The following is a 93,915-nucleotide window of genomic DNA, read 5'->3' on the forward strand; positions in this document are numbered from 1 at the left end:
CGTATCAAAGCTTGTGGAGCTTCCTCTAACGGGGTTAGTTCTCAATATGGCAACATATTAGATCTAGCTAGTTATGGAGCTATGAAGCAAGAAAAAGCCCAATCGCTTTAGCGGTTGGGTAATTCACCCATTCGTATGGCTCATCATAGCACCGCTATTGAAAACAATCCTTTGAGCCTTGCTGAAACCATAAGTATTTTAACCACCGAATACATTCCTAGAGAAATGCCCCAAAGAGCTTTCTTTGAAGTGAAAAACTATCAAAACATGCTCTTCTTTCTGTTAGAAAACCTGAATAAAGGACAAAGCGTTGATAGTTTTTTTATAAGGGAGTTGCATGGGATTTTAATGAATTTTTTACTCCCTAATAAGGGGGCTTTCAAAACGACTGATAATACCATTTTAGGATCTAGTTTTGAAACGACCCCCCATTTTCAAGCGCCTATGGCTATGAAAGAATGGTGCGATAACCTCAATTATAAGATGAAGACCTTACAAGATAAAGAAGAAAAACTAAAAGCCATTTTAGAACAACACGTTTTGTTTGAAAGGATACACCCTTTTAGCGATGGTAATGGTAGGGTGGGCAGAATTCTAATCTTTTATAGCGCTTTAGAGCAAAATTTAGTGCCATTTGTGATCACTAAAGAACAAAAAGAGGCTTACATTAAGGCTTTAGACACGCGCAATACAGAAAGCTTATACCAACTCGCCAAAGTATCCCAAGAGTTTGAACTCACACGCATACAAGGGCAAATGGTATTAAATAAGAATAACCAAAACCATATTTTTCAAGCGCGCATCAAATAGAGTTTTTTCCTTTCGCTTGAAGAAGCGATGTTGAGCAGTTGACGGTATTTGGTGATCGTTCTTCTTACCATTTTCAAATGGAATTTTTCTTCAATGAGTTCTAAAATCTTAGCGTCGCTCAAAGGCTCTTTTTTGTCCTCGTTTTTAATCAATTCTAAAAGATAGTCTTTAATCACAGCGTTTGAAGTCTCGCTATTGTCTAAGGCGATGCTAAAGAAATGCTTAATGGGGAAAACCCCCCTTTCGCATGCCAAATATTTATTAGAAATGGCCCTTGAAATCGTGCTTACAGAGTGGTTAAATTCATTGGCTAAATCCAGTAATTTTAAAGGGCGTAATTCCTTACCCTTAAAAAAATCGTATTGATACTCTAAAAGCATCAGACCGATTTTATAAATCGTGGCTTTCCTCAAATTTAACGCGTCAATCAAATCTTTGGCTTCTTTCAATTTTTCTTTCAAATAATCGCTATCTTTAAAGCGATTTTCTTCTAAACTGATCGTCGGATAGCTCTCATCGTTCAAACGCACAATCATTTCATTATCCACTTCTAAAATAAAAAGCTCAGGAATGACTTCTATTTCTTTTTCTAAAAACTCAATGGCTGGGGGGTTTTTAAAGGATTTTAAAATCTTTAAAGCCTTTTCATAATAAAAATCTTTAGAAAATTCATGGTGTTTTTCTAAATTTAAAATGATCTTTCGCGCTTCTTCATAAAGCTCGTTATTGTCTAATTCCCTACTCTCTAACTGGAATAAAAAGCTCTCTTTCACGTCTTTAGCGCCAATGCCAGCGGGATTAAGGTAACTAAAACGCTTGCGCACTTTTTCATAAATTCCGCTCTCTACCCCTAAAATTTTAGCCCTTTCTTCAATGTTTTCTTCAAAATACCCTTCACTATCCAGCCCGCTGATAATATCCATAGCGATTTTTTGAGAGGTTTCAGTGGGAAAGAGAGGGGGAATGATTTGAGCTTCTAAGGTTTCAAAAAGGCTTTTAGAAGCGGTTGCGCAATTTTCTAAATGATCGCTGCTCTTTTTAGTGCTAAAACGATCGCTAAAATTTTTGATGCGTTTGTTTTCAATTTTGATTAAGGGGTTATCTAAAGCGTTTTGTTTCAACACTTCTTCTAAATCTTCAAGTTCGCTTTGTAAAATGGGTAGCCACCCTTTCAAAGTAGCGTTTAGTTTGTTTTTAGGGCTAAGGTTTGCGCGTAAGGTCGCCATATTCACACCTTAAAATTTTCCCCTAAATAATACTTACGCACCAAAGCGTTTTCATAAATCTCATTAGCGTTCCCGCTCGCTAAAAGCGTGCCGCTTTTAATCACATACGCCCTGTGGCACACGCTCAAAGTCTCTCGCACATTGTGATCAGTGATTAGCACGCCGATGCTTAATCCAATCAAGCTTTCAATGATTCTTTGAATGTCAATCACCGCAATCGGATCCACGCCCGCAAAAGGCTCATCTAATAGCACGAATTTAGGGTTTTTCATTAAAGCCCTAGCGATTTCTACGCGCCTTCTTTCTCCCCCACTCAAGCTCATGCCCTTGCGCTCTCTTATGGCTTGGATATTAAAAGCGTCTAGCAAGCTTTCCATTTTTTCTTCGCTCTCTTTAGAGTTTTTAAAAGTGCTCTCCCCTGCTAGGGCTAGATTCTCTTCCACGCTCAATTCTTTAAAAATGCTGGATTCTTGGGGCAGGTAGCCTATGCCTAAGTTAGAACGCTTGTGTAAGGGGTATTTAGCTAAATTCACATCGTTTAAATAAACGCTCCCCCCACTAGGCTCTAAAAGCCCGCATATCATATAAAAGGTGGTGGTTTTACCCGCTCCATTAGGCCCTAAAAGCCCCACCACTTCGCCGCTTTTCACTTCTAAAGAAACATCTGAAACGATTTTGGTCTTTTTAATCTGTTTGTTTAAATGCTCTGCTTTTAAAATATCCATTCAAACGACCCTTTAAACGATCTTTATTGTATAAAAACGGCTGGTTAATTCGGTTTTAATTTCCACAACCTTAATAGCTAAATCGTATTTTTTTAAAATTTTTTCTAATTTTTCATCGCCCCATTCCACAAAATGGATCCCCTTTTCCAACAAGCACTCTAACATGCCAAGCTCCAAGCAAGCCTCTAAATCGTGCATGTAAAAATCATAATGGAACACGCTCTCGCTATAAGCATGCATCAGGCTAAAGGTGGGCGAAGTCGCTTGAATGTCTAAACCCAAGTGTTTCAAGCACGCTTGAACCAAAGTCGTTTTACCGCTCCCCACAACGCCTTTTAAAAGCACCACCCCCTTAAAATCATCTTTTAAAATTGCAGAAGCCACTTTGTCTAACTCGTCTAAATGCGCTCTCATAACAATTCCACGCTTTTGATTTCAAACTCGCTCTTAATCTCTTCAATCAGCTCAGAGTGGTTAGCCATAAATTCTTGCAACGCTGTTGGGGCTTCTTTGGGTTGGGCTTCTTTAGTCTCTTTAGTGTCGTTTTCTTTAGTTTCTTTTTCTTGAACCTCTTTAGTTTCGTTTTCTTTCGTTTGAAGCGCTTTTCCAACCGCTTCTTTAGTATCGTTTTCTTGCATTTCAGCCGTCGTTTCGGTGGTTGGTTTGGGTAAGATTTTTTCCCTTAAAGAAGAGATTTTAAAATCTTTAAACTCTTTAGTTTCTTCTGGAGCGTTTTTATTTTCCAAATGATGTTTTAAAGCGATTTTGATGCTTTCGCCCTTGCCAAAAACCCCATCAACGATACTTTTCACGATTTTAAATCGTTCTCTTAAAAGCTCTTTATCCTTATCAGCGGCTAAAGACTCCCAAGTCAAGGTTTTAGTCTGGCTGTCAAAATCAATGAAACGGATATTTTTTTCAAACACCGCCCCTAATTCGTAATTGCGCTCATAAACCAATGTTTGAACTTGTTTGAAAAGGTTGTGAAAAATGCGATCTTTAGCTGAAAGCATGGGAGTTTGCGGGATTTCTGTATTCTCTTTTTTTTCTGCTCCCTCTATTCTTTCTATACTTTTGGGTTCTTGTTTAGGGGCGTTAGCGTTTTGATTTATGGGTTTTAAAACGCTTTCTTTGGTTTGCTCTAATTCCAAAATCGCATCATCTAGGGCTTTGAGTTTCAAAGCTTCTTTGAATTTCATTTTCAATAACAACAGCACAAAACTAGCATTTGCCCCTTCTTTTAAAAGGCTGAGACTGCTCATAATGATTTTAAAAAAGCGCTCTATCAAAAGGATGGAATAAGTATCAGGGCTTAATAATTTCGCTTTCAAAAAAAGCATCATTTCTTCTAAAACGCCCTCGGTTTCATAATTTTCTAAAATGGCATAACGCTCTTGCAATCGCGCTTCATCTTGGTTGATTAGGCTTTGAAAAAAATCTTCTAAAACGCTCCTATCAATCGCCCCTAACATTTCAGCCACTTTGCTTTCTGTGATAGCGTTATCGCAATAATTGATGGCTTGCTCTAAAAGAGTGATCGTGTCCCTCAAACTCCCTTGCCCGCTGTGAGCCAGTTTTTCTAACGCGCTACTTTCATAACTCACCTGTTCTTTTTCTAAAATGGTTTTTAAATGAGAAATAACGGAATTTTCAGGGATTTTTTTAAACCTGAAATGCTGGGTACGGCTGAGTATGGTAGCGGGCAATTTCAAGGCGTCCGTTGTCGCTAAAAGGAATTTCACATGGCTAGGAGGCTCTTCTAAAGTCTTTAAAAGCGCGTTAAACGCTTCAGTGGTGAACATATGCACTTCATCAATGATAAAGATTTTATAGCGCCCAAAGCTTGGTTTGTAGCGCGTTTGCTCTATGAGATTACGGACATCATCAATCCCCCTATTAGACGCTCCGTCCATTTCTATAATATCTATATGGTGGTTGTTTAAAGCGCTCTGGCATTGGGTGCAAGTATCGCAAGGCACGGCTTTTGGCCCTTCTTCACACATTAAAGCCCTAGCAAAAATCCTAGAAGAGCTGGTTTTGCCTGAACCTCTTAACCCGCTGAATAAATAAGCGTTAGCCAAACGCTGGTTGTCTAGGGCTAAAGAAAGCGTTTTAGCCACGCTCTCTTGACCGACTAGCTCGCTAAAATGTTTGGGGCGGTATTTTAACGCTAAAACTTGCATATTGATTGTAATCCTTAAAACTCATTTAGGAGTATTGTAATGCAAAATGACTTAAAACTAGCCCCTTTTTAGGTTTTACTCAATAGCGCTAAAAAATCCCTAAATAAAGTAACACTAAGCGTTCCCATGATAGCGGTTACAAAGAGATTCACGCCCATAAAGATTTTTTGGTTGTTTAAAAGTTTAGAGCCATAACGCAACGATAAAGTGCATAACAATAAAAGCCAAGAAAAGGCAGCCGATAAAGTGCCGGCTAGAAAGACAAATTTTTGCACTAAATCAAAAGACAAAGCGCTCGCGCCAATTAAAAACACCATTTCCAAATACACTTGAGGGTTGAGTAAAGTAACGCCTAAAGTGAATAATAAGGTCTTTTTTAAGGATAATTTTTTAGGGGTTTGAACTTGCTTTTTTTTAAAGGTTTGAAAAAGGGTTCTAAACGCTAAAAAAGCGTAAAATCCAGTAAAAGCCGCTCCAAATAAATTCAAAAACAAACTCAAATAAAGGTTTTTAGCAAAATAAGCCCCCACGCCAAACACGCCCATGCTCATTAACACTATATCGCACATAAAACACAGAGCGCAAATCAAAAACACATAATTCCTAGCCATGCCTCGCTCTATAATAAACAAGGATTGCGCCCCCACAGCCGCGCACAAAGAAATCGCTAAACTATAGCCTTTTGCAAAAATCACAAACATTTTTATTCAAAATCCTTTCACTCAAAATAAGCCAAAACCATAGCGCTACCATTAAAAATTCAAAAACGATATTTTAAAATTTTAGGGTTTAAAACGACCTTTATGATCGCTATAAATAAGATTAAATGAGAACAGATAATAACCAAAATACCATTTTGATACTTTTAGTTTTTTGATAATGGATTAAAATTGACATGCTAAAATATTGATATTTGCTGTCGTCATGCGGCAAAAATTTAGACAACAAGGAATTGGGAATGAGAAGGAGTTTGGCTTTTTGCCTGTTAGCTTTGCTTGGATTACAGGTTTTAGGCGCTAGGGATTTTTCGCAACTCAAAAACGAGGAACTTTTAAAATTAGCAGGAACTCTGCCTTCTAATGAAGCGATTGATTATCGCATGGAAGTGTCTAAACGCCTTAAAGCTTTAAAAGCTGAAGACGCTAAGAAATTCCGCGCGAATTTCAGCCGGATCGCTAGGAAGAATCTTTCCAAAATGAGCGAAGAAGATTTCAAAAAAATGCGTGAAGAAGTCCGTAAGGAATTAGAAGAAAAAACCAAAGGTTTGAGCGATGAAGAAATTAAGGCAAAAGGGCTTAATGTGAGCGTTTGCAGCGGCGATACGAGAAAAGTTTGGTGTAGGGCTGTTAAGAAAAAAGACGAACATTGTTCTCCTAAGTGAGACAAAATTTAATTTAAAAGGATAAAAAATGAAAAAAGCGTTGAAAATACTTTCTGTTAGCGCGTTGTTATTTGTGGCTTTGAACGCCAAAGATTTCAGCAAAACAAGCGATGAAGATTTGGCTAAAATGGCTGGCGTTGTCGCTCCGCAGGATATTGTGGATTACACAAAAGAGTTGAAAAAGCGCATGGAAAAGATGCCTGAAGACAAGAGAAAGGCGTTCCATAAACAATTGCATGAATATGCGACTAAAAACACAGACAAAATGACCGTGGCGGATTTTGAAGCCCGCCAAAAAGCCATTAAAGAAGCGCTTAAAAAAGGCAATATGGAAGACATGGATGATGATTTTGGGTTGAGATCATGCAAGCATGGGAAAAAGCACAAACACGATAAGCATGGCAAGAAGCATGGCAAAAAACATGACAAAGATCATGACGATAAAGACCATGACCACCATGATGAAGATCACAGCGATAAGCACTAAAGCTTAAACCACACCACTTTTCTATCAAAGCTTCAAACCCTTTAAGCAGAAATCCTAAACGCTTTGTGGCGTTTGGGACAAATGCGTTCTGTTAAGCGTTATCAAAATTCTGTTCTCATTAAGTATTGCTTATAAAATTCAAAAGATGGTTTTATTGTTTCAAAAATCAACGCTTTAAAGATAAATAGATTAAAATACCCCAAAATCCTTTTTTTTTTTTTTTTTTTTTTTTTTTTTTTTTGAAATCCAATAAATCTATGGTAAAATCCAATCAGTTGTAAATCTATTATCATTTTAGAATATTTTAGCAACAAAAAAATTACTTTAAGGAACATTTTATGAAAAAACGATTTTTACTCTCTCTCTCTCTCTCGCTTCATCGCTCTTGCACGCTGAAGACAACGGCTTTTTTGTGGGCGCGGGCTATCAGATCGGCGAAGCGGTGCAAATGGTCAAAAACACCGGTGAATTGAAAAACTTGAACGACAAATACGAGCAATTAAGCCAATATTTAAATCAAGTGGCTTCGTTGAAGCAAAGCATTCAAACGGCGAACAACATTCAGGCTGTCAACAATGCTTTAAGCGATTTAAAAAGCTTTGCGAGTAACAACCACACAAACAAAGAAACATCGCCCATCTACAACACCACGCAAGCCGTTATCACTTCAGTATTGGCTTTTTGGAGTCTTTATGCAGGGAACGCTCTCAGTTTTTTTGTGAACAATTTGAATGATGGATCTAATTCTCCTCTTACAAGAATCAATCGAGATGGGAACTGCACAGGATTACAAAAATGTTTTATGAGCCGAGAAACTTATGATAAAATGAAAACACTTGCCGAAAATCTCCAAAAAGCTCAAGGCAATCTCTGTGCTTTATCAGAATGCTCTAGCAATCAATCAAGTGGAAACAAAACTTCCATAACTACAGCTCTTGAAACCGCGCAACAGCTTATGGATTTAATTGAACAAGCCAAGGTTTCTATGGTGTGGAAAAATATAATCATCGCAGGTGTTTCAAACAGATTCGGTGGTGCTGGTGCTATCACATCCACTGGTCCTGTAACCGACTATGCGGTGTTTAACAACATCAAGGCGATGCTACCTATCTTGCAACAAGCGCTCAAACTAACTCAGAGCAACCACACCCTATCTACTAACTTGCAAGCTCAAGCTATGGGATCTCAAAAAAATCGTGAATTTGCTAAAGACATTTACGCTTTAGCTCAAAACCAAAAGCAAATCCTTTCTAACGCTTCAAATATCTTCAATCTCTTTAATTCCATCCCTAAAGACCAACTTAAGTATTTGGAGAACGCTTACTTGAAAGTGCCACATTTGGGTAAAACGCCTACTAACCCTTACAGACAGAATGTGAATTTGAATAAAGAAATCAATGCGGTTCAAAACAATGTGAGCTATTATGGCAATCGGATTGATTCGGCTTTAAGCGTGGCTAAAGATGTTTATAATTTAAAATCCAATCAAACAGAGATCGTAACCGCCTATAACAACGCTAAGAATTTGAGCGAAGAGATTTCTAAACTCCCCTATAATAAGGTCAATGTAACAAACATCGTTATGTCGCCTAAAGATTCTACAGCGGATCAATACCAAATCAACCCAGAGCAGCAATCCAATCTTAATCAAGCTTTAGCGGCGATGAGCAATAACCCCTTTAAAAAAGTGGGCATGATCAGCTCTCAAAACAATAACGGCGCTTTGAACGGGCTTGGCGTGCAAGTGGGCTATAAGCAATTCTTTGGCGAAAGCAAAAGATGGGGATTAAGGTATTATGGCTTCTTTGATTACAACCACGGCTATATCAAATCCAGCTTTTTTAATTCGTCTTCTGATATATGGACTTATGGCGGTGGGAGCGATTTGTTAGTGAATATTATCAACGATAGTATCACAAGAAAGAACAACAAGCTCTCAGTAGGTCTTTTTGGAGGTATCCAACTAGCAGGGACTACATGGCTTAATTCTCAATACGTGAATTTAACCGCGTTCAATAACCCTTACAGCGCGAAAGTCAATACTTCTAATTTCCAATTTTTGTTCAATCTCGGTTTGAGGACCAATCTCGCTACAGCTAAGAAAAAAGACAGCGAACGTTCCGCGCAACATGGCATTGAACTAGGCATTAAAATCCCCACCATTAACACCAATTACTATTCTTTTCTAGGCACTCAATTGCAATACAGAAGGCTCTATAGCGTGTATCTCAATTATGTGTTTGCTTATTGAAAAATCTCCTTTTTAAAATAGGGGGAGCTTCATCAAATCTATTTTGATAGTTATTTGATGAAAATAAAGTCAAAAACAAAATAAACCAAATCACCCAACTATCTTTGATAATCGGGTGATCTAATAGAATCGTTTAATACTCTTCAAACATTTCTTGGATTTTTGCCTTATCATTCGTTTTGGTTAAAGCGAGTTGTAAAAGCACCCTAGCTTTTTGAGGGTTTAAGTTATCGCTTGTGATAAAGCCATAAGCTTTGTCATCAATCTCACCTGAAGTAATCTCACCGCTACCTACCCTGCTAGAACGAACGATAACCACCCCCATTTGGCTCGCTTCTTGCATCGCTTTTAAAAACCCAGCGCTCACATTCCCGTTACCCACCCCAGCTATCACAACGCCTTTTGCATGCGAGTTTAGGCTCGCTTGGAATAAATCGGGGGTCATGCCAGCATGCGTGTAAATAATATCCACTTTAGGTAAGGGGGTTTTTAGCTCTAAAAGAGAAAATTCGCTCTCTATGGTGTGTTTTCTTAAAGGTTGCATGTAATAACGCACCTTGCCATAATACACGCTCCCTATCGCGCCGCTGTTTAAAGCTTTAAAGGTGGAAGTGTGGGTGGTGTGCGTTTTAATCGCTTCTCTAGCGCTAAAAATATTATCGTCCATCACCACCAACACGCCCTTATTCGCGCTTTTTTCATTAACCGCTACGCTCACAGCATTATATAAATTCAAAGCGCCATCCGCGCTCAAAGAAGCAGCGTTACGCATCGCCCCCACTAACACCACCGGTTTTGTGGAGTGTAAAACCAAGTTTAAAAAATACGCGCTCTCTTCTAAAGTGTCTGTGCCATGCGTGATGACCACGCCTTGAATACGGCTATCGTCTAGCAACTCTTGGGCGCGTTTAGCGAGCTTGAACCATATTTCTTCATTCATGTCTTGTGAGCCGATGTTAGAAACCTGCTCCCCTTGAATGCGAGCGAGTCTGTTAAGACTAGGGATAGCTTTAAGAAGCTCTTTGACACCCAATTCACCGCTCTTATAACTACCCAAGCTCGCATCAACGCCACTCCCTGCAATCGTCCCCCCTGTCGCTAATAAAGCAATGGTGGGTAAATTTTGAGCCATAACTTGCCCCTTCAAACAAAGTAAAAGAATCAAAAATTTCAAAAACATTCTCATTATAGACTACCTTTTGAAATTTAAAAGATTTTATAGTATAGTGAATCGTTGTTAAAATAAATTTAAAAAGGGTTAATGGTGGATGCCTTTTTTCAAATTGCAGTGTTACTTTTTTCGCTTTTTTTAGGGGCAAGGCTAGGGGGCTTGGGAGTAGGCTATGCGGGGGGCTTGGGCGTGCTTGTGCTTTGCTTATTTTTGGGGTTAAATCCCGGCAAAATCCCTTTTGATGTGATTTTAATCATCATGGCAGTCATTAGCGCTATAAGTGCCATGCAAAAAGCGGGGGGCTTAGATTATTTAGTCCAAATCGCTGAAAAAATTTTAAGGAAACACCCCAAGCAAATCAACTACCTCGCCCCAAGCGTGGCGTATTTTTTAACGATACTAGCCGGCACCGGGCATACGGTTTTTTCTTTGATCCCAGTGATTGTGGAAGTGAGCCAGAGCCAAAACATCAAGCCCAAAGCGCCTTTAAGCTTAGCGGTTGTTTCTAGTCAAGTCGCTATTACTGCAAGCCCGGTGAGCGCAGCGGTGGTGTTTATGAGCGGTATTTTAGAGCCTTTAGGGGCAAATTATCTCACCCTTTTAATGGTTTGGATTCCTACGACTTTTTTAGCATGCATGCTCACGGCGTTTATTATGGGTTTTACTGATTTAAAGTTAGACAGCGACCCGAATTATTTAGAACGCTTGAAAGCGGGCAAAATTTCGCCCCCTATGATGAAAAAAGAAAAAGAAACCTCAAAAAGCGCGAAATTATCGTTATGGATTTTTATCGGTGGGGTTGTAGCGATCGTTTTTTACGCGAGCGCGATTTCTAAAAATATCGCTTTGATTAGCCCGGTGGTTTTAGGCAGAGATCAAGCGATCGTGTCTTTCATGCTGAGCGTGGCGACTCTCATTGCGCTTTTTTGTAAGATCAACGCTAATGAAATCGCCCATTCAAGCGTGTTTAAATCCGGCATGCAAGCGTGCGTGTGCGTGTTGGGCGTGGCATGGCTAGGCGATACTTTTGTGAGCAATCATATAGATGAAATCAAGCGATACGCTTCGTTTTTGATCGCTGATTACCCGTTTTTATTAGCCGTAGCGCTCTTTTTGGCTTCCATGCTTTTGTATTCGCAGGCTGCCACCTCTAAAGCGCTCATCCCAAGCGTGATCACAGCCTTAGGCATTAGCGCTAACCATACCGAGCATTTGTATATTATCGTGGCTTCGTTTGCGAGCGTTTCGGCGTTGTTTGTGTTACCCACTTACCCCACTTTACTAGGAGCGATCGCTATGGATAACACCGGCACCACTAAAATGGGCCGTTATGTGTTTGATCATGCGTTTTTGATCCCTGGGGTTTTAGTCGTGTTTTTGAGCGTGGCGTTAGGGTTTGTTGTCGCGCCGTTAGTTTTGTAGATTTTATCACCAACGATAAAAGCTTTGATGTTGCGATTTTTCTAAACCCCCTTAAAAAAGAGGGTTTAAACCATTCAGTAAGCAAACACATAATTGAGATACACGCTATAGAGCCTTCTGTATTGCAATTGAGTGCCTAGAAAAGAATAGTAATTGGTGTTAATGGTGGGGATTTTAATGCCTAGTTCAATGCCATGTTGCGCGGAACGTTCGCTGTCTTTTTTCTTAGCTGTAGCGAGATTGGTCCTCAAACCGAGATTGAACAAAAATTGGAAATTAGAAGTATTGACTTTCGCGCTGTAAGGGTTATTGAACGCGGTTAAATTCACGTATTGAGAATTAAGCCATGTAGTCCCTGCTAGTTGGATACCTCCAAAAAGACCTACTGAGAGCTTGTTGTTCTTTCTTGTGATACTATCGTTGATAATATTCACTAACAAATCGCTCCCACCGCCATAAGTCCATATATCAGAAGACGAATTAAAAAAGCTGGATTTGATATAGCCGTGGTTGTAATCAAAGAAGCCATAATACCTTAATCCCCATCTTTTGCTTTCGCCAAAGAATTGCTTATAGCCCACTTGCACGCCAAGCCCGTTCAAAGCGCCGTTATTGTTTTGAGAGCTGATCATGCCCACTTTTTTAAAGGGGTTATTGCTCATCGCCGCTAAAGCTTGAGAAAGATTGGATTGCTGCTCTGGGTTGATTTGGTAGTTGTATTGGCCCGCTGCCGGAGCGTTTTGATCGTAAGGCAGTGTGATAATGTCTTTTGTATTGACTTGGTTATAGGGGAGTTTAGAAATCTCTTGGCTTAGATTATTAGCGTTGCTATAGGCTGTTACAATGTTTGCTTGATTGGATTTTAGGTTATAAACATCTTTAGCCACGCTTAAAGCCGAATCAATCCGATTGCCATAATAGCTCACATTGTTTTGAATCGTCTGAACTTCTTGGTTTAAATTCACCTCTTGTCTGTAAGGGTTAGTAGGAGTTTGACCCGCATTGGGTATTTTCAAATAAGCTTTCTCTAGATATTGATACTGCTCTTTAGGGATGGAATTAAAGAGGTTGAAAATATCTTGAGCGTAAGAGATGACTTGCTTTTGGTTTTGAGCGAGATTGTAGATGTCTTTAGCGAATTCAGGGTTTGTTTGAGATCCTGTAGCTTGAGCTTGCAAGCTAGCAGATAGGGTGTGGTTACTTTGAGAAAGCGTAACCGCTTGTTGCAAAATGGGTATCATCGCCTTGATGTTGTTAAACACCGCGTATTGTGTTGGGTAATTAGTGGATGTGATAGCGCCGGGTGCGTTTGAAACGCCACTGATGACGATATTTTTCCACATCATAGCCGTCTTAGTGTTTGCGATTAAATCCATAAGCTGTTGCGCGGTTTCAAGAGCGCTGCTTACGGTTGAGCTTGGCGTGTTTGAACCTTCTGTTGTGGCGCATCCGGATAAAGCGCAAAGATTGTTCGCTTTAGTGGCAGCGTTTGTTTGGGCTGCTTGGAGTGCTTCAGCGAGTTTTTTCATCTTGTCGTAAGTGGTTTGATCCATAGCGCAGTTTTCAATTCCTGAGCAGTTGCTAATAATCGTTGAAAAAGGAGGGTTACCTTGGACATTAGCGGGTTGTTTAGTATCTTTATTACCCACAAAAAAAGTGAGATAATTCCCCGCATAAAGACTCCAAAAACCCAATACCGAAGTGATAACGGCTTGCACGGCGTTGAAGATGGGCGATTGGGTGGTGCTGTTATAGTTGTTGTTGGTAAAGCTTTTCAAATCGTTTAAAGAGCTATTGACCAGCTCAATGTTGTTGGCGTTTTGAATGCTTTGCTTCAACGAAGCCACTTGATTCAAATACTGGCTCAATTGCTCGTATTTGTCGTTCAAATTTTTCAATTCGCCGGTGTTTTTGACCATTTGCACCGCTTCACCGATTTGATAGCCCACGCCCACAAAAAAGCCGTTGTCTTCAGCATGGAGCGATGATGCCACAAGCGAGAGAGAGAGAGAGTAAAAATCGTTTTTTCATAAAATGTTCCTTAAAGTAATGTTTTTGTTGTAAGAATATCATGAAGTGATAATATATTTACAATGAACCTAATTTTACTATAAATTGATTGGATTTCAAAAAAAAAAAAAAAAAGATTTTGGAGTATTTTAACCTATTTATCTTTGAAGCGTTGATTTTTGTAATAAATGAAACCATCTTTTGAATTTTATCATCAACATTTAATGGGAGTGAAGCCACACTAAAACAAGAACGCATAGCTGACAAAAACTTCTTTATTCCTAAAAACGCTGAAGTTTTGTCGGATCGTTTGTTGCTGCCACACATTGCTAGCGCCGAAGTTTTTCCAACTTTGCGCGCTCAAGCTGTAATAAGGGATTTTTAACCCCACATTGAAGCGGTTATGCTTGCCTATATACAAAGAGCCTCCAAAATTCACAAAAAACCCCCCACCCGCTGCAAAAAATTTATCGTCTTGATGGGTGTTTTGGTTTTGATATTGAGGACTCCATAAGATTGCGTATTCCACCCCACCCCCACCAAACACGCCTATTTTAAAAAACAGCATTTTTTCCGTTTTTAAAGCGAGTTTTAAAAGGGTGTCTATAGGGAGATTGACAAACACGTTCACGTTCAAACCAAACGCCATGAAATGCCCGTTATTAAAAAGGAAATCTTGGGGGCTTGGGGTTTTTTGCAAAACTAAAGGGCCTTGAGTGTTTGAAGTAGGATCGTAGGTTTTAATCGCGCTTGGGTCATAATTCGCTTGGGATAAAAGGGTGTTACCCCCCACTTTTTGGCCTAATTGCGCTTTAGCGTATTCTATATCCCCCCACACCCTTAAGCCTAAAATATGGTATTTATCAAAAGCTATTTCATCGCCTATTTGCCCGGTATAAGACAAATTTTTACCCCCCTTATAATGGGCTTCTAGTTTCTCGCCATAACACACGCTGCTAGGGCAAGTGGGGTTGTCTTTATAGGCTTGTTGCCACATGCTTGTGCGCGTATTAGCCCCTGTGCCTAGCCTAAAACCCAAATAAACGTGGTTTTTTGTTTTAAAAAAAGGCGTTTTTTCAGCGGCATTGCCCCACAAAACCCCCAAACTGGCTAAAAAAATAAGCGCTTTCAAACGCTTTTTTGATTCAATTCTACCCATAATGGCACTTCACTTTGCAACATTTCTTGATTAAAAAATTCCTCTATACTCTCTCGCATGCTCTTTATTTCTGTAAGGGTATTGACGCAGTTGCGAAACGCGCTCGCTTGCATTTCGCCCTTAGCGTAAGCGTGCAAATTTTTCCTAAACATGATCACCCCCCTATCCCCATAAAACTCCACCATTTTATCAAAATGTTCTAAAACCAGGTCTTTTTTCACGACTGCGGGCAATTTTGTGGTGTTGTTTCTGATTTGCCAGAATATCCATGGGGCTCTTAAGGCCGCTCGCCCTATCATTAGCCCATCCGCTTGCGTGATTTGTAAGACTTCAAAGGCTTTTTTCACGCTGTCAATTTCGCCATTGGCTATCACAGGCTTTTTTAAAATCTTTTTCATTAAAGCGATGCTTTCATAATCTATTTTGTCTTTTTGGTATTTGTCGCTTCGTGTCCTCCCATGCACCACCACATAATCCACCGGTGCGTCATTTAAGGCATGAGCGATTTCTTTGGGGATTTTTTTTTCAAAGCCTAAACGCACTTTCACGCTTGTGATTTTTTTATTGGTGTTTTCTCTAATCACTTTTAAGAGTTTCACTAAGTGGTTTAAATCCTTTAACAATCCACTCCCGTTACCATGATTAGCCACTTTAGGAGCAGGACAACCGCAATTAAAATCAATCCCACTCACATGATCTAAAGCGTTGATTTTCTCCACCGCTTCTTTAACGACGCTTTCTTTAGAGCCTGAAATTTGTGCCATGAAATGATCTTCTAAAGGGGATTTTTCTAACATTTTAGAAGTTTTATCAAACGCATACACCAACGAATGCGAGCTCACCATTTCGCTTGTAGTAACATCCACGCCAAATTTTTTCACCACGCTTCTAAAAGGCAAATCCGTATAGCCTGCTAGAGGGGCTAGAAAAAGCCATTTTTTATTCTTAAAGTCCATTCGCTCTCATATCAAAGTTTTTTGCTGTATTTTGACACAATCAAGGTTAAAAAGCGCTTTAAAAACTTATCGCTTGATTAAAATGAAGCTCTTTTAAAGATCTGTTAAACTCTGTTTGAAACGGGTTAAAAAATCATGCGTTGGTTGTTTTAAAAACTCTGCGTATAAAACAGGCCGTAAGCGTTTAGGGATATTCAATCTCCTGGCTTTATCTTTAAAATCCTTTGGCATGCTTAAAGTTTTTTGGGGTTTAAGGGCGATAAACGCATGCTCTTTATCCTTTTCAATGATGAATTTTTGAGCGATTTCTAGGCTAAAAAAATGGCGTTTGATTTCTTCTTTTTGAGAAAAGCTCAACACATACCCCTTTTGCTTTAAGATTTTATCCACCATAAAAAGCGCATTTTGCGAATACTTAAAAAAAGTGATCCCATGCATTTGTGAAATGGGTGTTAAAGAATAAAGCCGCTCTTTTTCTTTATCCAAAAACTTAAAACTTTGGATAATGCCCTTAGAATAATGTTGCATCAAGGAGTTAGCGTAATTTTTCCTGAAAAAATTGCGTTTGAATTTTAAAGAAGAATTAGAATCATCTTCAAAAAATTCCCGATCTTTAGCGAGCGTTTTAAGGGTTTCTTTAGGGGTGTAGAGCAAGGGGCGAACGATCGCATAAAACCCTCTTTTTTCATAAGCTTGAAAGCTTAAAAGCGTGTTTAGCCCGGCTCCTTTGCTTAATTGCATCAAAAACCATTCCAGTCTGTCATTCAAGTGGTGCGCTAAAATCAAATGCTTGTAAGAATGCTCTTTGATCAAAGTTTCAAAAAAATCATAACGGATCTTTCTCGCTTGCATTTCAAAATTGCGCTCAATCTTTGGGGCGTAATGGATGTAGCATTTTTTATAGTGCGCTTGGGCGAGTTTTTGAGCGTGTTGGATGATTTCAAGGCGTTGTTTTTGCGTGTTGTAATCCACTAAAGCGATGTCAAAAGCGATATTTTCTTCAACTAAAAGATGAAACAAGCAAGTAGAATCCAACCCGCCTGAAAAACCTAATAAATTTTTCTCCTCTCTTAAAGGCTCTAAATAGGTTTTAAAATCTCGCGCTATCAAATCGGCATTAAGCATAGATTTAGCATTCTTTCATACAACTTCCTTGCGAGTCAGAATGCTTTTCAACAAGCTCATACCTTCTATGCCTAAAATTTCATTCCTGAGTTTTTCTACTTCATGCAAACCTGGGGCTTTTTCATGGACGGCTTCATTGCGAATATCTTGAATGAGAGTAAGGCTTTTTGAAAAAGGATAATTGATGAATCGGTTTAAGTTTTCTTCTAAATGGTATTGGATTTTTTCGTGTCTGAGTAAAAATTTAACGCTCCCAAGATTGGGCTTTTGAGTGAAAAAATCTTCAAGTATCAAAGATTTTCCTTGGACTTTATAATCTAAATCATAAAGATTAGGATCTTTTGTGCACGCCTTTAAAAGGACTTTTTTAGCGAAAAGATAAATTTCGTATTCTAAAGTTTTGGAGTATTTGACGATGATGCTTGTAAAATCATTCAAAAGATCGTTTTCGCTTTGCAAAGGCTCTAATTCTGCATGAATAATGTTATTGATGCTGTCAGGGTGTAAGAGGTAAAAAAGCCTTTTGCCAAAAACAAAACGCATGAAATTTTCTTGCATGATTAAATATTCTTTGCTTTTATACACGCTCAAATAATGTTTTTCATCGCCTAAAAAATAAGAACGCTCTTCTTTCAACCTCACCGGCAAAGGATAGGCATAATTATTCCCATAAATGGCGTAAGTGTGGTTGTTGGACGCGATGAAATTGGCTAAAAACTGATCCCTTAAAAGGCTAAAGTCTTCCCTGACTAATTCCCTTAAATCGCTGATAATAAAAAAGTCTTCCACTTCCAAATTTTTTTCTTTATAATAGCTAGGGATCAAACCCTCATCAATATTTTTAGAAACCTTTATCACCTTAGCGACAAATAAATTAGCGTAATCGGTCAAAAAAAGCTGCAAAAAATTTTTTTCATTGGTGGCTTTGTAAATCTCTTCTAAAGAGTCGTGCTTTTCTTGATCGTTGAGCTTTGATCGGATTTTACCAAAACCCACTTGGGATTTTTCCTGCAAAACGCTTAAATGTTGTTGGATGACATCTTGTTGGTAGTAAGGGTTATAAAGGATTAAAAGGTGGTTCATGCCTTGTCTTATTTTAAGATTTCTTTGAGGTTTTGCTTGATCTCATCAGGATTTTGCTCGTATTCTTGGATGAGTTCTTTTAAAATTTCAAACAATTCGTCAAAATCTTGCGGGTGCTCTTTCTTAAATTTCACTACCAAATCCAAAGTCTTGCCCGCCTTGTTTGATGGATCGTTTTCGCCCTCAAGAGCGTCTTTGATACCCAAAACCATTGTGGTAATGCGAGTGCTTTGCCCAGGGCTTGAAATGCGTTTGCATATAAAGCCTTTGAATGCGTTGGCAAGCTTAAAAGATGAGCAAATTTTAGAAAACATCGCCTTTCCTTATTGAAAGATTTAAAATACCGCTTGTTGGCTTAGTCCGTTTCAAGCCTAGCCAAAAAGCCTTTTTGATGCGTTTTTGAAATTTTAACATAAATTCAGTTCATTCCTCTTCAGGCTCAACATCTATGAAATCTTCGCCCTTGATCAAATCTTGGCCGGCTTTAATCCATTTTTCAAATTCTTGATCATACTCTTGCGTTTTTTCAATCGCTTCTTTGATTTTTTGGAGCGATTCTTCCAGTTCCAACGCGCTCGGGAAACATTTTTCCTTGAAGGTTTTTTCATCATTGATGAGATCTAAGATTTCTTTTTTTGATTGTCAAAATTGGATTTCATTTTTTCTTTAGCTTCTTCAAGCGCTTGCTCTTTTTGATATTTGTTCCAAGAATCCCATGCTTCAAAAGCAAAACCGATAAGCGGCATAGCTTTATTCACATTGCTTGCGAATTTTATAGCGCCCCATGGTTTGAATTTGAAAGCCAAATCTAGGCCCACAAATTTTCCCACAGCCGCTATTGTGTTTCTAGTCAGTTTGATGTTAGTTGCATTGATAAAACCGCTTTGTTTTAAAAGATTGATTCCAATTTTCCCCAATGCTCCGGCATGCTTTTCAAAAAAACTCATATCGGCGTTAAAACCAGTTTCAATTTTAGAAATTTCATTTACAATCCCTTGCGTTTGCCTTTCAAATTCATTTTGGACTTTTGTTTCTATATTGATACCTTTATCGCCTATTTCTCTTGTAACAAAATCATTAAAGGTTTCTAGGCTAGTGCCAGAAAGTTGAAGGATGAGATCGCTGAAATACCTCGTTATAAATTCTCTTAAATGAATGCGGGCTTGAGAAATTTCTCCGTTTAGATCTTGAATATCCTTTCGCCTTTTTTCAATCATTTTATTCAAGTATTCCATTTCTCTATTAATATCTTGCAACGCTTGTTTTGCGGGCGGCATTTGCCTATAGACCACATCTTGAATGACGCTTTTTTTAGCTTCTTCTATGATGGTTGATTTCCCGCCATTTTCTTTAATCTTTTTTTGAGTTGCGTCTTGCAAGGCTTTGATGTGTGAGAGCTTTTGAAACTCTTCTTTATGCTTTAGCCAATGTTCCACCCCCAAATCAAAAGGATTAGCAGCCACAGCGACAATGCTCAGATTCTCTTTTTCTTTTTCGCTTAAAGAAATGAGATCATTCAGTCGGTTTTGAATGTTTTCTTTTTTGATTTCAAACCTTTTGTTGTAATCTTCTTCATCTTCAATATCCGCTTCTTCATCAAAACGGCTGATGACAAAAATCGTCCTGGATAAAAGATTGAGCGTCCTGAACAACCAGTTCAAATCGTCCTTATGGCTTTCTTTGATAGGGTTTGACGGGTTGAGCGCGTATAAAATGAGATGGGCTTCGCTGATATATTTTTTTGTAATATCTTTATAGCGTTCTATTTTGCCGCTATCGTGTTCTTTCACTTTAAACCCAAATAGTCCCGGGGTGTCAACCAGCTCAATTTCATCGTCTATATTATAGATTTTAACTTCATCGCTGGATTCTTTGTGATCTATCTTCATGCTCTTGTCTAGCCGCTCGATCCAAGCTGCCGCTATGGAGGTTTTCCCGCAAGAAAAACCTCCCACTAAAGCCACTTTAAGTTTTTGACCGGCAACATTTTCCATCGCATTATGGATCTTGTCTTTGAGAGACTCTTCAACCTTGATGCCGTATTCTTCACCGGCCTTGACAAAATCAAGCAATTTTTTAAGATTTTCTTGATTCCTCTTTTGATTTTCTTTAAATTGTTTTAAAGTTTCATTCATTGTGCGATCCTTGTTTTGATGTTGTTAGATATTTGCCATAAGCTCTCACCAGCTTTTATCAGTCCTTCCCTCATGCGCTCATAACAAACAACGGGATTGTTAAGCCTGATCTTTATGTTTTCAACCTTTTCACATATGCCTTTTTTGGCATCTTCAATTTGGTTTCTCACTCTCTCTTCAATTATTCCACAAAATTTATCTAAATTCTTATCCACTTCTTTTCTTTGTTGGGATTTTTTATAGTCTGAATCAAAAAAACTCCACACTGATTTAAATATCCCAATTGCTCCTAAAATTATTCCTGCAGCTAGTGCAATCCCACCTAATGGCGTCGCTAAAAGCAGAATCAAACCCCCTATTGAAGCAAATAAGCCTATTTTATTAATACCGCTATGAGTATTGAAAATGAGACTAAAACCACTATCGGTGTTGATGCGGTTTAACATTACTAGAGAATTTTTAATCCTCTCTTCAAATTGTTCGGCATCTTTTTGCAAGTCTTTGCGGAATTGTTCCCCATCTTGTTCAAACCGCTTTTTTATGTTTTCACGCAATTTTTCAGTTCTTTGTTTGCGCTCATTTTCAAAAATTTCTTCACATTCCTTATTTTCAATGCCTCTGTCAATATGCTCATACATTTCTTCTCTCAAGTCAGATTTGAATCGCTCTATTTCTTTGAATACTGAATTGTTCAAATTGGATACGAATTCATCCCTAGAATGATCTAGGTTGGAGTAAGTTTCTTTTTGCTTATCCTTTATTTCTTTGATAGTTGGATCTATCTGTCTGTCAATCGTGATTGCGATCGCTTTTTGCAATTTTTCTACCACTTTTAAGGCTTTATTGCAGTTTGATTGAATGATTTTGGCGCGCGAGTTTTTAAGAAGCTCTTCGCTGATAAATTTTGCTAATAGTTTGAAATGGGATTGATACAATAATTCTTCTGCTTTAAAATCTTTTAAAAATTTTTGTTTCTTTTTATCAAAATCAGTCTCTGGGATCAAAGCCTGTGAGAGGCCATAAAAAGCCGCTTGAGCGCTCACTGCTTTATAGCCCATGTAGTGTTCGCCTAAAATGTTTTTCATCTCTTTATTTAAAATTTTTAAACTTTCTTTTTCGCTTTCATTAACAAGTTCATCTTTTAAGGCTCTTGGGCTATTAATCGGTTTGTTGAAAATCGTCCATACCTCTGTTTGCGAATCAAGCTATTTTTGGATTTTTTCAATCGTTCCCCTTTTCCCTTCTTCTCCTTTTTGCGGAGGATTAGGCGTTTTGGTAACATAAAAAATAGCATGGGCTTTTTGCGTTGCGTTAGAAATCTGATCAATCACTTTTTTTCGCTGCCTTCTATCCCTGGCACATCCAGCAAAACAAAATTTTGATGGTTGTATTGGAAAGGATAAGATTGCGTTTCTAAAGTGAAATCGCTCCTCCCATCGCCTATAATCGCTCCATCTTGCAATGAATGAAGTTCGTTTAAAATAGCTTGTTTTTTGCGTTCATCATTTTGATAGTTGTTTTGGTAATTGGAATAAAGCCGCTTGAATCGTTCTTGTTGATCCACTTTGCTTTGTTCTTTAAAAAACATCCTCAAACATTCAATGAGGGTTGATTTCCCCGCACCGGTTTCCCCATAAAAAGCAATGGTAAAATTTTCCCACTCTTCATTATTTTTTAAACTTTCAAGCTCTTTTAAACTTTTAGATTCTAATTGTTGAAACACCTCCAACGCTTCTTGGTTGAATCGCTTCAGTTTTTCATCTTTGTCATCAGCGTTTTTGAAGATATTTTGAAGATCTTTAATGTTCTTTTCTACGCCAAGATAAATGTCTTTCATTTTTGCATGCCTCAAGCGGATTTTTCTTGCGCATTTTAACAAAAAAAAAACGCAAACCCCCACGCTCAAGGTGCGCTCTAGACGCGCTTTCAGCCTTATGGCTAACTTTTAAAAAGGGCTTAAAACCTTAGCGAGTAAGATATTGTCTTTAAACGCGCTAGGCACAATCGTGTAATGCCCGGGTTGTAAAGGGGTGGTTAAGGCACTGTCATTGATTAAAATTTCCCCATCCACTTCAGGCGCCCACCTGAGATCCCTTGCTTTGTAAAAATACTCGCCCTCTTTATGTTCCACTAACGCCTTAATGGGCTTATTTAACAAAGCCTTAAAAGAATGGTTTTGGTGTTTTAAAGCGATTTTATTCAAGGCTTTAATGCGGGCGTTAATGATTTTTTTAGGCACTTTCTCCAAAGAATAGGCATGCGTGTTTTCTTCCGCGCTGAAAGCAAAAATATTCAATCTGTCAAACTGAAACTCGTCTAAAAACGCGCTCAATTCTTCAAATTCGCCCTCATTTTCTTCTGGATGCCCTACAATGATCGTGCTTCTTATAAAGCTTTCTTTAACCTGCTTCATGGCGTTTAAAAGCTTTAAATGGTGCGCTTGGCTGGAGTTACGCCGCATTTTTTTTAGCATGGAGTCGCTGATATGCTGGATGGGCATGTCAAAATAATTTTGAAAAATAGGCGAGTCTTCAATTGTGCCAATCAGCTCTAAAGTGGTGCTAGAGGGGTAGAGGTATAAAATACGAGCGCTCTTTAAGGCTTGCTGCTTGTCAATCGCCTTAATGAGCTGGATCAAGCCGTCTTTTTGCCCCTTATCGTATAAAAATGAGCTAGAATCTTGAGCGATAAAAGTCATATCCTTATAGCCTTTAAGGGCTAGATCTTCCACTTCTTTTAAAATGGAGTCTAATTCCCTGCTTTGCAATTTCCCCTTAAAGCTAGGGATAGCGCAAAAAGAACATTTTTGGTTACAGCCCTCAGAAATTTTAACGTAAGCATGCACGCTCGATCCCGTGATGATGCGCGCGTTATAATGCTCGCTTAAAAACACTTGCTCGCTGAACTGGTTTTGTTTTTTAGCGATTAAAATATCAATTTTGTCATAATCCCCCACGCCGGTAAAAATATCCACTTCAGGGATCAACTCTTTGATTTCATCTTTATAGCGCTCGCTCAAGCACCCGCTCGCAATCAAAATCGCTCCCTCTTTTTTGTCTTTAGCGGCGTTGAGAATGGTTTGAATGCTCTCTTGTTTAGCGCTTTCAATAAAACCGCAAGTGTTGATCAAAATCACATCAGCGTTTTTAGCGTCATCAGTGAGCGTGTAATTATAAAGCTTGCCTAACATCACCTCTGAATCCACCAGGTTTTTAGAGCAACCTAATGAGATCAGGCAGAGTTGTTTGTTTTCTTTAATTTGCATGTTAATGGCTTTTTAAGTTTTTCAAATCCACTTCCCAAAAGAAATCAATCCATTCAGGAGCGTCTTTTAAAAACGCATCGGCTTTGTATTTCGCGCTTGTCTTTTGGAACAAACTCGCGCTATAAAACTTTTTATCAGGGTGTTTTTCTTCTAACACTTGAAGCACTGCTTCTAAAGAATTACCGCTATCTACGATTTCATCTACCACCAAAATGGTTTTTAAATGATCTTTGATCGTGGGGATATTTTCAATTTTTAGGGCGTTTTGTTGCTTGGTGGTGTCATAAGAAATCGCATTGATGCCATAAACTTCCCTTAAATCCCAGTGCAAACTCAAAAAATGCGCTAAAGTCATGCCCCCTCGCATCACGCACACAAGGGCTTCTGGGGCACCGCAAATTTGCTCCACTTGTTTTACTAATTCTAGGCTGTCTTTTAAAAAGGTTTCATAAGAATAATGCATTGTAATCCTTAAATTCCATAATATTGCTTCAAAAAGGTTGTATTCGCCATGCCGTCAAATTTTCTTAAATCCAAATCGTTTAAGGCTAATTCTAGGGCGTTTAAAGCATAAGCGCTTTTATAAACAGGAATGATCCCCATGTGGTTGATGCGAATGAGTATATCTTTATAAGGCTCTTGACCGGGCGCAAATTGCACCTGGTATTTTTCTTTTAAAAGGTTTCTTAATTCTTTGGCATGCTCGCTAACAATCGTTGTCATGCTCAAGCTCGGGCTTTTAGGGAAAATCTTTAAACCGAGCGCTAAAACGGCTTTTTGAGTGGCTAAAGCGACTCGTTTAGTCTCCTTATAGAGCACTTCAAAGCCCCCTAAATTCCGCACCAATTCAAAATAGCGCTGCAACCCTAAAGTGTGTAAAATAGGAGCGGTGTAGCTTGTGGTGTTATTCCTTTGGTTTTTCAATTCGCTCTTCAAATTGAAATAAAACCCCACATTGCGTTCTTCTATGCATTCAATCGCCTTTTGGCTCAATGCGACTAGGCTCATCGCAGGAGGCAACATGAACGCTTTTTGACTCCCTCCAATGAGCGCATCCACATGCGTTATTTCTAAAGGCTCAACCCCTAAAGCGGTGATAGCATCTACTATCACAAAAACATTCGGGTTAGTTTCTTTGATCGCTTGAGCGATTTTTTCTACAGGGTGTCGTAACCCCCCACTAGACTCGCATGCTTGAATGCAAAACGCATCAACGTTGGGGTTGGCTTTAAGCGCGTTTAATATTTCATCCACTTGAGCCGGTGTGTCCCATTCATAGACTAATTCATGGGCTTTGAGTGAATGAGCTTTAGCGATCTTGCCAAACCTTTCGCCAAACTTACCCGCATTAACAAAAAGCAACTCTTTTTGGCACAAGGAAATCACGCTCGCTTCCATAGCCCCTGTCCCGCTGCTGCTTAAAAGCAAAACTTCTTCTAAACCGGTCATTTTTTTTAAATTTTCTCGAACGCTTTGGAAAATCTTTTCAAAATCTTTGGTGCGGTGGTGGGGCATTGGCTGAGAAAAGCTTGATCGCATCTCTTCGCTAATGGCTACAGGGCCTGGAGTGAAAAGCAACATTAAAATTAACCTTTAATTTTTGAGAGAATTTAAAAGTTATCATACTAAAACGCGCTTAAAATTAAGCCTTATTGTTTAAGAAAATCGCTTTTTAATGCAAATAAAATGCTAAAATGCCATGATTTTAGAAAGAATTTAAGGCAATGATTGGATAAATTTAGTCTTCGTGCGTGTTTTTTAACCCTTTTTTTTAGCGGGTATTCTAAAAAAGCTCCAGGAACGATAGGGAGTTTAGTGGCGTTGTTATTAGGCTTACCTATTTTATTTTTTTCGGCTAACACTTTGTTTTTAGGGGCGATTTTTGTTGGGCTTATCGCTATCGCTCAAATAGACAAGGAAGAAGAAGAGACTAAGAGGCATGACAGCTCTCACATTGTGATAGACGAATTAGTGGGCATGTGGCTTGCAATGGCGATTAGTGGGCTATCGTTAGCGGGTGTGATCTTGAGTTTCATTTTTTTTAGGATCTATGATATCACTAAGCCCTCACTCATTGGCAAAATAGACAAAAAAGTTAAAGGGGGTTTAGGGGTGGTGGCTGATGACGCTTTGGCCGGGGTTTTAGCGGGATTGAGCGCGTTATTAGTCATCCATATTTTGGGATTTTTTAACATTAAGTTTTAATTTTAAGAAAATTCAAAAGCCTTTTTTTAGGTAAAATAGATAGACTTGATTGCAATCGTTTCTAGGGAGTTTGATCGTGGAGTTTTGCGTTTTATTTGGTGGGGCGAGTTTTGAGCATGAAATCAGCATTGTGAGCGCGATCGCGCTTAAAGGAGTGTTAAAAGATAGGATTAAATATTTTATTTTTTTAGATGAAAACCATCATTTTTACTTGATTGAAGAATTAAACATGCATTCAAAATACTTCGCTCAAATCAAAGAAAAAAAATTACCCCCCCTAATGCTGACACACAATGGCTTGCTTAAAAACTCGTTTTTAGGCGCTAAGATTATAGAATTGCCTTTAGTGATCAATCTTGTGCATGGGGGCGATGGCGAAGACGGGAAGTTAGCGAGCTTGTTAGAATTTTATCGTATCGCTTTTATAGGCCCTAGGGTTGAAGCGAGCGTGCTGAGTTATAGCAAATATTTAACCAAGCTTTATGCCAAAGATTTAGGGGTAAAGACTTTAGATTATGTTCTTTTGAATGAAAAAAACCGCACTAACGCCTTGGATTTGATTGGGTTTAATTTCCCTTTCATTGTCAAGCCCAGTAACGCCGGAAGCTCTTTAGGAGTGAGCGTTGTGAAAGAAGAAAAAGAATTGGTTTATGCTTTAGACAGCGCGTTTGAATATTCTAAAGAAGTTTTAATAGAGCCTTTCATTCAGGGCGTGAAAGAATACAATTTAGCCGGCTGTAAGATCAAAAAGGATTTTTGTTTTTCCTATGTGGAAGAGCCTAACAAACAAGAATTTTTAGATTTCAAGCAAAAATATTTGGATTTTTCACGCACCAAAGCCCCTAAAGCGAACCTTTCTAACGCCCTAGAAGAGCAATTAAAAGAAAATTTTAAAAAACTCTATAACGATTTGTTTGATGGCGCAATCATCCGTTGCGATTTTTTTGTCATAGAAAATGAAGTGTATCTTAATGAGATCAACCCCATTCCTGGCAGTTTAGCCAATTATTTGTTCGATGATTTTAAAACAACGCTAGAAAATTTAGCGCAATCATTACCCAAAACCCCTAAAATCCAAATCAAAAACTCTTATTTGTTGCAAATCCAAAAGAATAAATGAATGGCTAAACGCAGTATCGCTTATTTGGATAGCGTTTTTGACATTTCCTACACTTTTACAGACCACCATAGCCCTTTAAACGCCTTGTTTTTGCATGGCTGGGGGAGCTCTAAAGAAATCATGCAACAAGCGTTTCAAGGCTGTTTTTTGAATTATAACCATTTGTATGTGGATTTGCCCGGCTTCAATCAAAGCCCTAACGATGAAAAAATTTTAGAGACTAAAGATTATGCTAATATCATTAATTTATTCTTAAAAAGCGTGGGTAAAAAAGCGCATGTCGTTTTTGGGCATAGCTTTGGAGGGAAAGTGGCGATCTTGTGTGAAAACGAACGGATGGTTTTATTAAGCAGCGCCGGGATCTTAGAGCCAAAACCCTTAAAAGTGCGTTGTAAAATCCTTTTAGCTAAAATCTTTAAAAAATTAGGCTTGAATTTAGGGTTTTTGAGGAGTAAGGACGCTATGGGGCTTAATCAAGCGATGTATGAAACCTTTAAAAAAGTGATTAGCGAAGACTTTAGCGAGCATTTCAAACGATGCGAGAAGGAAGTTTTATTATTTTGGGGTAAAGATGATAAAGCAACCCCCTTAAGCTCCGCTCAAAAAATGCAAACCTTATTGAAAAAGAGCGAATTATTCGTTTTAGAAGGGGATCATTTCTTTTTTTTAAACCAAGCAAAAGAGATTGAAAAACTAGTGGAGAATCATTATCATGCAAAGTCTTAGTTGGCTGAATTTAGCGTTTCGTTGGCTCTTTATAACAGGGCTTGGCTATTATATAATGACTTTATTGCAATGGTATCATTACAGCGTGTTTAGGATCTTAACCAAGCACCACAAAATGCGTTGGCATGGGATTTATTTCCTCTTGCCTTTAGGGGTGTTTATCCTATCGTATGCTTTCAAAATGCCGTTTGTTTTTGATTTCTTTTGCGGCGTGATTCAAATGCCCATGCTCATTATCTGGGCCAAACGCAACGACAAGCCTTTAGTTTTCACGCCAAGGGTGAAGCGCTTTTTTATTTTCTTATTACTCTTTTTAATCTTGCATGAAATCTTAAACACAGAATTAGCCCCTTTAAATGGGATTTCACTCGCACTGGGCTATTTGTGCTTGTTCATACTCGTTTTAAGCGCTTCTTTAATCTTTGAAAAAGTCTTATCCAAGCAGTATTTGCAAACCGCTAAAGATAAAATCGCCTCTTTAAAAAATTTAAAAGTCATCGCCATTACCGGAAGTTTTGGGAAAACCAGCACCAAAAATTTCTTGCATCAAATCTTACAAACCCAATTCAACGCGCATGCAAGCCCTAAAAGTGTCAACACCCTTTTAGGCATTGCGAACGATATTAACCAGAATTTAGACGATAGGAGTGAAATCTATATCGCTGAAGCCGGGGCAAGGAATAAGGGCGATATTAAAGAAATCACCCGTCTCATTGAACCGCACCTTGCCGTGGTCGCAGAAGTGGGCGAACAGCATTTAGAATATTTTAAAACTTTAGAAAATATTTGCGAGACTAAAGCGGAATTATTGGATTCCAAACGCTTAGAAAAAGCCTTTTGTTACTCTGTGGAAAAAATCAAACCCTATGCCCCTAAAGATAGCCCTTTAATAGATGTTTCTAGCCTGGTTAAAAACATCCAATCCACTTTAAAAGGCACTTCTTTTGAAACGCTTATCAATGGTGTTTGGGAAAGATTTGAAACGAAGGTTTTAGGCAGATTTAACGCTTATAATATCGCTTCAGCCATTTTAATCGCTAAGCATCTAGGCTTAGAGACAGAAAGGATCAAACGGCTTGTTTTGGAACTCAACCCTATTGCCCATCGTTTGCAACTTTTGGAAGTGAATCAAAAAATCATCATAGACGATAGCTTTAATGGGAATTTAAAGGGCATGTTAGAGGGCATTCGTTTAGCTAGTTTGCATCAAGGGCGTAAAGTCATCGTAACACCGGGATTAGTGGAAAGCAATGTGGAAAGTAATGAGGCTTTAGCACAAAAAATAGATGGGGTTTTTGATGTCGCTATCATCACAGGGGAGTTGAATTCCAAAACGATTGCTTCCCAATTGAAAACCCCCCAAAAAATCTTACTCAAGGATAAGGCGCAATTGGAAAATATCTTACAAGCCACCACGATTCAAGGCGATTTGATTTTATTTGCTAATGACGCCCCCAATTACATTTAGGAAATGAACATGCAACATTTATACGCTCCTTGGCGCGAAAGTTATTTGAAAGAGAAAAATAAGAGTTGTGTCTTTTGCGAGATTTCTCAAAACCCCACAAAAGATCCAGAAAACAGAGTGCTTTATAGAAATAGCGATCTCTTTGTGGTGATGAACGCCTACCCTTATAACCCGGGGCATTTGTTGATCATTCCCCATGCACACAAGGCGAGCGTTGAACTTTTAGAGCTTAATACTTGGCTGAACATGAATAAATTAGTGCCTAAAGTGTTAAAAGCGTTGTATGCTTATGGCGCTCAAGGGATCAATTTAGGTTTGAATTTGCACAGAAACGCCGGAGCAGGAATCCCTGAGCATTTGCACATGCATTTAGTGCCTAGGTTTTTAGGCGATAGCAATTTTATGAGCGTTATCGCTCAAACCAGGGTGTGCGGGATTGATTTAAATGAAACCTATCTTACCTTAAAAAACTTATTAGAAAAGGAGCTTGGTTGAAAACAAACGCTTTTAGTTTGGGTGCGCTACAATTGATTTTAATTCATTTTAGGGAGTGTAAGCGATGAAGGCGCGTGGGTTTAAGGCAAAGATGCGTGGGTTTAAGATTTTTTCAGGGAGCGCTCACCCTGCATTTGGCAAAGAAGTGTCAAAGCATTTAGGCTTTCCCTTATCCAAAGCGGTGATTGGGAAATTCAGCGATGGCGAAATCAATATCCAAATCAGCGAATCGGTGCGCGGTAAGGATATTTTTATTATCCAGCCCACTTGCGTGCCTGTCAATGACAATTTAATGGAATTGTTAGTCATGGTAGATGCTTTAAGGCGCAGTTCGGCCAATTCTATCACAGCGGTGTTGCCGTATTTTGGCTATGCCAGACAGGACAGAAAAGCGGCTCCACGAGTGCCTATCACGGCTAAAATGGTCGCTAATTTGATGCAAGAAGTGGGGATTGAAAGGATCATTACGATGGATTTGCATGCCGGGCAAATCCAAGGCTTTTTTGATGTGCCGGTGGATAATCTATACGGATCTATCGTTTTTAGAGACTATATCCGCTCTAAAGCGCTCAAAAACCCTATAATCGCCAGCCCTGATGTGGGTGGGGTTACAAGAGCCAGGTATTTCGCCAATCAAATGGGGTTAGATTTAATCATCGTGGATAAGCGCCGTGAAAAAGCTAATGAAAGCGAAGTGATGAATATTATCGGCTCAGCCAAGGAGCGCGATGTGATTTTGGTAGATGACATGATTGATACCGCAGGCACGATCTGTAAGGCCGCTTTGGCCTTAAAAGAACAAGGGGCGACTTCTGTCATGGCGTTAGGCACGCATGCGGTTTTGAGCGGGAATGCGATCAAGCGCATTAAAGAAAGCGCGTTAGATGAAGTGGTGGTAACTAACTCTATCCCTTTAGTTCAAAAATGCGATAAAATCACCACTTTAAGCGTAGCACCCTTATTTGCGGAAGTGATCAGAAGGATTTATCATAACGAAAGTGTCCAATCGCTTTTCACTTAAAAAAGGAATAAAAAAATGGGAGTGGTGGATTCTGTAGGACTTGAACCTACGACCAATCGGTTATGAGCCGAGCGCTCTGACCAGCTGAGCTAAGAATCCAAAATTCCCAAAGGATGGTTTGCTATTGTATCCAAAAATATAGCGAAAAGCAAGCAGGTTTTCTAGGATTGCAAACAGGATCATAAAAGTGATAAAACTGCTCCCCCCATAGCTGAATAAGGGTAAGGGAATCCCCACTACAGGGGCTAACCCTAAAGTCATGGCGATATTCACGCTGGAATAAACAAAGATTAAAATAGAAATCCCAAGGGCTACAATCTTTAAAAACCAATCGCTGTTGCTCTCAAACAGATAAAAAAATAAATGCAAACTCAAGCCTATATAAATCGCAAAAAGCAACATAGCCCCTAAAAACCCGAAACGCTCCACGAAGTAGGCGAAAATAAAATCGCTCGTTGCGATAGGCAAGAATTTGAATTTGGTTTGGGTGGAGGCTTCTTTGGATTTGCCTAAAAACCCGCCCGATCCTATGGCGATAATGGATTGCATGACATGGTAATTAGGCTTTTCAGAAAGGAAATCTGAGATGCGCTTTTTTTGGTAATCATGCAAGAAATGATAAGCGATAGGCGAAGCCACTATTAAAGCGATTAAAAGAGGGAGCCACACCCTAGTCCTTAAACCCACGATAAGTAAAATCCCAAAACCCATGATCAGCACAATAAGAGCCGTGCCTAAATCAGGCTGTTTCAAAATCAAAGCCGCCGGTAAGCAAATGTAAAAACTAAGCTTTAAAAACATGCCCCAATCATAGCCCTTAAAAGGAGGTGGGTTGATTTTAATCAAATGCGCCAATAATAAAAGAATGGCGATTTTCACGGGTTCGCTAGGCTGTAAAGTGATAGAAGTGAAAGGAATGACTAGCCATCGCTGCGCCCCAAGCTTGCTCGATCCCATAAAATCCACTAACGCCAATAAAATCACGCACGCCCAATAAAGCGCAAAGAGCCACCGATCGAGCTTCCTGAAAGGGATAAAAAACACGATCCAAAAGAGAAGAAACCCTATGGCATAATAAACCCCTTGCTTCAAGCTCAAAACCGCGCTGCTCTCAAAAATTAACAAAAAAGAAACCGCAAGCAAGGGGATGATAAACACAAAAGGCAAAAGATCAAAATGCATCCAAATCCTTTTGTCTAATGCCATGCGTTTTTCATAACCCCTAATCTTATGGTTTTAATGTTAATTTTTTGATTGTATCCAAATTGAGATAATTCTCCTTAAAGAGAGAGGTTATCATGCTAACTTCACCAGGCAAATTGACTTCGCCCGTCTCATCATTAAAGCACTTTTCTAGCACTTTCAAATACGCAAACCCAATGCCTTCTGTGATAACGGCAGCGGTTGCGCCCCCTGCAACACTCCCCACAACAGGAATGAATTTAAGGAAACCATTAACGAGCGTTCTCCCCACTTGCGCGACAGCGGTTACGCCTAACAATCCTGCGACCAAACTCGCGCCCACAGATTTATCCAAATCCATCCCAAAAGCGTCATTCATTTTATAGATCATCCCCGCTTGAATGGGCGCGATAGCGAGCGCATCGCTAAAGGGTATGGGGATAAGCCCAGCCGCTCCTGCAGCGCCAGATGCAACATGGATAATGGTTTTACATTCCTCTATCATGGCCTGTTTTCTTGCTTGGATATTAACTTTTTGAATACTCAAAAAATGCCTTCTCTTATTTTTTTCAGCGTCTGAAAGACATTTTTTCGTTTCATCTACCAATTCTTCTAAACCTTTAACAGGGATTTCTTTGTCATCATCAGATAAATATTTAACCGAATTAACCCTCACATAGGCTCTGACAAAACCTTTAAACCCCCATTTTTCGCCTATGATCTCTTTAGATTTTTGGAAAATGCATCGTACCTTTTAGCTGTGTTTGTAAAAACGACGATCGTTGGAATATTCCATTTTTTAGCGAAGCTTAATAATTCTTTCTCTCTTTCTTCAATCCTAGGATAAGACTCTAGAATGCACAAATACGCCACATCAATGGCTTCTTTTTCGCTAAGCGTTTTAAAAGAATCTTCCATTTCTTTTTTGATGCTTTGCATGGTGTCGTGGTAATCTTTATCTTCAATGCCTTTGGTGTCCCACAAAATCAAGCCCTTCTGTTCATCAATGTATTTTTCAAGATGCTGAGTGATGGGCTTTCCTACGCCTGCTTTAGCGATTTCTTCACCAAAGAGAGCGTTAATGAGCGAGCTTTTACCCACCCCAGTAGCCCCCATGAGCAAAATGTTCATCTTTGGTTTTTCTTTTTTGATAAATTCAAGCATCTTGCTCATTTAAAATGATTTGAGCCACAAAACGTTGGCACACCGATTATAGCGTATTCAAATAATGAAATAAGATTTTTTTAAGGTTTTGAGTAGAATAATGGTTTTTAAAAATGCAAAAAAGAGTTTGAATGCAAAAAGTTTTCATTGCCCCTACCCATTACAAACGCCTTGATGAATTTTTAGCCAAAGAATTGCAAATTTCTAAAAACCAAGTGTTGAATTTGATTAAAGAGGGGCTGGTGTTTTGTCAAAAAAAGGGGGTCAAAAAAGGGGGGCTAGCCTTAAAAGAGGGCGATGAAATCGTGCTTTTAACGCCCAAAATCGCGCCCAAACCCTTAAAAAAAGAGCTTGATTTAGAAATAGAGGTCATTTTTGAAGATGAAGATTTATTGGTGTTGAATAAGCCCCCTAATTTAGTCGTCCATAAAGCCCCAAGCGTGAAAGAGCCTACTTTAGTGGATTGGCTGGAATTTAAAAATTACGAGCTTTCCAATCTAGGCTCAAAAGAGCGCTATGGGATTGTGCATCGTTTGGATAAGGATACGAGCGGAGGGATTGTCATCGCTAAAAACAATTTTACCCATGTTTGTTTGAGCGAGCAACTCAAAACTAAAACAATGGGGCGCTACTATATCGCCTTACTTTCAACGCCCTTAAAAGAAGAAAAAATGAGCGTGGAATGCTATTTGACAAGAAACCCCAATAACCGCTTAAAAATGATAGCGCTCAAAGCGGCTAAAAAAGAAAAAAGCCGCTATTCTAAAAGCGAATTTATCAGCTTGCTGACTTCTCAAAATGGCATGGATTTGATAGGGGCTAAACTATTCACCGGGCGCACGCACCAGATCAGAGCGCATTTAGAATATTTAAACAGACACATCATAGGCGATAACCTTTACGGGCTTAATGGAGCGCTTTCTAAAGAAGAAATAAGAATCATGCTGCATGCCTATTTGATAGAGTTCAAACACCCCAGAAGCGAGCAAAAACTGCGCTTTAAAGTTCCCCTATTAAAGGATATGTTAGAATATCTTAAAAAAGTTTTTGACAAGGAGAATTTAGATGAGGTCTTGGATGAAGAAAAAATACTTCACGCTTTTATTGCAAAGTAGTGTGGTATTAGCGGTTTTTATAGGGTGTTCTTCTACCAGGAATCATACTTTTTCAGCCCTTAGTAATCAAGAAAATACAGACGATAAGCTCCCAGTGGTCCATTCTGTTAAAACCATTAACGATGTGAGTTCAGTGGGCTTTGAATGGCCTAAAATCGCTGATACTTATGACATTGATGGGTTTATTTTGTATCGTTTGAAAAAAGACTCCAAGCTTAAAAGAATCGCCACGATTAAAAACCCTTATGCGACTCACTATTATGATGAGGGGCTAGAAACAGAGAGTTCTTACACTTACCAATTAGCCACCTACAAGGGCGATAAAATCTCTAACCTTTCAGAACCCATTTTAGTAAAAACCTCCTTTATCAATCCTGTAGAAAGCGTGTTTGCAAGCCTTGAATACCCTAAAAGCGTGAAAGTCTTTTGGAGCCCGCACCCAAATCCCAGCGTTTCTAAATACATCATTCAAAGGCAGAATAAAGACGGCAAATTTTTAAATGTAGGGGCTGTAAAAAACCGCTTATTCGTGGAGTTTTTTGATAAAGATTTAGAAGATGGGCAAAAATACCGCTACCAAATCATCGCCGAAAATTTCATGGGGGATAAATCCAGGCCTAGCGTCATAGTGGAGGGGAAAACCAAAGACTTGCCCAAAGAAATCGCTAATGTTAGAGTGAGCCAAAACCTCACGCGACAAATTGAATTGAGTTGGGATAAATCCCCAGAAGAAGATGTGATAGCTTATCGCATTTACGCTTCTAATAACCGCAACGATAAATACAAATTCATCGCTCAAACCACCAACACTTCCTATGTGGATAAGATAGAAAAAGACAATCTCACTCGTTATTATAAAGTCGTCGCCCTTGATAAAACGCATCTTGAAGGGGCGTTACCCAAAGAGCCTGCCATGGGTGAGACCTCTGATAGGCCTGAAGCCCCTATCATCACTAAAGGGACTATTCAAGACTCTTCGGCCTTGATCCAATGGGAAAACAACCCAAGCCCTAGGGTAGTCGCTTATGCGGTGTATCGTTTTGAAGCCAATTCTAAAACCCCTTTGCGCTTTGGGAATATCACCAAAAACCAATTCGTGGATAAAGACATGAAAGTGGGCGTGGCTTACCGCTATCAAGTGGTGAGCGTGGATAAAGATGGTTTAGAGTCGCACCCAAGCAAAGAAGTGCGTTTGTTTTTAGAGCGCTAAAAGGGTTTTAATGCCCCATTTTTTAGCCAAATTAGATTCCAAGCCTTTAGAATACCCCATAATCAAAGGGGATTTTTGTTTCCATAGGGAATTTTTAAGCTTAAAACACCCCACTAAAAGCTGTGTGCATGCGAGTTTTAAAGGTGATGTTTTTTTATTGCAAAAAATCCGGCGAGAGGGTGATTTTTTGATCAAAAGCGAAAAAGCGACGCCCTTAAAACGAGAGATTTTAAAACAAGCTTTAAGGATTTATTCGCAATCTTTTGAAGTCATTTCGCATAATTTGCAAGAAAATTCTAAACATGCGAGCCAAAAAAAAGCCCTTGATTTAGAAACTTTTGAAGACTTTATTCAAAAAAATCAAGCCCCTATTTTAATAGAAATTGGTTTTGGGAGCGGTAGGCATTTGATAGAATTGGCCAAAAACAACCCCACTACAACATGCTTAGGGATAGAGATCCACACCCCCTCTATCGCGCAAGCGTTAAAGCAAATTGAGTTGTTGGACTTAAAAAATCTGCACATCTTGCAAGGCGATGGCCGTTTGGTTTTAGAAAGCATGCCAAATTATAAGTTCGAGAAAATTTTTGTGCATTTCCCTGTGCCATGGAATGATAAAAAACACCGCCGGGTGTTAAGCGAAAAGTTTTTAAACGAAGCTTTAAGGGTTTTAAAGCCTAGAGGGTTTTTGGAATTACGAACCGATGATAGCCTTTATTTTGAAGACAGCCTAAAATTAGCCCTAAAAAATTTTCAATGCGAGATAGAAATCAAAAAAAACGCTCAAATCCCGGTGGTCAGCAAGTATGAGGCGCGTTGGAATAAACTCAAAAAAGATATTTATGATTTAAAAATTTATTCTTTAGGATTGGATGAAAACCCTACTCAAAACCATGCATTGGATTTTTCTTTTGATACAATAACAATTAATAAAGAAAGCGTTGGAGCGATTTTAAAAACCCCAAAAATCATCAAAGAAGGGTATTTTGCGCATGTTTGTAATATTTATGAGAATAAGGGGGATTTTTTAGTGGAATTGAGTATGGGGGATTTTGATTGGCCTGTGCGTTTGTTTGTTTTATTGGCAGAAAATAAGCTTTTTTATCTCAATAAAAGCCCCTTAAAAACCTTAAACAACCACAAAGCGCATCTCTTGCTTCAAAATATCCTAAGCCAAAAGGGAGTTTGATGAGCGTGATCATCGCAGCGAATAATTTATGCTTACAATACCAGCAAAACGAACCGGTCATTAAGCATGCTAATTTACGCATCAAACGAAAAGACTTCGTGTTCATTTCAGGGCCTAGCGGGAGCGGTAAAAGCACGCTTTTGCGTTCGTTTTATGGGGATTTGAAAGTTTTTAGCGGTAAATTAGAAGTTTGCAATATCAACATGAACAACGCTTCAAAATCAACGATTTTAGATTTGCGTAAAAATATTGGCGTGGTTTTCCAAGATTATAAATTGATCCAAGATTACACGATTGAGCAAAACATCAAACTGCCGATGGTGATTTGTGGGATCAAAAAAGAAGAATGCCACTTGCAGCTAGAAAAACTTTTAGGGCATATTGATTTACGCCATAAGGCTAACCGCTACCCCAAAGAGCTCAGTGGGGGCGAACAACAGCGAGTGGCTATGGCTAGGGCTATGGCAAACTGCCCTGAACTCATTTTAGCCGATGAGCCTACCGGGAATTTAGACGATTATTCTAGCGATAAAATCTGGAGCTTATTAAGGGGCATGAACACGCAATTAAACGCTACGATCGTGGTGGTTACGCACAAATTCCCTAAAAATTTTAGCGCTTATCACCGAAAATTTTACATAGAAGAGGGGGAAGTTTATGAATACTCTTAAAAAGCATTTAGCCTTTATCATTCCCCTAGTAGCGTTATTGTTTAGCTTGGAGTGTGTGTTGTTTATCAATCAAGCGATCGAACAGAAAGAAAAAAAATTGATTGAAGATTATTCAGTCGTGTTGGCCAGCACACAAAAATTGAGCTTGGAATTGTTACGTCAAAATTTTAGCGAAATCATAGCGTTAAAAGAAATTGATCCCAATTATTCTTTAGAACCTCTTCAAAAAACTTTAGGCGCAGACGGGCTTAAGGAATTAAGAAAAAATTTACCCTTTTTTTATTCTTTACAACTTTCCACATTCCCCACTCAAGAGCGTTTAGAAAACATTAAAGAAAAATTGCTCAAAATCCCTGGCGTTCAAAAAGTTGAAGTCTTTGCCAAAACTTACATGCAAGTGTATGATCTCTTAAGCTTGATTAAAGCCACGATTTATATCTTTGCGTTAGTGGTCTTTGTTTTATCGGTTTTATTGATGTTCAAGCAAGTCCGCATCTGGATCTATCAATATCATGAGAGGTTAGAGATCATGGATTTATTAGGGGCTTCGGTGTCTTTTAAAAACGGGTTTTTGTATAAAATAGCTTTAATGGATTCTCTAATCGCTAGTTTTTTAGCTCCCATGTTCATGCTTTATATCACTTCGCAAAAAGGTTTTGAAAAAACAATGGATACTTTGGGTATTATAGGAGGCGCGTTTGTTTTAAACCATTTTTTATGGGGACTGCTTTTTAGCCTTGTAGTCTCATTTGTTTCTGTTTTACTTGTAGCTTGGAGGACTAGGCATGTATAAATTAGGGGTGTTTTTGTTAGCCACCTTACTATCAGCTAACACGCAAAAAGTGAGCGATATTGCTAAAGACATCCAACATAAAGAAACCCTTTTAAAAAAAACCCATGAAGAAAAAAACCAACTGAACAGCCGTTTGAGTTCTTTAGGCGAAGCGATCCGCTCTAAAGAGCTTCAAAAGGTTGAGATTGAACGCCAAATGGTCGCCTTAAAAAAGAGTCTTGAAAAAAATCGTAACGAAAGTTTGGCTCAAGAAAAAGTCCTAACCAACTACCGCAAGTCTTTAGATCATTTGCAAAAACAGCGATCATTGTTACAAAAGAGGGTGTTTGATACGCTTTTAGAGGATTTTCTTTTTTCACAAGCCCTAAAGGGGCAGAATTTAGCCTCTTCTAATGATGTGATTTTACAAGTAGCGTTTGAAAACTTGCACCAAAGCACTCTGTCTAAAATGTCGCAATTGAGCCAAGAAGAAAAGGAACTCAACGCACAAGCCTTAAAAGTCAAAAACAGCATTCAAAAAATCTCATCTGTCATAGATGAGCAAAAAACTCGTGAATCAACCTTAAAATCCTTGCAAACCGAACAAAATAAGCTCATTTTGAGCATGCAAAAAGATTATGCGATCTATAACCAACGGCTAACCCTTTTAGAAAAAGAGCGCCAGAATTTAAACGCCCTTTTAAAACGCTTGAATATCATCAAACAAAATAGAGAAAATGAAGAAAAAGTCAGTTTGAAAAAATCTTCTCAAGCCTTAGAAGTCAAACAAGTGGCTAGCTCTTATCAAAACATCAACACCACGAGCTATAACGGGCCAAAAACGATCGCTCCCTTGAACGATTACGAAGTGGTGCAAAAATTTGGTCCCTATATTGATCCGGTTTATAATTTAAAAATTTTTAGCGAATCCATCACGCTAATGTCAAAAACCCCAAACGCTTTGGTGCGTAATGTTTTAGACGGGAAAATCGTGTTCGCTAAAGAAATCAACATGCTTAAAAAAGTCGTTATCATTGAGCATAAAAACGGCATCCGCACGATTTATTCTCAATTGGATAAAATCGCCCCCACCATTAAAAGCGGCATGCGCATCCAAAAAGGCTATGTTTTAGGGCGCATTGAGCAACGCTTAGGCTTTGAAGTAACCATGAGAGAAAAGCACATCAACCCCTTAGAACTCATCGCGCGCAATTAAGATTTAACAAATCGTCTTTTTGCCGATATTAGCTAAAGAATTTAACAAACAAAGAAATAGTTACATTTATTAGGTATGGAAAAATTTGGAGGTTTTTATGGTCAATGAAGTTCAAGGGATTGGGATTCCCGCATCTCATGCAAGCGTTCAAACAACCCCTACAAAAGAGATCAGTCGCACAAATGCTACAAACGCCATAGATGAATCTAAGACAACGATAGACCCTGATCAATACAAACCCAAGCTAGAATTATTGAGCGAGCGTTTGAATGAAGAAATGAAACGCATTGGCACGGATATTAATTTCAGTTATAACGATACGATCAAAGGGTTAGTGGTTTCAGTCAAAGACGCTAATGGGGATAAGGTGATAAGAGAAATACCCTCTAAAGAAGCTGTGGAGCTTATGCAAAGAATGCGCGATGTGATAGGCATTATCTTTGATAAAAGAGGCTAAACATTAGAGGTAAAACATGGCAATAGGTTCATTAAGCTCATTGGGGCTTGGCAGTAAGGTTTTGAATTACGATGTGATTGACAAGCTTAAGGACGCTGATGAAAAAGCTTTAATCGCCCCCCTAGACAAGAAAATGGAGCAAAATGTTGAAAAACAAAAAGCCCTTGTGGAAATTAAAACGCTCCTTTCATCTCTAAAAGGCCCGGTTAAAACGCTCTCAGATTATTCCACTTATATCAGCCGAAAAAGCAATATTACAGGCGATGCGTTGAGCGCGAGCGTGGGGGCTGGCGTGCCTATTCAAGATATTAAGGTGGATGTGCAAAATTTAGCGCAAGGCGATATTAACGAATTAGGGGCGAAATTTTCTTCAAGAGATGATATTTTTAGCCAAGTGGATACCACGCTCAAATTTTACACGCAAAACAAGGACTACGCCGTTGATATTAAAGCAGGAATGACTTTAGGCGATGTGGCTCAAAGCATCACAGACGCTACCAATGGCGAAGTGATGGGCATTGTGATGAAAACAGGAGGGAATGACCCCTACCAATTAATGGTGAATACCAAAAACACCGGCGAAGACAACCGAGTCTATTTTGGCTCACACCTCCAATCCACGCTCACTAACAAAAACGCCCTTTCTTTAGGGCTTGATGGAGCTGGGAAAAGCGAATTGAGTTTGAATTTAAAGGGGGCTGATGGGAGCATGCATGAAGTCCCTATCATGCTAGAGCTCCCTGAAAGCGCTTCTATCAAACAAAAAAACACAGCGATCCAAAAGGCTATGGAGCAGGCTTTAGAAAACGACCCTAATTTTAAAGACTTGATCGCTAATGGGGATATTTCCATAGACACTCTTCATGGGGGGGAATCTTTAATCATTAATGACAGGCGTGGGGGAAACATTGAAGTTAAAGGGAGTAAGGCTAAAGAGCTTGGGTTTTTGCAAACCACCACCCAAGAAAGCGATTTGTTAAAAAGCGCTCGCACAATAAAAGAGGGTAAATTAGAAGGGGTGGTTAGTTTGAATGGCCAAAAATTGGATTTGAACGCTTTAACCAAAGAGAGCAACACCAGCGAAGAAAACACAGACGCTATCATTCAAGCGATCAATTCCAAAGAAGGCTTGAACGCGTTTAAAAACGCCGAAGGCAAGCTTGTGATCAATTCTAAAACCGGAATGCTCACCATTAAGGGCGAAGACGCTTTAGGCAAGAATAGTTTGAAGGATTTGGGTTTGAGCGCTGGCATGGTGCAATCTTATGAAGCTTCACAAGGCACGCTTTTTATGTCTAAGAATTTGCAAAAAGCGAGCGATTCGCAATTCACTTATAACGGGGTGAGCATCACGCGCCCCACTAATGAGGTCAATGATGTGATCAGCGGGGTTAATATCACTTTAGAGCAAACCACAGAGCCTAATAAGCCTGCCATTATCAGCGTGAGCAGAGACAATCAAGCCATTATAGACAGCCTCACTGAATTTGTCAAAGCCTATAATGAGCTTATCCCTAAACTAGACGAAGACACACGCTATGACGCTGACACTAAAATCGCTGGGATTTTTAATGGCGTGGGCGATATTCGTGCGATCCGATCTTCTCTTAATAACGTGTTTTCTTATAGCGTGCATACGGATAATGGGGTAGAAAGCTTGATGAAATACGGGCTTAGTTTAGACGATAAAGGCGTGATGAGTTTGGATGAAGCTAAATTATCAAGCGCATTAAATTCTAACCCTAAAGCGACTCAAGACTTTTTTTATGGGAGCGATAGCAAGGATATGGGGGGCAGGGAAATCCACCAAGAGGGCATTTTTTCTAAATTCAATCAAGTCATCGCCAACCTCATAGACGGAGGGAACGCTAAATTAAAGATTTATGAAGATTCCCTAGACAGAGACGCTAAAAGCCTGACCAAAGACAAAGAAAACGCTCAAGAGCTTTTAAAAACCCGCTACAACATCATGGCGGAGCGCTTTGCCGCTTATGATAGCCAAATCTCTAAAGCCAATCAAAAATTCAATTCCGTGCAAATGATGATCGATCAAGCGGCGGCTAAAAAGAATTAAAAAACAGAGAATTATCAATTTTAAAGGATAAAGGAACATTATGCAATACGCTAACGCTTATCAAGCCTACCAGCATAACCGAGTGAGTGTGGAATCCCCGGCAAAACTCATTGAAATGCTTTATGAAGGGATTTTGAGATTTTCCTCGCAAGCCAAACGCTGTATTGAGAATGAAGACATTGAAAAAAAGATCTATTATATTAATAGGGTTACGGATATTTTCACGGAATTGTTGAATATTTTGGACTATGAAAAAGGGGGGGAAGTGGCGGTGTATCTTACAGGCTTATACACCCATCAAATCAAAGTTTTAACGCAAGCCAATGTGGAAAATGATGCGAGTAAGATTGATTTGGTGTTGAATGTGGCTAGGGGGTTGTTAGAAGCTTGGAGGGAAATCCATTCAGATGAACTCGCCTAATGCGTTATTAGATTCCTTTAAAATCGCTCTTGTTAAAAAAGATTCTAAGCAGGCCTTTTCATTGATAGAGCGCCTTTCTTTAGAGCAAATAAAAAGCTTGGATTTAGATGCGCTTTTAAGCCTTAAGGAAATGATAGCCCAAAGCATTGAACTATTAGAAAAAGAAAAAGAAGAACTGCGATTACAAATGCATAAGGCTAAGAAGATTCAAAAATTTTTGTCTTAGATTTTTTAAACTACGATACAATAAAAGCACTATTTTTATTGAAGGCTAAAGATTGTCTGAACCCATAGATAGATTCACGCGCATAAGGTGGTTGTTTAAAAACGATTTTGAAAAAATCCGCCGACAAAGGGTTTTAATCTGTGGCGTTGGGGGCGTTGGGGGCTTTGCGCTAGATGCTTTGTATCGTGTGGGGATAGGGCAAATCACTATCATTGATAAAGACGTGTTTGATGTTACCAATCAAAACCGCCAGATTGGCTCAGAAAGGATAGGAGAATCTAAAGTGTTGGTGTTGCAAGATCTCTATAAGGGCGTTCAAGCTTTGAATTTGCATGTAGATGAAGCGTTTTTAAATTCATTTAATTTTAGAGATTATGATTACATTTTAGATTGCATGGACGATTTGCCTATTAAAACAAGCCTAGCGATAAAGTGTCAAAATTTCGCTTACGGGAAATTTATCAGCTCTATGGGGAGTGCGAAACGCTTGAACCCTAAACACATCCAAGTGGGGAGCGTTTGGGAAAGCTATGGCGATAAATTCGGGCGTAAGTTTAGGGATTTTTTAAAAAAACGCCGTTTTAAAGGGGATTTTAAAGTGGTTTTTAGCCCTGAAGTCCCGCATTGCATAGAGCTTGGGAGTTTTAATGCGGTTACGGCGAGTTTTGGTTTGCAAATAGCGAGTGAAGTCGTGCAAGACATTATCAAATAAGATATTAACAATGAAAGGAAGTGGAATGAAAGATTACGAAGACGAATTGGAAGATTTTGAAGAAGAAGAATTAGAGGGCTTTGAAGAAGAAGATGAAGAGTATAATGATTATAAGAATGTCTATGATGATGACGATTATGAAGACTATAACTCTGATTATGAAGAAGAGTGAAAAATGATTTGCGCAATCATCCTCCAGCATGCTTATTGCGGCTCTAGAAAAAAAACCATAGAGCATACAGCGAACTTGCTTGAACAAGCGCTAAAAAAATACCCTAAGACCAATTTAGTGGTGTTGCAAGAATTAAACCCTTATAGTTATTTTTGCCAGAGCGAAAACCCTAAATTTTTTGATTTGGGCGAGTATTTTGAAGAAGATAAGGCTTTTTTTAGCGCTTTAGCTCAAAAATTTCAAGTGGTGCTTGTCGCTTCTTTATTTGAAAAACGCGCTAAAGGGTTGTATCACAACAGCGCAGTTGTGTTTGAAAAAGATGGATCAATCGCTGGAGTGTATCGCAAAATGCATATTCCTGATGACCCAGGGTTTTATGAAAAATTTTATTTCACGCCGGGGGATTTGGGCTTTGAGCCTATTGTTACAAGCGTGGGCAAATTAGGGCTTATGGTGTGCTGGGATCAGTGGTATCCTGAAGCAGCAAGGATTATGGCTTTAAAAGGGGCAGAAATTTTAATCTATCCTAGCGCGATAGGGTTTTTAGAAGAAGATTCTAACGAAGAAAAAAAGCGTCAGCAAAACGCATGGGAGACCATCCAAAGAGGGCATGCGATCGCTAATGGCTTGCCTTTGATTGCGACTAACAGAGTGGGCGTGGAGTTAGATCCTAGTGGGGCGATTAAGGGGGGTATTACTTTTTTTGGCTCTAGTTTTGTGGTGGGGGCTTTAGGCGAGTTCTTGGCTAAAGCGAGCGATAAAGAAGAGATTTTGTATGCGGAAATTGATTTAGAACGCACCGAAGAAGTGCGCCGAATGTGGCCGTTTTTAAGAGACAGACGCATTGATTTTTATAACGATTTATTGAAACGCTATGGGGATTAGAGATTATTTTAGAAAGGATTGACATGGTGGATACGGTTTTTTGCGCTAAACAAGCGCAAAAATTCTATCATTTTTGCGCGGTATCTTTATTTTAACAAGGAGCAAAAATGCTAGAAAATAGCTCTGTATGGAGCAATCCTGCCTTTGTGGCCATCATTTGCATGTGCGTTCTTAGCCTTTTAAGGCTCAATGTCATGCTTTCTATGATTAGCGCGACTCTTATAGCAGGACTTATGGGAGGGCTTGGATTGACAGAGAGTTTTAATGTAATGATAGACGGCATGAAAGGCAATTTAAACATCGCTTTAAGCTACATCCTTTTAGGGGCTTTGGCGGTAGCGATCGCTAAAAGCAACCTCATTAAAGTCGCTTTGAGTAAGCTGATAGGCTTAATGAATTACAAACGATCCACTTTTTGCTTTTTGATCGCTTTCATCGCATGTTTTTCGCAAAATTTAGTGCCGGTGCATATCGCTTTTATCCCTATTTTAATCCCCCCTCTTTTGCATTTAATGAACCGGCTAGAATTGGATAGAAGAGCGGTCGCTTGCGCTTTAACCTTTGGCTTACAAGCCCCCTACTTGGTGCTTCCTGTAGGGTTTGGCTTGATTTTTCAAACCACCATTTTAGAGCAATTAAAAGCTAATGGCGTTAGCACCACCATAGCGCAAATCACAGGAGTGATGTGGATAGCGGGGTTAGCGATGGTTGTTGGGTTACTTTTAGCGGTATTAACGCTATACAAAAAACCCAGGCACTACCAAGAAAAATCTTTTGATATAGAAAATTACGCCTCGCTTCAATTAAACTACCATGACTACTTGACTTTTATAGGGATTGTCGTGGCGTTTGTGATCCAATTAGCCACCGATTCTATGCCTTTAGCCGCCTTTTTAGCGTTAGTGATCATCTTACTAGGGCGTGGCATTAAGTTTAAAGAAACAGACTCTTTAATGGACGATAGCGTGAAAATGATGGCGTTTATCGCTTTTGTGATGTTAGTGGCTAGCGGGTTTGGAGAAGTGTTGCAAAAAGTGCATGCGATAGATGGCTTAGTGAATGCGATCACAAGCGTAGTCCAAGGGAAGCTTTTAGGGGCTTTTTTAATGCTTGTTGTAGGGCTTTTTATCACTATGGGGATAGGGACTTCTTTTGGCACTATTCCTATCATCGCTGTGTTTTATGTCCCTTTATGCGCGAAATTAGGTTTTAGCATAGAATCTACGATTTTACTCATCGGCATAGCCGCAGCTTTAGGCGATGCAGGCTCACCGGCTAGCGATAGCACCATGGGGCCCACTTGCGGGCTTAACGCAGACAACCAACACAATCATATCTATGACACATGCGTGCCGACTTTTTTAGTCTATAACCTCCCTTTGATTGTTTTTGGAGTGGTTGGAGCGTTACTATTAGGCTAATCTATCAAGTTAAGAAAATCTTTTCTTTAGCCTTACCCTCTGGGGTCAATGCTTTTTTAGATGTGCTAGTGGTCGCGCTCTCGGTTTTTTTTGTGGGCAAGATTTCACACCATCACATTGTGGCTCTAGGGGTTGGCTTGCAATTTTTGATGCTTTTTTATGGCATCAATACGATTTTATACACCGGCACTAACGCCATTCTTTCTAGGCTTGTGGGAGCTAGGGATTTTGCTCAAATCAATCACGCTTTTTCTAGTATTTTCATAGGGGCGCTTGTCATCTGTTTAGGCGTACTGATTGTTTCTTATTTTTTGATTGAGCCTTTTTTAAATTGGATGCAATTACAAGATCCTTCACGCCAATTGACGCAAGATTATTTAGAAGTCTTAGTTATCGCGCTACCGAGTATTTTTTTAAAAAATGTTTTAGTTTCAGCGCTCGCTAGCTTTTCAGACACCCTAACCCCCTTTATTGTCAAAATCATCATGGTCATTGCATGCATTTTTTTGAATCAAGCCTTGATTTTTGGGGATTTTGGTTTTAAAGAAATGGGGATTGTAGGCTCTGCTTTAGCGAATGTGGTTGTCTCTTATTTGGAATTACTCGCGCTTGGCGTTTGGATACAAATCAAAAAAATCCCTTTAAAATTCAAGATAACCTTTCATTTTTCTTTTTTAAAAACCATGTTTAGAGTGGGTTGGCCGGCCGGGTTTGAGCGCTTATTGAGCTTGTTTTCTTTAATCCTCTTATCCAAATTTGTAGCGAGCTATGGGGATAAGGTGTTAGCGGGCATGCAAATAGGCATTAGGGTTGAAACCTTTTCGTTCATGCCCGGATTTGGGTTTATGATCGCAGCCATGGTTTTAACAGGGCAAAATTTAGGAGCGAACAAGCCAAAGATCGCCACAGAATACGCGCATTTGATTTTAAAAATCTCGATGGGTTTAATGGGGGTTTTAGGGATTGTTTTAGTCTTATTCGCTAAAGAATTTGCTAGCCTTTTTTCTCAAGATGAAGAAGTCTTGGAAGTGGCGCGATCTTATTTGATCGCTGTAGGTCTCTCTCAAGCCCCCTTAATTGGGTATTTTGTGCTAGATGGAGTTTTTAGAGGGGCTGGCATTTCTAAAGTCTCACTGTATATTAACACCCTAAGCTTATGGGGGTTAAGGATCATGCCTATTTACTTGCTTTTAATCTATCATTTTAAGGTAGAATTTATTTTTGTAGTGATCGCATCAGAAACTTTTTTGCGCTCATTCATCTACTATAAAGTTTTTTCTAAAGGCATATGGAAAAGGTGCGGGAAAAAGGCTTGATTATTGCTTGAGCGTAGCGGTCGTTTTGAAACGATTTTCTCGCACCACTTGCACGCCCACTTCACCCAAATACTGAGCGCTCTCTTCTATCCTTTTAGCGATCTTTCTGGCAATAATAGGCACTTGATTGTCCCTGACTTGGTTGGATTTGACAATCACTCTTAGTTCTCGCCCGCTCTCCATCGCATACGCCTTTTCCACCCCATCAAATTCTAACGCGATCTCTTCTAAAGCTTGCATGCGTTTAGCGTATTCTTCATCGCTCTTTCTCCTAGCCCCAGGACGCCCTGCTGAAAGCGCATCAGCCGCGCACACGCTCGCGCACTCCACGCTCATGATTTCTTCATGCCCATGGTGGGCATAAATCGCATTGATCACAACCGGGTCTTCTTTATGGCGCTTGCACACTTCAACCCCTAAATTCACATGGTCTCTCCCAAGCTCTTGAGTGAGCGCTTTACCAATATCATGCAAAATACCGGCTCTTCTGGCGAGTTTTTTATCCCCCCCAAGCTGTTCTGCAATCAAGCCGGCTAAAAGAGCGACTTCTTTAGAATGCTGTAAAGCGTTTTGCCCAAAACTAGAGCGATAACGCATTTTGCCTATTAAAATTTTAAGCTCATCTTCCATAGTTCCAAGCTCTAATTCTAGCACCACGCTCTCCCCTTCAGAAAGCAATTCTTTTTCCATGTTGCGCGCGACTCTGTGATAAACCTCTTCAATCCTGTTAGGCTGGATACGGCCGTCTTCTATTAAAATTTTAATCGTCTCGCTCGCCACTTCACGCCGATAAATATTGAAACTAGACAAGTACAATTCGCTGCTGTCTTCGCTAAATTCTATATCCACCCCACTAATCTTTTTAAACGCTTCAATGTTTTTCCCGTCTTTGCCTATCACACGACCCACATAATCTGAGCAAGGCAAAGCGATACGGCTTGTTAAATTCTCTGCCGCATAATCGCCCGCAAAACGGGCTGTCGCTTCCGCTAAAATGGCATACGATTTTTTCTTGCCCTCTTCTTTGGCTTCTTTTTCATAACGCCTGATTAAAGCGCTTTTTTGCGCTTCTAATTCTTCTTCTAGTTGCTCTAAAACCATGTTTTTAATTTCATCTTTGGTATAAGCCATGTAATTGAGCATCGCATCTAGCGCTTTGGCTTGAGCTTCTTTGCAAACAGCGTGCTGTTTTTTAAAATTTTCTTTTTCTTGCTCTAAAATTTGGCGTTCTTTTTCAAGCTCTTGTTTTTCTTTTTCCAAATAGCGTTTTTCATCTCTTACAAATTCTTTGTGTTGCGCTTCTAAATGCTTCAAATGCGCTTCTTTTTTTTCAAAATGGGTTTGAAGTTGCAAATTTTTGTTTTCGTATTGTTTCTGCAATTTGCATTCTCGGCTTTTCATGCGTATCTCTTCAGCTTCCACAAAAGATTTCGCTTGAAACTCCATTAATTTGGCTTTAGCTGAAGCGCCTTTTAAAATGGTTTGCCCTCTAGCATAATAGATCTTTTTCATCACATAATACATGATTAGAGCGGTAATCAAACACGCTACTAAGACTTCTAATGAAATGTAAATTAACCCGCTGCTCATAATGTTTCCTTTTATTATTCTTCATAACGATACGAGCATTCATGTAAAGATTTGCTTCAATGTCATAGGCGTCTGTAAGGATACTATTAGCGATCGCTAACTCCCTACTCACAAACACGATTAAGGGGCGTTTTAGTTGTTTTTTGAGTAATTTTGGCAAACTCCTATCATACATGCCTAGCCCAAAACCCACGCGCTTAAAGCTTGTATCCATCCCTAAAATCGGCACGACAATACAATCCAATTCCTGCTTATAATAACGCGACAAGCTCGGCTCATCAAACCACCCCAAACGCCTTAAGGGCAACCTAAAGGGTGCGATAGTAAAACCCTCTTTAGAAAAATTAGCGCCTTTTTTGATGCTTTTAGGCAACCACACGCGCTTATTTTTTTGTCTTAACTTCAAAATCAAAGGCCTAATGTCAAGCTCATGCCCTAATGGGCTATACAATAAAATGTTTTGATAATCTTTGAGTTTCCAAAATAAAAGCTTGCAAGCCAATTTATCCCTGACTGCTTTATCTTTGGTTGGTTTAGCCCTTTTCAAGCGTTCTTTACAAAAATCTCTAAAAATCGTTTTAATGGTTATAATCCTTAAATTTTAGACTTACATTATAGTATAATTTTAGGTTATTAGTTACCATTTTATTATTCTTAAGGATGTGTTTATAATGAGAATTAAGGCTTATTTTTTGCGTTTTATCGCGCTGGTTTTGATTGTTTTGTTGGGTTTTAGCGCTTGTAAAAATTCTCAAAAATCTCAAGATTCTCAAAACAATACCACCCAACAAGATAGCCCTAAAACCTACACCGCTATGGATTTGAATAACCAAGAATACACCATTACAGGCGATTTAGATTCTCTAAACATCAGCCCGGATTCCAACACCCCTACCCTATTAGTTTTAAGCGCTTTAGATAATTCTTTAAAAGATTACGCCCCCAGCTTTAACATCTTAAAAAAAACTTTTAAAGATCGTTTGAGGGTGCTTATTTTACTCAATAAACCCTATTCAAGCGATGAAATCAAAGACTTTAATACGCATTTTCAAGCTGATTTTATGATTTTAAACCCTAAAGATACCGCTCTTTTTGATCATTTAAAGTATGACGCTTTAAACCATTCCTTTAACATGCTCTTATATCACAAACACCAATTGATTAAAATGTATCAAGGGATCGTGCCAGCAGAAATGCTCCAATTTGATATTTCTAATTTAAAGGATTAAAAATTATGTTTAATTTTTTCAAAAAAATTGTCAATAAAATTAAAGGCGAAGAGGTTAAAGAAAAAAAGCGTGAAAATGTTCCTAAAGAGGAATTAGAAGAAATTTTGATTGGCTTTGACATCCAATACGATTTGATAGAAAGCTTGTTAAAGCATTTAGGCGATTTAGTTACACCCAAGCAATTAGAAGTCGCTTTGTTGCGTTTTGTGCGTGGGGAAAGCTATTATGATAAAACCCGCCTAAAGACTATCACCACAAAACCCTTAGTGCACTTAATCGTGGGGGTTAATGGGGCGGGTAAAACCACAACGATCGCTAAATTAGCCAAGCTCTCTTTAAAACAGCATAAAAAAACGCTTCTTGGGGCAGGCGATACCTTTAGAGCGGCCGCAGTCAAACAGCTGCAATTATGGGGCGAAAAGCTTAACATTCAAGTCATTAGCGCTAAAGAAGGGAGCGATCCAAGCTCTTTAGCTTATAACACCATAGAAAGCGCGATCGCTAAAAATATAGATGAAGTTTTTATAGATACCGCTGGGAGGTTACACAACCAGACCAACCTTAAAAACGAGCTTTCTAAAATCGCGCGCACTTGCTCTAAAGTTTTAAAAGACGCCCCCTTTTACAAATTCCTTATTTTAGACGGCACGCAAGGGAGTTCTGGGCTAACGCAAGCCAAAATTTTCCATGAGACTTTGGCGCTAGACGGCGTGATCATGACTAAGCTTGATGGCACTTCTAAGGGTGGAGCGATTTTAAGCGTGCTGTATGAGTTGAAATTACCCATTCTTTATTTAGGAATGGGCGAAAAAGAAGACGATTTGATCGCTTTTGATGAAGAACGCTTTATAGCAGACTTGGTTGATGCGGTGTTTGTGGGACAATAAATTAAAAATTATTGATTAAGAATAACCCTAAAACTTATATTCATGTGGTTTGCTTCTTGTAAAGCGTTACAAACCTCTGCGTTTTTGGCATAAAACTCCTTAAGCGGAATGTGGGAATAAAGCTTTTTGTGCGCTTCATCAACCCTGCAAATTAACGGGCGCGATTCATAAATCTTGCACAGATTCGTTTCTAAATCCAAAAACTTGCACACCCCATTGCCGGTATCAAACTCAATAAGCTCAATAATCTCAGCGATATTTTTACAGCAAAGCCCACAAGAGGTGCAAGGGAAACGATTAAGAGTTGTTCGCTTTTTGGATTCTTCCATGCTCACTTCTTTATACTCTCTTTTCACACCCTTTTTTCCTCTTTTAAAGCCTTATAGCTTTAAGAAATCTTATCGTCTCTTAGATCTTCAAGTTGCGCTTGCCTAAATCTGATACCACGCAAGCTATAATTCCCATTTTCTAAGCTATCCATCTGTTTTCGCATGAGATTGAGCACGTTTTTTGTTTTTTCAGTGAGCTTTTGGCTTTCGTCCATGATAGAGACTTTCAAAAAAGCACTCAAAGTCATAAGGGTTGAAACGGTAACGCAGAGCTGATCCTTTTCTTTTTGATTGTAACGAGAGACATTGTAGTTATGCTTTTTCATCGTAGCGATGGCATCTTGAGCAAGCGAGAAAAACAGCGCATCAAACTTTGTGATTTGCCTAGTGAAAAGCTCTGCCATTTTCTCAACGGATCTGAAATTATCAATCACCACATCTGCTTTTTTGACAGCTGCTTCAGCTTGAGAGCAATAAGCCTTGGCGTTTTCTAGCTTTTTTTCCATTTCATCAGCACTAATAGCCCCCAAAATAGCGATCACGGGTGCAGCACCAACCCCTCCAATCAACGCCATACTCCCAGCAGCCGCCATGCTTATACCAGTGTATGTGCCATAAGCCGCAAGCACTCCTCCTATAGTGCTCCCAGCAACCGCACCGGAAACATCAAAAAAATCCATCTCACGATATTGATTGGTGATTTTTCGCGCATCTGAAACTTGACCTTGAATGTCTTGTATGTTGATACCTTCGATAATGATCCTACTGCGATTCAATCGGTGGAAATGATCCAAAAAGTTTGAAACCGTATGGCTTAAAACATGGAGTTTTTTCTCGCCAAGTCTCATAAAAGCACGCCTGCAGTCAGACTCCGCAGACTCAGCCTTTTTAGTTGCTTCCTCTTTTAAACTCTCTGCCTTTTTGATAAATTCATCAGCTTCGCAATCGGCATCGAGTGCATCAATCCCTTTTTTAACTCCGTATCCTGCCGCCGCTAGGGCTACTCCAGCTAAAATAAATGGTAATGGCATGTTTTCTCCTTTACATTCTTATGTCTTTATTGCTAGTAATCAATTCCCAACCCTCTTTGGAATTATCAAATAACGCCTTTTGACCCAGCCATTCTCGGGGTTTGTTATTGACTGCTATGGCCAAATCCGCATCGCCCGCATAAAGCACCCTCTCCAACTCATCAGAACTCTGATTGAAAAACTTGGTAGTTTCATGAAAATACCGCTCAAATACCTCCTTAAATTGATTTTGATAAATCTCTAACAGCTTGATGATTTCACGGCATTCTCTTTCAATCTCAATACGCCTTTGGCGCGCCAATTTAGCCTCTTCACGAGCCTTTAGAAAAGCGTTAAAAAAAGTTTCACTCAGCACTGCGCCCACAAAGCCCCCAACCAACGCCCCAACCACAGGAATGGGGATGAGCGCTTGCCCAGCAACTGCCATAGCCCCACTACTTACAAGAGTGGTGTTAGCTTTCACAAGTTGTTTGCAAAGCTCTGTTCCATCAATTTTTCCAGAAAGATATCGAGTTAAAACCGTAGCGTTTGCCACACAAGCACCCACAATCATCGCAGGCAATGAACCCTTGCCAAGGCTTTGGATGATTCTATTAGCGCTGCTTTGCATCAAACCTCCCAAAGAGGAGCTTGCAAACGCACTAACATAACTAAGCACTCCACCCTTTAGGGTAGCAATGGTGGTGTGCTTGATCGCTTTTATAGGATCCTTGCCATTTGCGATACATTCATAAACATTCGTTACGAGTGAGACCCCACCACCTATCCACGCACCGGTTTGTGCGGCGTTCATTCCTGCTTGATACGAAACACTGGTAACATCTTTGGCAGTGGAGAGATTTGGGTTCAATCTGGCTTCAATCGCCTCTCTTTTAGTGGCGCTCGCAGGTCTTGTATGGGCTTTGATTGTTTTGCATTTTTGGAGTTTTTCCTCTAAATGAGCGGCTTTTTGAAAATCGCCAAGCCCCTTTTGTTTAGCGATTCGAGACTCTAGGCTCTTGATCCTAGTATTGACCGCTCTTTGAAAATCCCCATAATGATTCCTAGCGATTTTCATCTTCGCACCGTTTTCAAAGTATTTTTCATAGTCTTTAGATAAGAGTTTTTTAAAACACTCTTCACCATTTCTGCCCACAAATTTACTTTGCGTGAGCGTGCCAGGAATGACATTCCCCTTTTCATCCACACTGACATAATCCACGAGTTCGTGGTTCTTACTGGGCGTGGCATAGTTTGGGAAAAGCTTTTTAACCTGAGCCTTTTGCCTGCTAGAAAGATCATCATACTGCCATACCCTTTCCCCTTTTTTTGCAAGGATATTATGTGCATTAACATGGGCTTGCTCTTTGATTTCAGCAGAATAGCCCGCCTGTTGGTTGATATTTTGTTTAGTATAGTTAGGGTTTATCTTCCTTTTTGAGATCTCTTCTAATCTATCCCAGGCAGAAAAATGCTCCCTATTGGCACTAGCATAGAACACACTCTCTTCAGCAGTTGAACTCATGGTGGTTGCATCTGTGATGTTGCTGTATTTTTGTTTTTTTCTCGATCTTTTTTCATGACCTAACTCCAAAAACGAGAGTTTTAAAAAAGCGAGAGATTTTGGGGATTTTAAAAAGTTTAGGGTAGGCTTATAAGTAACCCCCCCCCCCGAAAGACCGGAAACTAAAAAAGCCGGGAATAAAAAACGCTAGGACTTTTTCCATAAGGCACTCCTTATTGTTTGATCCTAGCCACTGTAACCAAAAATCCTAAACAAACCGCCTTATTTTTTATAAAAAGGTTTAAAATGGTAAATATTTTCCCCTACCCCCCTGTATAGTAAAACGCCCTTGTGGGAGTTTTGCTGTTTTTATCATTCCACATGTTTTTTTCTGGTTTATTGATGATAGATTGTTTTAAAAGCCTTTTCATCATTTTTGTATCTTTATTGATGATCGCCTCTTTAGCGTCTATGGCGTCTTGATAGTATAAGCATGGGCAGATCTTGCCATCAGAAGCCAAGCGGATACGATTGCAAGATTGGCAAAAATCATCGCTATGCGGAGCGATAATGCCAAATTGATAGCCATTTTCTAGCGTGTAGATTTTAGAAGACCCTTTTTTAGGGTTTTCTGTCTCAATGATTTTATATTTTTGAGCGATCAAATCTAAAATTTCTCGCTCTTTCAAGCCTTTAACCAAATCCTTAGCATGCGTATTTTCCATAAATTCAATGTAGCGGATTTGTATGCTTCTGTTTTTTGCATACTCTAAAAGCTCTAAGATTTCATCATCATTAACGCCTTTCATCACAACCATGTTTAATTTGAGTTTTAAACCCACTTTTAAGGACTCTTCAATCCCTTCTAGCGCATTTTTAAGGGCGTCTTTTTGAGAGATTTTTAAAACCCTATCGCTTTTTAAAGAATCTAATGAAACATTCACCCGTGATAACCCGGCATCTTTTAAACCCTTAGCCATTTTTTTGAGTAAAAAACCATTAGTGCTTAAAACTAACGCCACTTCCTTATTGTAAGCGTGTAGTTTAGCGATAAATTCATCTAAACCCTTGCGTAACAATGGCTCACCACCAGTGATTCTGATTTTTTTAACGCCTTCATCAATGGCGATTTTAAGAAATTCTAAAACATTATCCAAAAGCAATAATTCTTCATCATCAAAAAAATCTAATGGCGTGGTAGGCATGCAATACTGACACCTGAAATTACATTGTTTGGTTACAGACACCCTAATATAATCAATAACCCTATTGAAACTATCTACTAACACTCCCTTTATCCCTTATGCTCTTTATTTAAGCTTTTAGTGTAACATGATAAACAATGACTTAACAACATCAACATGGATAGATCTTTTGAAAAACCCTATCATTGATAACATTCCTTGCGTTTTATTAGCTGGGGGCAAAAGCTCTCGTTTTACCATCAATAACATTCCAATCAATAAGGCTCTCATGCCTTTAAAATCGTATTCTAGCCTTTTAGAATACCAATACTCGCGCCTTTTAAAACTTTTCAAACAAGTCATTATCAGCGCTAAGAAATCGTATGAATTAAACGCTCCCTACCTTTTAGAAAAAGAGAGCGGCCCTTTTTCACCCCTTTTTGGCATTCATAACGCTTTTTTAACGCTGCAAACCCCTTATATTTTTTTTATCGCCATAGATACGCCTTTAGTGTCCTTTGAAAGCATTAAAATTCTTTGTGGGATTAAAAACTTTAGCGTAGTCTATGCTAAAAGCCCCACAAAAGAACATTATTTGATTTCTTTGTGGCATCAAAGTATCCTTAACGCCCTTAATTACGCTCTTAAAACGCAAAATTATCGCTTGAGCGATCTTATCAAAAACGCCTCTTCAACCGCTATCCATTTTGATAAAGAAGAAGAATTTTTAAACCTCAACACCCTAAAAGACTATGAATTAGCCGTTCAAATTTTAAAAGAGGGAGCAAATGGCTGAAGAAGAAAAAACCGAACTCCCTAGCGCGAAAAAAATCCAAAAAGCCAGAGAAGAAGGCAATGTGCCTAAAAGCATGGAAGTGGTGGGGTTTTTAGGGTTATTGGCTGGGCTAATGAGTATTTTTGTTTTTTTTATATGGTGGGTGGATGGCTTTAGCGAGATGTATCGCCATGTGTTGAAAGATTTCTCCCTAGATTTTAGCAAAGAAAGCGTTCAAGAGCTGTTTAACCAACTGGCTAAAGACACTTTTTTATTGCTTTTGCCTGTTTTAATCATCTTAATGGTGGTGGCGTTTTTGTCTAATGTCTTGCAATTTGGCTGGCTCTTTGCCCCTAAAGTCATTGAGCCTAAATTTTCTAAAATCAACCCTATCAATGGCGTCAAAAACCTTTTTTCTTTAAAAAAGCTCCTTGATGGGAGTTTGATCACTTTAAAAGTTTTTTTAGCTTTTTTTCTGGGGTTTTTCATCTTTTCCTTGTTTTTAGGGGAATTAAACCATGCGGCTCTTTTGAATTTGCAAGGCCAGTTGTTATGGTTTAAAAGCAAGGCGTTATGGCTCATTTCTTCGCTTTTATTTTTATTTTTTGTCTTGGCTTTTATGGATTTAATCATCAAGCGCCGCCAATACACCAACTCTTTAAAAATGACTAAACAAGAAGTTAAGGACGAATACAAACAGCAAGAAGGAAACCCAGAAATCAAAGCCAAAATCCGCCAAATGATGGTAAAAAACGCCACGAATAAAATGATGCAAGAAATCCCCAAAGCCAATGTCGTGGTAACTAACCCTACCCATTATGCCGTCGCTCTCAAATTTGATGAAGAACACCCTGTGCCTGTGGTGGTGGCTAAAGGCACGGATTATTTAGCCATTAGGATTAAGGGAATCGCTAGAGAGCATGATATAGAAATTATAGAAAATAAAACGCTCGCCAGAGAGCTTTATAGAGACGTGAAATTAAACGCCACCATACCAGAAGAATTGTTTGAAGCGGTGGCGATTGTCTTTGCTCAAGTGGCTAAATTAGAGCAAGAACGCCAAAAACAAAAGATCATTAAACCTCTTTAAGATTTTTGTAAATCCGCTTTTAAGCCCCAAAAAGACACTCAATCAAGGACACTCAACCAAAAACTTTAGCTATCCCTATTGAATGAGAACTAAGCCTTTAAATCTTATGCTCCAAGCGCCTTAAAGTGTTATGAATGTATTCTAAAAGCCACCCTAACAAGCCTAAAAAATAAAAACCCAACCGCATGCCATAGTATTCTTTAGTTTGAATGAACATGCTAGAGCATAGCACGACCACACAAAGCCCCACGATCAAAATAAGCGTGTTAGCGTATTCATACAGCCCAAAAAGGCGTTTGTGATAGATTAAAACCAGTATCAATAAAAAAAGAGCGAGTGTAAAAAGCGAAAAATCCACGCAATCAGACACGCTTAAAAATCTAAAGCTCTGTAAAGAAGAAGCAAAAACCCACACGACGCAAATGTTCATAGAGGGCAAGAAAGATTGCTTCATGCTAGCCCCTAAAAAACGCCACAATAAAGTCCCTAACAGCGCGAAATAGAAAACATAAAGCGCTATTGAAGAATTTTTAATAGGAAAATTCCAAGCGTAAAAAGAAAGGCATAATATCCCTATACAAGCGCATTTTTGGCGCGTGAGGGTGAAAGGCTTTAAAATAAGCGCAAGCAGATAAATTGAAGAAACGCCTATTAGCCCCAAGTAATCTAATTTGACAATGAAATCATAAACATGGTTTTCAAACAAAAAAAACAATTGCGAAAAATCATCGCTGAAATGCGAAAACAACAAAGTTTCCACGTTGAACAAAAACAACAAAAAAAACAATGAAGAAAAAACGACTTTATGCGTGTATATCTTTTGGTAAAAATTCATCTATAGCCTAATCATTGCCTAATCATTCTTGCTGAAGAAACTATCAATGCCATCAGCAATGCCCTTAGCCAAGATTTTTTGATACGGTTTGCTTTGGATGCGTTTAGATTCTATCGCATGGGAATTATAACCAATTTCTATTAAAATTGAAGGCATTAAAGCCCCGGCTAACACCCAAAAAGGCCCCTCTCTCACGCCCCCATCCACCACATCAGGGTAATTTTTGCGGACACTTTGGAGCATGCCGTATTGCACATCAATCGCTAATTTGTTAGAAACGATCAATCGCTGCGTGTTCAATGAATTTAAAAACAAACTTTTAGAAAAATAATCCATCAAATTCACATCGTCTTTATTTTCTTGCTCAGCCACTTTCCTAGCCCTTTCGCTCCTTGCAGTGGATAAAAAATAAGTCTCTATGCCATGAGCGTTAGAGGTGGAGCGTTTGGGGATGGAATTGGCATGCACTGAGATGAATAAATCCGCCCCTTTTTTATTGGCTAATTCCGTGCGAGCCACTAAATCAATATAAATATCCTTATCCCTTGTCAATAAAACGCTATAGCCTCTTTTTTTAAGCTCTTTGTGTAAAAACTTCACCACTTCTAAAACAATGTCTTTTTCACACACCAAATTCGCGCTCATCGCCCCGCAATCTTTCCCCCCATGCCCAGCGTCTAAAACGATTTTTTTGTGTTTTTTGCGTTTGGTTTTGATGAAAGTATCATTTTTTTCTGCTATAAAAATTGGGTTCTTACTCTCATTTTCCGCTTCTTTTTTAGGAATTTCTTTTTTAGCGCTCCTTTCGTTCAATGGAGAATGCGCATGCTTTGAATGCGCATGCTTAGTTGGCGTTTTCTCTTTAGCCTCTTTAGCCTCTTTTTTAATGGGCTTAGGGGTGGGTTTTGGCGTTGTGTGTTTGAGTGCATGGTGTTTGGGTGGCTTTGGCGCCATTTGATGCCTAACTAAGGGCTTTTTCTCCACGATAGAAACATAAAGCTTGTCTTTAAGGATTTTAACCTCATAAGTCATCTTAGGAGCATAGCCGATAACCACTCGCGCTAATTTAGGGCTGAATTGCGCGATCGTGATAAAAGATTGCTTGGAAAATTGGTAATGCTTTTTAGGAATGGTTAGAATCGCTTCTAATTCCAAATAACTCTTGAAATTTTTGAGCGGAACTTCTTTGAATTTTTTAATTTCTTGATTAAACACCATTTTAACGCTGCTAGATCCAAAAGGCACAATGTTAGTGATCTTAAGGGTTGTAGCGTAAGCGTAATGAAGCCAAAAAAGACAAGCAACAACCCCTAACCTCACAAGCACTACAAATTAACCCTCTGTAAGCTCTTTAATCAATTCATGCACGCTGATAATCTTATCCACTCTATAGCCATTAGCCCCGGTAAAATAAAGCCCCTCTTCTCTGTTTCCTAAATAACTGCGCCCCAAACCATCAGCGATACAATAGCCCACCTTTTTAGCTTCTTCACCCCTGTTACAAGGCGCTACACAATTGCTCACGCATGCGATTTTGGGCGCGTTACCCTCTTCAATGCGCTTGATCACCCCCGTATTAATAGCCCTAGCCGGATAGCCTACAGGCGATTTAATGAGTAAAATATCTTCTTTTTTGAGCGTGGGCAAAAGATCGGCATACGCTTTAGCGTCGCATTCTTTCGTGCCTAAAAAACGAGTCGCCATTTGCACCCCACTCGCTCCAAGACTTAGCATGGTGTCTATATCTTTTCTATCCCAAATCCCCCCCGCAGCGATGATAGGGATATTCCCCCATTCTTTAGAAGCTTCCACGACTTTAGGCACTAAGTTTTCTAATCGGAATTCTTCTTTGAAACAATCTTCAAATTTAAAGCCCTGATGCCCCCCACTCAAAGGCCCTTCCACAATAAACGCGTCCGGGATTCTTTTATACCGATCGCTCCACCTTTTACAAAGGATTTTTAAAGCCTTCGCTGAAGAAATGATAGGGATGAGCGCCACATCGCTAAAATCTTTAGCGAATTCAGGCATGTTAGTGGGCAAACCAGCCCCTGTAATGATAATATTCGCCCCCGCCTCACAAGAGTCCCTTAAAACACGGCCATAGTCATTGATAGCGTATAAAATATTCGCCCCCAAAGGGTTGTTCCCGCAAATTTTCCTAGCGTTTGCAAAAATTTCATTCAACGCTTTTTTGGAGTAAAAGTTCAAGGCTTCAAAGGGTTTTTTAGCCACAATCCTTTCTACAAAACGCATGTTTTTATAATAACCAGTCCCTACGGCTGAAATCACTCCTAAAGCCCCTTCTTTGGCAACATTTCCAGCTAGTTCATCCCAGCTAATCCCCACACCCATTCCCCCTTGAAAGATAGGGAATTTTATGGTGTGCTTACCGATTTTTAGCGGTTTGAGTGTTGATACCATAGCTCTTTCCTTAGTTAATATTTAATTTCATAAATCTTTTCTTACCAAGCTGTATAACATAATTTCCTTTAACAAAACGATAATTCTCATTTTTTACCACTTCTTGATTAATCTTTACCCCTCCTCCTTGAATATCGCGCCTGGCTTGTGAAGTGGATGGGCAAAAGCCAATCTGTTTTAAAACATCTAAAATCCCCACCCCCTCATCAAAATCGCTTTCTAATAAAATTTCAGGCAAAAGGTTTGCGCTAAACACTTTAGAAAATTGCTCTTTAGCCTTGAAGGCTTGATCGTTGTCGTAATAACGAGCCACGATTTCACTAGCGAGATCCTCTTTAACGGCTTTAGGGTGTAAGGTTTGGTGTAAAATACCATGTTTTAAGTCTTCAATTTCTTCTAAAGTCTTAGCACTCAAAAGGGTGTAATAGCGCCACATGAGATCATCGCTCACGCTCATGATCTTCCCAAACATCGCATTAGGCTCTTCAGTGATCCCCACATAATTCCCCAAGCTTTTACTCATTTTTTGCACCCCATCAAGCCCTTCTAATAAAGGCATGGTGATGATAGATTGCTCTTTATTCAAACCATAAGCCCGTTGCAAAAAGCGCCCCACCAGCAAATTAAACTTTTGATCATTGCCCCCAAGCTCAATATCCGCACCCATCGCCACTGAATCATAGCCTTGCAGCAAAGGGTATAAAAATTCCACGATGCTAATGGGGCGGTTTTCTTTGTAGCGTTTAGCAAAATCGTCCCTTTCTAGCATTCTAGCGACTGAAAACTTCGCGCACAATTCTATCATGCCCTTTGCGCCTAAAGTATCCAACCAAGTGGAATTAAAGCACACTTCGGTGTGTCTTTGATCTAAAATCTTATAGATTTGCTCTTCATAAGTTTTAGCGTTTTCTAAGACTTGCTCCCGATTTAGGGGTTTTCTCGTTTCATTTTTCCCCGTAGGATCGCCTATCATAGCGGTAAAATCCCCAATCAAAAACTTAACTCTAGCCCCATACTGCTGCAATAAAGCTAATTTTTGGATCAACACCGTATGCCCTAAATGCAAATCGGGAGCGGTAGGATCAAACCCGGCTTTAACGACAAAGCGTTCATTGGTTTCATAATATTTCCTAACCAGCTTTTCAATGTATTCTAATCCAATGATTTCATTAGCGCCTCTTTTGATCTCTTTTAAGGCCACACTGATTTTTTGTTCCATGTTTATCCCTTAATTAGGCTTATTGTAGCTCATAAGCGTCATCCAGACTGGATAATTCTACAATCCTATCCTGGTATTTGCGATTGATTAAAGCCCTCATCCAATCCGCCTTATCCGTGGCTATTTCAAAACTCACTTCGCAATGGCTAGAATATTTGTCCTTATAGCCTAAGTAAGACACGCCCACAATATTGCATTCATTCCTGTTTAAAAAAGTCAATAAACTCGCTAAAACCGACTTCTTCTCTCCTAAATAAAACATCATTTTATAAATCGTTCGATCCCGCTTGTGCCATTCTATATAAACCATAGGCACTTTAGCATCCACTTCCACCATCGCTTTTTTGCAAAATTTATGATGCGCAATCGCCTTTGGATCTTTTAAATCCGTTACGATCGCAATGATTTCATCGCCATATTTAGGGTAACAACAATCGTTCAATAACACCTGTTTGATTTCTAAAGCGTTACTTGAACAAACGCTAAAATGTTCTAATTCCTTACACTGCCATTGCCGGTTGGGGGTTAAAAAATTCAAAACATTGGTTTTAAAACCCAAATACCTCAAACCTCGAGTCCATAAACTCATCTCTTGGTATTCCAAAATCGCGTCTTCTTTTAAAGAAAACACCTTATTTTCAATTTCTTCAGTGAGTTTGGCCAAATTTTCAAAGCTTTTCATCGCTTCTGTTAAGGTGGTCTCCACCCCACAATCTGTTAATTTTTCTTCAAAGTTTTTATAATCCTTTAAATCCATGTCTTCAAAAACAGATCGCCCAAAAAAAGTCGCTAAGATATTGATCAAGCTCTTAGTGTCAATCTCTTTCAAGCGGTTTCTTCTTTGGATGCGCAAATGGTTTTTAGCCTTAGAAGTTTTAAGCTGATCCATCCAAATGAAACGAGGTATTACTTTATCGCCCTTAATGATTTTAACCACATCCCCACTCCTTAATTCTTGATTGAGTAAGGCTTTTTTACTATTGATATAAGCGTCCGTGGCTTTATCGCCCAAATCGCTATGCACCATGTAAGCGAAATCTAAAGCGATCGCACCCACCGGTAAAGTGTAAGTGTCCCCATGGGGCGAAAAAACGACAATATCTTCACGATACAAATCGTTCTTAGCGAGTTCGTAAAATTCCTTAGGGTCGTTTTTTAGATCGCTGTCATGGTATTTAAAATTTTGCAACCACCGCATGCCCTCATGGTGATCTTCATGATCCACGCCCCCGGCTTTATACTTCCAGTGGGCTGAATTACCATACTCCGCCCCCATATGCATATCAAAGGTGCGGATCTGCACTTCATAAACAGAAGATTCATCAAAAATGGTCGTGTGTATCGTCTTATAGCCATTTTCTTTGGGTAAAGCGATGTAATCTTTAAAACGAGAGACAATGGGTTTGAAATTCAAATGGATAATCCCTAAAACTTTATAGCAATCAATCGGGTTTTTCAATAAAATCCTAATGGCTAACAAGTCCAAAATTTCATCAATATTAACCGCGCCCTTTCGTTGCATCTTAAGATAGATAGAATAAGGGCGTTTCACCCTTGTAACGAGTTTAAAATCCGAATGGCTAAACCCGCTGTCAAAAAGTTTTTTTTCTAACTTGCTCGCAAAAGCGTTGAGCTTTAAGAGTAAAGACTGCTTGTTTTTGTGCAAATATTCCTTGATATTTTTATACTCTTCTGGATAAATATAATAAAAGCTCTTATCTTCTAATTCATTTTTGATTGAAGACATGCCCAATCGGCTCGCTATGGGGGCATACACCGCTAGAGTCTCTTTAGAAATACGCACTTGCTTGTCATGAGGCAAGGCGTCTAAGGTGAGCATGTTGTGCAACCTGTCGCTAATCTTCACCACTAAGGCTCTTGGATCTTGTATCGCGCTAATAAGGATCTTTCTAAAAGTGAGCGCTGAAACCACCATTCTGGGATCTTGAGAGCTCACGCCTAATTCTTCTTTCCTGATTTCAGTGATTTTAGTGAGCGCATCCACTAAATTAGCCACATCTTGCCCGAATTCTCGCTCAATCGTTTCAATCTCACAAGGCGTGTCTTCCACCACATCATGCAAAAGCGCAGCGCACACCATCGCTTCATCGCCCCCACAAAACGCTACCAAGCTTGCCACACAAATAGGATGGACAATATAAGGCTCGCCGCTTTTTCGGTATTGCCCCTTATGGCTTTTGGTCGCTAAATTTAGGGCGTTTTCAATTTTGGGCGTGAAATCAATTAAAGTCCTTAAGATTTCAATGCCACCCTTTGGGGTCGTAACTTTTTTAATAACATCCAAAATCCGTAAGAATCCGATATCAACGGATTTGTCAATTTCGTTCATCTATCCTGTCTATATCAATTTTCCCTTCAGCGATTTCTCTAATGGCAATATCCACTAATTTATGGCGTTTAGGGTCCATATTCACTAAAGTTTTGGCTCCGGCGTTTAATTGCTTCACCCGAGCGAAAACCAAATTATCTAGCATGTAGCGGTCGTTCCCAATATTTTTTAAGGCTTGAGCGACTAAACTCTCTGTTCTCTCTTTTTTCAAACTGATCCTTTTATTTTGAGTTCTATCCAATTTTAAAGGGCTTATTTTACCATAGAAAACACGCCTTGTTGGTGCTTGATCACTTGCAACAAATTCCCTTTTTTAAACATGTTACACACCACAATGGGGAGCTTATTGTCTTTAGCTAAAGAAATAGCGGTATCGTCCATCACTTCAATATCCCCTATCAAGGCATCGTTATAGCTTAAAGTGTCTAATTTTTTAGCGTCTTTGAATTTGTTAGGGTCTTTGTCATAAATACCATCCACTTTAGTCGCTTTAATGATTAGATCCGATCCAATTTCAATCGCTCTTAAAGTGGCAGCCGTATCCGTAGTGAAAAACGGGTTTCCCGTGCCAGCGCCAAAAATCACCACCCTACCCTTTTCTAAATGCCTGATCGCTTTTCTGTAAATGTAACTTTCACAGATCTCTTTAATTTCAATCGCGCTTTGCACTCTTGTGTCTAAGCCGATATGCTCCAAAGCTTCTTGCATGGCTACTGCATTAATCACGGTGGCTAACATGCCCATATAATCCCCACTAGTGCGCCTGATAATCCCCCCTTGAGCCGCGCTAACCCCCCTAATGATATTGCCTCCACCAATCACAATACCCACTTCAATAGCGTTTTCCACTAAGCTTTTAATTTCTTTAGCGATGTGATCTAACACATGAATGTCAATCCCAAACTGGTTGTCCCCAGCTAACGCTTCCCCAGAAAATTTCACCAAAACCCGTTTGTTTTTTATTTTTGCTTGCATGATCCCTTCTCAATCAATTAATAAAACTTTAATAAAACTTATGATTGTAACCTAATCTTGCTTAAAAACACCCTTTCTGAATTTTTAAGACTCTGTTCTTGGCGAATAACTAAAAACGCTTGGGTTTTTGAATGCGTTTGAATAGCAATTCACGATAGAACGCTTTAAGGCCTAATTGTTCTTTTTTGCCTAAAGTGTAGTAAATTTTTTGCAAGTAGTTTAGAATGTCTTGGCGTTTTAAGTTGGTTTTTAAAGCGGCTTCTTTAAGGATGTAGTAAGGGATTTTTGTTTTTTGATGCTTGAAAGCTAAAGACAAGCGCTTGTAAAAATCCTTGTTTTGGTAATAACACAAACGCCCAAAAACAAACGGCAAGCGTTTTTTTTCATACCAAAGAGCGGCTAAATCTATAAAATCTTTTTTAGGGTTGGAATAGTAAAACTGCAGCGCTTTATTGCCGATTAACACTTCGCCCTTTAACCCTAGCGCTTGAGAGAGGGCGTTCGAAGAGGCGCTTTCTTTATCAAAAGCGTTTTTTGTATCCACAACCAGCACGCTTAAAACTTCCTTATAAGCGACAATGCCTAGAGAATAGGAATAAAGAGCGAATGGATAGCCAGCGATAGAAGAAATAAACCCCGCATCAATACGCCTGAATAAAAAACTCTCATTGAGTTTGGAAGGGTAGGTTTTTTTAAGCCGTAAAAATTGTTTGAAATAACAAGGGGTGGGGTAGGATTTGATAAACACATCAAAAGGGAGCATGTTTAAATAATCAATTTTACCAAAACGCACTTAAAATCCTTTTTTGTATCGCATGGTAGCTAAAGTTTCTTACAACTTAACTAAAAGTAAAAAGAGTTTTGTTATCATGGGGCAAATGATTAGGGCATTAGTCAATAATGCTATTTAAAAGGAGAAATGATGAAAGATTTTTTGGAAGATTATAAAAAAAGCGTTTTAGAAAGAGAGAGCGAGGGTATCCCACCGCTCCCTTTAAACGCTAAACAAGTAGAGGCTGTTGTTGAGATTTTGATGAAAGATCCCACAAATGCTGCTTTCGCTAAAGAATTACTCATTCACAGGGTAAGCCCTGGGGTTGATGAGGGGGCGAAAGTGAAAGCGGAATTTTTAGCCAAGTTGTCTCAAAAAAAACTAGAATGCGCGCACATTAGCGCTTTAGAAGCTACCACTCTTTTAGGCACGATGCTTGGGGGGTATAATGTAGAGCCTTTGATTATGGGCTTAGAAAGTCAAGACAAAAACATCGCTAAAGAGAGTGCGAAAGCGTTAAAAACCACTCTTTTAGTCTATGGATCGTTTGATAAAATCGCTGCAATGAGTAAAACTAACGCTCTGGCTAAAGAGGTGCTAGAGTCTTGGGCGAACGCTGAATGGTTTTTGAATAAAGAGCCTTTGAATGAATGCATTGAAGCGTGCGTGTTTAAGATTGATGGCGAAACCAATACCGATGATTTAAGCCCAGCGAGCGATGCTTTCACACGAAGCGATATTCCTTTACATGCTAAAGCCATGCTCAAAAACAGGATTGAAAATTACGAACAACGCATCAAAGCCATTAAAGCTAAAGGCGTTCCTGTGGCGTATGTGGGCGATGTGGTTGGCACAGGAAGCTCTAGAAAAAGCGCGACAAACTCTATCATGTGGCATTTTGGTAAGGACATTCCTTTTGTGCCTAATAAAAGGAGTGGGGGCATTGTGATCGGAGGGGTGATCGCTCCGATTTTCTTTGCGACTTGTGAAGATAGTGGGGCGTTACCCATTGTGGCTGACGTTAAGGATTTAAAAGAGGGCGATATTATTAAAATCTACCCTTATAAAGGCGAAATCACGCTAAACGATAAGGTGATTAGCACTTTTAAATTAGAGCCTGAAACTTTGTTAGATGAAGTCAGGGCTTCTGGGCGTATCCCTTTAATCATTGGCAGGGGTTTGACGAATAAAGCGCGTAAATTTTTAGGGCTAGGCGAATCGGAAGCGTTTAAAAAGCCAGCCGCTCCTAAAAGCGACGCTAAAGGCTACACTTTAGCCCAAAAAATTGTAGGCCATGCTTGTGGGGTGAAAGGGATCTTACCTGGCACTTATTGTGAGCCAAAGGTTACCACCGTGGGCAGTCAAGACACCACAGGGGCGATGACCAGAGATGAGGTTAAAGAATTAGCGAGTTTGAAATTTGATGCGCCTTTTGTGTTGCAGAGTTTTTGCCATACCGCTGCTTACCCAAAGCCTAGCGATGTGAGTTTGCATGCAACCTTGCCTAGCTTTATCACTCAAAGAGGCGGTGTGGCGTTGCATCCGGGCGATGGCGTGATCCATACATGGCTAAACCGCATGGGATTGCCTGACACTTTAGGCACAGGGGGGGATAGCCACACTCGTTTCCCTTTAGGCATTAGTTTCCCGGCAGGGAGTGGGTTAGTCGCTTTTGCAGCGGTTACAGGCACGATGCCCTTGAACATGCCAGAATCCGTATTAGTGCGTTTTAAAGGGGAAATGAATCCTGGGATCACCTTAAGGGATTTAGTGAATGCGATCCCTTATTATGCGATTAAAAAAGGGTTACTCACCGTGGAGAAAAAGGGTAAAATCAATGTCTTTAACGGGCGTATTTTGGAGATTGAAGGTTTGCCTGATATTAAAATGGAACAGGCTTTTGAACTAAGCGATGCGAGTGCAGAAAGGAGTGCGGCTGCTTGCGTGGTGCGTTTGAATAAAGAGCCGATGATTGAATACTTGAAATCCAATATCAAGCTTATTGATGAGATGATTGCAAGCGGTTATGAAGACAAAGAGACTTTGAAAAAACGCAAAGATGCGATGCAAGCTTGGGTGGATAATCCGGTATTGTTAGAGCCAGATAGTAACGCTCAATACGCCGCTGTCATTGAAATTGATGTGGCAGAAATCACTGAGCCTATTTTGGCATGCCCTAATGACCCTGATGATGTCGCTACTTTGAGCGAAGTTTTAGCGGATACGACCGGCAAAAGACCCCACGCTATTGATGAAGTGTTTATTGGCTCTTGCATGACGAATATCGGGCATTTTAGAGCCTTTGGCGAAATCGTTAAAAACGCTCCCCCCAGTCAAGCACGCCTTTGGGTAGTGCCACCTAGTAAAATGGACGAACAAGAGCTTATTAATGAGGGCTATTATGCGATTTTTGGGGCTGCTGGGGCAAGGACTGAAGTCCCAGGCTGTAGCTTGTGCATGGGCAATCAGGCGAGGGTTAGGGATAATGCGGTCGTCTTTTCTACTTCCACACGGAATTTTGATAATCGTATGGGTAGAGGGGCTAAAGTGTATTTAGGCAGCGCGGAGCTTGGGGCGGCGTGCGCTTTACTAGGGAGAATCCCCACTAAAGAAGAATACATGAATTTAGTGAGTGAAAAGCTAGAGAGCCAAAAAGACAAGATCTATCGCTACATGAACTTTAACTTAATGGAGAATTTCAGGCTCTAGTTTTGTTTTCATTAAAAGGGGTGATCCCTTTTATTTCGTTGTGGCTTGAGTGTTGGAAGAGGATAAAAAGGAGAGCGGTGGTGAAAAAAATCGTTGTGAGTTGGTGTGTGGCGTTGGCTTTTTTAAGCGCGGATCCAGTGCAAGCCAATAAAGCGATCACCAATGCGGATTTGATTAAAGAGATAAGGGATTTAAAAAAAATAATCAGCGCGCAAAACACTGAGATTAACAATTTAAGAAAAGTGCAAGAAGTGTTGTCTGGGCAATTAGGGGATATGCGTAAGGATATATTAAGCACTAGAGATTATTGCATTAGCTTAAGGCCTTATATCTATAATTGGCGCTAGGGGATAATCAAAACATGAAAGCGTGCACCATTCAATCCTTTGATGCAATCCTTTAATGGTTGGAAAAATTAAAGTTGGGGGGTTTGATTCTCGCTCTTTGTCCCTGGGGATTTTATAGAGTTTGAGTGTCCAAAGCGCGTTTGATCCCACACGCCTTAAAAAAGTTCTCTTGTTGGGTTGTAGGGGTGGGATTAGTTTTCTCATTAAATATTCTATAATAAAATTTTAGGAAATTCAGTTTAAAAGATATTAAAAAATGCCATACGCCTTAAGAAAAAGATTTTTCAAACGCTTTGCGCTGATTGTTTCAATTTTTTGCGCGATAAGCTTGAACGCTAAAAGCTATCTGTTTTCCCCTTTGCCCCCAGCGCACCAGCAAATCATTAAGACAGAGCCTTGCTCTTTGGAATGCTTGAAAGACTTGATGTTGCAAAATCAAATCTTTTCTTTTATTTCTCAATACGATAACAACAACCAAGATGAGAGTCTTAAAACTTATTACAAAGACATACTCAATAACCTCAACCCCGTATCCATCGTCTCTCAAACCCCAATCAAAGAAAGCTATGAGCCTAAGATTGAATTAGCGGTTTTACTGCCTAAAAAGGTGGTGGGGCGTTATGCGATTTCGGTGATGAACACCCTTTTAGCGTATTTGAACACCAGAAACAACGATTTCAATATCCAAGTCTTTGACAGCGATGAAGAGAGTCCTGAAAAATTAGAGCAAACCTATAAAGAAATTGAAAAAGAAAAATTCCCTTTTGTGATAGCCTTATTGACTAAAGAGGGCGTGGAAAATTTGATCCAAAACACCACCATTAGCACCCCTACTTATGTGCCTACGGTGAATAGAGCGCAATTAGAAAATCATGCCGATCGTTCTTTAAGCGAGCGCTTGTATTTTGGGGGGATTGATTATAAAGAACAATTAGGCATGCTCATTTCTTTTATCGGTCATAATTCGCCCGTGATTGAATACGACGATGATGGCCTGATAGGTGAACGCTTGAGGCAGATCACGGAGTCTTTAAACGTTGAAGTCAAGCACCAAGAAAACATTTCTTACAAGCAAGCCACCAGTTTTTCTAAAAATTTTAGAAAAAATGATGCGTTTTTTAAAAATTCTACCTTGATTTTAAACACCCCTACCACTAAAAGCGGCCTAATCCTTTCTCAAATAGGGCTTTTAGAGTATAAGCCTCTTAAAATCCTTTCCACACAAATCAATTTCAACCCCTCTTTACTCTTACTCACCCAGCCTAAAGACAGAAAAAATTTATTCATTGTCAATGCCTTGCAAAACAGCGATGAAACGCTGATAGAATACGCCTCCTTATTGGAGAGCGATTTAAGGCATGATTGGGTGAATTATTCCAGCGCGATAGGGTTAGAGGTGTTTTTAAACACGCTAGATCCGCATTTTAAAAAATCTTTTCAAGAGAGTTTAGAAGACAATCAAGTCCGTTACCACAATCAAATCTATCAGGCTTTGGGGTATTCTTTTGAGCCGATAAAAAATGGAACAAAAAAAGAATAATATTTTAGATAATTATTTGAATACTTTTATTTTTAATGGGTTTTTTAATAAAATTGGAATATGATGCGAGCGAAAATTGAACAAAGGTTCATTCTGTGTTAAAATTTCAAAAATTACCTCTATTGTTTGTTTCTATTCTTTACAATCAAAGCCCTTTATTGGCTTTTGATTATAAGTTTAGTGGGGTAGCGGAATCTTTTTCTAAAGTGGGGTTTAACCATTCCAAACTCAATTCCAAAGAAGGGATTTTCCCTACAGCCACCTTTGTAACCGCCACGATCAAGCTTCAAGTGGATTCCAATCTGCTCCCTAAAAACATTGAAAAACACAGCCTAAAAATAGGCGTTGGGGGGATTTTAGGAGCGTTCGCTTACGATTCCACCAAAACGCTCATAGACCAAGCCACGCACCAAATCTATGGCTCAGAGCTTTTTTACTATATAGGGCGTTGGTGGGGGTTTTTAGGCAACGCTCCTTGGAAAGACTCCCGCATAGAATCTGACGCTCACACCCGTAATTATGTGCTGTATAACTCCTATCTGTTTTATTCTTATGGCGATAAATTCCACCTAAAATTAGGACGCTATCTCTCTAACATGGATTTTATGAGTTCCTACACACAGGGTTTTGAACTGGATTATAAAATCAATTCTAAAATAGCGTTAAAATGGTTCAGCTCTTTTGGGAGGGCTTTAGCTTTTGGGCAATGGATACGAGATTGGTATGCCCCTATTGTAACTGAAGATGGCAGAAAAGAAGTTGATGATGGCATCCATGCCGCGCAACTCTATTTTTCTAGCAAGCGTGTTCAAGTCATGCCCTTTGTTTATTTTTCGCCTAAGACTTACGGAGCGCCCGGTGTTAAAATCCATATTGACAGCAACCCGAAATTCAAAGGCTTAGGGCTAAGGGCTCAAACCACTATTAATGCGATTTTCCCCGTTTATGCTAAAGATTTATACGATGTGTATTGGCGTAACTCTAAGATTGGCGAGTGGGGCGCATCGCTTTTAATCCACCAACGCTTTGACTACAACGAATTTAACTTTGGCTTTGGTTATTATCAAACTTTTGGCAACGCTAACGCAAGGATTGGCTGGTATGGTAACCCGATCCCTTTTGACATAAGAAGTAACAGCGTTTATGGTTTGGTTTTTAGTAACGCTATTACCGCAGACGCTGTTTCTGGGTATGTCTTTGGTGGGGGGGTGTATAGAGGGTTTTTATGGGGTATTTTAGGCAGATACACTTATGCCACTAGAGCGAGCGAAAGATCCATCAACTTGCACTTGGGCTATAAATGGGGTTCTTTTGCTAGCGTTGATGTGAATTTAGAATACTATGCGGTCAGCATGCACAACGGCTATAAGACTAATGATCTCACTAGCCCTTTTAATAAAGCCTTTAAGGCGAACACACAAGACAGGAGCAATCTCATAGTGAGTTTGAAATTCTTTTTTTAAACCCTATCAATTAGGCTTGGTAGAATTGAGCCATTGTTTTTGGAAATCAATGGCTTTTCTCAATTCGGCTTCTAGCTGGGCTAAAACATCTTTTAAGGGCTTAACATCAATCAAATTGTCTTGCTTGAAAGAATCCAACTGTTTGTCAATTTGCAAAGCGGCATCTAGCGCGTCTTGGGGGAATACCGGCTCGCCTAAAGCCTTTTTAATCGCTTCGCCGATTTCAATCGTTTCAGAGCCTTGATGATCTTTTAAGTTAGGATTATTTTCTTTATCCTTAGGCTTAGGCTCTAAAATCAAGCGCAAATGTTTGATTTTTTCATGCAAATCGTTAAGATCTTTTAAGTGATCGGTATTGCGCCCCCTATCCACCGCTTTTTCTAAAAGCTTATCGCTCAGGCTCACTAACTGATCGCTTAATTTAATGCTGTTAGCTTGAGCTTCTGTTACTTCATCAATATCAATCGCTGCTAAAGCGCTCACAAAATAAAAGGGCAACGCCCACCTTCTAAAACGAGAGAAAAACTTCTGCATTTACCTTCCTTAAATACGCTATAAAAATGATACTTTTTTAATATGGTGGAGCTGTGGGGAATCGAACCCCAGTCCAAAAATCTTGTCCTAAACACAAACTTCTACAATGCTTAGAAAATTGGTTAGTTTTTAGCCTTAAAACTAGCTCTGGTCCAACTTTCTAAAACCTTAAGGTAGTTTCAAGAGTTCTTTTTCTTAGTTTAAAAGGCGAACCACCTTTTAAAAGCGTCTAGCTTAAGGTTATGGAGCGATTAAAACGCTAGAAATTCTAATCAGTCCAGCTCCAAAAGGAGATTAACTCACGCAGCTTTAGCGTAAGCTGGAGCGTAATCTGCGTTGTTTACAGTTATTTTTGTTGCTGTTTTACAAGTAGCGCTTGGCATGCTATCTGCGCGACAAGAAATCTGTCGAAATCCAAGTCAGCCCCATGATTTAAAAGCTTGGTTATTGTAACTAACTTTTATTAATGAGCGGCTAAAAATCATTGGCGCACGATGTCAATATTTTCATCTTTAGGCTTAAAAACAAAGATTTCATTAGGGATTTTAGGGTTAATTTCTGCTTGAGAAAAAGTGATCGTAACAAGATTATTCATTTCATCTTTAAATTCCAACGAAAAAGGCTTGCCGTCTTTGAAAACCAAACGATAAGTGGTCTTGTTGATAGTCGTTTTAAAAGAGCCGTCATCTTGCTTTTTTAACCGCTTGAGAATGGTGAAAAAATCCGTCTTGTCTTTTAAGGGCGTGATAGTCGCTTGGAATAAATTAGGCTCATAAACCACCACTTCCTTATCGTTCATGTAAATTTCTTTTTTTAAGGGTTTTTCATAAACCCATAAAGCCCAATTAGGGGCTTTAGCCTTTAAAATCCCATAATAAACTAAGGGTTTTTCATTTTTTAACACTTGCTTGAAATGCGCGCTAAAACTTTGCAAATTTTGTAAAATTTCTTCTTCTTTAGAAAGGGTTGAAAGATTTTTAGCATGAGCGACGCCCATAAAAATCAAAACCATGCAAATCTTTAAAAAAGCTTTCATTATTCAAACCTTAAAATAATCTCTCATCTTTAATAAAACCCTTTATTTTACAAGACTTTTATTTTATCCATGCTAAAATGGGATTAAAAACTGACGCTTTAATCAAATAAATGGGATTGAAGCACTCTTAAAAGGTTACTACTACCATGATAAAAGCAATCATTGGAAAAATCATCGGCACCAGAAACGATCGCTGGATCAAACAATACAAAAAAAAAGTCCTAGCCATCAACGCCTTAGAGCCTGCTTATGAAAAAATGAGCGATGTTGAACTGCAAAACGCTTTTGAAGAGTTAAAAAAACGCGTGCGATCCGTAGAAAAAGATTTGCAAGAAAAAACCCTTTTAGAAGTTTTACCGGAAAGTTTTGCTATCACTAGAGAAGCGAGCAAAAGGATCTTAAAGATGCGCCATTTTGATGCGCAACTCATTGGAGGCATGGTTTTAAACGATGGCAAGATCGCTGAAATGAAAACCGGAGAGGGTAAGACTTTAGTCGCTACTTTGGCGGTGGCTTTGAACGCTATGAAAGGCGAGAGCGTGTATGTGGTAACGGTCAATGATTACTTAGCCCATAGGGACTCTAAAGAAATGGAGCCGTTGTATCAATTCTTGGGTTATAGCGTAGGCACGATCACTGCGAGCGTGCGAGACGATGACGAGCGCTTAGAAATTTATTCTAAAGACATTGTTTATGGCACTAATAATGAATTTGGCTTTGATTACCTAAGGGATAACATGAAATATTCTTTAGAGCATAAGGTGCAAAAATCGCATGCGTTCGCCATTGTTGATGAGGTGGATTCCATTTTAATTGATGAAGCGAGAACCCCTTTAATCATTTCAGGGCCTGTGGATAGGCGCATGGAAAATTACAACAAGGCTGATGAAGTCGCTAAAAGCATGCAAGTGGAAGTGGATTTCACCATAGATGAAAAAAACCGCGCGATTTTGATCACTGAAGAGGGGATTAAAAAAGCCGAAAACCTCTTTGGCGTGGATAATTTATACAAGATTGAAAACGCCGCCTTATCGCACCATTTAGACCAGGCTTTGAAAGCGAATTACCTCTTTTTTGTTGATAAAGATTATATTGTAGCCAATAATGAAGTGGTGATTGTAGATGAATTTACCGGCCGTTTGTCTGAGGGGAGGCGCTTTAGTGAGGGCTTGCATCAGGCTTTAGAGGCTAAAGAGGGTGTGAGCATTAAAGAAGAGAGCCAAACCTTAGCCGATATTACTTTCCAAAATTATTTCAGGATGTTTTCTAAACTTTCAGGCATGACAGGCACGGCTCAAACCGAAGCCACAGAATTTTTAGAAATCTACAATTTAGAAGTGGTGTCTATCCCTACTAATCTAGCGATCAAGCGAAAAGATTTGAACGATTTGATCTATAAGAGTGAAAAAGAAAAATTTGACGCCGTGATCCTTAAGATTAAAGAATTACACGATAAAGGTCAGCCCGTTTTAGTTGGCACGGCCAGCATTGAAAAAAGTGAAACCTTGCACGCTTTACTCAAAAAAGAACGCATCCCTCACACCGTTTTAAACGCTAAGCAACACACTAAAGAAGCTGAAATCATCAAAGACGCCGGGCTTAAAGGGGCGGTTACGATTGCGACTAACATGGCAGGCAGGGGCGTTGATATTAAGCTCACCGATGAGGTTAAAGAACTTGGGGGGCTGTATATCATTGGCACTGAAAGGCATGAGAGCCGCAGGATTGACAACCAATTAAGGGGGCGAAGCGGGCGCCAAGGCGATCCGGGGGTGAGTCAATTTTATTTGAGTTTAGAAGACAATCTGTTACGCATTTTTGGGAGCGATAGGATTAAGGGGGTGATGGAAAAATTAGGGCTTAAAGACGGCGAACACATTGAATCCAAGCTCGTAACAAGAGCGGTGGAAAACGCGCAAAAAAAAGTGGAGAACTTGCATTTTGAAAGCCGTAAGCATTTGTTAGAATACGATGATGTGGCTAATGAGCAACGAAAAAGCGTGTATAAATTTAGAGATGAATTATTAGATGTCAATTACGATATTAGCGCTAAAATCGCTGAAAACAGAGAATACGCGCTCAATCAAATCTTTTCTAAACTCAAAGCCTTTGACCATCAAAACCTGTCTGAAGAGGAGCTTTTAGGGCTTAAAAACATCTTAAAAGAAGATTTTAACGTTAGCGTTGAACTAGAGGATTTAGAAAAAGCCTCCCCTATTGAAAAGTTTGTGGCTGAAAAACTCAAAAGCGATTATGAAAACAAAATGAAAGCTTTGGATAGCGAACAAAGAAGCCGGATCGAACGCATCGTGTATTTGCAGATTTTAGACAACGCATGGCGAGAACACCTTTACACGATGGATAATCTCAAAACCGGTATCAATTTGAGAGGCTATAACCAAAAAGACCCCCTTGTAGAATACAAAAAAGAGAGTTATAACCTTTTCTTAGAACTCATTGAAGACATTAAAATAGAAGCGATCAAAACCTTTTCTAAGATCCAGTTTGAAAACGAGCAAGATTCTAGCGATGCCGAGCGTTATTTGGATAATTTTAGCGAAGAAAGAGAGCATGAGAGCGTAACTTACCGCCATGAAGAAGCCTTATACGAAGATTTGAACATGTCCATGAAAGCTTTTTCTAAAACCCCTAAAAGAAACGAGCCTTGCCCTTGCGGGAGCGGGAAAAAATACAAAGATTGTTGCGCTAAAAGCGGGCCTAAAAAGGGCTTATTTGCCAAATAGATCCTTAATCTTTTTCCTTATCAAGCGTTATTTGCGTTTTGATAAAAGCCAGCCTTTTATCAGCATCACTGCTTTGTTGGCTTTCTTTGGCGTGGCGGTTGGCGTGATGGTTTTAATTGTGGCTATGGCGATCATGAACGGCATGAGTAAGGAATTTGAAAAAAAGCTTTTTGTGATGAACTACCCCTTAACGCTCTATACCACAAGCCCTTATGGGATCAGCGAAGAAGTGGTTCAAGCTTTAGAAAAAAAGTTCCCTAATTTGCTTTTTAGCCCCTATTTGCAAACCCAAAGCCTGATTAAAAGCGCGCATTCCATGAATGGTGGCGTGGTGTTTGGGGTTGATTTTTCTAAAGAAAGGCGCATCAATGAAGTTTTAAACGACGCCTTAAAAAACATTAATGAAAACGATCTTTTTAAAAACCCTTTTAATTTGATCGTGGGGAAAAGCTTGAGGTACAGCTTGAATTTAGATCTCAATCAAAAAGCCGATTTGTTTTTTACTGAACTAGAACCAACAGGCCTAACCCTCTCCCCTATCATGAAGCGTTTTACTATCAAAGGCGATTTTGATTCAGGGCTAAAATCTTATGACATGAGCTACATGTATGCTAGCCTTCAAGCTATAAGCGCGATCAGGAGGTTACCCTTAGGGCTTTATGATGGGGTGCATGTCTATTCTAAAACACCCATGAAGGATATTGAAAATTTACGCAACGCTTTAAAAACGATCAACCACCATGGCATAGGCATTGAAGGGTGGTGGCAACAAAACGGGAATTTTTTCTCGGCGATGGAATTGGAAAAAAGAGCGTTATTTATTGTGCTCATGCTCATTATTTTAATGGCGTCTTTGAATATCATCAGCTCGCTTTTAATGGTGGTGATGAACCGGCGTAAAGAAATCGCCCTACTCTTTAGCATGGGGAGCAGTCAAAAAGAGATTCAAAAAACCTTTTTTTATTTGGGTAATATCATTGGTTTGGGCGGTGTGATTCTTGGGGTGGTTTTAGCGTTTTTAAGCATGTATCTTTTAAGCGTGTTCCCTATCATCTCGCTCCCGGCAGATGTCTATGGCATCAACACTTTGCCTTTGGATCTGTCTTTAATGGATTTTACGCTCACTCTCATAGGCTCTGTGATTATCGTAGCCCTTTCTTCTTATTACCCGTCTAAAAAAGCTTCTGCTATTGACGCTTTAAGCGTGTTAAGGAATGAATAAATTAAAAAATTAAATAATATTGAGATGAAATAAGGCTTTGATTGTCCATATTTGACTAACAAAGAAAAATTTTATTCTCAAAATTAAAAAAAACAATAATATTATGCTAGTATTAACGCACGACTTAGTTAAGAATTAACTTTGTAAGTCGGACTTCGTAGAAAAAAGGACAGAAGATGAACAGACTGATTAGATGTTTAAGATCTGTAAGAAAAAATTTTCTTTGAACGGTGTTGGCTTACTCTATTTAGATTTTTTGGTTTATACTAAAGGTTAAACACATGAACTATAAAGTTGCATCTGCTAAAAATATCGCAACGCTTCTTTTTTTATTCTCTTCTCAAAGTCAAGCTTTTGATTTGGGTAAAATCGCTAAAATTAAAGCGGGTGCTGAAAGTTTCTCTAAAGTCGGTTTCAATAACAAACCTATCAACACTAATAAAGGGCTTTACCCTACCGAAACCTTTATGACGGTCATGGCTTACATGCAAGTGGATTTTACGGAACTCTTGCCCAAAAGCGCTACGGCTAACGGGCACCATTTAGACGGGAGTCTTGGAGGTTGGGGGGGTGCTGTAATTTATGATACCACTAAGGATTTTATCAACGAAGTTACAGGAAAACCCTATGGGGCTATGACATGGAACTATGTGGGCTATTGGGGCGGTCTTGTAGGGCAAAAACCATGGGCTAGTTGCGGGTTAGCCACAGGGAATTTGACCCAAGGCCAATACGATAAGATGACTCAAGCTGAAATGACGCAGTTGTCTAATCAAGAAGCTTTAGAGGCTTCCACTTGTGCAAAAGGTTATGCCGATCACACCAGAAACTATGTGATTTATAACGCTTACTTGCGCTACAACTACAAAGATATTTTTGAAATTAGGGGCGGGAGATACGAATCCCCAGCGGATTACATGAGTGGTTACAACCAAGGCTTGGACATGACCTTAAATTTAGGGAATTTCAAATTCTGGTGGTTTAGCTCTTTTGGCCGTGGCTTTGCCTATAACGAGTGGCTTTATAATTTCTATTCGCCTAAAACCTACACTCTTAAAAACGGGCAAACCATAAACCCTGGGGTGCATGCCTTTTATATCATTTGGAATTACAAGGGTTTCAGCATTCAGCCTTTTGTCTATTTTTCACCCTTTAACGAATACGACCCCAACTTCACGATCACTTATGATAGTAACCCCACTTTTACCGGATTAGGGTTTCGCTCTCAAACGGATATTACCGTGCTTAATCCTTTTTACGCTAAAAGATTTTGGGGCACCTATCAATTTGGCATGCCAGCCGGTAAGAACGCGCACAGCTTGATGATTAAACAAAAGTTTGAATGGAATGAATACAATTTTGGTTTTGGGATTTATAAATCCTTTGGGAACGCTAACTGGATGATAGGCTACCATGGTAACCGCTTGGGCTTTGACTTTTGGACGAACACCGTTTATGCAAACACCCTTAACTCTTTGTCTTACATGATGGACGCGAACGCTTTTACTGTGTTTGCCTTTGGCGGTGGGGTGCATAGGAAATTCCTTTGGGGTTTATTAGGGCGTTTGACTTATGGGCCTAGGGCGAACGAACAAGTCCTATCGCTCAACTTGGGTTATAAATTCACTAAAAATTTCTCAGCCGACATTAAATTTGAATATTATAATGTGTTGATGCATCAAGGCTATAAAATGGGGTGGAACGGGCCAAAATTAGACAGCCAGCCTGCAACCGATCAAGACAGAAGCCATATTTTCACCGAGATAGTGTGGAAGCTTTAAGCTCTCTTTAAATAACAACCCTTTAAGGGGTTGTTAAAACGCCTAGCAAGAAATCAGCCATTAAAAACTCGCCTATTTTAGGGCTTGTTTTAAAAAAGCGTTAGAATTTTTAAATTTTTTTGATTACGCTATTTTTGGCTCTGCCATACTAAAACTTTTATTTTTAAAAATGGGCTTTTCATTATTTTCTGCGATAATCTCATAACTCATGTCATTCCTTTTAAAAAATATTTCAAATTCTTTTTATCAAGCTCTTTTATTATTGATTGTAAAAACGCTTTTAGCATTTTTTAACTTCTTTGTGTGGGGTTAGTGGTTTGAAGGTCAATAGTTTTTCTCTGTAATATTCGTATTGCTTTTTCCTGGCTTCTATTTCAGCTGGGATACCGGCTAATAAATCGGTGGTTAAAGCCAAAAATTCATCCAAAATCTTAACGATCTCTTGTTGGATCTCTAGGGGCGGAATGGGGATGGTTAAAGTTTCAATATCTGCTTTATTGAGTGCGGGGATACCGGCGCCAAATTGAGATTTCATAAGAATAGTTTGAGAATTTTTTAAAAAATAGTATAAAAATTTATAATTGAGTTTTTCTGAATTTAATTCAATCGTATAACAATGAGCGCCCGCCCAAAATTTTGAAGTCATGTAATTTACATAACCGGCAGAAGCACCGCCCTGACTTATGATAATCTTTGGATAATCTGTATTGTATTCATTCCAATACCCAGAAGCATAAATTCCTCCATTCATAACAGGATATTCCCCATAATCCAAAAGAAGCTCTTTATTAAGTTGTTTTCCTTTAAGAATATTGATTACCTCCCCCAATTTCCTAAACTCCACCCCCTTAGGCGCTAAGGTTTGGAGCAAAGTTTTTAAGCGTTTGGGGTAGGTTTCGCTAATTTTTGCGTCTTTGTGGTTTTGATGGATGCCCTCAAAGTCTAAAAGCATGTTTTGGTAATACTGGTATTGCTTTTTTCGCGCTTTTAATTCTGTGTTTAATTCTGTGTTTAATTCTGTGTTTAATTCTGTGAAAGCGTCCAAAATCTTAACGATCTCTTGTTGGATCTCTAGGGGCGGAATGGGGATTGTTATTTGAGAAAGTAATTGCTTTGAAACATTGAAGCGTGTTACACCATTAGCAACTTTTGAAATATTTTTCCTAAAATTGTAGTCTCTTAAAAAATGTTTAAGAAACGATGGATTAAATAAATTCTCATCAAAAAATCTAAAACCAAAACAAAAACTATTAAGATAAATATCTTTTTCAATCTTTTGAGTAACTACGCAAGACATCGCACAATCCTCTAAATTTTCAGATGAACCAGTAAAAAGCACATCGCCTAATTGAATTGTATTTTGTTTTTCTTTATCCCCTATTTGAACGCTTTCTAAAGCATTTAGATCTAATTGTGGATTATTAAAAACATTGACATAAGGAACATAAAATTTATTCCCTTGAGAGAAAGATTTTTTACTTTTTCCAACAAGTCCGCTATAAAATTCCCCAATATCCCCCAATTTCCTAAACTCCACCCCCTTAGGCGCTAAAGTTTGGAGTAAGCGCTCTATTTTATGCACTTTGCCCCCCTTCTAAATGGCTGATGATACGATCATTAAGCCCTCATCGCGCGCATGGAGTTGGCTAAGGCTAAAAGCGTAACCCCCACATCGCCAAAGACCGCTTCCCACAAGCTCGCTACCCCCATAAGCCCTAGCACGATAAAAACGGCTTTAATCCCCAAAGCGAACAAGATATTTTGCCAAATGATGCTTTTAGTTTTTTTAGCGATCGCTAAAACTTTCACTAACGAATTTAAGGAGTCATTAGTGATCACAATGTCTGCGCTTTGCTTGCTCAATTCTGAGCCTTTCCCCATGCCAATCCCCACATCAGCGCTCGCTAGAGTCGGAGCGTCATTGATGCCATCGCCTACAAAAATCGCCGGGGCTTTATAGCGTTCTTTAAAAGTTTTAAACACGCTCGTTTTTTCTTCAGGCAACAAGCTCGCATGGTATTCACAGCCTAGAGTTTGAGCGATGCTCTCAGTTGCGCTTTTTCTGTCCCCACTCAAAATGCAAAAATTTTCTATCCCTTGCACTTTTAAATCCCTTAAGCACTCTATGGCGTCATCTTTAATCTCATCGCTAATGACGATATAGCCCACATAAGTTTGATTGAAAGCCACATGCACGATCGTGCCGTTTTCTGGGGAAGGGCTGTGCGCGATATTGAATTGTTCTAGCATTTTTTCATTCCCTGCGATGATTAAATCCGCATGGCATTGCGCTTTAACCCCCATTCCGCTCACTTCTTCGTAATTTTTAATGTCATGCTGGTGCTTATCGTCCTTTAACATTTCTTCGCATGCTTTTTGAATGGATAAAGCGATCGGGTGCGTGGATAAAAGCTGCGAACAAGAAGCGTAATGCAAAACTTCTTCTTTAGAATGCCCGTTTTGCGGCACAATATCTATCACTTTAAAAACGCCTTTAGTCAAAGTGCCGGTTTTATCAAAGGCGATGCTTTTAGCTTGGGTAAGCACCTCTAAAACATGCACGCCTTTCATTAAAATGCCCTTTCTGCTTGCCGCTCCCACGCCCCCAAAATACCCTAAAGGCACAGAGATTACTAACGCGCAAGGACAGCTCACCATTAAAGCCACAAGACCCCTATAAATCCACTCATCAAAGCTCCCCATGGAAAACAAGGGCGGTAATATAGCAATCATTAGCGCAATGAATAAAACGCTTGGGGTGTAGTAGCGTGAAAATTTAGTGATGAATTTCTCGGTTTCGCTCTTTTCATTCGTGGCTTGTTGGACCAAATCCACCACTTTAGCGATAGAAGAATCTCTATATATTTTTTCTACTTTAATTTCAAGAACCGCTTTTAAATTCAAGCTCCCCCCTAAAACTTTAGAATTTTCGCTGACATTAACAGGCATAGACTCCCCGCTCAACGCCCTTTCATCTAGCAAACTTTCGCCCTTAATCACCACGCCATCCACAGGCACTTTTTCGCCGACTTTCACCACCACAATGTCATTGACTCTTAAATCTTCAGGCGCAACGCTCACTAGCGCATCGCCCTTTTTCAAATAAGCCAAATTAGGAGCGACATCCACTAAAGCCTTAAGGGATTTTTTAGAGCGAGAGATAGCGAGTTTTTGCAAAAATTCGCCCGCTGAATAAAACACCATAATAGACACGCTCTCTTCATAAGCCCCCACGCAAAAAGCCGCAATAGTCGCAATGAGCATCAAAGCGTTTTCATCAAAAAATTGCCCTTTTCTAAGCCCACGAAACGCCCCTAAAATCACATCTTTACCGCTTATGAGATACACTAAAGCCAACACGAAAAACATAGCCTTTTCAATAAAAGGGCTAGGGTTTAGGTGTAAGATTAAAATCGCGCCCAAAAAGACAATGATCGTAACAATGAGTGGCGTAAAACTCAAGGGCTTTTCTGCAGCCTCTTTAAAAGACAGGCTCAAATGCGGTTCGCTTTGCTTGATGAAAGCCTTAACCTTTTCAAAATCGCTCGTGTCCAAAAACAACTTACTGGTGCTGAAATTGATTTGAGCCTTTTTCACATAGTCTAGTTTGTTTAAATCCCTTTCCAATTTAGACGCGCAATCAGGGCAATCCAAATTGTGAATGTGGTATTCTTGCATTTTCTCTCCCTTATAAAAATCCTTTTAAGAAATCTTTCTAAAACTCAGCGCTTTAAGCATGTGAGATTTTTCTATATTCTCGCAAGCGTTTAAATCCGCAATCGTCCTAGCGACTTTTTTGACCTTATTAATAGAGCGCATGGACAGATTAAACCTTTCAACCGCCTGCTCTAACAACTTTTGCGCTTCAGTATTTAAAGGGCAAAATCGTTCTATCTGCTCTTCGTTAAGCTTACCATTAAAGGTACTCTGTTTCCTTAACTTTTGCTGTTTGAAAGCTAATAACACTAATTCATGCATCTCTTTTGAAGTCCAAGAATGCGACGGCGTGTCTTTATAATTTCCCTCTTCCATTTGCACGAACAAATCAATCCTGTCTAAAAAAGGCTCGCTCAAGCGGTTTTTATACTGCACAATTTCCCTATCTTGGCAACGGCATGCTTTAGTAGCACTGAGTAAATTCCCGCACAGGCAAGGGTTTTGAGCCCCCACGAATAAAAAAGAGGTGTCGTATTCAATTTTGCTATGCACTCGTGAAATCACTAATTTATTGTTTTCTAAAGGCTCTCTCAAGGCTTCCAAAATATCCTTTTTAAAATGAGGCAATTCATCAAAAAAAAGCATGCCGTTATGCGCTAGCGCGATTTCGCCAGGTTTTGGCTCTCTTAGAGAGCTTGAGCCTAAAATACTGGATTTTGAAGCGCTCTGGTGAGGGTTTCTAAAACTCCTTAAGGGGTAATAGGCGCTGTCTTGTTCGCTTAAAATGCGTAATTTTGTCGCTTCTAAGATTTCATTCAGGCTTAAGGGAGGCAAGATATAACGCATGCGATTAATAATCATGCTTTTCCCACACCCTGGACTTCCCTCTAAAATCAAGTTATGAAACCCGGCGCTAGCGATCAAAGCGGCTTCTTTAGCGACAGCTTGCCCCTTAACTTCTTTAAAATCTAAGGCGTAGGTGTCTGAAAAATAATACTCTTTATCGTTCAATTCTATCGTTTTAAAGGGTAGTTTTTTCGTGTGGGTGTCTGCTTTGATTTCAGGGTTTTGCAAGATTTCTAACGCTTCTTTAAAATGCTCCACAAAAAAACATTGCAAATTAGGGATGAGCGAAAAAAGCTCTTCATTCGCCTTAGGCGCAATGACTTTAGCATGGGGGCGCTTAATGGCGATGTCTAAGAGCATGGGGAAAATGTTAGAATTGGGTTTGATCTTGCCATCAAGCCCCAACTCCCCAAAAGCAAACCACTCTTTAAAAGCCAATTCTTGTTTTTGCAAAGCGATTAAAAGAGCGATAGGCAAATCAAAATGACTCCCGGATTTAGGCAAATCTGAGGGGGAAAGGTTGATGGTGATTTTTAAAGGCGGGAAAGTGAAATCGTTATTTTGTAAAGCCGATTGGACCCTCTGCTTGGCTTCTTGGATAGAGTTATTAGCTAGGCCTGAAATCACAAACGCCGGCAAAGCCCTTGTGAAAGTCGCTTCCACAGCCACGATTTCTGCCACCCCCCTTTGCATGGTCGCGCAAAATATCGTGTTAATCATGGTTGTTACTTGTGTTTTTGTTTTTTTTGCAGCTCTTTGAGTTCTTTTTCAAATTTCTTACGCTTCAAAATGGATAATTTATCCACGAATAACACGCCGTTGAGGTGATCTATCTCATGCTGAATGGCTACCGCTAAAAGTTCGCTCGCTTCTAAAATTTTCACTTCAGCGAAGCGGTTTTGATACTCTATCTTAACCTTTTCAAAACGCTCCACCTCCTCATAAAATCCCGGCACAGACAAGCACCCTTCTCTATACATTATTGAACCCTTAGTTTCTATCCATTTAGGGTTAATGATTTCTAGGCAATCCTCTTTGTGTTGCACGCCGTCTTCTTGTGGGAGATTGATGATGAGCATCCTTAAGGGCAAGCCCACTTGAATAGCGGCTAAGCCTATCCCCTCACTAGCGATCATGGTTTCATGCATATCGTCTAATTGCTGGTGGAGTTTTGAATCAAAAGAAACGACTTCTTTAGAAATCGTTCTTAAAATTTTAGAAGGGTAATGGATAATCTCTAATAACGCCATGCAATCACTTCACGTTTTTCTGTAACACTTTATCAATCAAGCCATACTCTTTAGCTTCTTTAGCGCTCATGTAAAAATCCCTATCCGTGTCTTTAGCGATTTGCTCCAAACTCTGCCCTGAGTTTTGAGCCAGAATAGAATTCATCAAACCCTTAAGCCTAAGGATCTCGTTAGAAATGATTTCAATGTCGCTCGCTTGCCCTTGAGCCCCCCCTAAAGGCTGGTGGATCATAATCCTTGAATGGGGCAATGAAAAGCGCTTGCCCTTAGCCCCACAGCTTAATAAAAACGCCCCCATAGAAGCCGCTTGACCGATGCAAATCGTGGAAACATCAGGGCGGATAAAATTCATCGTATCATAAATGCTAAGACCGCTCGTTATCACCCCACCAGGAGAATTGATATACAAGCCAATGTCTTTTTCAGGGTCTTCAGCTTCCAAAAACAAGAGTTGGGCCACGATAGAAGACGCCACGCTGTCGTTAATTTCACCGCTCAATAAAACGATGCGATCCTTTAAAAGGCGCGAATAAATATCATAACTGCGTTCGCCACGCTCTGTATTTTCTATTACATAAGGAATGTATCCCATCATTTTTCCCTTTTAACCGTTTAACCCACTTGAGTTTTTTGAGCGTTAGGCCTCATTTTTTCCAAAATTTCTTGTTGCTCTTTAGGCAGGTTTTTATCCAACAAATAAGCTAACACCCTATCTTCAATCATCGCCATTTTCACCGCCGCCAACATGTTATTTTTGCGGTATTGCTCGATGAGACTTTCTGGGTTCTGCCCTGTCATCATCGCTTCATAATACAAAGTTTGAAAGACTTCATTGTCATGCACGCCAATTTTTTCTTCCTTCGCTAAAGCGTCAATGATAAAAGTGATTTTCACGCTTTTTGTCGCATCGTTTCTAAAGCTCTCACGCTTTTCTTTGGCTTTTTCTTGACTTTCTTGTAAGGATTTGACTTCCTCAGCTTGCATGGAATAAAGAGCGTTCCTGAACAACAAATCCATTTCTTGCTCTATGATCGTTTTAGGCAAATCAAAAACAATCTTTTCATCTAAATTTTCAATCAATTTTTCTTTCAACTCTTCATTATAGAGCCTGGCTTTATTTTCTAAAAACAACTGCCCTTCAACCCTTTCTTTTAAAAGCTTTAAAGTCGCATTCTCTTCATTAGCCAGCACGATTTTAGCGAGTTCGTCATTGATTTCTAACACTTCACGCGCTTGAATCTGGCGTAATTTCACTTTAAAAAGGGCTTCTTTGCCGGCTAAATGCTTTGCGTGGTATTCGCTAGGGAAAGTCAAAGGGAATTCTTTTTCCTCGCCCGCTTGCATGCCTAAAAGAGCCTTTTCAAAATCTTCTAGCATTTGCTTACTGCCTAAAATCAAACTGAAATTCTCAGCCTTGCCCCCTTCAAAAGGTGCATTATCTATAAAGCCTTCAAAATCAATTATCAATTTATCGTCGTTTTGGGCTTTTCTTTGAGCGTCAGTATCCACAAATTTCGCATAGTCTTTAGCGAGCTGTTTCAAACGCTCATCAATTTTTTCTTCATTGGGAATTTCCACTCCCACGCTAGGCACGCACTCTTTGATCTTGTCTAAAACAATCGTGGGTTTTAAGCCGATGTCCGCTTCTATTTCAAAATGCGTGTCTTTTTTTTCAAATTTAGTGAGGTTGGGGCTGCCGATTAGATCCTTATTTTCAATCCCTAATTCTTTAAAAGCGTTTTTTAAAACCTCTTGAATCATTTCTTCTTGAGCGTCTTGATCAATTTGGGCTTGATAACGGGTTTTCACTAAACTAAGGGGGACTTTACCTCTTCTAAAGCCATCAATTTTAACTTTTTGGGCGATTTTTTGAGCGATTTTATCATAACGCTTTTCTAAATTTTCAACGGAAGGTTTAGCGCTCAAACGGGCGTTAGCGGTGTCAATCTTTTTCACTTCAAGATTCATTTTTTTCCTTAAATGGTTAAAAAATTAAATTTTTGTATCATTATAGCTTAATTTGTTTTAATTCCGGTTTATAAAAAGCGGTTTTAATTCTAGTTTTCAAAAATTTAAAAAACTAAAAATCATAAGTTGAAGTGAGATAGACAGAAATATTGCGCCTGAAATGAAGGGTGTATAAAGGGGTTTTAAAATAATCATTGGTTAAAAAGGGGATGCGCGCGCCCAATTCTATCGCCCAATTCTTATACCTTGAAAAGCGGTAACGATACCCCACATTCAGCATCACTTGAAACATGTAAGGGTGATAAACGCTTGAAGGATCTTTAGCCCACTTTTTAAAAATCCTTGTTTCATAAAACCAGGTTTCGCCCACGAGATTCATCCCTAAAATCAGCGTTCCAAAAGCGCGTTTGTATAAAAAGTCAGCTCCCACGCCATAAAAAATAGCGTTAATAAAAGTCTCTTTTCTTTGCAATTTTTCCCTATAGCTTTTAGGGATCTGCGAACTCTCCCTCAAACTATCGCCCAATACGCCTTTATTTTTAAGAAAAAAACCATAGGCATAATCCAAAGAAATATAAAAACGGAAACCATAGCGCTCTTTTTTAGGAAAAAATTGTTTATAGCCATAAATCAAACTGACTTCAGCAAAAGGAATGTCTCGGTATTTTGAATGGTTTTCAAATTTTTCCCTACTCTGTAGCCATGACATTTGCACCACGCTTGTGCCGTAATAATGGGAACTTTTGTCTATGTTAAAAAGTTTTTTTTTAGGCTTTTTAGGCTTAGTAAAACACGGAGAGTGGGTTTTACCCTTTAAACACTTCTTTGCTAAAAACCGCTGGTATCCTAAATCTTCTTCTTTGATGATGGTGTAAGTAACCAGATCATCAGCCCTTAAATACACGCTCAAAAAGAACGCTAAAAACCCCTTTTTAAGCAGTTTGTTCAAGCGTTCTTTTCTTATGCGTTATTTGTTTTTATCGGTTTCTTTTGCCTTTTAATTCCTTGGCGTCTTTTTGATAAGATTCTAAATTCTTTTGAGTGAGTTTTTTGTCTATTTCTTGCATGATATTTGCAAAAATCTTATTCAAAGCGCTCTTGATCGCGTCATTAGAATTATCCGTTCCCTTAACCATAGTGCTAACTAACCCCCCGCTATGGCTTGAATGGGTGGTTTTTAAGAATTTTTCTTGGATGTCTAACTCGCTCAAATCCATCGTAAAAGAATCCAAAGATTCCCCACTCATAGGCTCTAGTATGGTAACCTTGACAAACCCGGCCGGGATTAAAACCCCTTCCATTTTATCCAAACCAGTGGAGAATAATAACCCAGGTTCTGATTTTTTCTGTATGGTTCTTTTAGGATCGGGGCGTAAAACAATTTCGCCATTCATAGCGACAGCCAAATACCCTTCTTTTTTTTGTGCAAAAGAAAAATCGTCTTTATCGCTACTATCCACATTGATAACCTTGTAGCCCTGATTTTGCAAAATCTCTTCAACCTTAAGCGTGGTTTGATTCTTGAATTTATTTTCATACTCTTTAGCAATATTATCGCTGTATTGGAAAGCTGGCTTTAAAAGTAAAATCTTTTCATCTAACGCTTGAACCTTCTCGCTAGCTGGATGGTAATTCAATTTCAAAGCGACTTCATTGGTTTCAATAATATGCGGGCTACACCCCACTAATAAAGCCACCACGCTCGCACCTAAAAGGTATTTTTTCCATGCAAAATCCTTAAAATGACCATTTGTTTTCATCGTTCTATCCTTGATTGTAATATTTTAGACTTCCATAACAACAAACACGAAGCAACCAACACGCTTTTGTTGTCAAAATGTTATTTTACCCTAACATCTTTAGATTATTAGTTTTTTTCTATTTTTTAGCGTTATAATCCCCGCTTTTGCCTCCACTCTTATGTTCCAACATCACACCGCTAATTGTCATGCTCTTATCAATGGCTTTCACCATGTCATAAATGGTTAAAAGCCCTACGCTCACACTCATTAGCGCTTCCATTTCTACGCCCGTTTTAGCTTGAGTTTTGACTCTCGCATAGAGTTTAAAACTGCAAGTCTCTTTTTCTTCTAAAATATCAATATCCACCCCATTGAGCATGATTGGATGGCACATGGGGATGAGCTCGCTTGTCTTTTTAGCCGCCATGATCCCAGCAATAATAGCGGTTTGTAACACCGGACCCTTTTTAACGCAATGATTGATAATAGCGTCATAAGCCTCTTTATTCATGCTGATACGACCGCTTGCTAAAGCGATTCTTTCGGTGGTTTCTTTATCCCCTATATCCACCATTTTAGGTTGATTTTCTCCATTCAAATGAGTGAGCGGCATTTTTTTATCCTATTGTTTGGGGCGAAACGCTTGAATGTTTTTTTCATTCACTTGCATGTAATTCCCTAAAATCAAATCCACGCAATAAGGAATCGCTGGAAAAACCGCTTCTAAACACTCTCTAATGCTTTTTGGCTTCCCAGGAAGATTAATAATCAAACTCTTATTCCTAATGCCAGCGCTCTGGCGCGATAGAATCGCTGTAGGCACGTATTTTAAGCTAGTCATTCGCATAAGCTCTCCAAAACCAGGAAGCATTTTTTGGCACACTTTTTCTGTGGCTTCTGGGGTTATATCTCTTAAAGCAGGGCCTGTGCCTCCTGTAGTAACGACTAGATCGCATTGGTATTCATCGCACATTTTAATGAGCGATTTTTCAATCAAATCCCTTTCATCAGCGACGATTTCGTAATGAAATTCCAAAGGATTGAGCAGATATTCGCTCAACACTTCTTGTATTGCCTTCCCGCTTAAATCTTCATAAACCCCTTTTGACGCCCTATCGCTCGCGCTCAAAACGCCTATATGAATCGTTTGCATTTTAACTCCTTTTTAAGCTAAAAGCCCACTCCCTTTTAAAGGGTGGCTTCTTTCTTTGGCATAGATGCGTTCATTATCAATCAAATCGTATTTCCAGATAGGGGCGTTACGCTTAAAATCTTCAATAAAATCTTGGTATAGTTCTAAGGCATTTTTTCTATTCTTTCCCATTAAAACGCATAAAAATGAGCTTTGCCCTATCAAAACATCGCCCACGCTGTGCGCCATTTTTAACACCACGCCCAAGTCTTTGGCTTTATGGCACCATTTTTCAAACCAAGTCTTTAATAGCGCCTCATAAATATCAAAACTCAAGCCTTGAACGTTACCCTCTTCCCTCACAATCCCCACAAACACACAAAACGCTCCAAAGTTTTTCATGCGAGCTTCTTCTTGGTAGTCTTTCAAAAGCTTCTCAGTATCTAATGCCCCTTGAACGATTTTTAACACCTAGCCCCCACAAACCGGTGGCAATAAACTTACCACATCGCCATCTTTTAAAGGCGTATCCAAATTGTCTATCAGGTGATCATTAAGGGCTATCGCGCAAACGCCCAACCACTCTTTTAAGCCCTCTTTCTCTTGTAAAATCGCCCTTAATTCCTTTAAACCGCTCGCTTTGGTGAAAAAATTTTCTTCTTTTATGGGTCCAAAGAATCGCACTTCTACCATTATCTTACCCCTATATTGCGCCTTTTTAAAGCTTATTTTAAAAGAGTTTTCACAATAAATGCCCCATTTTGAGCTTTTTGACTTCCAAATACCCTTGATTGTGCTCATTAGCGCACACGATCAAGCTCTCTCTTGTAACTTCAGCGTATTTTTCTAAAGCGGCAATTTTTTTAGGGTTGTTTGTGAGTAAGCGCATTTTTTTAATGCCGTAATATTCTAAAATTTCACCCGCAACACTATAATCCCTTTCATCGTCTTTAAACCCTATCATTTCATTGGCTTGAATGGTATCATAGCCCTTATCTTGCAAAGCGTAGGCATTGACTTTATTAAATAGCCCTATCCCACGCCCTTCTTGGCGCAAATAAATCACTAGCCCCCCTTCTTTAGAAATCCTTTCTAACGCCATTTGCAACGCCCCCCCGCAATCGCATTTTTGAGAGCCTAGAGCATCACCCGTTAAGCATTCTGAATGCAAGCGCACTAAGGGGTTTTGAGAAAAATTAGGGGTGAAAACCACTAAATGATCTTTAGAGCCATTAGAACCCTTTTCTCTAAAACACTGGATACAAAACTCCCCAAATTGAGTGGGTAATTTGGCTTGGTTAGAAACTTCTAATCGTTTCAAGGATACTCCTAAAATTAGTTTTAAAACGCGTCTTTTAAAAAAAGGTATTCTATCAAAACTCTTTATAATTTTCTTAAATTTTAAATTCTTAAAATTTGTAAGTCAAATTCAAACCATTGGGGCTTAAATTAGAACGGATTTCATGTTTATTATAAATCCCTAAGGCTTCCCCAAGCCCTAAATCCCTAATGATAAAGCCTATAGGATCCATAAGGGCGATGGCTAAACGCCCTAAAAATAAAGAGCCAAACAGCTTGCCTTCGTTGCGTTGGATATAGCGCGTGAGCTGGTAAAACCCTTCCCCTAAAATGGAACCTAGTAAGGGCGTGATCACCAAATCCTGCCAGCTAGGCACTTCCACAAACGCTTCCAAGCCATATTCCCAAAAAAGCGTAGAAGTGATAAAAGAAAAAAACGCTGATGCCATCCAACCAAACCCAGCCATGCGAGGTTGCATATAATACATAGCCCCAAAATAAGGGTGCAAAATTTCATTGAAAATAAAACTATCGTTGTCCAGTTTTGGCCCCATGCGGACATTTTCAAACCAGCTTTTGACGCCAAACTTTTCTTTATCCCAATTCGTTACGCTCTCTGGCATGAGATACAACCCCACAATCCCTATCACCAAAGACACGCCCAAAATCCCTATGCTCGTGCCTAAATATTTCCAACGGCTATTTGGGGCATAAGGGATCGTGTTGCTCTTTTTAAACTTCTTTTTAAAGTGTTGCCAAATAAGATTTTTAGGGCTTCGTTTGAGCGTTTCTTCTAATTGAACGCTGTTAGCGTTTAAAAAACTACAGCCTAACCCCCAAATAATAACGCAAACTATCCAAATCTTTTGGAAGGTTTTTAGGAATATTTTCAATAATATTTTTAGGAATGTTTTTAATGAAATCAGCATAAACTTTATTATTACTCTCATTAGGTTGCAAACTTTATCGCTTGACTTAAAAAGAGTTTATTATATCTTAAAAACATTACAACACATTCAATAAAACTTAACAAGCCTCAAAGGCTAATCGTTTCTATAAGCTTAAGCCCAAACCCGCTCAAAGCCTTATACTGCCTGTCTTCACAAGAGCTTAAGAGCCTGAAATCCTTTATCCCTAAATTTTTTAACACTAACGCCCCAATCCCAAAATCTTTAACGATATTGTTTTGTTCAGAATGGGTGTTCATAAAGATCAAATAGCCCCCTTCGCGCTTCAAATATTCTAACGCTTTAAAAAACACTTCAAACGCGTCAGTCGTTAAAAAATCAAAATCCTCTTTGATAGGGTGGAAACGCACTAAAGGGGCTAAATCATGGGTTTTTGCGCCTTTAAACTTAAAAGCGTAATGGTTTTTTTGCTGGTGGTCTAAAAAAGTGTAGCATTTCGTTTGGTGTTTTAAAAATTCCTTTTCTTCTTGGCAAAACATTTTCAATAAACTTTCATTTTCCAAACGATAGCTAATCAAATCAGAAACATAGAGGGTTTTAAGGTTGTGTTTAAGGGCAAAGTCGCTCAAAAATTTATCCCCCCTTCTCGCCATAGAGCCATCTTCTTTCATGATTTCACAAATCACGCTCACGGGCTTTAATCCAGCTAATTTGCACAAATCCACGCTCGCTTCCGTATGGCCCGTGCGCGCTAACACGCCTCCATCTTTTGCAATCAAAGGGAAAATATGCCCCGGGCGCACAAAATCGCTCGGTTTGGTGGTGTCTTTACACAACAATTCAATCGTTAAATGCCTTTCAAAAGCAGAAATCCCGGTTTTGGCTTCTTTAGCGTCAATAGAAACCGTGAAAGCGGTCTCATGGTTAGAATCATTCACGCTAACCATAGGGGGCAATTCAAATTTTTTCGCTAAATCTTTGGTCAAAGACACGCAAATCAACCCCCTAGCATGCGTGGCCATGAAATTGATTTTCTCAGGGGTAGAAAAAATCCCAGCTAAAACCAAATCCCCCTCATTTTCTCTGTCTTCATCGTCCATGACAATGAGCATTTCGCCATTTTTATACGCCTCTAAAGCTTCAGTAACTCGTTTTAAGATCATTCTAACTCCCTAAAGTCTCATTCCCCCTAGTCTAATTCAAATTAAAACTTAATTTAGATTATAAAAACAAGAAATATAGCATGTTTAATAACGATTATCACTTGATTATATGATTAGGAAAAAACGATTTCAAAATATTCCATTGTTGAATCGCGCTTTTATGTAAAGAACGGCCAATCCTGATGCTTAAAGGTAATTTTTTAGGCCTTTGTTTTTCTGTGTTGGAATTTTGAGTATTCATCCCGTCGCAAGCAATCGCAAATTCTTCTAACACATAGTTTTTGACCCCATGCCAATAATGCCTATCCATCACGCAATCTATAGGCATCACCCATTCTTTCGCACTGTATTTCAATAATTTTTGCGCGGCTTTGGGGGCTAAAACATACCCTTGAGTGCCAATGCCATCTTTAAAATGTAAGATTTGAGAAACCCCTTTAACGGGAGTTTTTTGTTTAGCCACATTTTCTTCTAAATGCATCAAACGGATATAGCCTAATTCGTTGATGTGTTTATCACAAAACTCCAAACTCTCTTTAAAACGATCTTTTAGGGTTATATCGTCTTCTAAAATACAGATCGCTTCATTGAGTTCTATGCATTTTTGCCACAAGGAATAATGGCTCGCATAGCACCCAAGCTCCCCAAACCCCATCCTCTTCCCGCAATGCTTGAGCGCGTAAAAGAAATTTTTTAACGCGCAAGGGGGGTGTTTTTTATTTTTACAAAAAGCCAATAAATCTTCAACCATAAAAGAAGGGTGCAAATGCTCTAAAATCAAGGGGTGTAATTGAGTGGGAGAGATTTTAGAATAGATCGCATCAAAAATTTCATAAGAGATCCCTTGAAGTTTAAGGCTCTCTAAAAGGGGGGTTATATGAGTTTCTTTTAAAGAAAAATTTTGACAGGTTTTTGGGCTTAAATGAATAATAAAAACACGCATGTTAGCCTTAATTCTTAATACAAATAAAATCAATATTAAACAGACTTACATTCTAGCGCAAATTTTAGTAAAATACGCATCATGTTAGATGATATTCCTATTACCATTCAAAAAAGTAAAAAAATCAAAACCCTGAGCTTGAATATCACGCCCTCTTTGGAAGTGATTCTCAAAATGCCTGATTCTTGCCCTCAAGCCAGAGCGAACGCTTTTTTAAAAGAACAAGAAGCTTGGCTAAAAAAAACCCTTTCAGCGATGCAAGAAAAATACTCCCTTTTACACTCGCACCTAGAAACCTATCAAAACAAAATCCTCATCTTTGATGAGGTCAAAAACGCCAACGATTACACCCTAACAGATCTTAAAAAAATCTTAAAAACTTATTTGGAGCAGAAACTCCCCTTGATCGCTCAAAAAATGCAAACTTCATACACCCATTTTAGCATTAGAAACAACGCTAAAGTTTTGGGGAGTTGCTCTTATCATAACCGCTTGAGTTTTGCTCTTTTACTGGTTTGCGCCCAAAAAGAAGCGATTGATTATGTCATCATCCATGAGCTAGCCCACACGATCCACAAAAACCATTCCAAAAATTTCTGGCGTTGCGTTCAAACCTTTTGCCCTAATTACCGCGCTCTAAGAGAACATTTAAAACAAAATATCATTTTTTACGCCCAACTTCTCAAAACATTACAACCCTAAAAGTGAATTACCCAACCGCTAAAGCGATTGGGCTTTTTCTTGCTTCATAGCTCCATAACTAGCTAGATCTAATATGTTGCCATATTGAGAACTAACCCCGTTAGAGGAAGCTCCACAAGCTTTGATACG

At 39.3% G+C, this 93,915-nt stretch carries 87 protein-coding genes, 1 tRNA gene, 1 other RNA gene and 3 pseudogenes; 38 read left to right on the plus strand and 54 right to left on the minus strand.

All coding sequences use genetic code 11. The features are described from left to right. Positions 1-135 precede the first annotated feature (135 nt). The gene (locus H7O61_RS03275) at positions 136-810 is read left to right on the plus strand and encodes a Fic family protein (RefSeq protein WP_187875123.1); all 675 of its coding nucleotides are present in this window, start codon (positions 136-138) and stop codon (positions 808-810) included. Here H7O61_RS03275 and H7O61_RS03280 read toward each other — a convergent pair. From H7O61_RS03280 to H7O61_RS03300, 5 genes are all read right to left on the minus strand, one after another. After that, positions 792-2,036 (minus strand): RNA polymerase factor sigma-54, encoded by a 1,245-nt coding sequence (locus H7O61_RS03280; RefSeq protein WP_187875124.1) that lies wholly within the window; start codon positions 2,034-2,036, stop codon positions 792-794. The two genes, H7O61_RS03275 and H7O61_RS03280, sit on opposite strands and share 19 nt — an antisense overlap. Before the next feature lie 2 nt (positions 2,037-2,038). After that, positions 2,039-2,761, minus strand: coding sequence for an LPS export ABC transporter ATP-binding protein (lptB, locus tag H7O61_RS03285; RefSeq protein WP_187875125.1), 723 nt, complete (start codon positions 2,759-2,761; stop codon positions 2,039-2,041). 12 nt (positions 2,762-2,773) lie between these two features. After that, positions 2,774-3,175 (minus strand): tRNA (adenosine(37)-N6)-threonylcarbamoyltransferase complex ATPase subunit type 1 TsaE, encoded by a 402-nt coding sequence (tsaE, locus tag H7O61_RS03290; protein ID WP_187875126.1) that lies wholly within the window; start codon positions 3,173-3,175, stop codon positions 2,774-2,776. After that, positions 3,172-4,944 (minus strand): DNA polymerase III subunit gamma/tau, encoded by a 1,773-nt coding sequence (locus H7O61_RS03295; RefSeq protein WP_187875127.1) that lies wholly within the window; start codon positions 4,942-4,944, stop codon positions 3,172-3,174. The genes tsaE and H7O61_RS03295 overlap by 4 nt, the downstream gene beginning before the upstream one ends. Positions 4,945-5,012: 68 nt before the next feature. Next, on the minus strand, positions 5,013-5,645 hold the full coding sequence (locus H7O61_RS03300) for a LysE family transporter (RefSeq protein ID WP_187875128.1): 633 nt from the start codon (positions 5,643-5,645) through the stop codon (positions 5,013-5,015). Between the two features lie 257 nt (positions 5,646-5,902). Here H7O61_RS03300 and H7O61_RS03305 point away from each other — a divergent pair, with 257 nt between their 5' ends. From H7O61_RS03305 to sabA (H7O61_RS03315), 3 genes are all read left to right on the plus strand, one after another. Continuing rightward, positions 5,903-6,325, plus strand: a complete 423-nt coding sequence (locus H7O61_RS03305) for a DUF1104 domain-containing protein (RefSeq protein ID WP_078257017.1) — start codon at positions 5,903-5,905, stop codon at positions 6,323-6,325. Between the two features lie 28 nt (positions 6,326-6,353). Beyond that, positions 6,354-6,812 (plus strand): sialic acid-binding protein, encoded by a 459-nt coding sequence (locus H7O61_RS03310; RefSeq protein ID WP_041051396.1) that lies wholly within the window; start codon positions 6,354-6,356, stop codon positions 6,810-6,812. Positions 6,813-7,197: 385 nt separating this feature from the next. Beyond that, positions 7,198-9,063: a Hop family adhesin SabA/HopD gene (sabA, locus tag H7O61_RS03315; RefSeq protein ID WP_231623821.1), complete on the plus strand. Its 1,866-nt coding sequence runs from the start codon at positions 7,198-7,200 to the stop codon at positions 9,061-9,063. A 133-nt stretch (positions 9,064-9,196) separates the two neighbouring features. Here sabA (H7O61_RS03315) and H7O61_RS03320 read toward each other — a convergent pair whose 3' ends face one another. Next, positions 9,197-10,249 carry a type II asparaginase gene (locus tag H7O61_RS03320; protein ID WP_187875129.1) on the minus strand — a complete coding sequence of 351 codons (1,053 nt, stop codon included), beginning with the start codon at positions 10,247-10,249 and terminating at the stop codon, positions 9,197-9,199. A 75-nt stretch (positions 10,250-10,324) separates the two neighbouring features. Between H7O61_RS03320 and H7O61_RS03325 the strand changes: the two genes are divergently transcribed. After that, positions 10,325-11,656: an anaerobic C4-dicarboxylate transporter gene (locus H7O61_RS03325; RefSeq protein WP_187875130.1), complete on the plus strand. Its 1,332-nt coding sequence runs from the start codon at positions 10,325-10,327 to the stop codon at positions 11,654-11,656. 74 nt (positions 11,657-11,730) lie between these two features. Here H7O61_RS03325 and sabA (H7O61_RS03330) read toward each other — a convergent pair whose 3' ends face one another. The 11 genes and pseudogenes from sabA (H7O61_RS03330) to H7O61_RS03380 form a co-directional block, all read right to left on the minus strand. Next, positions 11,731-13,650, minus strand: coding sequence for a Hop family adhesin SabA/HopD (sabA, locus tag H7O61_RS03330; protein WP_414736107.1), 1,920 nt, complete (start codon positions 13,648-13,650; stop codon positions 11,731-11,733). Positions 13,651-13,907: 257 nt separating this feature from the next. Then, positions 13,908-14,825, minus strand: coding sequence for an outer membrane beta-barrel protein (locus tag H7O61_RS03335; RefSeq protein ID WP_187875131.1), 918 nt, complete (start codon positions 14,823-14,825; stop codon positions 13,908-13,910). After that, complete coding sequence (locus H7O61_RS03340; RefSeq protein ID WP_108288971.1) at positions 14,795-15,781, minus strand: tRNA dihydrouridine synthase; 987 nt, start codon at positions 15,779-15,781, stop codon at positions 14,795-14,797. Before H7O61_RS03340 ends, H7O61_RS03335 begins: the two co-directional genes overlap by 31 nt. 93 nt (positions 15,782-15,874) lie before the next feature. Beyond that, a complete protein-coding gene (gene tilS / locus H7O61_RS03345; protein ID WP_187875132.1) occupies positions 15,875-16,906 on the minus strand; it encodes a tRNA lysidine(34) synthetase TilS in 1,032 nt (343 codons plus the stop codon). 15 nt (positions 16,907-16,921) lie between these two features. Beyond that, on the minus strand, positions 16,922-17,989 hold the full coding sequence (locus H7O61_RS03350) for an HP0729 family protein (RefSeq protein WP_187875133.1): 1,068 nt from the start codon (positions 17,987-17,989) through the stop codon (positions 16,922-16,924). 8 nt (positions 17,990-17,997) lie between these two features. Continuing rightward, positions 17,998-18,249 (minus strand): hypothetical protein, encoded by a 252-nt coding sequence (locus tag H7O61_RS03355; RefSeq protein ID WP_241870084.1) that lies wholly within the window; start codon positions 18,247-18,249, stop codon positions 17,998-18,000. Positions 18,250-18,412: 163 nt separating this feature from the next. Further along, a pseudogene (locus H7O61_RS03360) lies at positions 18,413-20,124 on the minus strand (LeoA/HP0731 family dynamin-like GTPase). Further along, positions 20,121-21,961 (minus strand): annotated as a pseudogene (locus H7O61_RS03365) (GTPase family protein). The pseudogenes H7O61_RS03360 and H7O61_RS03365 overlap by 4 nt, the downstream one beginning before the upstream one ends. 108 nt (positions 21,962-22,069) lie before the next feature. After that, positions 22,070-23,389, minus strand: coding sequence for a 30S ribosomal protein S12 methylthiotransferase RimO (gene rimO / locus H7O61_RS03370; RefSeq protein WP_187875135.1), 1,320 nt, complete (start codon positions 23,387-23,389; stop codon positions 22,070-22,072). 1 nt (position 23,390) lies between these two features. Beyond that, complete coding sequence (locus H7O61_RS03375) at positions 23,391-23,852, minus strand: phosphoribosyltransferase (protein WP_187875136.1); 462 nt, start codon at positions 23,850-23,852, stop codon at positions 23,391-23,393. Positions 23,853-23,860: 8 nt separating this feature from the next. Beyond that, positions 23,861-24,970, minus strand: coding sequence for a pyridoxal-phosphate-dependent aminotransferase family protein (locus H7O61_RS03380; RefSeq protein ID WP_187875137.1), 1,110 nt, complete (start codon positions 24,968-24,970; stop codon positions 23,861-23,863). Between the two features lie 147 nt (positions 24,971-25,117). Here H7O61_RS03380 and H7O61_RS03385 point away from each other — a divergent pair, with 147 nt between their 5' ends. The 6 genes from H7O61_RS03385 (at position 25,118) to H7O61_RS03410 (ending at position 30,424) form a co-directional block, all read left to right on the plus strand. Beyond that, positions 25,118-25,594, plus strand: a complete 477-nt coding sequence (locus tag H7O61_RS03385) for a phosphatidylglycerophosphatase A family protein (protein WP_120861920.1) — start codon at positions 25,118-25,120, stop codon at positions 25,592-25,594. A 76-nt stretch (positions 25,595-25,670) separates the two neighbouring features. After that, a complete protein-coding gene (locus H7O61_RS03390) occupies positions 25,671-26,714 on the plus strand; it encodes a D-alanine--D-alanine ligase (protein WP_187875181.1) in 1,044 nt (347 codons plus the stop codon). Next, positions 26,715-27,440: a lipase EstV gene (gene estV / locus H7O61_RS03395; RefSeq protein ID WP_187875138.1), complete on the plus strand. Its 726-nt coding sequence runs from the start codon at positions 26,715-26,717 to the stop codon at positions 27,438-27,440. It begins immediately after the preceding gene. After that, positions 27,427-28,908, plus strand: a complete 1,482-nt coding sequence (locus H7O61_RS03400; protein ID WP_187875139.1) for a Mur ligase family protein — start codon at positions 27,427-27,429, stop codon at positions 28,906-28,908. Before estV ends, H7O61_RS03400 begins: the two co-directional genes overlap by 14 nt. A gap of 9 nt (positions 28,909-28,917) precedes the next feature. Continuing rightward, on the plus strand, positions 28,918-29,403 hold the full coding sequence (locus H7O61_RS03405; protein ID WP_187875140.1) for an HIT family protein: 486 nt from the start codon (positions 28,918-28,920) through the stop codon (positions 29,401-29,403). Positions 29,404-29,467: 64 nt separating this feature from the next. Continuing rightward, entirely contained in the window at positions 29,468-30,424 is a 957-nt protein-coding gene (locus H7O61_RS03410) for a ribose-phosphate pyrophosphokinase (RefSeq protein WP_000647422.1), read from the plus strand. Between the two features lie 22 nt (positions 30,425-30,446). On the opposite strand, the gene H7O61_RS03415 is transcribed toward H7O61_RS03410, so the two are convergent. The 4 genes from H7O61_RS03415 to H7O61_RS07865 form a co-directional block, all read right to left on the minus strand. Next, positions 30,447-30,523 (minus strand) — tRNA-Ile (locus H7O61_RS03415). After that, positions 30,485-31,630: an FtsW/RodA/SpoVE family cell cycle protein gene (locus tag H7O61_RS03420; RefSeq protein WP_165519001.1), complete on the minus strand. Its 1,146-nt coding sequence runs from the start codon at positions 31,628-31,630 to the stop codon at positions 30,485-30,487. Before H7O61_RS03420 ends, H7O61_RS03415 begins: the two co-directional genes overlap by 39 nt. A 22-nt stretch (positions 31,631-31,652) precedes the next feature. Then, the gene (locus H7O61_RS07860) at positions 31,653-32,282 is read right to left on the minus strand and encodes a YcjF family protein (RefSeq protein WP_331459581.1); all 630 of its coding nucleotides are present in this window, start codon (positions 32,280-32,282) and stop codon (positions 31,653-31,655) included. Between the two features lie 38 nt (positions 32,283-32,320). Beyond that, on the minus strand, positions 32,321-32,770 hold the full coding sequence (locus tag H7O61_RS07865; protein ID WP_231623819.1) for a GTPase: 450 nt from the start codon (positions 32,768-32,770) through the stop codon (positions 32,321-32,323). A 131-nt stretch (positions 32,771-32,901) separates the two neighbouring features. On the opposite strand from H7O61_RS07865, the gene H7O61_RS03430 reads away from it, so the two are divergent. The 15 genes from H7O61_RS03430 to H7O61_RS03500 all read left to right on the plus strand — a co-directional run bounded on the left by H7O61_RS03430 (position 32,902) and on the right by H7O61_RS03500 (position 46,627). Beyond that, positions 32,902-33,885, plus strand: a complete 984-nt coding sequence (locus H7O61_RS03430; RefSeq protein ID WP_187875141.1) for an RluA family pseudouridine synthase — start codon at positions 32,902-32,904, stop codon at positions 33,883-33,885. Next, a complete protein-coding gene (locus tag H7O61_RS03435) occupies positions 33,848-35,095 on the plus strand; it encodes a fibronectin type III domain-containing protein (RefSeq protein WP_001952633.1) in 1,248 nt (415 codons plus the stop codon). Before H7O61_RS03430 ends, H7O61_RS03435 begins: the two co-directional genes overlap by 38 nt. A 10-nt stretch (positions 35,096-35,105) precedes the next feature. Then, positions 35,106-36,284, plus strand: a complete 1,179-nt coding sequence (gene trmB, locus H7O61_RS03440; RefSeq protein WP_187875142.1) for a tRNA (guanosine(46)-N7)-methyltransferase TrmB — start codon at positions 35,106-35,108, stop codon at positions 36,282-36,284. Further along, positions 36,284-36,955, plus strand: coding sequence for an ABC transporter ATP-binding protein (locus H7O61_RS03445; protein WP_000111100.1), 672 nt, complete (start codon positions 36,284-36,286; stop codon positions 36,953-36,955). Before trmB ends, H7O61_RS03445 begins: the two co-directional genes overlap by 1 nt. Then, complete coding sequence (locus tag H7O61_RS03450) at positions 36,942-37,748, plus strand: FtsX-like permease family protein (RefSeq protein WP_187875143.1); 807 nt, start codon at positions 36,942-36,944, stop codon at positions 37,746-37,748. The genes H7O61_RS03445 and H7O61_RS03450 overlap by 14 nt, the downstream gene beginning before the upstream one ends. Beyond that, positions 37,741-38,943 (plus strand): murein hydrolase activator EnvC family protein, encoded by a 1,203-nt coding sequence (locus tag H7O61_RS03455; protein ID WP_187875144.1) that lies wholly within the window; start codon positions 37,741-37,743, stop codon positions 38,941-38,943. Before H7O61_RS03450 ends, H7O61_RS03455 begins: the two co-directional genes overlap by 8 nt. 97 nt (positions 38,944-39,040) lie before the next feature. Then, the gene (locus H7O61_RS03460) at positions 39,041-39,400 is read left to right on the plus strand and encodes a FlaG family protein (RefSeq protein WP_000245924.1); all 360 of its coding nucleotides are present in this window, start codon (positions 39,041-39,043) and stop codon (positions 39,398-39,400) included. A gap of 16 nt (positions 39,401-39,416) precedes the next feature. Continuing rightward, entirely contained in the window at positions 39,417-41,474 is a 2,058-nt protein-coding gene (fliD, locus tag H7O61_RS03465) for a flagellar filament capping protein FliD (RefSeq protein WP_187875145.1), read from the plus strand. Between the two features lie 40 nt (positions 41,475-41,514). After that, positions 41,515-41,895: a flagellar export chaperone FliS gene (gene fliS, locus H7O61_RS03470; protein WP_001199081.1), complete on the plus strand. Its 381-nt coding sequence runs from the start codon at positions 41,515-41,517 to the stop codon at positions 41,893-41,895. Continuing rightward, positions 41,882-42,121: a hypothetical protein gene (locus H7O61_RS03475; protein ID WP_187875146.1), complete on the plus strand. Its 240-nt coding sequence runs from the start codon at positions 41,882-41,884 to the stop codon at positions 42,119-42,121. The genes fliS and H7O61_RS03475 overlap by 14 nt, the downstream gene beginning before the upstream one ends. 52 nt (positions 42,122-42,173) lie before the next feature. Beyond that, on the plus strand, positions 42,174-42,833 hold the full coding sequence (locus tag H7O61_RS03480) for a tRNA threonylcarbamoyladenosine dehydratase (protein ID WP_165517674.1): 660 nt from the start codon (positions 42,174-42,176) through the stop codon (positions 42,831-42,833). Between the two features lie 25 nt (positions 42,834-42,858). Beyond that, entirely contained in the window at positions 42,859-43,005 is a 147-nt protein-coding gene (locus H7O61_RS03485) for a hypothetical protein (RefSeq protein ID WP_000656207.1), read from the plus strand. 3 nt (positions 43,006-43,008) lie between these two features. Then, a complete protein-coding gene (locus H7O61_RS03490; protein WP_187875147.1) occupies positions 43,009-43,890 on the plus strand; it encodes a carbon-nitrogen hydrolase in 882 nt (293 codons plus the stop codon). A gap of 107 nt (positions 43,891-43,997) precedes the next feature. Then, positions 43,998-45,311, plus strand: a complete 1,314-nt coding sequence (locus H7O61_RS03495) for a Na+/H+ antiporter family protein (protein ID WP_187875148.1) — start codon at positions 43,998-44,000, stop codon at positions 45,309-45,311. Beyond that, a complete protein-coding gene (locus H7O61_RS03500; protein ID WP_331459583.1) occupies positions 45,311-46,627 on the plus strand; it encodes an MATE family efflux transporter in 1,317 nt (438 codons plus the stop codon). Before H7O61_RS03495 ends, H7O61_RS03500 begins: the two co-directional genes overlap by 1 nt. Here H7O61_RS03500 and rny read toward each other — a convergent pair whose 3' ends face one another. Together rny and H7O61_RS03510 are read right to left on the minus strand one after the other, a co-directional pair. Next, positions 46,628-48,139 (minus strand): ribonuclease Y, encoded by a 1,512-nt coding sequence (gene rny, locus H7O61_RS03505; protein ID WP_231623827.1) that lies wholly within the window; start codon positions 48,137-48,139, stop codon positions 46,628-46,630. It lies immediately after the preceding gene. Then, positions 48,117-48,791, minus strand: a complete 675-nt coding sequence (locus H7O61_RS03510; RefSeq protein ID WP_187875183.1) for a 5-formyltetrahydrofolate cyclo-ligase — start codon at positions 48,789-48,791, stop codon at positions 48,117-48,119. The genes rny and H7O61_RS03510 overlap by 23 nt, the downstream gene beginning before the upstream one ends. A 97-nt stretch (positions 48,792-48,888) precedes the next feature. Here H7O61_RS03510 and H7O61_RS03515 point away from each other — a divergent pair, with 97 nt between their 5' ends. Together H7O61_RS03515 and ftsY are read left to right on the plus strand one after the other, a co-directional pair. Further along, positions 48,889-49,446 (plus strand): hypothetical protein, encoded by a 558-nt coding sequence (locus H7O61_RS03515; protein ID WP_187875150.1) that lies wholly within the window; start codon positions 48,889-48,891, stop codon positions 49,444-49,446. 5 nt (positions 49,447-49,451) lie between these two features. After that, positions 49,452-50,333: a signal recognition particle-docking protein FtsY gene (gene ftsY, locus H7O61_RS03520; RefSeq protein WP_187875151.1), complete on the plus strand. Its 882-nt coding sequence runs from the start codon at positions 49,452-49,454 to the stop codon at positions 50,331-50,333. A gap of 8 nt (positions 50,334-50,341) precedes the next feature. Here ftsY and H7O61_RS03525 read toward each other — a convergent pair whose 3' ends face one another. From H7O61_RS03525 to moaA, 4 genes and pseudogenes are all read right to left on the minus strand, one after another. Next, positions 50,342-50,662, minus strand: coding sequence for a YkgJ family cysteine cluster protein (locus H7O61_RS03525; protein WP_187875184.1), 321 nt, complete (start codon positions 50,660-50,662; stop codon positions 50,342-50,344). Between the two features lie 59 nt (positions 50,663-50,721). Further along, positions 50,722-51,693 (minus strand): glycine zipper family protein, encoded by a 972-nt coding sequence (locus H7O61_RS03530; RefSeq protein ID WP_187875152.1) that lies wholly within the window; start codon positions 51,691-51,693, stop codon positions 50,722-50,724. 10 nt (positions 51,694-51,703) lie between these two features. Then, a pseudogene (locus tag H7O61_RS03535) lies at positions 51,704-53,253 on the minus strand (hypothetical protein). Between the two features lie 246 nt (positions 53,254-53,499). Next, complete coding sequence (moaA, locus tag H7O61_RS03540; RefSeq protein WP_187875154.1) at positions 53,500-54,465, minus strand: GTP 3',8-cyclase MoaA; 966 nt, start codon at positions 54,463-54,465, stop codon at positions 53,500-53,502. A gap of 85 nt (positions 54,466-54,550) precedes the next feature. Here moaA and mobA point away from each other — a divergent pair, with 85 nt between their 5' ends. Continuing rightward, complete coding sequence (gene mobA / locus H7O61_RS03545) at positions 54,551-55,156, plus strand: molybdenum cofactor guanylyltransferase MobA (protein WP_187875155.1); 606 nt, start codon at positions 54,551-54,553, stop codon at positions 55,154-55,156. Next, positions 55,149-56,225, plus strand: a complete 1,077-nt coding sequence (gene flhB / locus H7O61_RS03550) for a flagellar biosynthesis protein FlhB (RefSeq protein WP_187875156.1) — start codon at positions 55,149-55,151, stop codon at positions 56,223-56,225. Before mobA ends, flhB begins: the two co-directional genes overlap by 8 nt. A gap of 97 nt (positions 56,226-56,322) precedes the next feature. Here flhB and H7O61_RS03555 read toward each other — a convergent pair whose 3' ends face one another. The 8 genes from H7O61_RS03555 to H7O61_RS03590 all read right to left on the minus strand — a co-directional run bounded on the left by H7O61_RS03555 (position 56,323) and on the right by H7O61_RS03590 (position 64,821). Further along, positions 56,323-57,060, minus strand: a complete 738-nt coding sequence (locus tag H7O61_RS03555; RefSeq protein ID WP_079358280.1) for a hypothetical protein — start codon at positions 57,058-57,060, stop codon at positions 56,323-56,325. Between the two features lie 18 nt (positions 57,061-57,078). After that, complete coding sequence (locus tag H7O61_RS03560) at positions 57,079-58,386, minus strand: N-acetylmuramoyl-L-alanine amidase family protein (protein ID WP_187875157.1); 1,308 nt, start codon at positions 58,384-58,386, stop codon at positions 57,079-57,081. Positions 58,387-58,392: 6 nt separating this feature from the next. Then, positions 58,393-59,484, minus strand: a complete 1,092-nt coding sequence (fabX, locus tag H7O61_RS03565) for a decanoate oxidase/trans-2-decenoyl-[acyl-carrier protein] isomerase FabX (protein ID WP_079369254.1) — start codon at positions 59,482-59,484, stop codon at positions 58,393-58,395. A 10-nt stretch (positions 59,485-59,494) separates the two neighbouring features. Beyond that, positions 59,495-60,703, minus strand: a complete 1,209-nt coding sequence (tyrS, locus tag H7O61_RS03570; RefSeq protein WP_187875158.1) for a tyrosine--tRNA ligase — start codon at positions 60,701-60,703, stop codon at positions 59,495-59,497. Between the two features lie 19 nt (positions 60,704-60,722). Beyond that, on the minus strand, positions 60,723-63,053 hold the full coding sequence (locus tag H7O61_RS03575; RefSeq protein WP_187875159.1) for a RelA/SpoT family protein: 2,331 nt from the start codon (positions 63,051-63,053) through the stop codon (positions 60,723-60,725). Continuing rightward, the gene (locus tag H7O61_RS03580) at positions 63,040-63,264 is read right to left on the minus strand and encodes a DNA-directed RNA polymerase subunit omega (protein ID WP_000712202.1); all 225 of its coding nucleotides are present in this window, start codon (positions 63,262-63,264) and stop codon (positions 63,040-63,042) included. Before H7O61_RS03580 ends, H7O61_RS03575 begins: the two co-directional genes overlap by 14 nt. Before the next feature lie 41 nt (positions 63,265-63,305). Further along, positions 63,306-64,028, minus strand: coding sequence for a UMP kinase (gene pyrH, locus H7O61_RS03585; protein ID WP_001148049.1), 723 nt, complete (start codon positions 64,026-64,028; stop codon positions 63,306-63,308). A gap of 109 nt (positions 64,029-64,137) precedes the next feature. Continuing rightward, entirely contained in the window at positions 64,138-64,821 is a 684-nt protein-coding gene (locus H7O61_RS03590) for an MqnA/MqnD/SBP family protein (RefSeq protein WP_187875160.1), read from the minus strand. Positions 64,822-64,950: 129 nt separating this feature from the next. On the opposite strand from H7O61_RS03590, the gene acnB reads away from it, so the two are divergent. The 4 genes from acnB to H7O61_RS03610 all read left to right on the plus strand — a co-directional run bounded on the left by acnB (position 64,951) and on the right by H7O61_RS03610 (position 70,859). Next, complete coding sequence (gene acnB / locus H7O61_RS03595) at positions 64,951-67,509, plus strand: bifunctional aconitate hydratase 2/2-methylisocitrate dehydratase (RefSeq protein ID WP_187875161.1); 2,559 nt, start codon at positions 64,951-64,953, stop codon at positions 67,507-67,509. A gap of 80 nt (positions 67,510-67,589) precedes the next feature. Then, positions 67,590-67,856, plus strand: a complete 267-nt coding sequence (locus tag H7O61_RS03600) for a hypothetical protein (protein WP_180594950.1) — start codon at positions 67,590-67,592, stop codon at positions 67,854-67,856. A gap of 256 nt (positions 67,857-68,112) precedes the next feature. Beyond that, complete coding sequence (locus H7O61_RS03605) at positions 68,113-69,396, plus strand: IS701 family transposase (RefSeq protein WP_187875162.1); 1,284 nt, start codon at positions 68,113-68,115, stop codon at positions 69,394-69,396. Between the two features lie 95 nt (positions 69,397-69,491). Further along, a complete protein-coding gene (locus H7O61_RS03610; RefSeq protein ID WP_187875163.1) occupies positions 69,492-70,859 on the plus strand; it encodes an outer membrane family protein in 1,368 nt (455 codons plus the stop codon). 6 nt (positions 70,860-70,865) lie between these two features. Here H7O61_RS03610 and H7O61_RS03615 read toward each other — a convergent pair whose 3' ends face one another. The 3 genes from H7O61_RS03615 to lolA form a co-directional block, all read right to left on the minus strand. Then, positions 70,866-71,393 (minus strand): hypothetical protein, encoded by a 528-nt coding sequence (locus tag H7O61_RS03615; protein WP_002206850.1) that lies wholly within the window; start codon positions 71,391-71,393, stop codon positions 70,866-70,868. A 43-nt stretch (positions 71,394-71,436) separates the two neighbouring features. Then, positions 71,437-71,820, minus strand: a transfer-messenger RNA (tmRNA) gene (gene ssrA / locus H7O61_RS03620). Positions 71,821-71,874: 54 nt separating this feature from the next. Then, complete coding sequence (gene lolA / locus H7O61_RS03625) at positions 71,875-72,429, minus strand: LolA-like outer membrane lipoprotein chaperone (protein WP_187875164.1); 555 nt, start codon at positions 72,427-72,429, stop codon at positions 71,875-71,877. A gap of 146 nt (positions 72,430-72,575) precedes the next feature. On the opposite strand from lolA, the gene secA reads away from it, so the two are divergent. The 3 genes from secA to hofF all read left to right on the plus strand — a co-directional run bounded on the left by secA (position 72,576) and on the right by hofF (position 78,176). Continuing rightward, positions 72,576-75,173 (plus strand): preprotein translocase subunit SecA, encoded by a 2,598-nt coding sequence (gene secA / locus H7O61_RS03630; RefSeq protein WP_187875165.1) that lies wholly within the window; start codon positions 72,576-72,578, stop codon positions 75,171-75,173. Then, complete coding sequence (locus H7O61_RS03635; protein WP_187875166.1) at positions 75,163-76,395, plus strand: ABC transporter permease; 1,233 nt, start codon at positions 75,163-75,165, stop codon at positions 76,393-76,395. The genes secA and H7O61_RS03635 overlap by 11 nt, the downstream gene beginning before the upstream one ends. 281 nt (positions 76,396-76,676) lie before the next feature. After that, on the plus strand, positions 76,677-78,176 hold the full coding sequence (gene hofF / locus H7O61_RS03640; RefSeq protein WP_187875167.1) for an outer membrane beta-barrel protein HofF: 1,500 nt from the start codon (positions 76,677-76,679) through the stop codon (positions 78,174-78,176). Positions 78,177-78,456: 280 nt separating this feature from the next. Here the strand turns inward: hofF and H7O61_RS03645 are convergent, their stop codons facing one another. The 16 genes from H7O61_RS03645 to H7O61_RS03720 form a co-directional block, all read right to left on the minus strand. After that, positions 78,457-79,758: a restriction endonuclease subunit S gene (locus H7O61_RS03645; RefSeq protein WP_187875168.1), complete on the minus strand. Its 1,302-nt coding sequence runs from the start codon at positions 79,756-79,758 to the stop codon at positions 78,457-78,459. Positions 79,759-79,793: 35 nt separating this feature from the next. Then, positions 79,794-81,854 (minus strand): heavy metal translocating P-type ATPase, encoded by a 2,061-nt coding sequence (locus tag H7O61_RS03650; RefSeq protein ID WP_187875169.1) that lies wholly within the window; start codon positions 81,852-81,854, stop codon positions 79,794-79,796. 24 nt (positions 81,855-81,878) lie between these two features. Next, on the minus strand, positions 81,879-83,399 hold the full coding sequence (locus tag H7O61_RS03655; RefSeq protein ID WP_187875170.1) for a YifB family Mg chelatase-like AAA ATPase: 1,521 nt from the start codon (positions 83,397-83,399) through the stop codon (positions 81,879-81,881). A 5-nt stretch (positions 83,400-83,404) separates the two neighbouring features. Next, entirely contained in the window at positions 83,405-83,929 is a 525-nt protein-coding gene (gene def / locus H7O61_RS03660; protein WP_001185863.1) for a peptide deformylase, read from the minus strand. Between the two features lie 4 nt (positions 83,930-83,933). Beyond that, positions 83,934-84,521, minus strand: coding sequence for an ATP-dependent Clp endopeptidase proteolytic subunit ClpP (gene clpP, locus H7O61_RS03665; protein ID WP_000540576.1), 588 nt, complete (start codon positions 84,519-84,521; stop codon positions 83,934-83,936). 20 nt (positions 84,522-84,541) lie between these two features. Further along, positions 84,542-85,897 carry a trigger factor gene (gene tig / locus H7O61_RS03670; protein WP_187875171.1) on the minus strand — a complete coding sequence of 452 codons (1,356 nt, stop codon included), beginning with the start codon at positions 85,895-85,897 and terminating at the stop codon, positions 84,542-84,544. 112 nt (positions 85,898-86,009) lie between these two features. Beyond that, positions 86,010-86,846 carry an outer membrane protein gene (locus H7O61_RS03675; RefSeq protein WP_187875172.1) on the minus strand — a complete coding sequence of 279 codons (837 nt, stop codon included), beginning with the start codon at positions 86,844-86,846 and terminating at the stop codon, positions 86,010-86,012. A gap of 28 nt (positions 86,847-86,874) precedes the next feature. Beyond that, complete coding sequence (gene hpaA, locus H7O61_RS03680; RefSeq protein ID WP_000855941.1) at positions 86,875-87,657, minus strand: flagellar sheath lipoprotein HpaA; 783 nt, start codon at positions 87,655-87,657, stop codon at positions 86,875-86,877. A gap of 118 nt (positions 87,658-87,775) precedes the next feature. After that, on the minus strand, positions 87,776-88,252 hold the full coding sequence (gene moaC, locus H7O61_RS03685) for a cyclic pyranopterin monophosphate synthase MoaC (protein ID WP_033622398.1): 477 nt from the start codon (positions 88,250-88,252) through the stop codon (positions 87,776-87,778). Between the two features lie 9 nt (positions 88,253-88,261). Next, complete coding sequence (mog, locus tag H7O61_RS03690) at positions 88,262-88,792, minus strand: molybdopterin adenylyltransferase (RefSeq protein WP_001193335.1); 531 nt, start codon at positions 88,790-88,792, stop codon at positions 88,262-88,264. Between the two features lie 12 nt (positions 88,793-88,804). Further along, complete coding sequence (locus tag H7O61_RS03695; RefSeq protein ID WP_187875173.1) at positions 88,805-89,242, minus strand: molybdopterin synthase catalytic subunit; 438 nt, start codon at positions 89,240-89,242, stop codon at positions 88,805-88,807. Then, positions 89,243-89,464, minus strand: a complete 222-nt coding sequence (locus tag H7O61_RS03700) for a MoaD/ThiS family protein (RefSeq protein WP_187875174.1) — start codon at positions 89,462-89,464, stop codon at positions 89,243-89,245. Between the two features lie 49 nt (positions 89,465-89,513). Further along, entirely contained in the window at positions 89,514-90,092 is a 579-nt protein-coding gene (gene ribA, locus H7O61_RS03705; RefSeq protein ID WP_000825048.1) for a GTP cyclohydrolase II, read from the minus strand. A gap of 88 nt (positions 90,093-90,180) precedes the next feature. After that, positions 90,181-90,927 carry a DUF3943 domain-containing protein gene (locus tag H7O61_RS03710; protein WP_331459582.1) on the minus strand — a complete coding sequence of 249 codons (747 nt, stop codon included), beginning with the start codon at positions 90,925-90,927 and terminating at the stop codon, positions 90,181-90,183. Positions 90,928-91,106: 179 nt separating this feature from the next. Then, complete coding sequence (locus tag H7O61_RS03715) at positions 91,107-92,141, minus strand: bifunctional 3,4-dihydroxy-2-butanone 4-phosphate synthase/GTP cyclohydrolase II (RefSeq protein ID WP_187875176.1); 1,035 nt, start codon at positions 92,139-92,141, stop codon at positions 91,107-91,109. A gap of 97 nt (positions 92,142-92,238) precedes the next feature. Next, a complete protein-coding gene (locus H7O61_RS03720) occupies positions 92,239-93,084 on the minus strand; it encodes a glycosyltransferase family 25 protein (protein ID WP_187875177.1) in 846 nt (281 codons plus the stop codon). An 81-nt stretch (positions 93,085-93,165) separates the two neighbouring features. Here H7O61_RS03720 and H7O61_RS03725 point away from each other — a divergent pair, with 81 nt between their 5' ends. Further along, positions 93,166-93,786, plus strand: coding sequence for a M48 family metallopeptidase (locus tag H7O61_RS03725; RefSeq protein WP_187875178.1), 621 nt, complete (start codon positions 93,166-93,168; stop codon positions 93,784-93,786). The last annotated feature ends 129 nt before the right edge of the window (positions 93,787-93,915 follow it).

The sequence above is a fragment of the Helicobacter pylori genome, from assembly GCF_014496965.1.
Classification (GTDB): Bacteria; Campylobacterota; Campylobacteria; order Campylobacterales; family Helicobacteraceae; genus Helicobacter; species Helicobacter pylori_CZ.

Coding starts and splice junctions, on each gene's coding strand:
- H7O61_RS03275 (WP_187875123.1), top strand. CDS start 136: ATGGCTCATCATAGCACCGCTATTGAAAACAATCCTTTGAGCCTTGCT.
- H7O61_RS03280 (WP_187875124.1), bottom strand. CDS start 2,036: ATGGCGACCTTACGCGCAAACCTTAGCCCTAAAAACAAACTAAACGCT.
- lptB (WP_187875125.1), bottom strand. CDS start 2,761: ATGGATATTTTAAAAGCAGAGCATTTAAACAAACAGATTAAAAAGACC.
- tsaE (WP_187875126.1), bottom strand. CDS start 3,175: ATGAGAGCGCATTTAGACGAGTTAGACAAAGTGGCTTCTGCAATTTTA.
- H7O61_RS03295 (WP_187875127.1), bottom strand. CDS start 4,944: ATGCAAGTTTTAGCGTTAAAATACCGCCCCAAACATTTTAGCGAGCTA.
- H7O61_RS03300 (WP_187875128.1), bottom strand. CDS start 5,645: ATGTTTGTGATTTTTGCAAAAGGCTATAGTTTAGCGATTTCTTTGTGC.
- H7O61_RS03305 (WP_078257017.1), top strand. CDS start 5,903: ATGAGAAGGAGTTTGGCTTTTTGCCTGTTAGCTTTGCTTGGATTACAG.
- H7O61_RS03310 (WP_041051396.1), top strand. CDS start 6,354: ATGAAAAAAGCGTTGAAAATACTTTCTGTTAGCGCGTTGTTATTTGTG.
- H7O61_RS03320 (WP_187875129.1), bottom strand. CDS start 10,249: ATGAGAATGTTTTTGAAATTTTTGATTCTTTTACTTTGTTTGAAGGGG.
- H7O61_RS03325 (WP_187875130.1), top strand. CDS start 10,325: ATGGTGGATGCCTTTTTTCAAATTGCAGTGTTACTTTTTTCGCTTTTT.
- H7O61_RS03335 (WP_187875131.1), bottom strand. CDS start 14,825: ATGGGTAGAATTGAATCAAAAAAGCGTTTGAAAGCGCTTATTTTTTTA.
- H7O61_RS03340 (WP_108288971.1), bottom strand. CDS start 15,781: ATGGACTTTAAGAATAAAAAATGGCTTTTTCTAGCCCCTCTAGCAGGC.
- tilS (WP_187875132.1), bottom strand. CDS start 16,906: ATGCTTAATGCCGATTTGATAGCGCGAGATTTTAAAACCTATTTAGAG.
- H7O61_RS03350 (WP_187875133.1), bottom strand. CDS start 17,989: ATGAACCACCTTTTAATCCTTTATAACCCTTACTACCAACAAGATGTC.
- rimO (WP_187875135.1), bottom strand. CDS start 23,389: ATGCAAATTAAAGAAAACAAACAACTCTGCCTGATCTCATTAGGTTGC.
- H7O61_RS03375 (WP_187875136.1), bottom strand. CDS start 23,852: ATGCATTATTCTTATGAAACCTTTTTAAAAGACAGCCTAGAATTAGTA.
- H7O61_RS03380 (WP_187875137.1), bottom strand. CDS start 24,970: ATGTTGCTTTTCACTCCAGGCCCTGTAGCCATTAGCGAAGAGATGCGA.
- estV (WP_187875138.1), top strand. CDS start 26,715: ATGGCTAAACGCAGTATCGCTTATTTGGATAGCGTTTTTGACATTTCC.
- H7O61_RS03400 (WP_187875139.1), top strand. CDS start 27,427: ATGCAAAGTCTTAGTTGGCTGAATTTAGCGTTTCGTTGGCTCTTTATA.
- H7O61_RS03405 (WP_187875140.1), top strand. CDS start 28,918: ATGCAACATTTATACGCTCCTTGGCGCGAAAGTTATTTGAAAGAGAAA.
- H7O61_RS03410 (WP_000647422.1), top strand. CDS start 29,468: ATGAAGGCGCGTGGGTTTAAGGCAAAGATGCGTGGGTTTAAGATTTTT.
- H7O61_RS03420 (WP_165519001.1), bottom strand. CDS start 31,630: ATGGCATTAGACAAAAGGATTTGGATGCATTTTGATCTTTTGCCTTTT.
- H7O61_RS07865 (WP_231623819.1), bottom strand. CDS start 32,770: ATGCTTGAATTTATCAAAAAAGAAAAACCAAAGATGAACATTTTGCTC.
- H7O61_RS03430 (WP_187875141.1), top strand. CDS start 32,902: ATGCAAAAAGTTTTCATTGCCCCTACCCATTACAAACGCCTTGATGAA.
- H7O61_RS03435 (WP_001952633.1), top strand. CDS start 33,848: ATGAAGAAAAAATACTTCACGCTTTTATTGCAAAGTAGTGTGGTATTA.
- trmB (WP_187875142.1), top strand. CDS start 35,106: ATGCCCCATTTTTTAGCCAAATTAGATTCCAAGCCTTTAGAATACCCC.
- H7O61_RS03445 (WP_000111100.1), top strand. CDS start 36,284: ATGAGCGTGATCATCGCAGCGAATAATTTATGCTTACAATACCAGCAA.
- H7O61_RS03450 (WP_187875143.1), top strand. CDS start 36,942: ATGAATACTCTTAAAAAGCATTTAGCCTTTATCATTCCCCTAGTAGCG.
- H7O61_RS03455 (WP_187875144.1), top strand. CDS start 37,741: ATGTATAAATTAGGGGTGTTTTTGTTAGCCACCTTACTATCAGCTAAC.
- H7O61_RS03460 (WP_000245924.1), top strand. CDS start 39,041: ATGGTCAATGAAGTTCAAGGGATTGGGATTCCCGCATCTCATGCAAGC.
- fliD (WP_187875145.1), top strand. CDS start 39,417: ATGGCAATAGGTTCATTAAGCTCATTGGGGCTTGGCAGTAAGGTTTTG.
- fliS (WP_001199081.1), top strand. CDS start 41,515: ATGCAATACGCTAACGCTTATCAAGCCTACCAGCATAACCGAGTGAGT.
- H7O61_RS03475 (WP_187875146.1), top strand. CDS start 41,882: ATGAACTCGCCTAATGCGTTATTAGATTCCTTTAAAATCGCTCTTGTT.
- H7O61_RS03485 (WP_000656207.1), top strand. CDS start 42,859: ATGAAAGATTACGAAGACGAATTGGAAGATTTTGAAGAAGAAGAATTA.
- H7O61_RS03490 (WP_187875147.1), top strand. CDS start 43,009: ATGATTTGCGCAATCATCCTCCAGCATGCTTATTGCGGCTCTAGAAAA.
- H7O61_RS03495 (WP_187875148.1), top strand. CDS start 43,998: ATGCTAGAAAATAGCTCTGTATGGAGCAATCCTGCCTTTGTGGCCATC.
- rny (WP_231623827.1), bottom strand. CDS start 48,139: ATGAAAAAGATCTATTATGCTAGAGGGCAAACCATTTTAAAAGGCGCT.
- H7O61_RS03515 (WP_187875150.1), top strand. CDS start 48,889: ATGAGAATTAAGGCTTATTTTTTGCGTTTTATCGCGCTGGTTTTGATT.
- ftsY (WP_187875151.1), top strand. CDS start 49,452: ATGTTTAATTTTTTCAAAAAAATTGTCAATAAAATTAAAGGCGAAGAG.
- H7O61_RS03525 (WP_187875184.1), bottom strand. CDS start 50,662: ATGGAAGAATCCAAAAAGCGAACAACTCTTAATCGTTTCCCTTGCACC.
- H7O61_RS03530 (WP_187875152.1), bottom strand. CDS start 51,693: ATGCCATTACCATTTATTTTAGCTGGAGTAGCCCTAGCGGCGGCAGGA.
- flhB (WP_187875156.1), top strand. CDS start 55,149: ATGGCTGAAGAAGAAAAAACCGAACTCCCTAGCGCGAAAAAAATCCAA.
- H7O61_RS03555 (WP_079358280.1), bottom strand. CDS start 57,060: ATGAATTTTTACCAAAAGATATACACGCATAAAGTCGTTTTTTCTTCA.
- fabX (WP_079369254.1), bottom strand. CDS start 59,484: ATGGTATCAACACTCAAACCGCTAAAAATCGGTAAGCACACCATAAAA.
- tyrS (WP_187875158.1), bottom strand. CDS start 60,703: ATGGAACAAAAAATCAGTGTGGCCTTAAAAGAGATCAAAAGAGGCGCT.
- H7O61_RS03575 (WP_187875159.1), bottom strand. CDS start 63,053: ATGAACGAAATTGACAAATCCGTTGATATCGGATTCTTACGGATTTTG.
- pyrH (WP_001148049.1), bottom strand. CDS start 64,028: ATGCAAGCAAAAATAAAAAACAAACGGGTTTTGGTGAAATTTTCTGGG.
- acnB (WP_187875161.1), top strand. CDS start 64,951: ATGAAAGATTTTTTGGAAGATTATAAAAAAAGCGTTTTAGAAAGAGAG.
- H7O61_RS03605 (WP_187875162.1), top strand. CDS start 68,113: ATGCCATACGCCTTAAGAAAAAGATTTTTCAAACGCTTTGCGCTGATT.
- H7O61_RS03615 (WP_002206850.1), bottom strand. CDS start 71,393: ATGCAGAAGTTTTTCTCTCGTTTTAGAAGGTGGGCGTTGCCCTTTTAT.
- lolA (WP_187875164.1), bottom strand. CDS start 72,429: ATGAAAGCTTTTTTAAAGATTTGCATGGTTTTGATTTTTATGGGCGTC.
- secA (WP_187875165.1), top strand. CDS start 72,576: ATGATAAAAGCAATCATTGGAAAAATCATCGGCACCAGAAACGATCGC.
- hofF (WP_187875167.1), top strand. CDS start 76,677: ATGAACTATAAAGTTGCATCTGCTAAAAATATCGCAACGCTTCTTTTT.
- H7O61_RS03650 (WP_187875169.1), bottom strand. CDS start 81,854: ATGCAAGAATACCACATTCACAATTTGGATTGCCCTGATTGCGCGTCT.
- H7O61_RS03655 (WP_187875170.1), bottom strand. CDS start 83,399: ATGATTAACACGATATTTTGCGCGACCATGCAAAGGGGGGTGGCAGAA.
- def (WP_001185863.1), bottom strand. CDS start 83,929: ATGGCGTTATTAGAGATTATCCATTACCCTTCTAAAATTTTAAGAACG.
- clpP (WP_000540576.1), bottom strand. CDS start 84,521: ATGGGATACATTCCTTATGTAATAGAAAATACAGAGCGTGGCGAACGC.
- tig (WP_187875171.1), bottom strand. CDS start 85,897: ATGAATCTTGAAGTGAAAAAGATTGACACCGCTAACGCCCGTTTGAGC.
- hpaA (WP_000855941.1), bottom strand. CDS start 87,657: ATGAAAACAAATGGTCATTTTAAGGATTTTGCATGGAAAAAATACCTT.
- moaC (WP_033622398.1), bottom strand. CDS start 88,252: ATGCCGCTCACTCATTTGAATGGAGAAAATCAACCTAAAATGGTGGAT.
- mog (WP_001193335.1), bottom strand. CDS start 88,792: ATGCAAACGATTCATATAGGCGTTTTGAGCGCGAGCGATAGGGCGTCA.
- H7O61_RS03700 (WP_187875174.1), bottom strand. CDS start 89,464: ATGGTAGAAGTGCGATTCTTTGGACCCATAAAAGAAGAAAATTTTTTC.
- H7O61_RS03715 (WP_187875176.1), bottom strand. CDS start 92,141: ATGATCTTAAAACGAGTTACTGAAGCTTTAGAGGCGTATAAAAATGGC.
- H7O61_RS03720 (WP_187875177.1), bottom strand. CDS start 93,084: ATGCGTGTTTTTATTATTCATTTAAGCCCAAAAACCTGTCAAAATTTT.
- H7O61_RS03725 (WP_187875178.1), top strand. CDS start 93,166: ATGTTAGATGATATTCCTATTACCATTCAAAAAAGTAAAAAAATCAAA.